Raw genomic sequence first — 115343 nt, 5'->3', positions numbered from 1 at the left:
CTCGGAACTCCTGACCAAGGTCGCGATGCGCGCACACGGCGTGAGCTTCGAAGAAGCCGAGTTCACCCCGATCTCCTTCCCGAACATGCCCGCCGCGCTGCAGCAGCAGCGGGTGGACGCGGCGATGCTCACGGAGCCGTTCGTGACGCTCGCCGCCCGCGGCAGCGGAGCCGTGCCGATCCTGGACGTCTCCACCGGCCCGGCCGAGGACCTGCCCCTCTCCGGCTACGGATCGACCGCCGAGTTCGTCGAGGAGAACCCCAAGACCGTCGACGCCTTCCAGCGGGCCATGGCCAAGGCCACCAAGGAGGCGCAGGACCGCAGCAAGATCGAACCGCTGCTGCCGAAGTTCGCCAAGATCGACCCGAAGACGGCGTCCATCGTCGGGCTGCTGAACATGCACTCCAGGGCCGACGCGACCCGGCTGGAACGCGTCCCCCGCCTGATGCGCGAATTCGGCTTCCTCGACAAGGAGGTCCAGGTAGCCAACATGATCGTGGACCAGCCGAAGAACTGATGACACGGCTCTCCAAGGGCGGGGTGGGCCTGCTCGGACTGTTCCTCCTGTGGGAACTGTTCAGCAGGTCCGGCATCGTCGCGATGAAGTACTTCCCACCACCCTCAATCGTGCTGACCAGGCTCGTCGAGCTGCTCGGTACCCAGGCGTTCCTGCTGGACCTGATCGCCAGCGTGCTCGCGTGGGCGATCGCGCTCGGCCTGTCGGTCCTCATAGCGGTCCCCGCCGGCCTGCTGCTCGGCAGCGCACCGGCGGTCCGAGGGGCCACCAGAGCGATCATCGAGTTCCTCCGCCCGATCCCTTCCGTAGCGCTGATCCCGCTGGCCATCGTGCTCGTCGGCAGCGGCCCGGAGACCAAGATCGCGCTCGCGGTCTACGCGGCGGTGTGGCCGATCCTGTTCAACACGATCTACGCGCTGGACGAGATCGACCCCGTCATGGTCGACACCGCCCGTTCCTTCGGCCTCGGCCGAGGACGGATCATGTTCACCGTGGCACTGCCCAACGCGGCGCCCTTCGTGCTCACCGGGATCCGGATGTCGGCCGCCGTGGCTCTGATCCTGGTGGTCAGCACCGAATTCCTCGCAGGCGGCGGCAGCGGCCTCGGCAGCTTCGTGCTCACCGCCAGCAGCGGTGCGGGCCGGATGGACCTGGTACTCGCGGGCACACTGGTCGCCGGGCTCGTCGGCTACCTGATCAACGAAGCGTTGGAACAACTGCACAAGCGCGGGCTCCGCTGGAGTGCGGTGGATCGGGAGGCGGTGTGAACCAGGTACGCGGCTTCCTCAATCGTTGGCTGGTGTTCATCGGCGCGGTCGTGGTCTGGGAGATCGTGACGCGGATCGCGCAGAGCCCGTTCTTCCCACCACCCAGCGAGATCGGCGCGACAGCGGTATCGCTCTGGTTCAGCGGACCGCCGTCGTCGTTGTTCCTGACCTCGACGGTGTACGAGGACGTGCTTGCCAGCATCGGACGCATCCTCGGCGGCTGGCTGATCGCGGTGGTCATCGGCGTCTCACTGGGTACGGCGATGGGCCGCTCACGCACGGCGCTCGACTACTTCGGCCCGCTCATGGCGTTCATGCGGGCGATCCCACCGCCGGTACTGGTGCCGGTGTTCCTGGTGCTGCTGGGCATCGGGACCACCATGCAGATCACGGTCATCGTGTTCGGCGTCGTGTGGCCGATCCTGCTGAACACCGTGGACGGTGTCCGGTCGGTGGACCAGGTCAAGGTCGACACCGCGCGATCCTTCCGCATCTCCCGCCCGCAATGGGTGTTCGGTGTGGTGCTGCCCGCCGCGCTGCCCAAGATCTTCGCGGGGCTTCGGGTGAGCCTGTCGCTGGCGCTGGTGCTGATGGTCATCTCCGAACTGGTCGGCTCGACCAACGGCATCGGCTACCAGCTGGTCTTCAGCCAACGACAGTTCGACTTCCCACCCATGTGGGCCGGGATCGTCCTGCTGGGCGTGCTCGGCTACACCCTCAACACGCTGCTGCTCGCGGTGGAGCGCAGGGCTTTGAGCTGGCAACCGTCCCAGAGCCCACAAGCGACCGCCGCGAAGCTAGGAGGATGACAATGGCGACCATGCTGGATGTGCGAGGCCTGGGGCACCGCTACGGCGCTGCCGGCACGGGCCACGTCGCCATCGAGGACCTCAACTTCGAGGTGCGTTCGGGAGAACTGGCCTGCATCGTGGGCCCCTCCGGCTGCGGCAAGTCCACCCTGCTGCGGTCGATCTCGGGACTCCACGCACCCACCAGCGGCCAGGTGCTGCTGCACGGTGACGTCGTCGACGGGGTGCCGGAGGATCTCGCGGTGGTCTTCCAGGATTACGGCCGCTCGCTGTTCCCGTGGTTGTCCGTGCGGAGCAACGTGGAGTTCCCGTTGCGCTCGCGTGGCGTGGACCGCGCCGAACGGCGCCGCCGGGCCGACGAGGTCCTCGAATGGGTCGGCCTGTCGGGGCAGGGCGGGAAGTACCCGTGGCAGCTCTCGGGCGGGATGCAGCAGCGGGTGTCGATCGCCCGTGCACTCGCCTGCCGCCCGTCCCTGCTCCTGATGGACGAACCCTTCGCGTCGGTCGACGCCCAGACCCGCTTCGAGCTGGAGGACCTGCTGCTCCAGGTGCGAGCACGGTTCGAGAGCACGGTACTGGTGGTCACCCACGACATCGACGAGAGCATCTACCTCGCCGACAGGGTGTTCGTGCTCTCGTCCTCGCCCGCCTCCATCGTGGCCGACATCCCGGTCCCGCTCGGCGCCGAGCGGGACCAGATCGCCACGCGCGAGTCGGAGACGTTCGTGCACCTGCGCAGCGAGGTCGCCCGGCTGTTGAAGACGCCGAGCGACTCGTCCGGCGCGATGAGCGGATCCGGTACCTGAGTCGGAAGATGCGATGACCCACACCTGACCGCGCAAATCCGCCAGGTGTGGGCCACCGCTCAGTACAGGTAGCGCTGTTCCGGGTCGACCTCCACGTGCAACAGCCGCGGCCCGTCATTCGCGGCCGCCAGGTCTTCCGCCAGCGCGTCGGAAAGCTCGTCCGGGGTGCGAACCCGTCGGGCCGGGCACCCCAGGCTGCGGGCGAGCCCCTCGAAGTCGATGCCACCGAGCTCGACACCGGGCAGCCCGTTGCCGCCCGCTGCCTCCCCGAGCACCGCCACCGCCCCGTAGCGCGCGTTGTCCAGCACCACGAAGGTGACCGGCGCGTTCTCCCGCACCGCCGACCAAACGGCCTGGATGCCGTACATGCTGCTGCCGTCGCCGAGCAGCGCGACGGTACGGCGTGTCGGATCGGCCATGGCCACCCCGACCGCTGCCCCGATGCCGTACCCGAGCGCTCCGGAGAACCCGGCGAAGAAGCCACCGTCGCGCGAGGTGATCGGGAAGTGCTCGTGCAGCTCGTTGCGGTGGCTCGGAGTCTCCTCCACGACGGCCGCCCCCGCGGGCAGCGCCGCGTTGACCCGATCGAACACGTATGCCGCGGACATCGGGGTGGCGGGTTCCGGCTTCTCCGGGCGCACGTAGCCGCGGGGCTTGTCCGGTTCGATGGAACAGCCCTGCGCACGCACGCGCTCTCCGACCTGCCGGGTCGAGTGCGCCAGCGTGCCGAGGACTCCTCGTCCGAATCGAGCCCTGGCCAGCACTTCCGGATCGTCGTGCACCAGGAACAGCTCGGGCGGTTCGATGTCGGATTCGCCCCGGTAGACGTGGTAGGTGAACGCGGGCGCACCCCACACCACGGCGAGGTCGTGCTCTGCCAGCTCGGCGGCCAGCGCCCGTCGCTCGGGCTGCAGGAATCCTGCGAAGTTCGGATGATCCTCCGGGAAGGAACAGCGCGGCGACATCGGTGCCACCCACACCGACGCCCCGGTCGTCTCCGCCAGATCGACCATCTCGTCGACGACCCCGTCGGCGTCGACGGCGGGTCCCACCACGAATGCCGGCCGCCGGGAGTTCGCGAGCGCTTCGGCGAGTTCGACGACGGCGTTCGGGTCGGGCGCGAAACCCGGAATCGGGGGGCCTGCCGTCACCGGCGAGCAAGGCTGGTCCCAGTCGTCGGCCGGAATGGAGACGAATACGGGGCCCGCCGGTGGTTGGGTGGCCAGTTGATGCGCCCGTACGAGAGCGGCAGGCACGTCCGCCGCACTCGCCGGTTCGCAACTCCACTTCACGTAGGGCTTCGGGAAGGTGGCCGCGTCGGTGGCGCCGAGGAAGGGCTCGTCGGCCATCAACGTCCGGGTCTGCTGCCCGGCAGTAACGATCAGCGGTGTGCGGTTGCGGTAAGCGGTGAAGATGGCCCCGAGCGCGTGACCGACACCTCCTGCCGAGTGCAGGTTCACCAGGGTGGCCGCGCGGCGTGATTGCGCGTAGCCGTCCGCCATCGCGACCACCACCGACTCCTGCAGCCCGAGAACGTAGTGAAAATCGTCCGGCCAATCGGTCAGAAACGACACTTCGGTCGTCCCCGGGTTTCCGAAGACAGTGGTCAGACCCAGGTCGCGCATTACCTGCCTGGAAACATCACGCACCGTGTTCGCATCGGCGCACATCGCACACCCTTCGCCGCAAGTGGAACAACCGCAGGACAACACGTTGTTGCTGCTCAACGCCTGCCCGCAAGACCATCACACGAAGGGTAGATTAGCCAGCCCAATTCGTCACTCAACGTGCAAATCAGGCATGTTCCACGGGTGCGAAGCAAACCGTGCGTGGTGGATCGACGAACGAGTAATAGCCTTCGTTCTCGGAGCAGACGGACGCATAATTGGCGACGTCGGCGACCTTCGTCACCTGGTCCGGATTATCGGAGCTCGAGCAATCCACCTTCCAAGGAACAAAGGACGGGTCGTCCTGGTAGACCGCGAGGCAGTCCCCCTGTTTCGCGTCGAGCAGCACGCAGAAGGTCTCGCCCTCCCACGTGATGGCGAACGTATCGGGGCAGCGATTCAGATCGGCCACGTCGATGACCTCGGCCACCTCGTAGTCCGACTGGAACGAACCGCACTCGGCCGTCGTGACCGGACTGTCGTCCGAGTCTCCGATGTCGATGCAGTCCCCCGGACGCACGCTTCCCGGCAAGACCGGGTCGGCCTGCGGCGCCGGGTCATCGGACTGCTGCTGAGTAGCCGGGGCGGCCTCGCCACCCGAGTCCGGAGACACCCCGAAGGACAGGAACGCGACCAGCCCGCCACCGACCACGACGACGATGCCGACCGCGACGAGTGCCGCGATCAGGCCGAGATTCTTTCCGCCCCCGGACGCGGGCGGTGGATGCTGCGCCCAACCCTCGTACGGCGACTGCTGATATTGCGCATGTTGATACGGGGCCTGCTGATACTGGGCCTGCTGGTACGGGTCCTGCTGGTATTGGGCCTGCTGGTATTGGGCCTGCTGATTCGGGTCCTGCTGGCCGGCAGCCACCTGGCGCCAGAAGTCCTGCGACGGGTCCTGCCCGGAATACCCGTCGCCAGCCCCCTGCTGGGACTCCCACGGGCCCTGCGGACCCGGCTGCTGCGGTGGAAAGCTCACTGATCCCTCTTCGTCGGACACTCGACTCGGACAAACCACGCCTTCTCGACGTTGGCTCCCAGCTAATCAGGTAGCGCGGACGCCCACGGCACAACGCCCGATTCGACCGGCGCTGGAATACTGGACGATGGCTCGCCCGTTGTCCCGGGCGCTGCCGACCACCAGCGCAAAGCCGCTCCACGCGCAGGCGACGCGTGAGACCCCGACCGCGAGGAGCCCGCCCCGTGACCGACGGCCCCCTGATCGTCCAGTCCGACAAGACCTTGCTGCTGGAGGTCGACCACGCCCAGGCCGACGCCGCACGCACCTCGATCGCACCGTTCGCCGAACTGGAACGCGCGCCCGAACACGTGCACACCTACCGGATCACCCCGCTGGCGTTGTGGAACGCGCGCGCGGCCGGGCACGACGCCGAGCAGGTGGTCGACGGCTTGGTGCGGCACTCCCGGTATCCCGTCCCGCAACCGCTGCTGGTCGACATCGCCGAGACCATGGAGCGCTTCGGGCGGCTGCAACTGGCCAACCATCCGACCCACGGACTCGTGCTGATCTCGCTCGACCGCGCGGTGCTGGAAGAGGTCCTGAAGAACAAGAAGATCTCGCCGATGCTCGGCGAGCGCATCGACGAGGACACCGTCGTGGTGCACCCGGTCGAACGCGGACGGCTCAAGCAGATGCTGCTCAAGATCGGCTGGCCCGCCGAGGACCTCGCCGGATACGTCGACGGCGAGGCACACCCGATCTCGCTGGAGCAGGACGACTGGGAGTTGCGGGACTACCAGCGACAAGCCGTGGAATCCTTCTGGGCAGGCGGATCCGGTGTGGTCGTGCTGCCGTGCGGTGCGGGCAAGACGCTCGTCGGTGCGGCCGCGATGGCCGAAGCGCGGGCGACGACCTTGATCCTGGTCACCAACACGGTGGCGGGCAGGCAGTGGAAGCGCGAGCTGATCGAGCGCACCTCGCTGACCGAAGAGGAGATCGGCGAGTACTCGGGTGAGAAGAAGGAGATCCGCCCGGTCACGATCGCCACGTATCAGGTGATCACCCGCAAGTCCAAGGGCGAGTACAAGCACCTGGAGCTGTTCGACTCCCGCGACTGGGGCCTGGTCGTCTACGACGAGGTGCACCTGCTGCCCGCGCCGGTCTTCCGCATGACCGCCGACCTGCAATCCCGCCGCAGGCTGGGGCTCACCGCCACGCTGGTGCGCGAGGACGGCCGGGAGGGCGACGTCTTCTCGCTGATCGGCCCGAAACGCTTCGACGCACCGTGGAAGGACATCCAGTCGCAAGGCTGGATCGCCCCGGCCGAATGCGTCGAGGTCCGGGTCACGCTCACCGACGAGGAACGGCTGCAGTACGCGACCGCCGAAGCCGAAGAGCGCTACAAGCTCTGCTCCACCGCCCGCACGAAAGCTCCGGTGGTCCAGGCGATCCTCGATCAACACCCCGGCGAACCCGCCCTGGTGATCGGCGCGTACCTGGAGCAGCTGCACGATCTCGGCGCGGCGTTGGACGCCCCGATCATCGAGGGGTCGACGAAGAACAAGGAACGGGAGGCGCTGTTCGAAGCGTTCCGGCGCGGTGAGATCAGCCGACTGGTGGTCTCGAAGGTCGCGAACTTCTCCATCGACCTGCCGGAGGCGTCGGTGGCGGTGCAGGTTTCGGGCACGTTCGGATCCCGCCAGGAAGAGGCACAGCGGCTCGGTCGGCTGCTCCGCCCCAAGGTCGAACGCAATCAGGCGCACTTCTACTCGGTGGTAGCGCGGGACACCCTGGACACCGAGTACGCCGCGCACCGCCAGCGGTTCCTCGCCGAGCAGGGCTACGCCTACCGGATCATGGACGCCGACGACCTGCTCGGTCCGGCGATTCCGGACGCCGGCTGAGGAGGTCCGAGACCGGCACCCGTGACTTCGGGTGCCGGGACATGCGTACGATCATCTTCCTGTCGAGCGATGTGACACCTGTTGGAGCCACTGAATGCGAGGAGCTCTCATGACCACCTCGCGAGCAGTCTCCGCGCCTTCTTTAGGCTCTGCACGGGGAGCCAGCGTTGAACCACGGGTTTCGCCGGCCGGAAGATTCGGGGGAGTCCGGCACCTCGCCTCGGTGTGACTCGAAAGTGTCCATCCTTGACCCCGAACCGGTTACCGTTACGACGGGTACACGCAGTACTGGAGATCGGATGAGCGCCGAGAAGCAAAGCATTGCGCTGGGTGGTGCGCACAGGTTCGTGGGACTGGCCGAGAACCTCGAACGCTATGCGGGTGAGCCCACGTCAGCGGAACCACCCAACGTTCGCAGTGCGAACCGAGGATACGGGTTGGTGTTCTTCCACCTCGCCCAATACCACCTCAGCACTGTGATCAGCAGCGGCCTGCGATTCCAGCCGCTGGGCGCCGAGCCCGCCCAGGAACTGGCGTGCACGGTCTACAAGGAGCAGAGCGAGGCGGCCCGACACCTGGTCGACGTGACCTCCGAGCTGCTCGTGCGCACCGGCGCCCATCTGGTTCCCGACCAGATAGTGCCCAACGAGAAGCCACTGCTGCCCAACACCGAGTTCCACGGGGTACTCGCCAGCGGGCATCCCCTGTTCCCGCCCGAGTTCACCAGATTCACCGACAACGACGGTGTCGAACAGCTGCAGGTCTTCACCCTGCTGCCCGTCACGCTCGGCGAGCTGAACTTCATACTCGACAATGGGGTCACCGCACTGCGCCAGCAGTGGGCTCGCTTCGAAGTGGACGTGTTCGACCTCGGCCGACCCAGCGTCGCATAGCGCTCACCTGCGGCTTCTCCAGCCACAGGCGCATCCGTGGCCTCCGGACGGTACGGACGGCGGTTGCCGACCCGCACGAGCACACCACGTCGACCGAGGCTGAAAGGACCACGTGCATGACCACGAGCGCGGCGTACATCGACCTGGCGGAACTCGATGCGGTCCGCGTCTACGCGCTGCCGATGCGCACGAGATTCCGGGGCGTCACCGTCCGCCAAGGTGTCCTGCTCAGTGGCCCGGCCGGTTGGGGCGACTTCTGCCCGTTCGAGGACTACTCGGACGACGAATCGGTGCCCTGGCTCGCCGCCGCGCTCGAGGCCTGCACCCGACCTTGGCCGGAGCCGACCCGCGACCGCGTCCCGGTCAACTGCATCGTGCCCGCCGTGGCTCCCAAACGTGCGCACGAGATCGTCACCAGCTCCGGCTGCGCCACCGCCAAGGTCAAGGTCGCCGAAGCCGGGCAGTCCACGAACGAGGACGTCGAGCGGGTCACGGCCGTGCGCGATGCCCTCGGCTCCAGCGGCAACATCCGGGTGGACGCCAACGCACGCTGGGACGTCGACGAGGCGGTCACCCGGATCCGTGAACTCGACCGGGTCGCGGGCGGGCTCGAATACGTCGAACAGCCCTGTGCCTCGCTCGACGAGCTCGCCGCCGTCCGCAAGCATGTCGACGTGCGCATCGCCGCCGACGAGTCGATCCGCCGCGCCGACGACCCGATGCGGGTGGCGGTGGCCGGTGCGGCCGACATCGCCGTGATCAAGGCGAGCCCGCTGGGTGGCGTGCGGCAGTCCCTCCGGGTCGCCGAAGCCGCCGGTCTCCCCTGCGTCGTGTCCTCGGCCGTGGAAACCAGCATCGGACTCTCGGCACAAGCAGCTCTCGCGGGGGCGCTGCCCGATCTGCCGTTCGCGTGCGGGCTGGGCACCGCCGCGCTACTCGACGGCGACGTGGTCGATCAGCCGCTCATGCCCGTCGATGGCGGCGTGTCGGTGCTGCGGCGCCCGCCGGAACCGGACCCGGCAAGGGTGGCGGCAGCGACGCCCACCGCCGGTACCCAGCGGCGATGGCTCGAACGCCTGCGCCGCGTGCACGCCCTACTCGCCACCTGAAGCACTCGCCCGGCGCATCCCACGCCATCAGCGGCACCGACGCGGCAGCCACATCTTTCAAGCGGTGCCAGCCGCTTTTACCCCCACGAGCGCCCGGCACCCAGCAGCCGCCCTACTACGGGTGATCCGCATCCCTCAAGCGGCGCCGGCCGCTTTCGCCACGCACCCAACCGGACCACCCGCCACGGAACCCACCACCAAGATCCACCATGGAGATTCAGCGCCGACGGCGGCGAAGCATCCGCAGCAGCAGCACGACCACCACGATCGCCCCGGCCACCGGGACGATCCGCTTGAGTACCGGAGTACCCGCCGTCCCCAGCAGGTCGATGGCTTCGTCGGAAGGCATCGTCTTGCCGGTGACCACGGCATCGGCCCGGTTCGAGGCGTGCTCCTGTGCCGCGGTGGACGTACCGGTCGCCGCCGACTCCTCCGACGGCGGGGTGACTCGCCAGGCCGGTGGGCGCCCGACGGGCCGTTCACCACGGCGCCGTCCGGACGTGCCGGGGGCCGCAGCCGGGCCACCGTTGCCGCGACCGGCGGCGGTGTCCGGTTCGCGATCACCATCGGCCGCGCGAGCGGCTGCTCCCGTACCCGCCGCCGCGGACTCGGCGGCAGTCGATTCCCGGGGAGCCGATTCCTGGCTGGCGGACTCTTGGGAAGCCGGTTCCTGGGTGGCCGACTCCTGGCTGGCCGATTCCTGGCTGGCCGACTCCTGGGTGACCGACAACCGACCGGCCAGGCATTCCGCGAACTGGTCGATGATCTTGCCCCCGACCTCGGAGATCAGGCCACGACCGAGCTGAGCCGGCTTGCCCGTCACCTTCAGGTCGGTATCCACCGTGACCGAGGTCCGCTCACCGTGTTCGGTGAGGACGGCCGTCACCGTGGCCGCCGCCGTCCCGTTCCCTCGCGAGTCCTTACCACTCGCGTCGATCACGACCTGGTGATTCTCGGAGTCGATCTCGCTGAACGAACCGTTGCCCTTGTACAACAGGGAAATCGGCCCGAGCCGCACCTTCACCGATCCGGCGAAGTCGTTTCCTTCCGCTTTGGTCAAGGTGGCACCAGGCATGCACGGTGCCACCCGTTCCGGGTCGAGCAGCGCGGACCACGCCACGTCGACCGGGGCCGGAACGGTGAACTGGTGCTGCATCCGCAAGGGAAGACCCTCCTCGTTCTCCGAGCTGACGTTCTGACGGTGCCACACCGCCCCTGGGATGGTGGCCGGATCCAGCCGGACCCGGCCACCCCGGCGGACGTCCTAGATTCCCACGGCGGTCGAGACCGCTCGCCCGGTGAGGACTTCCGCCAGATGCTCGCGATAATCGGAATCAGCACTGGCATCGCTGGTCGGGCTGGTTCCCTCCGCGGCGTGACTCGCGGCGGCGCGAATCGTCTCGGCAGTCGCAGGCTGCCCCACCAGCGCCCGCTCCACACCGGTGGCCCGGATCGGCGTCGACCCCATGTTGGTCAGACCGATGCGGGCCTCGGCGATGGCACCGTCCTGAGTCCGGAGCGCGGCGGCGACCCCGACCATCGACCACGCCTGGGCGACGCGATTGAACTTCTCGTAGTGGGCGCTCCAACCGGTCAGCTTGGGCACCCGCACTTCGACGAGCAGCTCGTCCATTTCGAGCGCTGTCGTGAAGTAGTCGACGAAGAAGTCCTCGGCAGGCACCGTGCGCCTCCCGGACGGCCCCTCGACGACCATCTCCGCGTCCAGCGCCAGTGCGGGGGCCAGCAGATCTCCCGCCGGGTCGGCGTGCGCGAGGGAACCGCCGAACGTCCCCCGGTGGCGCACCTGCGGGTCGGCCACGGTGCGGGTGGCCAGCGCGATCAGCTCGGCGTGCTGCCTGATCAGCTGCTCGCGCACCACCTGGTGGTGGGTGGTCATCGAACCGATGACGACCGTGTCGCCCTCTTCGCGCACGCCCTGGAGCTCGGCCACCTTGCCGAGATCCACGACGATCTGCGGATCGGCGAGCCGCATTCGCAGCACCGGCAGCAGGCTCTGCCCGCCCGCGAGGACCTTGGCTTCCTCGCCCGCCTCCCGGAGTGCGGTCACCGCCTCCTGCACCGTTGTCGGTGCCACGTAGTCGAACGATGCGGGGATCACCGCGTACCTCCCTGCTCGCCGGTGGCGAATCCGCCGGCGGTGTCGATCGAGCCCAAACCGCCACCTGCTTCCGATTCCGTCTGAGAACTCCGTCCGGCGCCGTGGACGGCGCGCCAGACCCGTTGAGGCGAACACGGCATTTCCACGTCGTCGACGCCGAGGTGGCGCACCGCGTCCACCACCGCGTTGACCACCGCGGGTGTGGAGGCGATGGTGCCCGCCTCGCCGACCCCCTTGACGCCCAGCGCGTTCGACGTCGCCGGTGTCTCGGTGCGGTCCGTGACGAACTCCGGCAGGTCGGTCGCCGACGGCACCAGGTAGTCCGCGAGGGTCGCCGTCGTCAACGTCCCGTCCTCGTCGTGGATCGCCTCCTCGAACAAGGCCTGCGCGATGCCCTGCGCGAGCCCGCCGTGCATCTGGCCTTCCACGATCATCGGGTTGACGACCTTGCCCACGTCGTCGACGCAGACGTACGAGCGGATGCGCACCGCACCGGTCTCGGTGTCGACCTCCGTCGCGCACAGGTGCGTGCCGTGCGGGAACGAGAAGTTCTCCGGATCGAACGTCGCGTCGGCGTCAAGGCTGGGCTCCACGCCGTCGGGCAGGTCGTGCGCGGTGAACGCGGCCAACGCGATGTCGGCCATCGCGGTTCCGCGGTCGGTGCCCCGGACCGCGAACCGGCCACCGCTGAACTCCAGATCGTCCTCGGAACACTCCATCATGTGCGCGGCGATCCGCTTGGCCTTGTCGATCACCTTGTCCGCGGCGGCGACCACGGCCATCCCGCCCACGGTCAGGGAACGCGACCCGTAGGTGTCCATGCCCTTCGGCGAACTCTGGGTGTCGCCGTGCAACACCTCCACGTCGTCGAAGGGGACGCCCAGCCGGTCGGCCACGATCTGGCTCCACGCCGTCACGTGTCCCTGGCCGTGCGGGGAGGAGCCGGTGACCACCTCGACCTTGCCGGTCGGCAACATGCGGATCGAGGCGTTCTCCCAGCCGCCCGCGCCGTAGGACAACGATCCGAGCAGCCGTGAGGGCGCGAGTCCGCACATCTCGGTGAACGTGGAGATCCCGATGCCCAGCTGCACCGTGTCCCCCCGGTTCCGCCGTTCCGCCTGCTCGGCACGCAGCGAGTCGTACCCGAAGAGCTCCAGCGCGCGGGCGGTCGCCGCCTCGTAGTTACCGGAGTCGTAGGTGAGCCCGGCGACGGTGTCGTACGGGAATTCGTCGTGGCCGATCCAGTTCTTGCGCCGCACTTCCATCGGGTCCATGCCCAGCTCGGCGGCGAGCTCGTCCATCATCCGCTCGATGGCGAACGTGGCCTCCGGTCGTCCCGCGCCCCGGTAAGCGTCGGTGGGGGTCTTGTTGGTGAACACGTTCGTGCAAGAGAAGTGGTACGCCGGGAACTTGTAGATCGAGTTGAACATGAACGCGCCGAGGATCGGCACACCCGGCGTCACCAGGCGCAGGTACGCGCCCATGTCGGCGAGCAGCTGGACCTTCAGGCCCGTGACGGTGCCGTCCGACCGCGCGGACAGGGCCAGCTTCTGCACCTGGTCCCTGCCGTGGTGGGCGGAGACCATCGTCTCGGAGCGGCTCTCCGTCCACTTCACCGGCCGGCCCAGCTTGCGGGCCAGCAGCAGGGTGATGAACTCCTCGGGCGTCACCTGCAGCTTGCCGCCGAAACCGCCGCCGACGTCGGGGGCGATGACCCGGATCTTCTGCTCGGGGACGCCGAGCGACATGGCCAGCATCAGCCGGAGGATGTGCGGCACCTGCGTGGCCGACCACATGGTGATCTGCTCGGCGGTGGGGTCCACCAGCACCGACCGGGGTTCCATGAAGGCCGGGATGAGGCGCTGCTGCCGGAAGGTGCGTTCGACCTTGACCTCAGCGTCGGACAGGGCGTCTTCGACATCGGTTCCGGTGCCCGCCTCGGCGGAGTCGAAGGTCCAGGTCGCGCTCCGGTTGGTGCCGAGGTCCTCGTGGACCAGGTCGGTTCCCTCCCCGGCCGCCGATTCGAGGTCGAGGACCACCGGCAGGTCCTCGTAGTCCACATCGATCATGTCCAGCGCGTCCCGCGCCTCCGCCGCGCTTCGAGCGGCGACCACGGCGACGGCTTCACCCGCGAAGTTGACCGTGTCGACCGCCAGCGACGGGGCGGGCGGTGCCTTCTGGTCCTCGGTGACGGGCCAGGCGCAGGGCAGGCTGCCCTGCTCGTCGGCGATGTCCCGTCCGGTGATCACGGCCTGCACGCCGGACATTCGTTCGGCCTCGGTGGTGTCCAGGGAGGTGATCCGCGCGTGCGCCACCGGGCTGCGCAGGATCGCCAGGTGCAGCATCCCCGGCAGCACCATGTTGTCGGTCCAGCGCGTCCGGCCCGCGACCAGGCGCGCGTCCTCCTTGCGCTGACGGGATCGACCGAGTTCGGGCTCTACGGTGGATGTCACTGTTGCCCTCCCGAAACTCTCGTCTCGGTCGGCTGCTCGCTCGCCGGCCGCTGCTGCGGTGTGTCGGCGGTGTGTTCGATCTCGGGGCCTGCACCGGGCCGCATGCGCTGCGCGGCGTCCTGAACAGCACTGACGATGTTCTGGTAGCCGGTGCAACGGCAGAGGTTGCCTTCCAGCCCTTCGCGGACCTGTGCGGCGTCGGGGTCGGGCGTCTCGGCCAGCAGGTCCAGGGACTGCATGATCATGCCCGGTGTGCAGAACCCGCACTGCAGAGCGTGGTTCTCGTGGAACGCCTGCTGCATCGGGTGCAGTCGGCCATCCTGGGCTAGTCCCTCGACCGTGGTGACGTCCTGACCGTCGGCCTGGACCGCGAGCACCGAGCAGGACTTGACGCTCTGACCGCTCAGATGAACGGTGCATGCGCCGCAGTTGCTGGTGTCGCAACCGATGACGGTGCCTACCTTGCCCAGGTTTTCCCGGAGGTAGTGGACGAGCAGGGTTCGAGGTTCGACATCGTCGGTGTACTGGGAGCCGTCGACGTCGACGGTGATGCGCGGCATTGGGCCTCCCTTGTGCGGACCGGACCCGCGAGCACGGACATTCGGCCGGACTTTCCCTCCGTCCAGGTGACGGGGGTCACCCCCATGAGCGTGCTACGTGCCGCCGCTGCGGGCAAGCCCACGCGCGGCGTGCCGGACGCCGGTTTTCCCGAACTCCGAAGATCACTCGTCGTGATGAATGGGGCCCTGGCTCTCGGAGAGTCGGCCCCCACCTCCGCCCCACCGCAACGAGATCAACTCGGCGGCGATCGAGACCGCCGTCTCCTCCGGTGTTCGTGCCCCCAGATCGAGCCCGATCGGGGAGGACAACTTGGCCAGCACAGCCTCTTCGACGCCCTGCTCCCGCAGCCTGCGCAACCGGTCCTCGTGCGTGCGGCGAGACCCCATCGCACCGATGTAGGCCAGTGGTTCGCGCAACGCCACCTCCAGCACCGGCACGTCGAACTTGGGGTCGTGGGTCAGCACCATCACCGCGCTGCGCTGATCCAGTCGACCGGCCGCCACCTCGGCCGCGAGATAGCGGTGCGGCCAATCGACCACCACCTCGTCGACCTCGGGGAACCTGCTGCGGGTGGCGAACACCGGACGCGCGTCGCATACCGTCACCCGGTAGCCCAGGAACGAGCCCATTCGGGCCATCGCCGCGGCGAAATCGATCGCGCCGAACACCAGCATCCTGGGGGCGGGTTCGAAGGAGTTGACGAAGACCCGGAGTCCTTCACCACGGCGCTGCCCCTCCGGCCCGTACTCCAGCACTCCGCTGCGACCGCTGGCGAGCATGCCGCGCGCGTCATCGATCACCGCATCGTCGATCCGCTGCGAGCCGGTTCCGCCCGCACGACGAGCCGGCCACACAACGAGATGCGTACCCACCAGTGCGGTATCCGGCTGCTCGGGGCGGTCCGGGTCGGGCTCCGCCCCCGCATGCTCCACCACGGTGACCACCGCGACCGGTTCCTCCGCGCGCACCGACCTGACGACCTGGTCGAGCTCCGGGAAGGTCCGCCGGTCGATCCGCTCCACGAAGACATCGAGAATCCCGCCGCAGGTCAACCCGACCGAAAACGCGTCGTCGTCGCTGACGCCGTAACGCTGCAGACCGGGGTCGTCGCCTTCCAGCGTGGCGGTCGCGCGCTCGTACACCGCGCCCTCGACGCAGCCACCGGAAACGCTGCCGACCGCGGCACCGTCCGCACTCACCAGCATCGCCGCCCCGGCGGGCCGGGGCGCGGAGTGAAAGGTCGCCACTACCGTGCCCAAGCCCACCGATTCCCCGGTCTCCCACCTCTTGGCCAGGTCGTCCAACACGTCACGCACACCGCACCTCGCATTCCACCGTCACCCGACCGCCGGGGAACGGGACAGCTTCGACACCCAGGCCCACAGCTCCTCGAACGACCGAAGACTGTGCCCGGCGACGAGACGATCCACATGCGGCAGGGCGGCCACGATCCCGGATTGGACCGCCTCGTAGCCCTCGTGCCCCGCGTGCGGATTCGCCCACACCACCGCGCGGGACAATCTCCGCAGCCGGTTCAGCTGCGAACCGAGCTGCGTGACGTCACCGCGCTCCCAGCCGTCGGAGAAGACCACCACGACCGCACCTCTGGCAACCCCGCGCTGGCCCCACCGGTCCAGGAACGCCCGCAGGGTGTCGCCGAGCCGGGTCCCTCCGGAGAAATCCGGTACCGCCCGTGACGCCGCCGCCAGCGCCCGCTCCGGATCGCGCTGCCGCAACTGCCTGCTCACCCGGGTCATCCGGGTTCCGAGCGTGAACACCTCCGTACTCGCCGGGGAACGGCGCACCACCACGTGGGCGAATCGCAGCAGCGCATCCGCGTAGGGACTCATGGATCCCGAAACGTCGATCAACAGCACGACCCGCCGCGGCCGGCGGGACCGCTGGTGACGGCGCATCCGCATCGGTTCTCCACCGGTGCGCAGCATCTCCCGCAGGGTCGACCGCGAATCCAACGGCCCGCGACGGGACCGGCCGTACCGCACCGCCGGTCGGGTCGGCGGGTCCGGCCGCAGCGTCGCGAGCATCCTGCGCAGGTGTTCGCGTTCCTGATCCCCGAGTTCGGAGACGTCCCGTCGGCGCAACACCTCGGTCCGGCTCGCGGCTACCGACAACGGGTCGGACTCCTCCGCATCACCGGACTCGTCCTCCGGCGGGGACAACGCCGCTATCCGCGCCGGGCGGGGCACCGCGATGCCCTCCACCGGTGCGGGCATCCCGGCGGGCCCGAACCAGCACTCGAACGCGGCGTCGAACCGGGGAAGATCATCGGGATCGGAGCACAGCGTCAACCGGCCCGCCCAGTACAGGGCTTCCCGATCCTCGACGCCGACCTCCTCGACCGCGGCGAGGAACGCCTGCACCCGGTCGGGGCCACACGCCATGCCGGAATACCGCAGTCCCCGTGCGAAACCCACCAGGCCTTCCAGCGCATGGTCCATATCCGAATTGTGCTCCCATCCCGCCAGAATCGGCACGGATCGATCGACCGTCGTCGCGGATCCCCTCCCCGGCCGCTCAGCTCCGGAGCCACCGCACTCCCGGCCGCGACCCGCTCACTCCGAAGTCAGCACGCCCGCCTCGCGGACCCGTTCGGTGTCCTCCCGGTACTTCAACACCGCGCCGAGCGTGCTCGCCGCGCGTTCCGGATCCCACTCGCCGCCGCCGAGTTCCGCCAACGCACGAGCCCAGTCCAACGCCTCGGCCACACCGGGCGGCTTGAGCAACTCCATCCGCCGCATCCGTTGCACGGCGTCGGTGATCTGCTCGGCCAGGCGCAACTCCAGATCGGGCATCCGCCTGCGCAGAATCGCCACCTCCCGATCGAGACCCGGGTGTTCGAGCCAGTGGTAGAGGCAGCGGCGCTTCAGCGCGTCGTGCACCTCCCGGGTCCGGTTCGAGGTGAGCACCACGATCGGCGGTTCCGCCGCCCGCACCACGCCGAACTCCGGAATGCTCACCGAGTACTCCGAGAGAACCTCCAGCAGGAACGCCTCGAATTCGTCGTCCGCCCGGTCGATCTCGTCGACCAGCAGCACGCACGGCGCATCCTGCAAGGCGCGCAACAGCGGGCGGGCCAACAGGAATCGTGGCGTGTACAGCGAGGACTCCGCCGATTCCGCGTCCAACGATCCGCCCGATGCCGCCTCCAGCGTGCGCAGGTGCAGCAACTGCCGGGGGAAGTCCCAGTCGTAGAGGGCTTGGGCCGCGTCGATGCCCTCGTGGCACTGCAGCCGGATCAGGTCGACTCCGAGCGCGGTCGCCAACGACTGGGCGAGCGCGGTCTTGCCCGTGCCCGGCTCGCCCTCGCACAGCAGGGGCCGCCGCATGCGCATGGCGAGGAACGCCGCCGTCGCGATGCCCTCGTCCGGCAGGTAACCGGTCCGATCGAGGGCATCGGCGACCATGTCCGGTGACTTCATGTCGAGCACGTCGTCGTCCGCCATTCCGCGAGCGTATTGGTCGTCGGTGATTTGCTCCAGCGCCAAAGCTCGCCGCGCGCGTTCGGAACCGCTCCGTCCCGGGTCACCCCAGGCAACCCGGCGACCGTGAGAAGATCCGAAGAAACCGAAAGGACGAGGAGATCTTGAACCGGTTCAGTGACTTCCCCGCGCACGTCGAGAAACACGTGGGCCCGGTCCGGGGGGCGGAGAGCAGTGCGGCCGGAGAGCGCGAACGCGATTACCACCTCGTCTACTGCGACCATCGGGACGGCGAGCACGTCTCGGTGCTGACCAGCGGGTTGCGCATGCGCACAGCGGGCGCCCCGCTCCCGCAGGAACTCATCTGCACGCTGCGGGCCGACCAGGAACTCCACGCGCGGCACCTGACCGGGGTGGTCGCGGAGCTGCTGACCGAATCGAACAGCCGGGTCGGCTACGGCGCACTGATCATGAACGACCGGGTGCTCCTACCGGACACCGAGATCGCGGGAGCACTGGCCGCCCCGCACCCGTACCTCGGGGACGATTTCGACGTGCTGCTCGACGCCGAGGGGCGGCCGGTGCTGCAGCTGATCACGTTGCTGCCGATCACCCGTGGTGAAGCCCAGCTGATGGCCCGCTCGGGGAGTGACGCGCTCTACGACCGCTGGGAGGAGCAGGAGAGCAACCTCCTCGACATCCACCGCACGGTCCGAGACTGACCAGGACCTGTCTCCCAGTGAGGTCAGGATCCAGTCGTTGATGACGGGATGTGACCACGAGGGCCTCCTGGTGATCGGCGTTGAGGTCGCAATCCACACCGAAGGCCAAGGGCTTTGTCCTGCTCCACCGCCGCTGGGTCGTGGAACGCTCCCTCGCCTGGCTGACCACGTTCCGCTGCCTCGTCCGGACTACGCCTCCCAGCCACCCACGAAGCCATGATCCGGACCGCCGCCAGCTGGCAACTCAGCAACCACCTCACCCGCTGACCTTCACAGACGCTCTCTCAGGGGAGATGGGGTGGACGGATCAGGGAAGTTCCGGATCCCGGCGGCCCTCGCGGCGAGCAGGCTGGGGTCATGATGGAGAACGCCACGCAGCACACCGACCCCGCCGGCCGCACCGACCGGACCCACGCCACCGACCACGTCAACGAGCACGCGGGCTTCGAAAATGGCACCGACCGGAACACGACCGTCGGTGCGGGAGCGCAAGCCAACATCCGAAAGCTCCGCCGCAGCCATTCCGGCAGGATGCTCGGCGGGGTCTGCAGTGGCGGCGCCGAGTTCCTCGGCGTCGACGCCGCTCTCCTGCGGATCCTGCTCATCGCCGCGACGCTGCTGGGCTTCGGCCTCGGAATAGTGCTCTACATCGCCTGCTGGATCGTCGTCCCGGAAGAGGATTGATCTCCCCGGCAACGACGATCCCGCGCAGAGCTCGCCCGAGCCGGATCACCGCAGTTCGGGCGCCTCCCGGATGAAGACGTCCAGCACACCTTCGGCGACCTTGACCGGTCCCTGCGGGCGGGTCTCGCCGGGAGTGGTGCGCACCCGGCTCGCCCGGTCGGCGAGCCGGTCGGCGGCGGCGAACCGCTCGTCCGCTCGAACCTGGTCGCCCGCTTCACGGGCCTCCAGGGCATCGACCGTCGCCAGCAGCGCATCGCCCCACAGATCCGTGGCCCGCAGCCACGGCCCCGCGTCCGAGGTGAAATCGGCTGCCGCGCCTTCGCGGATGCGCTCCGGTGCGTTCGCGATCGCCTGCGCGTGCTCGCGCAGCCCGGCCAGCGCGGCCGTGCGATCGCCCGCGTCCCACTGCGTCCGGAACTCGTCCAGCTTCGCGGCCAGTCCCGGAGCGGGCCCCTGCCAAGGTTCCTCGCTGGGCAGCGGCGAGTAGTACTCCAGGTCGAAGAACAGCAGCAACGCTTCGACCGTCGCGGGATCGGCCGAGAAGCTCGCCGTCCGCGCGTCGAAACGATCACCGGCGAGGTGCTCGGCGGCCGCCCGCCATGCACGCATCGGGTCGTAGGCCTCGTCGTTCCAGGCGAAGTCGGCGGCGCCGATCTCCACGACCTTGCTCGCCGCGGCCTGGTTCATCGGGTTGACCACGACACCGTCGAGCTGCTCGTGGAGACCCGGTTCCCGCTTGTCGTACGGTCCGAGCAGCAACGCGCCCACCGAACCGTCGAAGTCGTTGACCGGGTAGTTGTCCCACAGGAACAGCTTTCGACCCCAGACCTCCGCTGCCTGCCTGCCGTCGGCGACGGTGATCTGCTCGGGAATCACGCCGTCACCGGTCCACATCACCCGGATGTTCGGGTCGAGTCCGGTCCGCAGGGCCGTCTTGTAGGCGGAGTCGTCCATGTCGGAGTACTCGGTGGGCACCATCTGCAACGGCGCCACGTCGTCGTGAGTGGCGATGAACTCGTGCTGCACCCGGTTGAGCAGGTCGGCCTGCGCCTGCCCGGCCGCTCCCTCGTCGGGCGGACCGTAGACGTCCTGGTCACCCGAGCAGTTCCAGCGGGTGTAGGAAATGTCGTCCAGCGGTACCGAGAAGTCCCGGACACCCGCGTCGTACATCGAGCGCATCTTGGCGATCAGCGCGTCGACATCGGCCGGATCGCTGTAGCAGATCGACGTGCCCGGCGAGAGCGCGAACGTGAACCGCACATGGTGGCTGCCTGCCTGCGCCATGAGTTCGCGGAGCTCGGCGAGTTTCTCCGGCGGGTACGGATCCCGCCACCGCTCCCGGTGGAACGGATCGTCCTTGGGCGCGTAGATGTAGGTGTTCAGCTTGAAGGCGCCGTAGAACGCGAGCTGGTCCATCCGCTCCGCGTGGGTCCACGGACTCCCGTAGAAGCCTTCGATGCTGCCGCGCAACGGCATCAGCGGTTCGTCGACGATGCCCGCACCTGCGATGCGGCCGGGCGAGGTCAGCTGTCGCAGCGTCTGCACCGCGTAGTACGCGCCCGCCGAGTCGTTGGCCCCCAGAACGAGGTCGGAACCGTCCCGTCCAGCCAGCACGTAGCCCTCGGGCTCCAGCGGAGAAGGCGCACCGAATCCGAGGTCCTGCAGCCCCTTCACGACCCCGGGCGCGGTGCGGTGTCCGATGCGTACCCGCAGTGAGGTGTCTTCGTCCGGTGGGCCGGGTTCGCGCACCCGGACCTCTTCGGCCCCTGCCGTCCGCAGCACTCGCGCCGCGAGGTCGCGGGTGGGTTGGTCGACGAGCGGATCGACCACGACCTCGACCTTGCCGCGCACCGGGATGTCGTCACCGAGCCGAACCACCTTGCGGGGCTGCGGCGTCACCTGCGGCACGGGTTCGGCGTCTTCCTGCGTCGGCATGGTCGACGGAGCGGGACCGGGCGGCGGCGGTGGCGGTTCGTTCGCGCAACCGGCAGCCAGGGCCACGCTCAACAGCGCCGCCAGCATGCCGAGGCGTCCCCGCGCACCCTGTCCGGCGAACGACTTTCGAAGCGACATCGCGCCGCGCCTCCTCACTCGACCATTCCCGGTGCCAGGAGATCACATGCGGCAGCCGGTCTTTCGTTGACGTGCTCCGACACACCGCGATGTGCACCATGCGGGGGTCAGTGTGGACGCGGAAAGCGGGAAACGGCACGAAGGGCCGCCCCCGGGATTCCCGGGGACGGCCCTTCGCGAGCGACTCCACCAGTTGGGACCACGCGCGAACGCGCGAGCCCGTCAGGGGGAAATCACATCATGCCCATGCCGCCCATGCCGCCGGTCGGGTCGGCGGCCGCCGCGCCGGCGTCGCCACCCTTCTCCGGCTTGTCGGCGACGACGGCCTCGGTCGTCAAGAAGAGGCCGGCGATCGACGCGGCGTTCTGCAGCGCCGAGCGCGTGACCTTGGCCGGGTCGATGATGCCCGCGGACAGCAGGTCCTCGTACTCGCCGCTCGCGGCGTTGAGGCCGTGTCCGGTGGGCAGGCCGCGGACCTTCTCCGCCACGACGCCGCCTTCGAGGCCGGCGTTGATGGCGATCTGCTTCAGCGGGGCCTCGACGGCCAGCTTCACGCTGTTGGCACCGGTCGCCTCGTCGCCCTCGAGCTTGAGGCCGTCGAACGCGGAAACCGCTGCCTGCAGCAGGGACACGCCACCACCAGCGACGACGCCCTCTTCGACGGCGGCCTTGGCGTTGCGGACCGCGTCCTCGATGCGGTGCTTGCGCTCCTTGAGCTCGACCTCGGTCGCCGCACCGGCCTTGATGACGGCCACGCCGCCGGCCAGCTTGGCCAGCCGCTCCTGCAGCTTCTCGCGGTCGTAGTCGGAGTCCGAGCGCTCGATCTCGGCACGGATCTCGTTGACCCGGCCCGCGATCTGCTCGTCGTCCCCGGCGCCCTCGACGATCGTCGTCTCGTCCTTGGTGACGACGACCTTGCGGGCCTGCCCCAGCAGCGGCAGGTCGGCGGTCTCCAGCTTGAGGCCGACCTCCTCGCTGATGACCTGACCGCCGGTGAGGACGGCCATGTCCTGCAGCATCGCCTTGCGGCGGTCACCGAAGCCGGGAGCCTTGACCGCAACGGACTTGAAGGTGCCGCGGATCTTGTTGACCACCAGGGTCGACAGCGCTTCGCCCTCGACGTCCTCGCAGATGATCAGCAGCGGCTTGTTGGACTGCATGACCTTCTCCAGCAGCGGGAGAAGGTCCTTGATGTTGGAGACCTTGGAGCTGAGCAGCAGGATGTACGGGTCATCCAGGCTTGCCTCCATCCGCTCCGAGTCGGTGACGAAGTAAGGCGAGATGTAGCCCTTGTCGAAGCGCATACCCTCGGTGAGCTCGAGTTCGAGCCCGAAGGTGTTGCTCTCCTCGACGGTGATGACGCCTTCCTTGCCGACCTTGTCCATCGACTCGGCGATCAGCTCACCGATCTGACGGTCACCGGCCGAGATCGCCGCGGTGGAAGCGATCTGGTCCTTGGTCTCGATCTCCTTGGCGTTCTTGAGCAGCTGCTCGGCGATCGCCTCGGTGGCCTTCTCGATGCCCCGCTTGAGGGCGATCGGGCTGGCGCCTGCCGCGACGTTGCGCAGACCCTCGCGGACGAGTGCCTGAGCCAGCACGGTGGCGGTGGTGGTTCCGTCACCCGCGACGTCGTCGGTCTTCTTCGCAACTTCCTTGACGAGCTCGGCGCCGATCTTTTCCCAGGCGTCCTCGAGCTCGATTTCCTTGGCGATGGATACGCCGTCGTTGGTGATGGTCGGCGCGCCCCACTTTTTTTCGAGCACGACGTTGCGGCCCTTCGGCCCGAGCGTCACCTTGACGGCGTCGGCGAGGGTGTTCATGCCACGCTCAAGACCGCGGCGGGCTTCCTCGTCGAACGCGATCATTTTGGCCATTGCGGTGTGGTCCTCCACCTATCCGGACGCCGTGGGATTCGGTTCCACACCCACGGCAGGACTCGTGCTCGGCCAGGCTCGGTGCCCGCGACGGACGACCGGCCCGACGCACCGTCGTGTGGTGCGCCGAGAACGGCCTCACCGTCCCGACCTGGCACTCAACGTCGCTGAGTGCCAGTTCCGTGTTTAGCACTCCCGGGAGCCGAGTGCAAGCCAACGCGTCCCGATTCCCACCGGTGAAGGTCCATCCGGGCCGGAAAAGCGCCTGCTCGGCGATGCCACGAACGACGCGCGCCGCGAAACCGGGCGCCGAGAGCACCCGCGCGAACCCGGCCCCAACCAGCGCCAAGACCCAGCCGACATGGTGATGCCGGACGTGGTGATGCCGGACGTGGTGATGCCGGATGTGGTGTCCCGGAGTGTCCGGGGCGCCGATACCCGACGTTCGCACCCCAGCTTAGCGACCCGACGGCCGAACGGCCCGCGAACAGGCAGACCCGATGGCAGGAATCCGCGGCAGCCGGCGACGACCGAACCCCGCCGAGGCCGTGGCGGGCCCGGCGGGCTACTCCGGCCCCGCGAACGCCCCCGGCCGGCCCGTGAGGGCGACCGACGGCTCCCGGCGGGGACTACCGGCCACCGACCGTGGGGACTTCGCTGGGCAACTCGTTCTCGTTGTACGAGGACGTGCTTTCGGTGGTGGCGCCGGAAGTACCAGAAGCGCCGGTAGCGCCGGTAGCGCCGGAGGCCGCGGAGAACATCAGGATGAACATGATCACGATCGCGGTCACCGCGGCCACGACCAGCAACGGCACCACCCAGCGCGCCGCACCACCGGACTGCTGCCGGAACGACGAAGACTGCGCGGGCATCGGCGGGCGCAACCGCACCGGATCGCCACCGTGCTGCGGCAGCGGCTGCTGCGGATGTCCTTGCGGCGGTTGACCCCGCGACGGAAAGCCCTGCTGCGGTGGGCCCGGTTGCGGTGGGCCCGGTTGCGGTGGGCCCTGGTGCGGAAAACCCTGCGGAGGCGACGCTTGCGGAGGCTGCGGCGCCGGAAACCCCGACCCCGGTGACGGCTGCTGTCCGTGCGGGCCCGGCGGCACCTGACCGGGTTGCACTTGACCGGGCTGGAGTTGACCGGGCTGGGGTTGACCGAGCTGCCCATGACCCGGTTGGGACACCTGCTGCTGGAACTGCCCGGAACTCGGGTACGGCTGCGCGGGCAACGACCCGGAGGGCGGGCCGGCCGGGGTCTCCCCGCTCTGCCCGGTTGCCGGCGCGAGGGCGGTTCTTGCGGCGGCGACCAGTTCCTTGCAGTCGTCGTAGCGCTGATCGGCGCTCTTCGCCATCCCGCACCGCAGCACGTCGTCGATGGCCGGTGGCAGCACGGTCAGCGAAGTCACCGCGGGCGGCGCGCCAGACAGGTGTCCCTGGATCACCTCATGCACCGGCCCCTGGAAGGGCGGACGCCCGGTGAGGCAGGCGAACAGCATGCAGGCGAGCGCGTACAGGTCGGTGCGCCCGTCGACCGGCTCGCCACGCAGGTGCTCCGGAGCGGCGTAGGTGGGCGACCCGAGGAAGTCCCCGCTGGTGGTGCGGTGTCCGGTGGCCCCGCGGCGAGTGAGGCCGAAATCAGCGAGGTACACGTGCTCATGAACGGACTCGCGACTGGTGACCAGCACGTTCGCGGGCTTGAGGTCGAGATGCACCAGCCCTCGTTCGTGCAGCAGATCGAGCGCCTCGGCGATCTGACCAAGCAGGTCCAGTGCCCGCTGCGGCGATATCGGGCCGTCCTTGACGAGGCTCGCCAAGTCGGATCCGTCCACCAGCCGCATCGCGATGTAGAGCATCCCGTCGACTTCACCGAAGTCGTAGAGCGGGACGATGTTGGCGTGGTCGATCGCCGAGGTGTTGCGGGCTTCGTCGACGAAGCGTTCGCGGAACTCGGCGTCACCGGTGATGTGCTCACCCATGACCTTGAGAGCGACCTTGCGCCCCAGCCGGACGTCGGTGGCGCGGTACATCACGCTCATCCCGCCGCGGCCGAGCACTCCCTCGATCTTGTAATGACCGAGACGGCGCCCGGTGAGGTCTTCCGACACGCAGCGCAGCCTAACGTTTCGCCGTTTCGTTCGTACGCAGGTTCGACCACACCGTAACCGACCGTTGATCTTGCCGGGCGGATCGGCTTCCACCGGAGCCACTCCGCGGAAGCACCCCCGGTGTCGCGGCCCACTTCCTCGGCCCGATTCGGTGCTGCCGAATCGGGCCGAGAAAAGCGGGAATCAGACCTTGCGGACGCCGTCAGCCTGGCTGCGACCGTCGCGACCCGCCTTGACCTCGAATTCGACCTGGTCACCTTCGGAGAGGGTCCGGAAACCGGACATATTGATCGCGGAGTAATGCACGAAAACATCGGATCCACCCTCGGTGGCGATGAAGCCGTAGCCCTTCTCCGAATTGAACCACTTGACCGTGCCAACAGCCACGGCGTCCTCCTCATGGAAATGTGGTGCGCGGCGCCTTGAGCGCCAATGGAGCAAGCGTCACGCTACCGCAGACCACTGGAGTTCGTCCCGCCTTCGGCTTTGCGACTTTTCCGCGAAATACTGGGCCGAACGGGTGTTGCCGATCAGTACGGACAGTATTCGAACCGAGAATCGAGACGCGCGACCCGAGGAACGAAAAGTCCGAGCGACCACTCGAACTCGCGAGGCAATTCACCGGCGATCCGGTTCGCGGCGAAAAAAACAATCACCTCGATGGAGCAATCGGTTCACGATTCCCCGTTCCGGCGTCGCGAATCGACCCGCAACAGCGCCGGACCACGACAATGCAACACCGGAGAATCCGCGTCAGGAACGGGAAGCGGATCCATTCGCCTGCAACCACGAAACCAGTCCGCGCGGGGGCCTGGTCTGGACGAGCACCGTCCCCGGCCCCGCGAAGTCGAACACCAGCCCCTCGCCGGTGCGCAACGACTGGGCGGCTCCCTGGCTGAGCTGCCGCAGCCGCGATTGCACGGTGTCCGCGTACGCCACCACGTGACCGGTGTCGACGGTGACGAACTCACCGGGCTGCAGCGTCATGGTGTCCAGCGCTCCGTAACAGGACAGGACCACCGGCCCCTGCCCGGTCACGTGGGTCAGGAATCCGCCCTCACCGCCGAAGAGGCTCTTGAATCCAGCCCACTGCCCGTCCAGCCGCACCGTGCTCGCCGACGCGAGCCAGGCCCCTTTGGCCACGCACCACCCGGTTTGGTCTTCGAGTTCGAGGACGTTGAGATCACCGGGCAGGCCCGGTGCGACGTCGACCCAGCCGCCCTGTTGCGGGGCGGTGTAGGTGGCCACGTGCGTCGACTCCCCGCCGAACGCGGCCCGTGCGAGAGATTTCAGCAGTCCGCTCTGCGCCTGCGCGGCCACCGCCACCCCGTAGCTGGTGGCCAGCATCGCGCCGGCCTCGACCTGCGCGGGCTCGCCCGGAGCGAGCATCAGCCGGGCCACCCCGTAGGACGGCGTGTGGCGGGTACGCACCTGCATGAATCTTCTCCTCGCAACTCCGGTCGGCCCACCACGCCGGGACCGTCCACAGCCGACCGCGACAACGGGCGACGGGTCTCGGCAGCCCGGCCCGCACCGGGGACGAAGTCTGCCACGCACGCCCGCGCAACGAGTTCCTCACGCCCGTAGCGACAGACCACCACCTCATGAACGATGATCGTGGGGTGCCGAACGGAACTGGAACCGGCCCCACTCCGGTACCCGAACACCAAGCGAAGGTCGCCGAACTACTCTCGGCCACCTCGGTCGAATCCCGACCGCTCGACGATTGCCTCGGGCTTGCGCTCGCCGACGACCTCGGATCGCCGCTACCGCTGCCGCCGTTCGACAACTCGGCGATGGACGGATACGCGATCCGCTCGGTGGATCTCGTGGAGGCGAACGAGCGGGAGCCGGTGGTCCTCCCGGTCGCCGCCGACGTCCCCGCGGGCCGGGTGGACAGTCCACCGCTGCTGCCGGGGACGGCCCATCGGATCATGACCGGCGCCCAGATGCCGCAGGGCGCGGACGCGGTCGTTCCGGTCGAACGGACGGACGGCGGCACCACGGAGGTGTCGGTGCACGCCGGAGTGCAGCCAGGGGCGCACGTCCGACGGGCCGGGGAGGACGTCGCCGCCGACGAGACCGTGCTGACCCGTGGCACGTCGCTGGGCGCGCCGCAGCTGGGGCTCGCCGCGGCCGTCGGCGCCGCTCGGCTGCAGGTGCACCGGCCGGTCCGGGTCCTCGTGCTGTCCACCGGCTCGGAACTGGTCGAGCCGGGACAACCGCTGCAGCCCGGGCAGATCTACGAGTCGAACGGGCTGATGCTGGCTTCCGCGGTGCGCGACGCGGGCGGTGAGGCGCGGCTGCTCCGCTTCGTGGCGGACGACGTCGCGGCGTTCCACTCGGCGCTGGAACCGCATCTGGACGACACGGACCTGATCATCACCTCCGGCGGGGTCAGCGCGGGCGCGTACGAGGTGGTCAAGGACGCGCTGGCCGGCAACGGGGTCACCTTCACGAAGGTCGCGATGCAACCCGGTATGCCGCAGGGAGCGGGTCGCTACCGAAACGCCGTCCCGGTCGTGACGCTGCCGGGCAACCCGGTCAGCGCGATGGTCTCGTTCGAGGTGTTCGTCCGCCCGGCGCTCCGGGGAGCTGCCGGGCACCTGCGCCGTCAACGGACCGTCCGCGAGGCGGTCGTCGACGAGTCGCTGTCCGCACCCGCGGGCAAGCGCCAATTCCGCCGCGCCCGGTTCGACCCGATCACCGGAAAGGTGACACCACACGGCGGCACCGGTTCGCACCTCCTCGCCGCGCTGGCAGGCGCCAACTGCCTGCTGGAGATCCCGGAGGACACCACGCGAGTGGATGCCGGATCCACTGTGGAGGTATGGCTGCTGGATTGACGGTTCGAGCAAATCAACGAAGACTGCCGCACCACGGAACGGGGCACCGACGCGACGCGTGCTCCCCACACCAGGCAATCGGTAGCCCCGCTCCGTCGGTCCCGTCGTTGGACGGCAGCCGACCTTCAACCTGGAGTTCTTCACATTGCGTGGCCCCTGGCGCGCCGCCCTGGCGCTGGCGCTGCACATCGGCTTCTTCGCCGTACCCATCGCCCTGGTGCTCGGCCTGCTCGCGGTCGGCGCCTACACGATCCGCTACGACCTGGGAAGCGGACTGCGTGCCCTGCTCGCCGCCGGGTTGGTGGCGGGCGTGCTCGGAATCGGCATGCGGGCGGTGCTCGGCACGCCCGTCCCCTCTCGCGGTGTCCCACTCGGCAAATCCGAGCAGCCACAACTGTGGAAGATGGTCGAGGCGATCTCGAGTGCCGCCGGTTCGCGCGCTCCGGACGAGATCCGCATCGTTTCGGAGCCGCGGGCGGGCGTGCACGAGGACACCGCCCTCCTCGGTTTTCGAACCCGTGCCCGCTCCGTGGAGCTCGGTCTGCCGCTGCTCGCGGGGATGACCGTGAGCGAGCTGCGGGCGGTCGTCGCCCGGGAATCGGCGAGAACGGGCGGCCCGGACAAGCAGACCGCCACCGCGCGGCGGATCTCCGTCGCGGTGGAACGCGCCGCCGGACAGCTCACCGGCGGCCCGACGAAGTGGCTCTTCCTCCACTACGCGCGGCTCTACCAGGCGGTTGCCGAGCCGTTGGCCGCCGACCTGGATCGGAAGGCGGATGCCGTGTCGGTCGACCTGGCGGGCAAGCGGGCCGCGGTGACCGCGGTCCGCAAGTCGGTGGCGATCGAGCTCGGTTGGCAGGACTACCGCGACGAGTACCTGAGCATGGCCGTCGACGCCGAGCACACGCCGGACGTGCTGCTGGGGTTCCGCTCGTTCATGGATCAGCCGGAGCGCAAGCGGCGATTGGCCGACCGTGCGAAGCAGGCGATCGCCGATGAGTCCGACGACGGTCAGGTCACCACGCGCGAGCGGATCGCGGGCATGAAGCGCATGAGCGACAGCGAGCGGGAGCAGGACGAGCGTCCCGGATTCGCGCTGCTGCGCAATCCGCGCAAAGCGGTCCCCGAGCTGGAGGACCGACTGCTGGCCGACGGGCTCGGCCCGCGCATGCCGTGGCCGGAACTGGCGAAGGTGGCCGGCCAGGTGCGCGCGGAGCGCCAAGCCGGCCGGTTGGCAACCGCCGTGGAGCGGAGCGGATTGGAATCGTCCCCGGCGATCGGCTCGGTCCTGGGCGTCATACACCGGGAGCAGGGCAAGGATCTGGTCAACCCGGTGCTCGACCCGGGCTTGGAGCACGATCGGGTCGCCGATGCGGCGATCGACACGCTGACGGAACTGCTCGGCGGCGCGGTCGTCGACGCCCTCATCTGTGCGGGGCGGGCTCAGCACGTGCTGGACTGGGACGGACCACCGGCGGTCCGGCTGGCCAGCGGACAGCCGCTCGATCCGGACCGGCTCGTTCGGCCTGCGGTGGCGGATCCGCGACACGTTCCCGGACTGCATCGCGCACTGGTCGATCTGGGTGCGCCGCTGCAGCACGCCCGTCCACCGGCGCCGGAGGAAGCACCGAAGCTGTCCGGGATCGTGGGGCCGGTGCAGTGCGCCTCGGGCAAGTTCGAGCTGCTGGTCACCGACCGGGGGCTGTTGCTGGTTCCGAGCCGGTCGACCGCAGGCAAGCGGCTGCTGGCGGGGGTGTCGGCTCGGGTGCGCCGGTCGGAGCTCGAGCAGCTCGCGCGGCTGGAGACCGCCGACATCGACGAGCTCCGGGAGCGCTCGGACTCGCAGTGGCTGGACAACATCGACGTCGCCGAGGCGCGGTTGGTGCAGGGCGCGGCCTCGTGGTCGTTGATGTTCGACTTCTACCTGGACGACCAGTCGGTGTCGACGGTGGACCCGGCGAGCGTGACTCGGGACGGCGACGACCTCGCGCGGCTGGAGGTGAGCAGCATGCCGGACTGCGAGGAGCGCGGCATGCCTTACCAGGGTCTCGGCGAGCTGATGGGTGCCCGGATGCGGATCGACGATCAGCGCGTCCCCACGGAGGAATGATCTCACCCTGACCAAAATGACTACGGTCCGTTACTAAACTGAATACTGATGTCCTCCAATAGCGGCTACGGACATCGTGTGATGTCTATTACACTGGTAAGTGCGTAACAACCCGTCGATCAGATACGTCTCGAATGACGTCTGCTCGTTCGCTCCACCCTGAAGGGCGATCGGGCGGCCGATACGGGACCGTGTGCCGTCGGGGGGTGCACGGGCCCCATTCGGGGAGGCCGTCGGCACCGTCGGGGAGGTAGCCGGCGACCGTGGTGTCGGGACGGCACCGGCGCTTCGGGGGTGCCAGTGCCGTCCCGACTCCTGCTCAACGCGCACGCGCGCGGCTTTCGCCCGATTCGCCCCGCGAGGTCGCTTTGCGGTGCACCTTGCCCGCCCCGATCGGCAGCCCGGACGCCTCGGAGCCATCGCATCGCGTTTCCGCTGGCACGCACGCCGATGAAGATCCACAATGCCCCCTGCCGTCGGCGGCCGAGACGCGTCGGCGATGCTGTGCGATGACGGCCGGACAACGGCCGCCATGGCGACGGCGCTCGGCGCCGACCGCATCATGACTGCCGACCAGGGGCCTAGTACCGCGATGACAACCGAGCAGCAACCGAGCGGCAACCCGCTGACCCACTTGATCGAACTCGCGAGGGACACCGTCCCGCCGATGCACCCGGCTGGCCGACCGTTCGTGCTCGGCGCCGCCGTCGCCACCCTGCTGCTGCGCCGCCGCTGGCGCGCGGCGGGTGTTCTCGGTGCGGTCGCCACCGCATGGTGCGCCTGGTTCTTCCGCGAGCCCCGACGGACCACGCCCACGCGCAGCGGCATCGCGGTGGCGCCCGCCGACGGGACCGTTTCGCGCGTCGAACCAGCCGCGCCACCTGTCGAGCTGGGGCTGGGCGAGCGGACGATGACCCGCATCAGCGTCTTCCTCACCGTCTTCGACGTCCACGTTCAACGGATTCCACTCGACGGCGAGATCACCCAGGTCGCCTACCGGCCGGGTGCGTTCCTGTCCGCCGATCTGGACAAGGCGAGCGAGGACAACGAGCGCAACTCGATGGTCATCCGGGGTGGCGGCCACGAGGTGGCGGTGGTGCAGATCGCCGGGCTGGTGGCTCGGCGCATCGTGTGCTCGGTGAACGAGGGCGACCAGGTCGTGGCGGGCCACACCTACGGGTTGATCCGGTTCGGCTCCAGAGTCGATCTCTACGTTCCCGCCGGAAGCCGCGTCCTGGTCGAGCCGGGTCAGCGAACCATCGGCGGTGAGACAACGGTCGCCGAGCTGGCCGGTGCAGGCTCATGAGTGTTTCCCGAACCACCCCAGCCGTCCGGCTGCTGCCCAACGCCATCACCGTGCTGGCGATGTGCGCGGGCCTGTCGGCCATTCAGTTCGCGCTGAACGCACAGCTCGAGGGCGCGATCGCGTCGATCGCCGTGGCAGCCGTCCTCGACGGCCTCGACGGCCGGATCGCCCGGATGCTGGACGCGACCAGCAAGATGGGCGCCGAGCTGGACTCGCTGGCCGACGCCATGTCGTTCGGAGTCGCTCCGGCGCTGACCCTCTACGTGTGGACCCTGCAGGACAACCGGGTCGGCTGGGTGGTGTCCCTGCTGTTCGCCGTGTGCATGGTGCTGCGCCTGGCTCGGTTCAACACCCTGCTGGAGGACGCCGAGCAACCGGCGTTCGCCAAGGAGTTCTTCATCGGGGTGCCCGCCCCCGCAGCGGGCCTGCTGACGCTCCTCCCGCTGATCACGACCGCGCGGTTCGGCGACACGGGCTGGTGGGCGCAGCAGCCGGTGGTCATCGGGTGGATGGTGGCGATCGCGGCGCTGGCCGTCAGCCGGGTACCCACGCTCTCGCTGAAGACGATCAAGGTCGCGCCGAAGCTGGTCGCTCCGTTGTTGGTGCTGGTCGCACTGCTGGCCGCCGGAGTCATCGTGTTCCCGCTGGTATCGCTCGCCATCGGCATGATCATCTACGTTGCGCACGTGCCCTACGCCGTCTTCCGGTACTCGTGGTTGGCCAACCACCCGGAAGCGTGGGAAGCCGCACCGCGCGAACGGCGGGCGATCCGCCGCCGGACCCAGCGCCGCCTGGGGCTGCGCCCACCGCTGCGTCGCAGCGTCGCCGGTGGTCGGCTCCGGGTGCGGAAACTCGGCCGCAACGTCACACCGGCCGAGCCGAGGCGCAGCTGGCGCAGGCTGGGTCTGCGGCGCAACCGGTCGGGCCGTCCGTGACCACCCGGTCCACGGCGGCTCGGGCTCCGCACCGGTAGGGAGGGAACCACCGTGACCGACCGCCACCTCGTGGACGTGCACGTCCTGCTGATCCGCGATCGGCGAGTGCTGCTCAGCGAACGTCGCGGCGACGAGTTCGACGGCATGTGGCACCTGCCCGCCGGCAAGGTCGACGCCGGCGAGGACCTGGTGTCGGCAGCGGTGCGGGAAGCCGCCGAGGAGACCGGTGTTTCGATCGATCCCGGCGACCTCGCCCACGTGCACGTCGTCCACGCCATTGGTTCCGGCCTCGAACCCAGGATCGGCCACTTCTTCACCGCGACCCGCTGGCGCGGCGACCCCATCAACCGGGAACCGGCCAAGTGCCACCGACTCGAATGGTTCGACCTGGACCGCCTGCCCAGCCGCATCATCGACTACCCGGCGGCCGGCCTGCACGCCTACCGGAACGGCGACGCCGGGCTGTCGTTGCTGGGCTGGCAGGCACCCGCGCCCCCGAACTGACGCGGGCGACGCTCGCGGGCGACCGCACCGCGTGCCCGCGGAACCCGTGGTGTCCTAGGCTGCGCGGGTGCCGTCCATCGCGCTGACCGCCCGCATGTCCACTTCGGCTACCGACACCCGACGGGGTGTCGTCCGGCTGCATCCCGAAGTGTTCGACGCACTCGGCCTGCGACCGTGGGACGCCGTTCGGCTCACCGGCAGCCGCGTCACCGTCGCGCTCGCGGCCGTGGCCGAGCACAAGCAGCCAACCGGGCTCGCGTTCGTCGACGACATCGTGCTGACCAACCTCGGACTCGTGGAGGGCGCCGAGATCGGGGTCAGCCCGGTCGAAGTCACTCCGGCTCGGCGCGTGACCGTCGCGGGCTCGCGGATGGCGACCGCCACCGTGACGCCCGGAACGGTTCGGCTGGCGTTGACCGGAAAGGTCTTCCACACCGGTGACACGGTGTCGCTGCTCCCGCAGGACCTCGCCCCCACGCCCGCCTCGGACGCGGGTGAGGTGCGGCGGAAGATGTCCGGAGCGATCGGCCGCACCTGGACCAACGAGCTCCTCACGATCACGGGTACCGACCCGGACGGTGCCGTGGCGGTCCGGCCGTCCACCGTCGTCGAATGGCGGGACGAGCCCCCGGAGCTTCTCGCCTCGCCTGGCTCGTACGGTTCACCCGGCACACCCTCCGGCCCGGTCGCCCCCGCAAGTCCGACCGCTCCCGGCACCCGGCCACCCGAACCCGCTGGGCAAAACGGCACCACCGAAGCACCCACCGGTTCCCCCGCCGAAGCACCGCTTCCACTCGCCGACCTGATCGGCTCCCGCCGGAGCGCCGACCGGCTCACCGAATGGCTTCGCCTGTCGTTCGACCACCCCGAGCTGCTCGAACGCCTGGGCACGCACTCCCGGCTCGGGGTCGTGGTCAGTGGCCCGGACGGCGCGGGCAAGGCCACCGTCGTCCGGGCGGTGACCCACCACGTCGGCGCCGCCCTCGTCGAAGTCGCCGCCCCCAGCATCGCCGCCCTCGAACCCCGCACCGCCTCCCAGCGATTCCGGGAACCGCTCGACCGGGCGATCGGCATCGCCGCCGGTGGCGGCAGAGCGGTAGTGCTCCTCACCGATGTGGAAGCGCTGCTCCCGGCCACGGACGCGCCGCCGCTCGCGACCGTGGTGCTCGACGCGCTCGACGAGGCGCTCGATACCCGCGGGCTGGCCGTGATCGTCACCAGCGCACAACCGGAATCGGTCGACCCGCGGCTGCGCGAGCCCGGGCTAGCCGACCGCGAACTCACGATCGGTGCGCCCGACACCGGCGACCGGACCGGGCTGTTGCGCGTGCTGCTGCGGGACACCCCGCTGGAAACCGGCATCGACCTGGGTGAGGTCGCGGAGCGCACTCCCGGATTCGTCGCCGCGGACCTCGTCGCGCTGTGCCGGGAGTCGAGCGTGCGCGCCGCGCTGCGGCACCAGAGCGCGAACGCCGATCCGGCCTCCGGAGCTCCCCCGTTGGAGAGCGGCGGCTCGACCGCGGACACCGCAGGGGAACCCAGGATCACCCAGCAGGACCTGACCGAAGCGCTCTCCTCGGTTCGCCCGATTTCCATGTCCACTTCGGACAAACTGCGTACCGGCGGCCTGACGCTGGACGACGTGGGCGACATGACCGAGGTCAAGCAAGCCCTCACCGAGGCGGTGCTGTGGCCGTTGCAGTACCCCGACTCGTTCACCCGCCTCGGCGTCGACCCGGTACGCGGCGTGCTGCTGTACGGGCCGCCGGGTTGCGGCAAGACCTTCCTGGTACGGGCGCTCGCGGGCAGCGGACGACTCAACGTGCTCTCGGTCAAGGGCGGCGAGCTGATGGACAAGTTCGTCGGCGAGTCCGAACGCGCCGTGCGGGAGTTGTTCCTCCGCGCCTCGAACGCCGCGCCCACGCTGGTGTTCCTCGACGAGGTCGACGCGCTCGCGCCCCGACGAGGGCAGTCCTCCGACTCCGGCGTCGGCGACCGGGTGGTGGCCGCGCTGCTGACCGAACTCGACGGGGTCGAACCGATGCGGGATGTCGTGATCCTCGGCGCCACCAACCGCCCCGATCTCGTCGATCCCGCACTGCTTCGACCGGGCAGGCTGGAGCGCGTCGTCTACGTGCCGCCACCCGACGCCGAAGCCCGCTTCGAGATCCTTAGCTCGGCAGCCGCCAACACTCCCCTGGAGTCCGATGTGGACCTCCGGGCGCTGGCCGAGTCGCTGGAGGACTATTCCGCCGCCGACTGCGCCGCCCTCCTCCGAGAGGCCGCGCTCACGGCGATGCGCGAATCGCTGTCGGCGGCCGAGGTGTCGGCCAGGCACCTGGACGCCGCACGCGAAGCGATCCACCCGTCGCTGGACCCCGAGCAGCTGGCCGCCCTCGAGTCGTACGCGAGCAGCCGCCCCTGACCGCGCCGCACGGGTGAGGGCCGGCCGGGGTGGTGGGCTGCGGTTGCCCACACCACCAGCGGCGGCCGGTCCGTCACTTCGAAGCGGGAGCACCCTGGTAGTCGTTGGTGACGATCACGATCAGACCGGCGCTCGCGTCCTCGATCCCACCGAAGCGCGGCTCGACCCTCGCCCGGAAATGCTTACCGATCTCGCGCGCAGTGGCTTCCTCCCGCGTGTCCGGACGGAAGTAGACCGTCGTGGTGTAGATCCGCCCGTCCGAGTAGTTGCCGATCTCCGGCACCTCGTAACCGGCCCCGCGGAAGTCGTCGGCCGCACGATGGGCCAGTCCCTTGATCGTGCTGTTGTTGTAGACGCGCACGACCGGCTTGCTGATGCCGTCGGGCTTGTCCGGGCTGTTCTGCGGCGAGGCGTGCGGCCTGCCCGGAGCAGGTGGCTGCGGCGCGGACCCCGGCCGCTCGCCCGCCTGCCCGTCGGACGGCGGCTCCGCGGGATCCGGCGAACCCGCCGGTTCGGAAGGCTTCTCGGACTCGTTCTGCCCGGGCGACTGCTCCTGCGGCGGTTGCTGCGGTTGTTCCGTCACGACCGACGAGGACGGCGAGTTCCCCACGTCGCCGGGTGGCGGCGCGGCACTGTCCTGCCCGCCTCCCGTGAACAGCGTGGCCACGCCGAAGACGGCGGCGAGCGCACCGACGCCGATCAGCGCGTAGCCACCGAGCTTGGTCGCGGACGAACCGGTGGGTGTCTCCCCAGAAGTCATCAGTGCAACTCGATTCCCAGTCGGCGAGCGGCCCGGGCGCGCTGCCGGCTCGCCCGCACCTTGCGCAGACGTTTGATCAGCATCGGGTCGGCCCGATACGCCTCGGGTTTGTCCACAATGGCGTTGAGTACCTGGTAGTACCGGGACACCGACATGCCGAAGAGCTCCCGGACCGTGTTCTCCTTGGAACCCGAGCGCTTCCACCACTGCCGCTCGAAAGCGAGGATGCCGCGCTCCCGGTCGGTGAGGGCGCCGTCATCGGGCACCGCATCGTGTTCCGGCTGCCGCGGCTCCGTGATGCGCGGGATCGGCTGGGTGATCGGATCGACGAGGCTGACGTGTGGACGGTGACCCACCTCGTTCTCGGACGTGCCCGGCGCCGAACCCGACCGATGCTCGGGTCGGTCCGCGAGGTTCGCCATCCGCTCGCACTCGCGGGCGATCTCCTGCGCGGTCAGCATCTGGGCGGCGTCCATCTCGCTCCTCGCCTCGCGATACGGGTGTCCCGCGTTCCGCACTCATCACAGTCCTGGCATTGCCGGACACCATTACACCATGCGCCGATCAACACGGGGAGGCGATCACACCGCGCGTCGCAGCCACTCGGGCACGGCCCGTGACCGTCCGACGCGACGCGCCGGAAATCGACACCGAGCGATAAGGTCCGGCCCATGGCCGTACACCCGATCCGCATCGTCGGCGACCCCGTGCTGCACAACCCGACCCGCCCGGTTCGGGAGTTCGACGAGGAGTTGCGCAGACTCGTCGAGGACATGTTCGAGACCAACACCGCCGCCAACGGCGCCGGGCTGGCGGCCAACCAGATCGGCTTCGACCTGCGGGTGTTCGTCTACGACTGCGATGACGACGATGGGGTGCGGCACCGCGGCGTCGTGGTCAACCCCGTGCTGGAAACATCCTCCGTTCCGCAGACCATGCCCGACCCCGATGACGACTGGGAAGGCTGCCTCTCCGTTCCCGGCGAAGCGTTCCCCACCGGCAGGGCGCACTGGGCCAAGGTGACCGGGTCCGACGCGGACGGAAAGCCGGTGGAGGTGGAGGGCACCGGCTTCTTCGCCCGCTGCCTGCAGCACGAGACCGACCACCTGGACGGATTCCTCTACCTGAACCGCTTGCTCGGGCGAAACGCCCGCGCGGCGAAGAAGACCGTCAAGCGCAACGGTTGGGGCGTGCCCGGGCTTTCCTGGGACCCCACCGAATTCGGCGACCCCTTCGCGTAGTCGTTTTGGCTCGTCCCGGTTTCGCAGCGGTCCAGTAGCGGAACCCGGATCGAGCTGCGTCCTCCAGTTCCAGGTCGAAGGGCTTCGGCTACCCACACGGGCTCGCCGAACGGCGCGCGCGTGGTCTCGCGGAAGCCATCGGCCGGGTCCGAATGCAGCGCCACCTCCGGGCCGCCCTCGGCGAACCGGTCGATCAGCAGGTAGAGCGGCACTCCCGCGTGCGCAGCTTGGTCTTGCGGTCCGTGTCGGCATTGCCCTTCGACGTGATCTCCACGACCAGCAGCGCCTTCTCCGCCGGCAGCTTAGCGCGAAAGCACGCACCGCCTCAGCCATCGAGCTGGCCCGCCGCCCGTCCACTTGATCGCGGTCTTGCGTCGCGGCGCCGAACCACTAGGGTGTGCGGCGGGCCGTTCGCGGCCCACCACCAACACATCCGCGGGAGCTCGCACCGGAAGCGAGCTGAGAGGGCGGCTGGACGATCGGGTCCGGGGCCGCCGACCGCAGAACCTGACCGGATAATGCCGGCGTAGGGAGTGAACGGCCATGGCCGACGTGCGTCCAGTACTGCCCGGAGACAGCCAGAACGGCACCACCGAGAACGACGCCGAAGTCTCCGGCAACGTGACCACCGGTTCCATCAGCGGTTCCCGAAAAGTCCACCACACCACCGAATCCGGCCTGCGCGTGCCCGCCCGCCGGATCGACCTGTCCAACGGCGAGCACCTCGACGTCTACGACACCTCCGGTCCGTACACCGACGACGACGCGACCATCGATGTCCACACCGGACTCGACCGCACCCGTTCGCACTGGCACGACGGGCGGGAGAACCGCACCCAGCTCGGCTGGGCCAAAGCCGGCGTCGTGACCAGAGAGATGGAGTTCATCGCCGCGCGCGAGGACATGACCCCGGAGTTCGTCCGTGACGAGGTCGCGTCGGGACGAGCGGTGATCCCGGTCAACCGGTACCACCCGGAGAGCGAGCCGATGATCATCGGCAAGAACTTCCTGGTCAAGGTCAACGCCAACATCGGCAACTCGGCGGTCACCTCCTCGGTCGCCGAAGAGGTCGAGAAGATGGTCTGGGCGACCCGCTGGGGTGCCGACACGGTCATGGACCTGTCCACCGGCAAGCGGATCCACCAGACGCGGGAGCGGATCCTGCGCAACTCGCCGGTGCCCATCGGCACCGTCCCGATCTACCAGGCACTGGAGAAGGTCGACGGCGATCCCGCGAAGCTGACCTGGGAGATGTACCGGGACACGGTTATCGAACAGTGCGAGCAGGGCGTCGACTACATGACGGTGCATGCGGGCGTGCTGCTGCGCTACGTCCCGTTGACCGCGCAGCGCGTCACCGGGATCGTCTCCCGCGGCGGCTCGATCATGGCGGCCTGGTGCCTCGCGCACCACCAGGAGAGCTTCCTCTACACCCACTTCTCCGAGCTGTGCGAGATCCTGCGGGACTACGACGTCACCTTCTCCCTCGGTGACGGCCTGCGTCCCGGTTCGATCGCGGACGCCAACGACCGGGCCCAGTTCGCCGAACTGGAAACCCTCGGCGAACTCACGCACATCGCCCGCGAACACGACGTGCAGGTGATGATCGAGGGGCCCGGCCACGTGCCCATGCACAAGATCGCCGAGAACGTGCGGCTCGAAGAGGAGCTGTGCGGCGAGGCACCGTTCTACACGCTCGGCCCGTTGACCACTGACATCGCGCCCGCGTACGACCACATCACCTCCGGCATCGGAGCGGCGGTGATCGCCCAGGCCGGTACCGCGATGCTCTGCTACGTGACTCCCAAGGAGCACCTCGGGCTGCCGAACCGGGACGACGTCAAGACCGGCGTGATCACCTACAAGATCGCCGCCCACGCCGGTGATCTCGCGAAGGGGCATCCGCGGGCGCAGGAGTGGGACGACGCCTTGTCGAAGGCGCGGTTCGAGTTCCGCTGGACGGACCAGTTCCACCTTGCGCTGGATCCGGACACGGCCAAGGCGTACCACGACGAGACCCTGCCCGCCGAGCCAGCGAAGAGCGCGCACTTCTGCTCGATGTGCGGACCGAAGTTCTGCTCGATGAAGATCACCCAGGACGTGCGCAAGTACGCCGAAGAGCACGGGCTGACCAGCGTCGAAGCCATCGACGCCGGGATGCGGGAGAAGTCCGAGGAGTTCACCGGATCCGGGGGGCGGGTCTACCTCCCCGTGGCCGAGTGACGCGTGCCCCGGCGGCGTGAGCGGAGATCACCACCGGCACGCCGTAACATGAACCCCGATGTATGAGTCTCCCGCCGGGCAGCCGGTCCAGCCCGCCGACGACACCGCTCCGCCCCGGGTCCTGACCATCGCCGGTTCGGACTCGGGCGGTAGCGCGGGCATGCACGCGGACCTCCGCGCGTTCTTCTCCTGCGGCGTCCACGGTATGACGGCCGTGACCGCGGTGACCGTGCAGAACACGGTCGGTGTCACCGGCCTGGTGGAGATCCCGGCGGAGACCGTCGCCGCTCAGGTCGACGCCGTGGCCGGTGACATCGGCGTCGACGCGGTCAAGACGGGTGTGCTGGCCTCGGCGGCGACCATCGACGCCGTGGTCGACGTCTGCGACGTCCACGGGATCGGCCGCCGCGGTCGCACACCGTTCGTGGTGGATCCGGTCGCGGCCTCGCGCAGCGGCGAGCCGCTGCTGCACCCGGAGGCGCTGGACGCCCTGCGCAACCGGATGTTCCCCCGTGCCACGTTGGTCACGCCGAACCTGGACGAGGTCCGGTTGCTGACCGGTGTGGACGCGCGCACCCGCGCGGACCTGCTGGACGCGGCCAAGGCCGTGCACGACTTCGGTCCGGAGTGGGTGCTGATCAAGAGCGGCCACCTGCCCGACGATCCGGAATGCGTCGACCTCCTCTTCGACGGCGAGACCGCCGAGCAGCTGCCCGGCCCCCGCTACTCCACCGTGCACACCCACGGGGCAGGCGACGTGTTCGCTTCGGCGATCACCTCGGCACTGGCCAAGGGCATGCCGATGCCGGAGGCCGTCCGGTACGGCAAACGGTTCGTGACCCGCAGCGTGGAGCACGCCTACCCGCTCGGAGCCGGCATCGGCCCGGTCTCGACGTTCTGGCGGATCGACCAGCAACCGTTCTGACCGGTTCCGGCCGCCACCTCGTACTCGCGGTTGCCGCATCCCACCTGAGCGAGTGATTTCGGTCCCCGGTCGTAACTCGAATGGCGTGTCTCGTCGACATACCCAGTGAGACGCGCGTACTCCTTCTGCGCTGCTTCCTTTTCGTGTTCGAGGCAGTGGAGAGCGCGCGGGAATTCGACGCTCGGCAACAAGGACAGGGGTCATCACAGGCGTGGCTGGATCGGTGTGGCAACGACTACGAGCACAGCTGGCTACCGAATCCGGGGCACCGGACCCGCGACAACGCCAGTTCGCCACGCTCGTGATTCTCGCGGTGATCACCGCGACCGGTTTCGGCTGGCTCTTCGACCTGGGCAGCGTCGCAGTGCTGGCCGGCCTGACCACCGTGTTCGCGCTCATCGCGACCGGTGGCCAGTCACTGCGCTCGGACCTGCGACGGTTCGTCTGGTTCGCACCGGCGCTCGTCGCCGTCATGACCTGCGGACCCCTACTGATCAACATTCCGGTCCTCGCCGGACTGCTGGTGGCGATCGTGGTGTTCGGCACCGGAATGCTGCCCGCTCTCGGTGACCAGTACCGGGTGGGCGGGCAGACCTTCGCCGCCGCCACCCTCGTGGCCACGACGACCGGGATCGCCCACGAACAGCCCGCGCCCGTGCTGCTCGCGGCCACCGTGGTGGGTACGGCGTTCGCGCTGCTGCTGCGGATCCTGCTGGGACTGGGCGACAGCACCCGGGCCACCCGCGGGACGGTCGCCCGCACGCTGACCGAACCCGGGGCGGGCATCGTCGAGCAGGCGGCGACCGCCTGGCGCGCGGACGGTTCGACGACCTGGCTCGGCCAGGTGCTCGCGGGCGCGACCCGCTTCCGCGCCGCTCGGGAAACGCTGCTCGCGCAAGCGCAACGCGCGGATCGAACCGAAGCCTCGCGCCTGCGACAGATCGTCGCCGAAGCCGACCTCGTCGCCGGGGAGCTGGCGATCGCGGTGCGTTCCAAGGCGTGCACCGGCCTGCCCGCCGTGGCCCGCCGCGATCCCGCCGACGCCGTGCTCCGGCGCGGCGGCCGCCAGGACCTGCCGGACGCCGCCCGCAGCATCAACCAAGGTTTCGACCGCGTCCGCAACGCCGTCGTCCAGCGCGACGAGAGCAGCACCACTCCCCCCGCGCCCGGCGGCCGTCGCCAGCGCGCGATCGGTGCCGCGCGAGCCCACCTGTCGTTGCGCTCGTCGTTGTTCCGGCACGCGCTGCGCTGCACGCTCGCCGTCGTGCCGGGCATGGTGATCGTGCTGCTGCTGCACGATCCGTCCGCGTCCAGCCTGTTGCTCGGTCTGTACGTGGTGCTCGCCCCGGCCGCGCGGGACAGCATGACCGGTGCGCTCGAACGCACCGGTGGCGCGGTGCTCGGGGTGGTGGCGCTGGCGACGCTGATCACGCTGCTGCCCGGCGCCTACCTGCTGGTGCCGCTGGTGCTCGCCGGAATGCTGCTGAGCATCGACCGGCTGCGGGCCGACTACCAGGTCCTGCTCGGTTCGCTGATCGCGGTGACCGTCGTCGACCAGGCGATGCGGCTCGACCGACCGCTGGTCAACGTGGCGATCAGCTTCGCGTCCAACACCGCCGTCGGTGCGGCCATCGCGCTGTGCATCGGTTACGTCAGCTACCTGGTGCTGCCCAGCAGCGTGACCCCGGACGTGCGCGGAGCCGTGCGGACCACGGTCTGGTCGGTCTCCGAACTGCTGCGCAGCGTGCGTGCCGCCGGGCGCGGTGCCCACCTCGCCGATGCGATGCAGGCCGCACACGTGCTCGCGTTGCGCCGCACCCAGGATCTCCTCGGATATCCGGCCCTGCTCGACGGCACCGGCGAGCAGGACGAGGGTGAACGCGCCACCCGGGCGGCGGCCGTCGCGCTCGACTCACTGCGCCAGGATGTCGCCACCCTCGCGTTTCGGCCCGAGAACGAGCAGGCGGTGGCGGTGCCCGCGCTGCAGGCCGTGGACGACCTGTTGGGCGGTCGCACCACTGCGTCGATCCCGGACGTACCGAACGGCAGCGCGCCGGCGACCGAACTACTGGCGAGCTCGCTGGTGGAGAACGCGCTGCACGCGCGGTCCGCGATCGACCAGACCTTCGGCTACGACAGCCCGTGGAAGAGTTACACGATCTCGTTCGTGCGTCCCGAACGACTCCACATCCGCTGACGCCGCCGCCCCCGGTGGGGTCTCCCCGCCCGGGGGCGGCGGGTCAGTTCGGCAGGCGGGCCGGGCTGGAAGCGTGCGCCCAGAAGCGCTCGGGAACACGCCCCGCTTGGGAGGCCAAGCGCCCAGCTTCGACCGCCGCCCGCATCGCCGCCGCCATCCGTTCAGGGTCGTTCGCCCTGGTCACGGCCGTAGCCAGCAGCACGGCGTCACAACCCAGCTCCATCGCGAGCGCGGCGTCGGAAGCCGTTCCGATGCCCGCGTCGAGCACGATCGGTACCGAGGCCCGGGCCACGATCATCTCGATGTTGTGCGGGTTCCGGATGCCCAGTCCGGTGCCGATCGGCGAGCCGAGCGGCATCACCGCCGCGCACCCGGCTTGCTCCAGCTTCGCCGCCAGCACCGGATCGTCGTTGGTGTAGGCCAGCACGACGAAGTCGTCGTCGACGAGCTGCTCGGCGGCGTCGAGCAGCTCCACCGGATCGGGCAGCAGCGTGTCGTCGTCGGCGACCACTTCGAGCTTGACCCAGTTCGTTCCGAGCGCCTCGCGGGCCATCCGCGCGGTGAGCACCGCCTCCGCCGCCGTGCGGCAGCCCGCGGTGTTCGGCAACGCCTCGATACCCAGTTTCCGAAGCAGGTCGAGCACCCCCGGACCGCCACCGGCGTCGGCCCGCCTCATCGCGACGGTCGTCAACTCGGTACCCGAAGCCACCAGGGCTCGTTCCAACACCGACAGGTTCGACGCGCCTCCGGTTCCGGTGATCAACCGGGACCCGAACTCGCGGCCCGCGACAATCAGCGGGTCGTCCATGAGCTCAACCTCCTTGCACTGCACTGAGGACCTCGACGGTGCCACCAGGCCGCAGCGGCGTCTCCGCCCACTGCCCCTTCGGCACCAGGTTGCCGTCGATGGCGACGGCGATCCCCTGCTCCGGCATCTCCAGTTCCGCCAGTGCGGCGGCCACCGTGGTCTCCTCGGGGAACTCCCGCTGCGTCCCGTTGATCACGACGTTCATGCCCTGTCCTCTCCTCTCGCCGGCTGGGCCGCCTTCGCTTCGACCGGCGGTGATTCACCTCGTAGCAGTGCGAGCACGGAATCGGCGGTCACCGGCGCGAGCAGGAAACCGTTGCGGTGGTGCCCGGTCGCGGCGAGCACACCGGGAGCCAGCCACCCCACCAGCGGAAGGTTGTCGTCGGTGCCCGGCCGCAGTCCCGCTGCCGACTCGACCAGCGCGTATTCGGCGATTCCCGGCATCAGCCGTTCGGCGTCGGCGAGCAGGTCCCGAACCCCGCCCGCGGTGACCTCGGTGTCGAAACCGACCTCGTACTGGGTCGCCCCGACCACCAGGCCGTCATCCCTGGGCACCAGGTACGCCTGCCGCCCGCGAACCGGTCCGCGGATGGTGCGCCGAGGTGGCGGCATCGCGAGCTGCCGGGCGCGCAACCGGAGTACTTCCCCCTTGATCGGTCGGATTCGGCCGTGCAGCGCCGGGTGCAGGGCCGCGGAGTGCGCCCCGGCGGCCACGACGACCTGGTCGCACCGGATTTCCGAATCGGCCAGCGCCACCTTTCCGGTGCGGGCCGCCACCGCGCGCCGCTGGACGAACTCCACACCCGAGGCGGTCGCCGCCGCGCGCAGGGCGGCCAGCGCCACCCGGTTGTCCACCGCGAGGTCCCCCGGAACCGCGAGTCCCGCACGGATCGAAGGGTCCAGCGCGGGCTCTTCCCTGCGCAGTTCGCGCCCGGACAATTCGGTGACCGATCGCCCCAGGCCGGCCAGGTGCTCGGCGAGCCTGCGGAGGTCGGCGCGGTCGGCGCTGTCCACGCCGACCACCAGCGTGCCCTCCTCGCGCAGCCCCGCGGGAAGACCGGAGGCACGCGCCAGTCGCTCGGCGAAGGCGGGCCACCGGTGGAGCGACACCGCGCCCAGGTCGAGCAGGGCCTCCTCCCCGGGCCACGCCTCGGCGATCGGCGCCAGCATGCCGCCCGCGACCCAGGAGGCACCGGAGGCCGGCTGGTCGTCGATCAGCACGACTTCGAATCCGGCGTCGGCGGCTCGCCAGGCGACGGACAAGCCGATGACGCCGCCGCCGATGACGGCGACGCGCTCGGCACGTTGTTCGGGCATTTCACGCTCCCTGCGCCGGCATGACCCGGATCAGGTACGACGGTCGGGGCGTCCCGCCCCCTCTCAGTCCGGGCTTGCCGGACTCCCGTGCGGACCAGCAACCACACTACCGCTCCCACCCGGCGGACCACCACGATCTCTCCGAACGGGCGGAGCGCTACTCGACGGCTAGGCTGGTGACATGCCTGGATTGGACGGCTTCGGTATCCGCGCACGGCTCGACGACGCACGGCTATACCTCTGCACTGATGCGCGTACCGCGCAGGACGATCTCGCGGACTTCGCGGAAGCGGCGCTGTCCGGCGGCGTCGACATCATCCAGCTCCGCGACAAGAGCCCGGACGGGGCTCCGATGGAGGCGCGACAGGAGTTGGCCGCGCTGGAGGTCCTGGCGGAGGCGTGCGTGCGGCACGGAGCGTTGCTCGCGGTCAACGACCGGGCCGATATCGCGCTGGCGGCCGAGGCGGACGTGCTGCACCTGGGGCAGGACGACATCCCGGTGGAACTCGCCAGGCGGATCGTGGGTGACCAGGTCGCGGTCGGCCGGTCGACACACGATCTCGTCCAGGCCGATTCGGCCGCCACGGAGCTGGGGGTCGACTACTTCTGCACCGGACCGGTGTGGACGACGCCGACGAAACCGGGCCGAGAAGCCGCGGGCCTCGAACTGGTGCGGCACGCGGCCGAACACCGGGGGCACGGGCGCCCGTGGTTCGCGATCGGCGGCATCGGGGCGGGCAACCTCGACGACGTGCTGGCCGCGGGAGCGGAACGGGTCGTGGTGGTCCGGGCCATCACCGAGGCGGACGATCCACAAGCGGCCGCCGAGTCCCTCCGGGCGCGCCTGCTCTACTGATGGTCCGCACGCGGTTTCGCGCGGAACCGCATCGGTGCGGTTCCGCGCGAATTCCTCGTTCGGCCGGCTCCGTTGCCCGGTTCGATCGCCCGGTCGGATCCGAATCCGGTCAGCGGGTGAGCAGGGTGAGCCCGTAGGTGCTGAGAATCTCGTTGACCGGCTGGAAGTACGTCGTGCCACCGCTGGTGCAGTTGCCCGATCCGCCGGAGGTGACGCCCTGCGCCTGGTCGCCGGACAGCCAGGATCCACCGGAGTCACCGGGCTCGGCGCAGACGTCGGTACGGGTCAAACCGTTGACGGTGCCCTGCGGGTAGCTGACGGTCTGGTTCTTGGCCTGCACGGTGCCGCAGTGCCAGCCGGTGGTCGAACCCGACCGGCAGATCGACGCGCCCACGGGGGCTTCACTGGATCCCGCGACGGCTTCGGTGCCGCCGGAGTAGTTGTTGACCAGCGGCTGCGGTGTCTCACCCGAGGAGACCTGGACGTAGCCGTAGTCGTTGCCCGGGAACGAGGAGCCGGCGAAGGTGCCGCTCGGTTGGCTGGTGCTGTCGCCGGTGTCCCCGCAGTGCCCGGCCGTCACGAAACCGCCCTGCACGGAGAATCCGACCGAACAGCGCGCGCCACCGATGTAGAAGGCGTTGCCGCCGATCACATCGGCGAGCGTTCGCGGGGATTCGGTCGACTCGACCACGTCAACCGCAGCGGTGTTCACGTCCGATTCGCGGACGAACTCGGTAGCTTCCGCGGACGTTCCCGGAGCGGTCGTGACGATCACCGAATTGCTGCGGCTGTCCACGTACCAGCCGCTGACCGATTGGGGCAGATCGCCGGTGTTCGCATTCAGTTCCTCGGCGATCGAGGCCAATTCCCGACTGGTGTGTTCGACCATCCGGGCTTCGGCGCCGACTGCTTCGGCCCGGTTCGCGGCGGCCTGGTCGGTGACCCCGACGACGAGTTTGCCCGACCCGGCGTCGTAGTGCGATCCACCGAAGGAGCCCGCGAGGTCCTCCCGCAGCTTCTGGTCCGCTCCACTGGCGCGGGCTTCCGAGGCCAACCGTTGCCGTGCCTGGTCAGCGGTGACGCCGAGGTCCCGCTGCATGGCCTCCAGCATGGTTTCCGCTTCGGCCGTGCGGGGTGCGGGTTCGGAAGCGGTCGCCGGCGCGGTGAACGCGGCGAAAGTTCCCGCTGCCAATACCACGGCTCCGGTCATTCGCGCCGTGAATCTACGTTTCATTGCGGTCTCCCTCGTCGTGATGGATCTCCGACCCCCGTCGGTGAGCCAGTATCGAGGTGACCGTGTGTCCGTTTCATCCTCCTTTCGTTGCATTTGGCGACGAAAACTTTTCGGCACCGGACGGCATCCGGGTTACTACTTCTATTACCCGCCGAACTCCTGGTTTTCGCCAGTTATCCCATTTTCCGGATCTATCGACTCGGTAATTTCCGGTTCCGCCGTCGACGTTTCATCCGTCGTCGCGGGATCCTCCGATGCTGGTGTCGGCATTTCGGAGGGTTCCGAGGCGGGCACTTGCTCGCTCGTGGCCGATTCCGGGTGCTCGTCCGGCGCGGGTTCGGGTTGGACCGAGTGCCCGTGGTCCGGTTGCTCCGATTGCTCCGGTTCCGCCGGTTTGACCGGTTCCGTTCGCGCGGCCGGCTGCGGGGCGGGCCGGACGAGGTGGCCGACCGTGGTCCCCGACTTGCCGCCGGAGACGGGCTTTCCGGCGAGGCCCTCGAAGCCGGTCACCGCGAGCATGCCGAGGCCGAAGACCATGGAACTGGTGACGGCCAACATGCCCCAGCGGATCGTCCGGCGGGAGCCGGTCGGGGGCGGGGCCGCGTGCGGTTCGGTTTCCCGCTCGGCGACCACGATGCGCGCGGTGCGGGCGTCGTCCGGCTGATCACCGGTCGTCTCCGATCCTTCCTGCACCTGTTCACCACCGGGCCACTGCATCCCGGAGGGGCTTTGCCGGATCCAGCGGGTACGCGCCGGGTCGGCCCGCTCCCCGGTCGACTCGGCCGCACTCTGTTCGCCGGACACCGACAGGCGCCGCGTCGCGGGCGGGAACTCCGGAGCGTTCCCCTCGAACGCCCGCGTGGGGGCGGCGTCCGAAATGCCCTGCCCCGTCCGGTCGTACACCCGGATCCCCTGTGTCGGCGTTTTCAACGGAACCGCCGGCGTCTGCCTGGTGGCGCGCTTCAACGCGGCCTTCGCCGCGGCGGCGTTGGCCTTGGCCGCAGCAACGTTGGCCTTCTTCTTCGTGTTCTCCAACGAACGCTGGTACAGGGCACCCCCTACGGTGATGACCACGCTCGTCAGTCCAGCGCCCCACACCGTGCCCATGACGCCGAGCTGGGATCCCAGAAAGGCCGCCGTCGCCGAAGCGAGCGCACCGCCCGCGACCTGAGCACCGGAGATGTCCATTTTCTTGTCGGTCTCGGTCGCCCCGTCTTTCGCGACTTCCGGCTTTTTCTCCGCTGCCACGGCTCCCACCCATCACGATGCTGATTGCCCCAACCCCTCAACGTGCGGGATCGCCGCCGTTCTCCGGAAAGTCACCTCCCGGTGAGAACCCCCACGACATGTAACGCCCGGATCACGAAAATGATCAACATGCCAGGTCTTCCGCCTCTGGTGCCGACCACTCCTCGGCCCGGCGGGTACCGAACCGGCGGATTCCGGGGCAAGCTCGACGGCGTGAATCCGGTGCCCGCTCCTCCACAAGTAACCGCAGCCGACATCACGGCGGCGCAGCGCACGCTCCGCTCGGTGCGGGCCGGGCCGGTGCGGACACCGCTGATTCCGGTGACCGGCGGCGATCCCGCCCGGCCGCTGTGGTTGAAGCCCGAAGGTCTGCAACCGACCGGTGCGTTCAAGATCCGGGGCGCGATGTTCGCGACCGCCATGCTCGACGATGCCGCCCGATCACGCGGGATCGTGGCTTATTCCAGTGGAAACCACGCCCGTGCGATCGCGTACGCGGGGCGCGCGTTCGGGGTGCCCGCCACGGTCGTCGTGCCGCACAGTGCCCCCGAGGCGAAGGTCGCGGCGGCACAGGCGCTGGGTGCCGAGATCGTGCCGGTCGAGGTGCACGAGCGGGAGGCCCGCGCGTACCGGATCGCCGAGGATCGCGGCGCGCACCTCATCGCTCCCTTCGACGATCCGCACGTGATCGCCGGCCAGGGAACGGTGGGGTTGGAGCTGGCTGAGGACCTGGACGTCGACGTGGTGCTGGTGCCGGTCAGCGGCGGCGGGTTGATCTCCGGAGTCGGCGTGGCCGTCAAAGCGCTCCGGCCGGAGGCTCGGGTGATCGGGGTCGAACCGGAGCTCGCGGCCGACGCGCGCGAAAGCTGGCTCGCCGGTCACCGCCGTGGCTGGCCGACCGAGGCGCGCACCCGGACGATGGCCGACGGACTCACCGCCGAACCTTCGGAGCTGACGTTCCGGCACCTGACCGAGGTGGTCGACGACATGGTCACCGTCGACGAGGCACAGATCGCCGACGCCGTTCGCTTCCTGGCTCTGGACTGCCGCATGGTCGCGGAGCCGAGCGGTGCTGTGACCACGGCAGCCGCGTTGAACCTGCCACTACCGCCGGGCCGGACGGTGGCGGTGGTCTCGGGAGGGAACATCGACGCCACAACCCTGACCACCCTCATAAACCCCACCTGAGCACGCAGCCACGGTGCAATAACCCCGACCGGTCAGGTTGCACTTTCAAGCGGCGCCAGCCGCTTTTCACCACGCACAATTCCTGTCCCGCCGCGGTTCCGCCACGGAACCCACCACCCAGCCGCAACCAGAAACCCTCAAGAAGGCGGGTTGAGGCCGGCTACGAATTTGTACCGGTCCCCCCGATAGATCGACCGCACCCACTCCACGGGATGCCCTTCGGTGTCGAACGAGTGCCTGGAGAGCAGCAGCATGGGCAATCCGACGTCGGCGCCGAGCAGATCGGCCTCTTCCGGGCTGGCCAGCGCTGTCTCGATGGTTTCCTCCGCGTGGCCGAGTTCGACCCCGAAGTGCTCGCGCAGGATCTGGTAGAGGGAACCACCCCGTTCGAGCTTGGTGGTCAGGCCTTTGAAGCGGGACAGCGACAAGTGGGTGGTTTCGATCGCCATCGGTTCGCCGTCGGCCATCCGCAGCCGTCGCAGCCGCAGCGCCGTCTCCCCGGGCCGGGACCCCAGCAGGGCCGCCAGCTCGTGACCGGAGGGCTCCTCCACCACCTCCAGCAGGCGGGACGTGGGCTGGCGGCCCTGCGCCCGCATGTCCTCGGTGTAGCTGCTCAGCTGCAGCCGCTGGGCGACCTTGGGTTTCGCGACGAAGGTGCCCTTTCCCTGTACCCGGAGCAGGCGGCCTTCGACGGTGAGTTCGGCCAGCGCCTGGCGCACGGTGGTGCGGGAGACGTCGAACTCCGTGGCGAGCGTGCGTTCGGTGGGAATCGGCGACCCCGGCGGCATCGAGCGAAGCATGTCCAGGAGGTGCTGTTTGAGACCCCAGTACTTGGGCTCGCGCTGTGCTCGTGCCGGGGTGTCGGCACCCCCGGTCGCCGACGTTTCGAGCATCGTTCCTCCTACACCGAGTGGTCACCGCGCGAGCACGCCTGCCGAGGCCTGACACTTCAGCATGCCCGAAAGTCGGCGGACTGGACGGGTTCGGGGATCACTTTCCCGGACGGAATCACATCCGCGCCACCTTCCTGGCGCGTGCGAGGTTGAGTCACACTGGGTCAGGTTGGTCTAGACCTAATTCGAGGAGCCCGGTATGCCCCAACGCCCCACTCCCGGCACCGCTGCCCCGTCCGGCGCCCCTGACCCGTCCGGCGCCGCTGCCCCTCCCAATACTGCTGCCGCTCCCGATACTGCTGCGTCGCCCGGCGCGCGGATGGCCGCCGAGATCGACGAACAACCCGGGGTGTTCGGCGACCTGATCGCGGAACAGGCCGAAATCCACCGCGTCGCCGGTCGACTGGCCAAACGGCGTCCCAGGTTCGCGTTGCTCGCCGCGCGGGGCTCCAGCGACCACGCGGCGATGTACGCCAAGTATCTGATCGAAGTACTGCTCGGACTGCCGGTCGGCTTCGTTTCCCCATCCACCACGACGCTCTACGAGGCTCGGCCCGACCTCACCGATGTGCTGTTGCTGTCGATCAGCCAGAGCGGGGGCTCGCCCGACCTCGTCGAGGTGACCGAAGTCGGACGCAGGTGCGGGGCGACGACCGTGGCGGTCACCAACACCACCGATTCGCCGTTGAACTCTGCCGCCGAGTTCGCGGTGGACGTCCGAGCCGGCCAGGAGCAGGCGGTCGCCGCCACCAAGAGCTACAGCGCCACCCTGCTCGCGCTGTACCTGCTCATCGACGCCGTGCGCGGCGGGACAGGGAGCCGGGCGACCGACATCCCGGCCCTCGCCACCCGAACCCTCGGCGACAGCGCCGCCGGGATCGACGAGGCCGTGCGGCGCTACCGGTTCGCCGACCACGTTGTCGCCACCGGGCGTGGCTACTCCTCGGCGACCGCCGCCGAAGCCGCGCTCAAACTCGCCGAGACCAGCTACCTCGCCGCGCGGTCCTACAGCGGGGCCGATCTGCTGCACGGCCCGATCGCGGCGGTCGGCACGCACACGGCGGTGCTGGCGCTGTGCAGCCAGGGGCACGGGGGTGCGGCCATGCACGACGTGCTCGACGCGGTCGACCGGCGCGGTGCCGACGTCTGCGCGATCGGCTCGGCCGCCGCGGACGTACCCGCCGCGCACCGGATCGACGTACCGGCGTGCCCGGAAGAGCTGGCGCCGATACTGGAGATCCTGCCGGTCCAGCGGCTCGCGTTGAAGCTCGCGCTCGCGCGTGGCGGGGACCCCGACAATCCGCGTGGCCTGAACAAGGTCACCCGCACTCGCTGAATGCGCACGAGATCTCGGCGACCAGCCGGCGACCGGCCACGCCGGTCGGCGGGTTCAGAGCTCGTAGACCTCGCGCGCCGTGGTGTCGAAGATCGCCGCCCGCTCGGATTCGGTGAGTCCGGAAGTCAGCTCGTGCGCCAGTTCCAGGACTTCGCGGTAGGTCGCGGCGAGCAGGCACACCGGCCAGTCCGACCCGAACATCAGTCGCCGAGGGCCGAACGATTCGAGGACCACGTCGACGTAGGGGCGGAGTCGTTCCGGGGTCACCGCCGGCCAGCTGTCCTCGGTGACCAGTCCGGAGAGCTTGCACACGGTGTTGGGCAACGCGGCGAGTCCACGGAGGGAGCCCGCCCACGGTTCGAGCTCACCCGAGGCCACCGGGGGCTTTCCGCAGTGGTCGAGCACGAAGGTCAGCTGCGGGAACCGGGCGGCCATCCTGGTCGCGGCGTCGAGCTGGTCGGGACGAACGAGCAGCTCGTAGATCAGTCCCGCATCCTCCACCGCGGCCATCCCCGAGAGGACATCGGAACGGAGGAGCCAGTCCCGTTCCGGTTCGAGCTCGACCCGGTGGCGAATGCCCTTGAGCCAACGTCCCGACGGGTGGATCTGCAGCTTGCCGAGCTGTTCGCGAACGTCACGCGCGGTCAGGTCGACCCAGCCGATGACCCCGGCGACCCGGTTGACGGTGTCCGCGAGCACCAGCAGCTCCGGGGTCTCGTCCGGATCGGCCACGGTCTGCATCAGCACCGTGGAGTCCACTGTAGACCCGAAGAGGCAGTCTCGCAGGTCAGTAGGACCGAAATCCCTGCGCAGCACCTCCATCCCGGGGCCGTTGAGCCACGCCTGTTCGCGAACATCCAGATCCCACAGGTGGTGGTGGGTATCTACGGTCATTCGCTCCTCCACACGACGCCGAAGCGCTTCAAAACCGGGCGGTCCCGATCAGGTGACCGCCCACGACCGAACCAGCATCCTCTCGCATTCCGGGGTTGTTGCCACCACCCCTTCGTCCGCTCGTTCCATCCGGAAAATCGCGGACGAAGCACGCCGTCGAAAACCCGACAACCGGCCCCAAACCCGCGCATCCGAACAGAATGGGCACCATGCACAGCGACGCAGCGGACCTCGTCCTCGGCCTGGACACCGGCGGAACCAGCAGCCGCGCCCTGGTGGCCGATGTCACCGGACGAGTCCTCGGCACCGGACGGGCCGGGGGCGGCAACCCGAACTCCCACCCGCCGGAGAGCGCGGTCGCCCAGATCGGCACCGCCGTCCGGCACGCGCTCGGTGCGCTTCCAGCCGAGCGGGTACGGCGAGGCGTGCTGGGCATGGCGGGCATCAGCAAGATGACCGATCCCACCGTGGCCGACCTCTTCGAACGCACCTGGTCCGAACTGGGCTTGACCGTTCCGATGCGGGTGATCAGCGACTCCGAGGTCGCCTTCGCCGCCGGAACGGCCTCGCCGGACGGAAGCGTGCTCATCGCCGGGACGGGCGCGATCGCGACGAGGATCGAACGGCACCGCGCGGTGGCGACCTTCGGGGGACACGGGTGGCTGCTCGGTGACGAAGGCTCGGCGTTCTGGCTGGGGCGCGAAGCGGTCCGGGAAACCCTTCGTGTCCTCGATCACCGCGCGGTTCGAGAAGACCTGGTGAACGCGGTACTGGCCGCACTCGTGCCCGAGAGCGACACCGAAGACACCGAGCGGCTCCGGAACGAGCTGATCAGCACCGTGAACGCCGCGGCACCGATCCGGCTGGCCGAACTCGCCCCACTGGTCACCACGGCAGCCGCGGCAGGAGAAGACGCGGCGGGCTGCATCGTGCACCGGGCGGCCTCGCTGCTGGCCGACACCGCGGAACCCACCCGTACGACCTCCGACACCACACCGATCGTGCTGGCGGGCGGTCTGGTCGGCGCGGGAAACCCGCTGGGCGACGCGCTCCGCGGCGAACTCACCACCAGATTCCCCGTCGAGCCCCGAACCGCCGGACCCGGCACCGCCGGAGCTGCCTGGCTGGCCGCGACCGAACTGCTCGGCCACCGCGACCCGGAACTGCACGAGCGCTACCTCACGGGCGCGAGGTCGGCCGGCCAGTGATGCCGTCTCAGCCCCTGGGGTGACGCAAGCCCGGATGATCCGTGGGCAACGCCCGCCGCAGCACCCACCAGCTCACGGCCACGCAGGCCGCGACCAGCGGCCAGGTCAGAACGACCTGCGCGATGCTGAGGCCGACCACCGAGCCCGCCATCCACAGCGGGACGAACACCACCAGCCGGATCAGATACTGCGCCACCCACACCCAGCTCGCCCGGTTGTAGGCGCGCAGCAGGTCGGGATCGCGACGCCAGCTCCTCCCCTGCCCCAGCACAGTGCCCACGACCAGTCCGAGGAACGGCCAGCGGACGACGATGCTGCTCATCCACGCGAGCGCGCTCGCCGCGTTGGTCACCAACCTGATCAGGAAGAAGTCGGCCGCGTGCCCGGTTCGCAGGGCGATGACCGCGCCCAGCATCACGGCGAGCAGGCTCACCAGCACCGCCAACGGCCGGGCACCCTTGCGCCAGCGCCACAGGGCGATCAGCGCGCCCACCCCGACAGCCGCCGCACCGCCGACCGCGATCGATTCTCCGGCGGCGAACCAACCTGCACCGAACGCGACCGGTGGCACACTGGCGTCGACGGCGCTCGTGCGTCCGCCGAGCAGCTCCATCAACGAGTCCCGATCGCGCGCGTCATCCGGGGCGCTCTGGGTCTGCCGATCCTCCGTCACACGTGCAAGCCTGCCTGACTCGGCTTCGGCCGTGCACCACCACGGCCGAAGTGATTGGCCTGAGCGGTGTCACACATCTCGCGCGCGGTCCAGCAAACCGGCGAGCTGCTCGGCGAGTCGTGGCTTGTCCGCCGGACCGCAGGTGATCACGTCCTGCCCATCCGGCGAGCGTTCACCCATCAGCAGGTAGCGCCCCTGATCGGTATCGAACCAGGTCAGCCCGGGCAGCCGGCCGCGACGGCGGTTCCGGCCGGCGCCGGTGAGCACGAAGTGCCCGAGGCGGGACTTCGGACGAGCGGTGAACGCACTCATCTCCCGGAGCCCCTCGATGGCCTCGTCGGGCGGGGCCTGACCGCCGGTGCGTTCCGCGATCGCCCGCACGGTCCCGCCCGCGCCCGGCCGGGCGTCGGGCAGCAGGTCCGCGCACACCCCCGGTAGGTCGTCCGGTGCCATGAAGCTCATGTTCAGTCCGCGGCCATCGATCAGACCGACGACCCCGACCTCTCCGGTGGCGACCACGCGGGCGGCCAGCCGGTGCCCCGCCCGCACATCGAGGAGCCCGGCTGCCGCGATCGAGACCTCGGAGCTGCACAGCAGGTAGAGCGCGTCCTCTACCTCGGGCTCGGGCCTGCCGCCGGAGGCCAGCTCCGCCGCCTCCAACTCTTCCCACACCTGCTCGGCCATCCGGCCGCGTTCTTCCGGCGGTTGCCCCGGCTGCGGGATCTCGAACGGGTACTGCCGGACGTTGAGGTTGAGCTGTTCACCAAGCACGTCCACTGCCGGGATGGACAGTGTGATCGTCTCGACCATGACAAACTCCTAAGAACTTCCAACAGGATCGTTTCGCGCGGGGCGAGTCGAACTACTCGGCCCCGCGCGCCTCCGGCGGTCCGGCTTGAATCCTCGCGAACAGACGTCCCCGGCGTGCGAGTTCGAAAGACACGAGCGAGCGATCAGAAGTCCCGATAGCTCGGAGGGGCCTCGCCCAGCACGGGCGGGGCGACCAGCCGACCTTCTCCGTAGTCTTCGTCGTAGAGGTCGTCGGCTTCGACCAGGTACTGCGGCGGCCCGGCCTCGGCGTCGGCCGGGCGAGCGGCACCGGTGCTCAGTTCGTGGCGCTCCTCGGACCCCTTCTCCTCTTCGGTCGTGAGCAACCAGGGATTCACGTGGCGGTTGGAGTAGGACGACCTGCTGGGAGTTCTCCCACCACCCGATCCCATCGGGCCGAAACCACCGTCGGGCCGCGGCTCGAACTTGGGCCCGCGCACGGGCACGGAGCCGGTTTCGGACGCACCTCGCGGCCCCGGTGCTACTGGCCTGGGATCGGCCTGCTGCGGATCAGCCTGCGGGGAACCTGCTTGCTGGGGTCCGGCCCGCTGCGGAGCCGGTGGACCTTGCTGGGGTCCCGCCTGTTGAGCCGGGCCGGGTGGTCCCGGCGGGCCGGGTGGGGGGCCTGGTTGCTGCGCGGCCTGCTGCCCCGGTGCCGCGTGCGGCGGGCTGGGAGCTTGCTGGGGAGCCGGCGGCTGCGGGGACGGTGCCTGCGTAGCCGGTGCCTGCGGGGGCGGCGGCTGGGCCGGTGCCTGCGGGGAGTAGGGCTGGGAGGTCCCCTGGTGCTGCTGAGCTCCGGGCGGCGGCCCCTCCGGCTGTTGCGGACCAGGGCGCGCCCCGGGAGCAGGCGGTGGAGTCCCGGGCGACGGGTCGAGCGCGGACCGGTCCGTTCCGCGTGGCGGTGACGGCGGTCCTTGCGGACCGTGCCCGGCAGGTGGACGCGGCATGCCCTGTGCGGGTGACGGCGGTCCGCTGGGCGGCCCCATCGCAGGGCGTTCCATCCCCTCCGGCTGCGAAGGCGGCCCGGCCGGTCCACCGTCGGCCTGCTGCATCGGCGCCCGCGTTCCCCCGGGTGGAGAGGCGGGGCCAGGAACCGGGTCATCCGCTGGGAGACGCTCGAGCTCCTCGGTCGCCGGTGCGGGCTCGTCCTGCGGCGAAGTGGCGGGGGGTTGCGAAGCGGGCACCTCCGGGGCGGGTGCCGACTGCGCACCTTGCGGGGCGGAAGGCCTGTGGTCGACTGCCTCCGGCGCGGGAGCTCCCGGCATTTCCGGTGTCTGTTCGGACGCGGTGGGCTGCTCGCCGCGCGGCGGACGCGGTGTCATCGACAGCGGTTCAGGTGAGCGAGTGATTCCTTCCGCGGCCGGCACCGGCTCGGCCCGACCGGGCTCCGGCCTCAGACCAGCTTGCCCGGGCGTGGTCGGCGGGGGTGCGGGCATCCGAGACCCGGAGGCGCTCGCGGGCGGCTCCCCGGTCGCGACGGGAGAGCCGGGTCCCGGTGGTGGCGGCGGCGGTGGGGTTCCACCGAACCAGGCGGAGGTGGCTGTGACCTGCTGCTCGACCACTGAACCGTGTTGTGCCGGCCCCACCGTTTCGGAGGAGGCCACCCGACCGTCGTTCGGACCACCTGCTGTTTCGGGTTCGGGCGAGTCCTCGAACGTCTCCGGTTCGAGAACCTCCGGTGCTCCGGTCAGATCGCCCGCGGCGACGAGTTCCCCGCTCATGAGGTCGCCGGAGCCCATGAGCGAGCCGGAACGCCCCTCCTGGCGAGGTGCTTCCTTCGCGAAGCCGTCTCCGGTGGCAGAACCCGGGTCACCGCCGCCTGCGAGCGTTCCGGAGCCCCCCGAGCCACTCAGATCTCCCGAGCCACCCAAGTCACCGGAAAACGGGGAGAGCCCCGCGGTCGGCTGCGCGCCCGCGGGGTCCGGACGGTCGCCGGCTGCCGACGGCCTGGCAGGCTGCGGCGCGCGGTGGTGCTCGTGTTCGAAGCGATCTACGAGCTGCTCGAAGCGCTCCCAGATCGCGAAGGGGTGCTGCTCGGCCACCAGCGCCGCGAACTCCGAGCGAAGGTCGAACCGCGCCGGACGCGCCTGCGGACGCGGGGCGTGCTCGCCGGCGGCATCGGTAGGCCCATCGGAGCCTGGTACCGGACTGCCGTTCCGCCCCTGCGGCGGCTGTCCCGGCGGCTGTGGCTGCGGCTGTGGCTGCGAGCCCTGGTGTCCGGTAGCCGGTTCACCCGGGTGCAGGGTGCCACGCATCGGCTCGTCGGCCCGCCTGCGTCCACCACCGCCACCGGGACGCTGTGGCCGTCCAGGTGGATCGAAACCCGCGGGCCCCGGCGTACTCGCCGGATTCTGCGGTGTTGTCACAGTTCCCCCAGATCATCGAGGCGGTCCGGTCGACCGCCCGTGCGTGCCGCTTCCACCGCCCGGTGCGGCACGTCGGCACCGGACCGCGTTCCGTTGTGCGAGCCCGTCCTCCAGGCCGCATCCAGATCGACGCGAGCGATCATCGCGTGGTTCCCGGTTCGCACGAGCGTCTGGCGTCCAGACCTTGGACACCGGTGACCGGTCTCGTCATCGCCGGCGAGGCGATCGAACCCGCGACAGCCACGTCCCCCGACGCACACCGGCCTGTCACCTGCGATCGCGACATCGTGAGTCCCCTCATCACCTCTGCTACCGCCGATCGACATTAGCAGTTGCCCCTCACCCTCATCGGTGTTTCCGGCAAGTACACCGGGCGGGAGGAGCCGATGCCCACCAAGCTGCGAGCGGATCATGCGGTCGGCGCGCCGAGTGAGGAGAACTCGCTGCGCAGCAACCGGATCACGAACGAGGACCGACAACCACAAATACTGGACCGCCCAGTGCCGTTAATCACGTTCTCCGAAACCGACGGTGGCGTAGGTCGACATCCGAAGGACAGGGTGGGGTCTGTTCACCACACCACGCGCGCGCGAAAGAGCGCAGTGCTCCGGAATTCGCAGCGCATCTCGGGCGACGGCACTGCGGGGAAAGGACCTTCATGCAAGGCAGATGGGAGCAGCACGCCAGCCGGACCGGCGTCGAACACGGGTGGGACAGCTACGTGGCTCTCGGCGACAGCTTCACCGAGGGGCTTGAGGACCCCCGGCCCGACGGTCAGTACAGGGGATGGGCCGACCGGCTGGCGGAAGCGCTGGCCACCCGCAACGCGGACCTCCGCTACGCCAACCTCGCGGTCCGCGGCAAGTTGATCCAGCAGATCGTCGACGACCAGGTTCCGCAGGCCATCGCGTTGCGGCCCGCGCTCGTGTCGTTCAGCGCCGGGGGCAACGACATCATCCGTCCCGGCAGCGATCCGGACACCCTCGCCGACATCTTCGACCGCGCGGTGCGCGACCTGCGGGCCGTCGGCACGCACGTGCTGATCAGCACCGGGTTCGACACCAGGACCACGCCGGTCCTGCGACACGTCCGCGGCAAGGTGGCCACCTACAACGCGCACCTGCGCGCCATCGGCGACAAGCACGATTGCTCGGTCCTCGATCTCTGGTCGATGCACACCCTGCAGGACGCGCGGGCCTGGAGCACCGATCGCCTGCACCTGTGCGCCGAAGGGCATCGGCGAGTAGCCCTGCGGGCCGCCGAGGTTCTCGGGTTGACCGTCACCGAGGACTGGCGGGAGCCGTGGCCCGAAATCCCCACCCGTTCCTGGCGGGTGCAACGAGCTCAGGACATCCAGTGGGCCCGCGAATACCTCGCGCCATGGGTCGGACGACGACTCCGCGGACGTTCGAACGGTGACGGCCGCGTGGCGAAGCGGCCGGATCTCGAAACGATCTGCGGGACGCAGCGCTGACCGGAACAGGTCTCACCGAAACAGGCGAGACTGGCCGGAAAAGGGGCGAGACTGGCCGGAAAGACGAAGTGCGGGCCCTCGACAGTCGAGCGAAGGCCCGCACTCACCCCCACGTCCATTCGGGACGTGCGCTTCCCCGAATGCTCCCCCCACCGGTTCCGGCTCCCGGTTGCCCCCTGCAACGGAGGCCGGAACGGATCCACCGGGTGACAACACCCCCTAGGACGTCCCCAACGCCACCCGGATGTGGACCACCTCCCCGTGATCCGCACGATGACAACTTCGCAACCGCCGCTAGACGATCGCTAAGCGCCGACTAAACGCTGCTGCTGATCTGCGGCGATGCGGTCACAACCCGCTCGCACCACCGGCCGGACCGGTCCGGCCGCACGTGCGGTCACCGCGCGGAGAGCACGCCTAAGCCGTCTCGGAGGCCGTCCCCAGCCGTTCGCGCACCTCGTCCGTGCGAGGCGACCCGCCCGTTTCGAAGATCCCCAGTGCCGTCTCCCAGTGTTCCCGCGCCGTCGCCTGATCACCGCGGGAGTTCGCGACGTCCCCCAACCCCAGGTGGGCGGCCGCCTGCCGCATCGCGGAACCGCAGCGCTGCGCGACGTCCAGCGCCTCGTGGTGGTAGTGCTCGCCCTGTTCGACGCACCCCAGCTCGACGCTGACCTCACCACAATTGTTCAGCACCATGGCCAAGGTGTCGAGATCATCGGCCTCCCGATACATCCCCTCGGCCTCGCGCAGGTGCCGCAGGGCGGCTTCCAGCTGCCCGTTGACCTGCTCGACCTGCGCCAGGTTGTTCAGCGCACCCGCCTCCCGATACCGATCCCCCATGGTGCGGTAGACGCGCAGCGCGTCCCGGCAGTGCATCTGCGCTTCCGCGTAGCGCTCCAACCGGAACAGGATGCTTCCCATGTTCACCTGGGTCATCGCCAGCCAACTCGGATCACCGGTGGCGACCGCGCCCCGGTACGACTCGGCGTAGTGCGCGAGCGCTTCGTCCAGCATCCCGGACCTGGCGTACGCGACCCCGAGACCGGCCGACATCAGCACCTTGCCCGCCGAGTCGCCGACGGCGCGGGCCGAGTCCAGGCCATCGGTGTAGATCTGGATCCAGTCCTCCCACGGGCACCGCACGGCGAGGTAGTTGAACTGCAGTCGCACCAGGGGCCACGCGTACTCGTGCAGCCCGTCGCTGTTGGCCGCGCGGACGGCCGCCACCACGTTCGGCCATTCCGCGTCGAACCATTCGAGAGCCTCGATGCGGTTCTCGATGGATGGCCTGGCGGTGCCCGTGGATTCGGCGGAGAAGTCGAGCTCGTCGCGGGCGGGCCGGAGGAACCGCCGAGCGTGGTCCGCGACGACGAGGTAGTAGTGCAAAAGCCTGCGGAGGGCCTGCCAGTCCTCTTCGGACGGTCCGGCCGCGGTCGGCGACTCCTCGCCGGACGCGGCGAGGAGGTCCCTGGCGTAGAGCCGGAGCAGATCGTGCATGCCGAACCGGTCCGACTCCGGTTCGGTCACCAGGTGCGCCAACGCGAGTGCTCGCAGCCTGCGGCGGGCGGTTGCCTGGTCGGTGTCGCAGAGCGCGGCCACCGCGTGCACGGTGAACGTGTGGCCCGGGACCAGGCCGAGCAGGCGGAACGTCGCCGCCTGGGTGGGGTGCAGACTGCGGTATGAGATGTCGAAGGCCCGCCGGACGCTGGTGTCGGCGTCGTCGATGTCGAACGCGTGCAACCGGTTGCTCTCATCGTGCAACTCGTCGACCAGGTCGGACACTCCCCGAGCCGGGTTCGCCGCCAGTCGTGCGGCGGCGATGCGCAGGGCCAGCGGGAGCCCGCCGCAGAGTTCGGCGAGTTCCCTGGCAGCGGCCGGTTCCGATGCGGACCGACCGGGAGACCCGGCCCGGTCGAGCAGCTCCAGTGCCGTCTCGGTGGGCAACGTCTCCATGGGCAGCACGCGAGCACCGCTCCGCACGACGAGACCGTCGAGGCGACGTCTGCTGGTGACCACCACCAGCGATTCGGAACTGCCCGGCAGCAGTGGCCGAACCTGCTCCGAGTCCCTGGCGTTGTCGAGCAGGACCAGCACCCGGCGCTGCGCGAGCAGCGACCGGTAGAGCGCCGTGCGGTCGTCGAGGTCGATCGGGATGGCATCGGCGGCCACCCCGAGCGTCTTGAGCATGCTGGTCAACGCCTCGCCCGGGGACAACGGTGCCCGTTCCGAGTCGAAGCCGCGCAGCGAGGCGTAGAGCTGGCCGTCCGGGAACCACTGCGCGACACGCCGCGACCAGACCACCGCGAGCGCGCTCTTGCCGACACCGGCGGTACCGGTGAGCACGGCGAGCAGGTTCGCCGAGCCACGTTCGCGCTCGTCGAGCATTCGATCGAGGGCGCTGATCTCACGGGATCGGCCGACGAATCCGGCCGGGGCGGGAGGGAGCTCGGCAGGCACGGGGCGGGCGAAACCACCGTCCGGCACGGAGTCCTGCTCGGGTTCGGCGGGCGCGGGGGCCAGCAGCGATTCGTCGTCCCGCAGCATCCGCTCGTAGAGACCGCGCAGTTCCGGCCCGGGGTCGATGCCGAGTTCGTCGGCGAGCCGCTGCCTGGCGGCGTGAAAGCGCGCTTGCACGTCCGCGCGGTGCCCGGCTCGGTAGCCGGCCAGCATCAGCTGGGCGATCAGCCGCTCCCGCAGGGGGTTCTGGTCGACCAGTGTGGACAGTTCGACGAGCAGCTGCTGGTGGCGTCCCAGCTCCAGGTCGGCATCGACCCGCTCTTCCAGCGCCACCAGACGGAGCTCGTCGAGATTGGGCACGACCATCCGGTGCAGGAGGCCGGAGGGCACGTCGGACAGCACCGGGCCGCGCCAGAGCGCGATCGCCTCCGCCAGCACCGCGGAGCGCTCGGCGGGTTCGAGGCCGTGCGCGTGGTTGACCAGCGACCGCGCGCGGTGCGCGTCCACCCGGTCACCGTCGACGCGCAGCAGGTAGCCGGGAGAGCGGGTGACGATCTGCGGGTGTCCTTCGTCACCTCCGGCCCCGGCGCAGTCCGCGAAGAGCTTGCGCAGCCGCGAGATGTAGCCGTGCAGGATCGTCCTGGCCGTCGCGGGCGGGGACTCGCCCCAGAGCGTGTCGATCAGCCGATCCATCGACACGACCTGGTTCGGTTCGAGCAGCAGGCAGGCCAGCACGCTCCGCGTGGACGCGCTGCCGAGTGGCTGGGGCGCCCCGTCGACGAGCACTTCCAGAGGACCGAGCACGCGGAACTCCATGTGCGAGCTCGGCCCGCCGGGTGGGCTGTCCTGCGGCGGCATAGTCCCCTAAATACCTGACTCGGTCAGCTCCGGGAAGCTGCGTCGTTGACCCGACCTGCCCGGCGCCGACCGCACTGTTCGGTCCCTGCGATCCCCGCGAACCGGCGAAGCGCGAATTCCGCGCCCGCCAGGCGGACATACCGTAACCAGCTGCGCTCGCGCGGGGTTCGGGGACCACCACACGTTTCACCCCAATGGCGGCACCCGCTCCGTCCATCGGCCGTTGCCGCCGACGACCGTCGGCGTGATGTGCGGCGCGGCTGCGGCCGCGGCTGCGGCTGCGGTGAGGGACAACGCCACCGCGCCGCCGGGGCCGGGAAGTAAAGTCAACGACTGCCGATCAACCGGACCACTGTGGAAGGAGCCTGCCAGCGTGTCCGATTCGTCCACAGTGGCCGACCGAGCGGTCGCCTGCCTGCTCGGCGGCGCGCTCGGAGACTCGCTCGGATTGCCGGTCGAATTCCGGCAGCTGGCCGACATCCGAGCCGAGCACGGACCCGAGGGGATCCTCGAACCGCCACCGCAGGCCCTGCTCGGGGACGCGACGCAGATGACACTGTTCACCGGCGAGGGATACCTGCAGGCTTGGACCCGCGGGAACAGCGGCGGACCATGGAAACCGGTCGAATCGGTCGCATCGGCGTACCGCCGCTGGCTGACCACCCAGCAGGACCACGGTCCGCCGGCGGGTGCGACCGGCCTCATCGCGGAGAAGGAGCTCTACGCCAACCGCGCGCCCGGGCTGACCAGCCTGCGTGCGCTGCAGGAGACCCAGCTGGGCACACCGGACCGCCCCCGGAACAGCTCCAAGGGCTGCGGTGGCGTCGATCGCGCGAGTCCCGCCGGGTTCTCCCCCACCTCCGAGATGTCCTATGCGCTCGGATGCCAGTTCGCCGCGCTCACCCACGGCGGCCCCGGCGGCTGGGCGTCGTCCGGCGCGCTGGCGCTGCTGGTGCACCTGGTCGGAGTCCAGGGCCGACGGCTGCCCGCCGCAGTGGACCAGGCGACCGGCAGGGTGCTGCGCGAAGACAGTGAGACCGCCAACGCGCTTGCCGAAGCCGCCATGCTCGCCAGGTTCGGTGCCGACCTCGAACATGTCGAACGGCTCGGGCAGGGCTGGATCGGCCCGGAGGCGTTGGCGATCGGAGCCTACTGCGCGCTTGCCCTACCGAAACCGGAGCAGTTCACCTCCGCGGTCCGGTTGGCGGCCAACCATTCCGGTCACAGCGACTCCACGGCCGCCATCACCGGTAGCCTGCTCGGAGCTCGCCACGGAACGGCGGTGTTGCCCCGGTCCTGGCTGGGCCGACTCGAACTGGCCGACGTCATCGAACGCGTTGGGCACGACCTCGGAGCTTCATGTTCCGGGGCGAAGTTCAACGAACGCCGCTACCTCAGCGTCGGCTGACGTCCGGCGCTCCGGCTGCCCGAGCGCCGCCCGCACGCCGGGTTTCGCGCGCAGCGGCGGTGGCGGAACCGCCGTGCGGGTATCGGGCGCCGGACGTGGGCTCACCGGGCCTTGGGCACGGGGCCGGGGTCGCCGGTCCTGGTCACCGGCGTGAAATCACGCGAGGCGACGAACTCCGGCCGTGGGCGTTCCGCGGCGAACGGCTCGGTCAACGCGTTCTCCACGCTGTTGAACACGATGAAGATGTTCGAGCGGGGGAACGGCGTGATGTTGTTTCCCGAACCGTGCATGCAGTTCGAATCGAACCACAGCGCCGAACCTGCCGGACCGGTGAACTGCTCGATCCCGTGTTCGTACGCCAGCTGCGCGATGTCGTCCTCCGTGGGCACCCCGGTCCGCTGTTCCTTCAGGGAGGACTGGTAGTTGTTCCGCGGCGTCTCCCCGAGGCACGGCACGAACGTGCGATGCGCGCCCGGCATGAGCATGAGACCGCCGTTGAACGGGTAGTTGTCGGTCAACGCGATCGAGATGCTCACAGCACGCATGGCGGGCATGCCGTCCTCCGCGTGCCAGGTCTCGAAGTCGGAGTGCCAGTAGAATCCGTTGCCCTTGAAGCCGGGCATGTAATTGATCCGGCTCTGGTGCACGTAGACGTCGGATCCGAGGATCTGCCGCGCGCGGTCCAACAGCCTGGGATCCCGCACCAGTGCGGCGATCTTCGAACTGCTCCGATGCACGTCGAAGATCGACCGGACCTCGTCGGACTGCTTCTCCACGACGGTGCGCTCATCCGCACGGATCGTCGGGGAATTGGTCAGTCGTTCCAGTTCGGTCCAGTACTCCTGCACCTCCGCGGGCGAAAGCAGGCCCGCCACGGTGTGAAATCCCGTTGTGTCGTGCGTCGACAGCTCCCGCGCGGTCGCGGGGCCCCCGCCGGATCCGGACCAGACGCAGGGGTCCTTGCGTTCGATACGAGCGGACTCCGTCGTACCCCTGGTCGGGTAGCGGTCCTGAGTACTCACGTCGGCGACGGTCATGAGTTGCGCCTCCTTCTCGAATTACCGCCGGAGCGACTGGTGCCGTCGGCACCGCCGCCATTTCTCGGTTCCTCGTTGGGTGGGCAATTCCCCTCACGCGGGGAAGACCAGTCGTATTGCGCACCGCGGCGGGTAACCGGCCACTTCCCGGCTACCCGCCGCGGCGGACTGCTATGCGTCCCGCCCGGGCCGACGGGGTCGGCGGGGCGGGTTGTCGATCAACTCGCCGCGGAGTCCTCGTCCTCCACGACCAGCGGGTACACGCCGTCCTCGTCGTGCACCTCACGACCGGTCACCGGCGGGTTGAACACGCAAACCGTGCGCATGTCGGTCTTCGGCCGCACCTGGTGCTTGTCGTGGTTGTTCAGCAGGTACAGCGAGCCGGGCTTGAGCAGGTGGGTCTCTCCGGTCTCCTTGTCCGTGATCTCACCCTCGCCTTCGAAGACGAACACCGCTTCGATGTGGTTCGCGTACCAGAAGTCGTTCACGGTTCCCGCGTACAGCGTGGTCTCGTGTACCGAGAATCCCGCCTTCTCCTTGGCGAGGATGATCCGCTTGCTGCGCCAGCCCTCAGTCTTGATGTCGGCGTCGGTGTCCTCGACCTCGTCGAGAGTACGGACGATCAAGTTCTTCCTCCTCGTGTGTTCAACGTGACTCGGCCGACCTCGTGAACTACCGGGGCCGGCCGAGATTCAAGCGGTGTTCGGGTCAGGCCAGCACAGCTTGCACCGATTCGACCAGGATCTGAAGTCCCTGTTCGAGCTCATCTTCGGTGATGGTCAGCGGCGGCATGATCTTGATGACCTCGCTCTGCGGCCCGGAGGTCTCCAGGATCAGCTTGCGGTCGAACGCGGCCTTCGAGACCTTGCCCGCGAGATCGGGATCGTCGAAGCCGAGCCCGCGTGCGAGTCCACGACCCTTGGCGAGCGTGCCCGCATGCTTCTCGGTGATCTCCTGGAGCACCTGGCCGACGCGCTCGCCCTTGGCGATGGTGGCCTTCTCCAGCTTGTCGTCGGACCAGTACTCCTTGAGCGCCTCGGTTGCCGTGACGAACGAGGGGTTGTTGCCGCGGAAGGTGCCGTTGTGCTCGCCGGGCTCCCACACGTCGTGCTCCGACTTGACGAGCGTCAGCGCCATCGGCAGGCCGTAGCCACCGATCGACTTGGACATGCAGACGATGTCCGGCGTGATGCCTGCTTCCTCGAAGCTGAAGAACGGGCCGGTACGACCGCAGCCCATCTGCACGTCGTCGACGATCAGCAGGATGCCGTGCTTCTGGCAGAGCTCGTAGAGGCCGCGCAGCCACTCGGCACGGGAGGAGTTGATGCCGCCCTCACCCTGCAACGTCTCGACGATCACCGCGGCCGGCTCGTTGAGTCCGCTGCCGCTGTCCTCGAGCAACCGCTCGAAGTACAGGAAGTCGGGGTACTGCCCCTCGAAGTAGTTGTCGTAGGGCATCGGCGTGGCGTGCACCAGCGGGATGCCCGCCCCACCGCGCTTCATGGAGTTACCGGTCACCGAGAGCGAACCCAGCGTCATGCCGTGGAACGCGTTGGTGAAACTGATGATCGATTCACGGCCGGTGATCTTGCGGGCGAGCTTCAGCGCCGACTCGACCGAGTTGGTTCCGGTCGGTCCGGGGAACTGGACCTTGTAATCGAGGCCGCGAGGTTTGAGCAGTTTCTCGTTCATAGTTTCGAGAAACTCTCGTTTGGCCGCCGTGGCCTGATCCAGCCCGTGCGTCACGCCGTCCCGCTCGATGTACTCGATCAGTTTGCGCTTCAGCACCGGGTTGTTGTGACCGTAATTCAGCGCACCCGCACCGGCGAAGAAATCAAGGTACGGGGTGCCGTCCTCGCCGTAGAGCCAACTCCCCACCGCTCGATCGAAAGTCGTCGGCCAAGTGCGGCTGTAGCTTCGAACCTCGGATTCCAAGCTTGCGAAGATGTCGTTCACGATCCTCCGTTCGGCCTGGCCGCCGTCAGCACGTCTCGCGGCGGCCGGCTCCATAGGTCTGGGTTCCACGGGGCTTCGACAGGCCCGCGGGCAGGTTGCGGCGGATGCATCCCCGACGCCGGATCAGCGCCCACCCGGGGGCCGCGCGGCCTCGGCCGGCTGCTGCGCGAAGGGGCCGATGCGATAGAGGTCCTCTCCCTCGTGCGCATCCGGGAACAGGTCCGGCGTGAACAACTCGCTGGACACGAGCTCCGCAGACCGATCCCGGGCCAATCCCGAGAAGAGCTTGATCGATGCGGTGTTATCGGCGGTAATGGTCGTTTCCAGGAAACGCACGCCGCGCGCCAGCACCTGATCCAGCAGATGGTTCAGAAGCTTGCCCGCGACACCACCACCGCGCTGGGAAGCGTCGACGGCCACCTGCCAGACCATGATCGTGTCCGGCGCATCCGGTCGGATGTATCCGGTCACAAAGCCCACGACCGCGCCGTCGACGCGCGCCACCACGGAGGTGTCCGCGAAGTCCCGACACCACATAAGATACGCATAGGATGAGTTCACATCGAGCACTTGCGAATCACTCGTGATCCGAAAGAGCGCTGGACCGTCCGCGACGACTGGGTTGTCGATCTCCAATCGCCCGGTAGAACCGCTTCCGCCATTCCGCTTCTCGCCGTTATGGCTGGGTTTGTCGCCGGTCATGCTTTGCCAACTTAACAGAACATCCGAAACGCGTCAGGCTTACGCTCGTTTCCGGACTTCCTCACCAGGGATTTCGCGTTTTTTCACGTGACGAGCACGACATGAACGTTGCACATTCGGCAACGATAATGCTAACGATCTACATACCACTTTGATCGATATTTTTTCGGACACGGGGCGTGACCTGGGAAAACACCCCCGGGCCCCAGACTGCCCAGACGCGCGCCGACCGGGCCGGAATCGGCCGTGCGACGCCGCCGATCTCGCACCCCCCGATCAGCTCGATCTTGCTGTGCTCTTGACCACATCCGGTCACCCGGGGTGCACGCGCACCCCGGCGGACCCCGCTCGGTACGAGCCGGGCCCCGCTCCGAACCAGCCCGTGGGGCCGGGGAATGGCTCCCGGCCCCACGGGGGGGTACTGCTGTTGGGTCACCGCTGCTGAGATCGTGCCTCAGACGCCCGCGAGGGAGCTGATCCAGTCCCGGTACTCGGTGATGTTGGTGTAGGCGGTCCGGCTGACCCGGTCGCTGGTCGAAGCGACACCGACCTGCACGTCACCCGCGAACATCGGCCCACCGGAGTCGCCGCCCGCCGGGATGCCGTTGTTCCGGTCCGCGCAGACCGCCGTTCCGCCCCGGTAGTCCGCGCAGTCGATGGCGGTGACATCGACCTCGGCGACCTTCAGCACGTCGGACTGGCAGTCGATCTCGGGCTGGTCGGTGCAGGTGGCTCCCCAGCCATAGGTCCGCACGGTATCCCCGACCGCGACATCTCCCGCTTCGCCGAGCGGGGCGGCTTCGACGTTCATCGTGCCCTCGACGTTGACCAGCGCGAGGTCGGCGGTGTCGTGCACGTGCACGCCGCCGGGCTTCGCGTTGAAGGTCTCCCCCTCGTGCTGGTTGAGACTGCCCACATTGAAGCTGATATCCCCGCCCGACCCGGCCACGCAGTGCTCGGCGGTGAGCACCCATTCCGGAGCGATCACCGAGGCGGTGCATGCCTCCTGCCCCTGGTTGAACAGGCGGGCCGCCCACGGAGCGTTCTCCGCGACCTCGCCGTCGATGATGTACGGCTGCCAGTCCGTCGGCTGGGCGGCCTGGACAGCCGCGCCCTGAGCAGGCGGCGTCTGGGCGGGTGCTTCCTGGGTCGGCGCTGCCTGGGCCGGGGCAGCGAACGTGGCGGCCGCCAGGGCGACGCCGACGGCACCGGAGAGGGTTCGTGCGAGCGACACGCTGATCTCCTCTGGATCGGGAGTAGAGACGCTGTGGATCCGGTAGGACCCGACTCGCACAAACTTCACTCGAAAGAGTTAGAAATCAATCGAATGGTCACTATTCGCCACCATTCGCCCGGTTCGCCCATTTCCGGTTCGCAGATCGAGATGCACACCCGCTAGGCCCACCGCAGGCTGGCCAGCATTCCGATCGACGTACTCCACTGGTCCGAACGACCGCTGGCGAGAGCTCATGAGCGGCGAATCCGACTTTCCACGCACCCCACCCGGAACACCGTGCTGGGCCGCGCTCGGCACCCCCGGGCCTGCGGCGACCGCAGACTTCTACGGTCATCTGCCCGGGTGGACGATCAGCGAACCCGACACGGACGGTAGTCGAGTGTGCTTAGCTCGGGACGAGATCGTCGGCGTGATCGAACCGCGCTGGACCGGGGGCCCCGGAGGGTGGCTCACCCACATCGCCGTCCACGACGTCGACGGGATCGCCACGGTTGCCACCGACCTCGGCGCCCGCGTGCTCGTGGCACCGACGGAGCTCCCCGACCGGGGACGTCGCGTGGTGCTCACCGACCCGGACGGAGCGGGGATCGCGGCGTGGCAACCGCCGCGCGGCCATGGACCACCGGCGCGAGCGGGCACCTGCCCGGTGTGGCCCGAGCTGCGCACGCCGGACCCGCATCGCGCCGAAGACTTCTACGCGATCGTCTTCGGCTGGGAGCTCCGAGTCCGCGCGGCGGGCGGGGCGGACTGGCTGGTGGGCGACCGGGCCGTCGGCGCCGTGACCACGCTCCCGACAACCGGCTCCGCTCCATCCGATCGGCGGTCGTCGTGGCTGGCCCACTTTCCCAGCACGGACATCAGGCGCTGCGTTGCGGAGGTCCGGGCAGGCGGTGGCGCGGTGATCGAGGAACCGCAGGACACCGCCGCCGAGAACCCGGTGCTGTGCTCGGACCGGAACGGATTTCCGTTCGGCGTCCGACACGCCGATCCCGGGCCGTGCCGCGGGCGGTGCGGCACGCGGGGCTCGACCACCGCGCTCGGCAGCGATCCGCCGGACCACGATTGACCGCGGGCGCACACGGGTAGCCGGACGGCACCGAGAAGTTGCCCTCAGGGCGAGGGCCGAGGCGAAAGGCGTCACCAATGGCTCACACCGCGCACGTCCTGTCCGCTGGGAAAGATCAGGGCCCGGTCATCGTCGTTCGAGACGACCGGGGCGCAACGGTCACCGAGTTGCAACTCCCGGCGAATGAGGAAGCGACCGCGGCCGACGACGAACTCCGCGCCGCCGGGTGGGAGCGAAGCGCCGACTGGAGCACCGCTTCGGACGGGTGGCTGGCTCCCGTCGTGACCTCCGCGGATTGAGCGCACAATTGCCCGCCATCCGAACGAACAGCCGGTTCGGCAGAAAGGACAGTGTGATGTCGGAGCAGCCCCTTCCGCTGGCAGGCTACGACGAACTCCCGCTCACCACGTTGCGGCATCGTATTCGCTCACTCACCAGCGACGAACTCCGCGAAGTCCTCAACCACGAACACGCCCACGGGAATCGGCTACCGGTCGTCGAGGTGCTCCGGCACCGCCTGGAAGAGCTCGAACAGGGCGCCACCCCCTCGCCGGGGGCCGAGCACGAACCCTCCGACACGCCCCAGCACTCGCGGGCGGACTCGCCGGTGAGCCCACAAGGACCGCGCGAGCCGGGCAGGCCGACACCGCACGGGACCCGAGGACCGACCGGCAAGGGCATGGAACACGACTGAACGCCCCCGACCTCGCCCGGTGGACGCGACCCCGTGGACGCGACCGGGCGAGGTCGGATCGCCGCGAACCCACCCGAGAACCGCCGGGTAGCGTCGTCCTGCCCACTGAGATCGCGTTTACGCTGGTCAGCTACTCTGGGAGCCGCTGAGGGGAATCGAACCCCTGACCGTCCGCTTACAAGGCGGGTGCTCTACCAACTGAGCTACAGCGGCACGCGCCGGAAAGGCGCGTGCACATCGTAAGCATCCGGCATACACCGCCCGAACGGTGCCCCGACAAACACCCGTTTCCACTGTCCACCAGGTGGATTTCGGCCGTCCGGGAGCATCGTGATGGACACCACCCGTCCGGGGTGCAACGGTCTGCACGGCTGTGCCGATGGCCGAGGGGAAGATCAGCGAAAAACGCCCGCCGATCATGCGGCGGTGAAGCAGGAAGGTAGGAACGCGGTGGGAATCACGCAGCGCGCCCGGGGTGTGCTGCGGCGGCGCGAGCAGGCCGAGACCGTCGGTGCTCGCAACGTCGTCTACGGGCCGGAACTGCCCGAGGAATCAACTGTTCATCTCGTCATGGACCTCGGCTTACGCATCGGCGAGGTCCAGATGGCCAGCGGCGCGGGTGCCTCCGACGTCACCGCAACGATCATCGGGGTCGTCAGCGCCTACGGTCTGCCGCACTGCGAGGTCGACGTCATCTACACGTCGATCACCGTTTCCTGCTACCGCGGAACCGAATCGCTGCCGATCACCTCCCTTCGAGTGGTCCGGAACCGCTCGCTGGACTACACACGGCTGGCGGCGGTGGAGGACCTGGTCCGGGACATCACCGCGGGCAACATCTCCGCCAACGATGCCTACGCCGAGCTGGACCGGATCACCACCGCACCGCACCCGTTCCCCCGCTGGGTCGCGACGCTCGCCTGGGCCGGGATGGCGGCTTCGCTGTCGGTCCTGCTCGGTGGCACCCCCGGACTCGCGGTGGTGGCCGCCGCCGCGACGGCACTCGTCGACCGGGTCGGCAGATTCCTGAACCAACGCGCACTACCGTTCTTCTTCCAGCAGGCGGTCGGTGGTGCGATCGCCACGACGATCGCCGTGGGCTTCTACATGACGGGCCTGCTTCCCGACGCCGCTCTCGCGGTCGCGGCCAGCATCATCGTGCTGCTGTCGGGAATGACCGTCGTCGGTTCGATGCAGGACGCGATCACCGGTTATAACGTCACGGCCGCCGGCCGCATCCTCGAACTCGCGCTCATGTCGGCAGGACTGATCGCGGGCGTGCTGCTGGCCCTCTACGGCGGGCTGAGCCTGTTCGGCAACGTCGCCGTCGGTGGCGGCGTGCACGAGAGCATGATGCAGGACATCGGCAGCGCACAGATCGGTTCTCCCGCGCTGCACCTGCCGGTGCAGACGCTGGCGGGCGCGTCGACGTCCGCATGCTTCGCACTCGCCAGCTACGCGCCACCACGCCCGCTGATCGCCGCGGGCATCGGTGGAGCGATCGCGGCCACCGTGTCGTCGATGCTGCTGACGCTCGGCGACGTCAACTCGGTGCTCGCCAGCGCCGTGTCCACCACCGTGGTCGGTCTCATCGGCGGCATCGTCGCCCGGCGGCTCCGGATTCCCGTTCTGGTCATCGCCGTGTCCGGCGTCGCTCCGCTGCTGCCCGGTCTGGCCACGTACCAGGGCCTGTACGAACTGGCCGTCGTCGGAACCCCCGGCGGCATCCCCACCCTCATGGTGGCGGTCGCGACCGGGCTCGCCCTCGGTGCCGGGATCGTGCTCGGCGAGTACCTCGCCCAACCCGTTCGCACGAGCCTGGGGCACTTGGAACGGCGCCTGGCCGGACCCCGGATGTCGGGGCCACTACGCCCCACGCGACGCAGGCTCGACTGACCGGCCTAGGCGGCTCGGTGTGGAAGCACACGAAGCACGCACGCCGAGCCGCGATTGGCTAACCTCGCGACGGGGTACAGGGCGAGACGGGGTTCGGTCGTGGACTCCGCGCATCGGCCCGGCTATCGAGGAGGCACACCGGTGAGTAGGGGCAGCAAGCCCGACCGAGCGGATTTCGTCGTCGTGGCCAACCGGCTGCCGGTGGATCTGGAACGTCTCGACGACGGCACCCAGCGCTGGAAGCACAGCCCGGGCGGGCTCGTCACCGCCCTGGAACCGTTCTTGCGGGCCCGCCAGGGCGCGTGGGTGGGCTGGCCCGGGGTTGCCGACATCGATGTCGAACCGTTCATGGACGACGACCTGCACCTGCACCCCGTACGGCTCTCGTCCGAGGAGTTCCGGGAGTACTACGAAGGTTTCTCGAACGCGACGCTGTGGCCGCTCTACCACGACGTGGTCGTCTCGCCGGTGTTCGACCGCTCCTGGTGGGAGGCGTACCAGCGGGTCAACCAACGGTTCGCCGAAGCCGCCGCGGAGGTCAGCGCCGAGGGCGCGACGGTGTGGGTGCAGGATTACCAACTGCAGCTCGTGCCCGCGATGCTGCGGGAACTGCGCCCGGACCTGCGCATCGGCTTCTTCCTGCACATCCCCTTCCCGCCGGTCGAACTGTTCATGCAGTTGCCGTGGCGCACCGAGATCGTCCGCGGCCTGCTCGGCGCCGACCTGGTCGGCTTCCACCGGCCGGGCGGCGCGCAGAACTTCCTGTGGCTCGCCAGGCGGCTCGCCGGCTTCGAACCCAGCCGCGGGCAGGTCGGCGTGCGTTCCCGCCCCGGCGTGGTGCAGGTCGGTGATCGCACCGTGCGGGTGGGCGCGTTCCCGATCTCGATCGCTTCGTCCGAACTGGACCAGCTCGCGCGCACCAAGGAGGTCCAGCAGCGGGCCAAGGAGATCCGCGCGGAGCTGGGCAACCCGCGCAAGATCATGCTCGGAGTGGACCGGCTCGACTACACCAAGGGCATCGACGTGCGGCTGCACGCGCTGCACGAACTGATGGCTGAGGACCAACTCCAGGCCGAGGACGTCGCCATGGTCCAGATCGCCACCCCCAGCCGGGAACGCGTGGAGCACTACAAGCAGATGCGCGAAGGCATCGAGCGCGACGTGGGCCGGATCAACGGTGAGTTCGGACGCGTCGGCCATCCGGCCGTGCACTACCTGCACACGTCCGTGGACCGAAAAGATCTGGTCGCGTTCTACTGCGCGGCCGACGTCATGGTCGTGACACCGGTCCGCGACGGCATGAACCTCGTCTGCAAGGAGTACGTGGCCTGCAGGAACGATCTCGGCGGCGCACTGGTGCTCAGCGAGTTCGCCGGCGCCGCCGCGGAACTCACGAGCGCGTTCCTCGTGAATCCGCATAACCTGAACGGTGTCAAAGAAGCATTGCTCTCGGCCCTCGACATCGAACAAGCCGAGGGGCGCCGTAGGATGCGTGCATTGCGTAGGCAAGTGCTCACGCACGATGTCGACCGCTGGGCGCGGTCGTTCCTCGAAGCGTTGGGCACCTCCCTCGCGGACTAGTGCGAGCAACCGCGCATCCCCGATACGGGAATAATGCGCGCGCGGACACACTGATCGAACATGGGGACGTCCACCGGTGCCGCCGTTCGCGGTCACCAACACGAACCCACGATCATGATCGATACCGAACCCGACCCGACCCCGCCCAGAGGAGTATGGCTTTGACCGCCGAAGCCCTCCCCGCCGAGCTCCGCCGTGTACTGGTGCAGCTCGCGCGCACGCCTCGACTGCTGGTCGCCTGCGATTACGACGGCACTCTCGCGCCGATCGTGGCTGACCCGACCCAGGCCAAACCACTGCCCGAGTCGGTGCACGCCCTGCGTTCGCTGGCCGCGTTGCCGGGCACCACCACCGCCGTGATCTCCGGCCGGGCGCTACGCGATCTCGCCACGCTGTCACGGCTTCCCGCCGAGGTGCATCTGGTCGGCAGCCACGGCTCGGAGTTCGACGTCGGATTCGTCCACCAACTCGAACCCGAAGCCACGCAGCTGCGCACCAGCCTGCAGCGTTCGCTTCAGGAGGTTACCCAGGGCAAGCTCGGAGTCACGCTCGAGAACAAGCCCGCCAGCGTCGCCGTACACGTCCGGCGCGCCGAGACCGACGTGGCCGAGCAGGTGCTCGACGCGATCCGCTCCGGCCCGGCCACCTGGGAAGGCGTCGAAGTCACCGAAGGCAAGGCCGTGATCGAGCTGTCGGTGGTACAGACCGACAAGGGCAACGCGTTGGAGGCGCTGCGCCACCAGGTGAGCGCGACCGCCGCGGTGTTCCTCGGCGACGACGTGACCGACGAGAAGGCGTTCGCCCGGCTGCACGGTCCCGACCTGGGAATCAAGGTCGGAGACGAGGAAAGCCTGGCCCACTACCGGGTGCCGGAGACCACGGACGTGGCCACCGCGCTCGCGTTCATGATGGAGGAGCGCCGCACCTGGCTCTACGGTGAGCAGGCTCCACCGATCGAGCGGCTGACGATGCTGTCCAACGAGCGCACCGTCGCGTTGCTCACGCCCGACGCGCGGCTGACGTGGATGTGCCATCCGGGTCCGGACTCGGCGGCGGTGTTCGCCGATCTGCTCGGCGGCACCGGTGCGGGGCACTTCTCCCTGCGGCCCGCCGGCACGGTCAACGGCGCCCCGCGCAGCCCGCTACCGTTGGGTCAGCGCTACGTGCCCGGCACCATGACCGTCGAGACCCGCTGGGCGGGACTGCTGGTGACCGACTACCTCGAACACGGGGTCGACTCGCATCGCACCGACCTGATCCGCACGATCAGCGGCAACCACCCGGCGCTCGTGGAGTTCGCTCCCCGGCCCGAGTTCGGGCAGGTCCCCGTGCGGCTGGTTCCGGAAGCCGGTGGGTTGCGCGTCATGGGCACGTCCGAGCCGATGGTCCTGCACTCACCCGGCGTGCAGTGGGAGATCACCTCCGACGGCATGCACGAGTCGGCGCAGGCGATGATCGAGGTCTCCGAGGGCGCTCCGGTCGTGCTGGAGCTGCGCTGCGGAACCGAGGACCTGGCACCGGCGCCGAACACCGAGCCCCAGCGCCGGGCGCTGGCCGACAAGTACTGGTCGGAATGGGTGTCCACGCTGACGATGCCGTCGCTGGAAACCGATTTGGTGGCCCGTTCGGCGCTGACCTTGCGCGGACTGTGCAATTCGGACACGGGCGGCATCATGGCCGCTGCCACCACCTCGCTACCCGAGGAGATCGGCGGTGTCCGGAACTGGGACTACCGCTACTGCTGGCTGCGCGACGGGGCGATGAGCGCGCAGGCCCTGGTCACGCTCGGGTCGACCGACGAGGCCGAGGGATTCCTGGACTGGTTGCACCGGGTTCTGGACACTCTGCCGGGACCGGAGCGGTTGCACCCGCTCTACACGCTGCGGGGCACCAGCCTCGGCCCGGAGGCTGTCATCGACAGCCTGCCCGGTTATGCCGGTTCCCGACCGGTCCGCGTCGGCAACCTCGCCGACCAGCAGGTGCAGCTCGACGTATTCGGCCCGGTGGTGGAGTTGATCGCACACCTGGCCGACTCCACGGGCTACGTTCGCGATGCGGACTGGGACCTGATCAAGGCGATGGCCACGGCCGTCTCGCACCGCTGGTTCGAGCCCGACCACGGCATCTGGGAAGAGCGCGAACAACCGCGCCACCACGTGTACTCCAAGGTGATGTGCTGGGTGACGCTGGATCGAGCGCTGCGGCTGGCCGAGACCTTCGGCCGGGAGGCCGACCCCACATGGGAACCGTTGCGGGACCAGATCTCCCAGGACGTGATCAAGAACGGCTGGCACGACGACGTGCGCGCGTTCACCACCGCCTACGAGGGGTCGGACCTCGACGCCGCTTCGTTGCACGTGGGCCTGTCCGGGCTGATCGATCCGAGCGACGAGCGGTTTACCGCCACGGTCAACGCGATCGAGTCGGAGCTGCGCAGCGGTTCGACGGTCTACCGCTACCGGCGCGATGACGGACTGCCCGGTGACGAGGGCGGTTTCCACCTGTGCGCCGCTTGGCTGATCGAGGCGTACCTGCTGATCGGCAGGCGTACCCAGGCCGAGGAGTTGTTCCAGCAGATCGTCGACACCGCGGGGCCGACGGGACTGCTCGCCGAGGAGTACGACCCGATCGCCGAGCGCTCGCTGGGCAACCACCCGCAGGCGTACTCGCACCTCGGTCTGATCCGCTGCGCCCAGCTGCTCTCGGCCTGACCGAGGCGCCGTTCGACGGGACGCGCACGAGTCCACATCAGGGCCGCCGGTTTTCGAACCGGCGGCCCTGACGCGTTTCGGCGTGGCACGCCCGGAGATGTGCGCCCGGAGGTATGCGCCTGGGGGTATGCGTGTGGGGGTATGCGTGTGGGGGTATGCGTGTGGGGGTATGCGCGTGCGGATGGGCTCGGCGGGCGCCGCACGGCCTCGACGCCGAGACGTTGCGACGCGTTGTGACCGACTTGTCACGTTCGGTCGGCACTCGCAACCCGTTCGGGATTCGAAACACACTGAGTCGAGGGAAGTGCATCACGATTTGACCCGATTGCCGGATGGCGTTCGGGTCAACCGCATAGCCTCTGCCCGAACCTGATTGTCACGCGAGAGGCTGGGGCATGAACTGGATCGTCGGCGCGACGCTCGTCGTCCTGGTGGTGGTCATCCTCGCGGTCCTGGGCGCGGCCATCGCGATGTGGCTCCGCACCAGGAAGCAGAAGCAACCCGCCGGTGACGCGGGCGGCCCCACCGACCCGTTCCACACCGGCGACGTGGACTCGCTCCGCGGTGATCCGCGCGAGCTGACCGCCGGGGACATCGTCGAGGTACGGGGTCTGTCCTACACGGTGCGCGGCACCGTCCGACTCTCCGAAGGCGGCTGGACCTGGTCCGAGCACCTACTCGACGACGCCAAGGGCGAACAGGCCTGGTTGAGCGTCGAGGAGGATCCCGACCTGATCCTGTCACTGTGGACACCGGTCGAGGCCGACGAGCTGTCCCCGGGGCCGAAGGAGGTCGAGTACGACGGCCGCACCTACCGCTCGGACGAATCCGGGTCGGCGGATTACCGCAGCGAAGCCACCACCGGACTGTCCGAACAGGGCACCGTCCGCTACCACGACTACGAGGGCGCGGACGGGGCCATGCTCGGCTTCGAAGCCTACGGCGACGCCGGCTGGGAGGTCAGCACCGGTGAAACGCTCAGCCGCTACGACGTGCGCATCTATCCGGCATCGGCCTGACGAGGACAGCGGAAAGACTCGATGAAACCCAAGTTCATGTTCCTCATCGCCGGCATCGCGGGCGTGCTGGCGCTGATCATCGCCATCGTCGCGATCTCGTCGTTCGACTCCGGCCCGCGTGGCTACGTGGCCGACCGGTACGAGCGCGCCGCCCATCTGGACCTGCGTGGCGACAGCGACAACCGGGCCTACACGAGCCCGCGGCCACCGCAGGTCGTGGAGCGGGAGATCACCGCGAAGTTCCGGCCCCGGTCGCAGTTCACCGAGGCCGCCAGCATCTATTTGCGGTACGAGGACGACGCCGTGGTGATCAAGCCGCGGTCGGCGGGCTCGGTGATCCACGTGCTCGATGACGACGAGGCATACCGCCGGTACGGCACCATCATCGGGGGCCGCTGGGGCCCGATCGGTGGTTACGGCGAGACCTTCCGGGGCCGCGGCCCCGGCTTCGGAAAGTAACGACGTTCCAGACCCGGTGCCCGGACCGTCCCGGGCACCGAACACCACACGAGAAGGGCACGAACTTTGCTCCAGGAACTGCTCACCGGCCTGCTCTCGGCGGTTGCCTTCGGTGCGATCGGCCTGCTGATGATGGCTCTCGGCTACCTGCTCGTGGACGCGGCCACACCAGGCAGCCTCCGAGACCTGATCTGGACGCGGCGCAACCCGAACGCGGCACTGCTGCTGGTCTCCGGCCTCATCGGTGTCGGAGCCATCCTCACCACCGCGATCGCCGCCAGCGCCAACGACCTGGTGGCCGGTCTGATCGGCACCGTGGCCTACGGTCTGCTCGGCCTGTTGCTGATGAGCTTGGCCTTCCTGCTCATCGACGCGGTCACCCCGGGCAAGCTCGGCGACGAACTGTCCTCGACCGACATTCACCCCGGGACCTGGGTCTCGGCGGCTTCGCACGTGGTGATCGCGGTGCTGATGGCCGCAGCCATCTGGTGATCCGGACGGCACCCGCACCGCACCCACCGGGAACACCGAGTTCTTGAGGACCATCCAGCATGTCGACCAGCACTGACACCGCCGAGACGCCGGACGTGGAAGCGGGGGATCCCGGTGAACCGCACGGGAGACTGGCGCGCGTCACGGTGCTGCTGGCCGTGTTCGTGTGCGCGGCGTGTGGCCTCGTCTACGAACTCGCGTTGGTCGCGCTCGGCAGCTACCTGGTCGGCGACACCGTGGGGCAAGCGTCGATCGTGCTGTCGCTGATGGTGTTCGCGATGGGGGTGGGCGCGCTGGCCGCCAAGCCCCTGCAGCGCTGGGCGGCAGCGGCGTTCGCGGCCGTCGAGATCCTCCTCGCGCTGCTGGGCGGGCTCAGCGTGCTCGTGCTCTACGCCGCGTTCGCCTGGCTGAGCCTGTACCTGCCCGCCTTGATCGTGACCGCGCTGGTGCTGGGTGTACTGATCGGCGCGGAGATCCCGTTGCTGATGGTTCTCCTGCAACGGATCCGCAGGCAGGACGCGGGTTCGGCGGTCGCCGACATGTTCGCCGCGGACTACGTGGGTGGGCTGGTCGGCGGACTGGCGTTCCCGTTTCTGCTGCTGCCGTTGTTCGGACAGATTCAGGGTGCGCTGCTGGTCGGGCTGATCAACGCCGCGGCGGGCTTGGGTCTGATCCTCACGGTGTTCCGCCGCGAACTGTCCAGCCGGGCCAGATACGCGCTGCTGTCGGCGACGGTCCTGGTGGGCGCCCTGCTCGGCGGCGCCTTCGTGTTCGCCGACGACTTCGAGGTCGGCGCCAGGCAGGCGCTCTACGCCGATCCCGTGGTGCACGCTCAGCGAACGCCGTACCAGGACATCGTGCTGACCGAGTCCACCGCGTTGACCGGCAACAGCGACCTCCGGATGTTCCTCAACGGCGATCTGCAGTTCAGCTCGGTGGACGAGTACCGCTATCACGAGGCGTTGGTCCACCCGGCGATGGCCGGTTCGCACTCACGAGTGCTGATCCTCGGTGGCGGGGACGGCCTCGGCCTGCGCGAGGTGCTGCGCTACCCGGACGTCGAGGAGGTCACGCTGGTCGAGATGGACCCGGCGGTACTCGACCTGGCCCGTACCGACCCGCGGATCTCGAAGCTCAACAACCATGCGTTCGACGATCCCAGGGTTCGGACGGTATCCGCGGACGCGTTCACCTGGTTGCGCGAGAACCGGGACCGCTACGACGTGGTTCTGGTGGACATGCCGGACGCGGATTCGACCTCGACTGCCAAGCTCTACTCGGAGGAGTTCTACGGACTCGTGCGGCAGAGCACCGCCGAGGACGGACGCATCGCCGTCCAGGCGGGGTCCCCGTACTTCGCGCCGAACGCGTACTGGTGCATCGAGTCGACGATTCGGTCGGCGGGCATCCGGACGACTCCGTACCACGTGTCGGTACCGAGTTTCGGCGACTGGGGTTTCCACCTGGGCACGGTGCGCGAGCCGCCGCGGCTGCGGGTGCCCGAGGACGCCCCGCCGCTCCGGTCGGTCGATGCGGCCACCTTGCGGGCGGCCGCATCGTTCCCACCTGATCGGGCTCGGATTCCCGGCTTGGAGCCCTCGACGCTGATGCATCCGACGATTCTCGATCATGCCAACGGCGAGTGGCTCAACTACTGAGCTGCTGAGCCCGGGGCCTCACGGTCCGAACCAGCGTTCCTCCACCGAACGCGGCGGCCCTGAAGTCGACCCGGTCATGAGCTGGGTTTCGAGGAAGACCTCGCGGGGGCGGCCCGGTTCCGCGGTGTTCAGCAACAACCGTCCCGCGGCCCGCCCCTTCTCCAACACCGGCTGACGAACCGTGGTCAGTCCCGCCCGCTCGGCATCGACTATGCCGTCGAAACCGGTGATCGTGATGTTCTCCGGGACGTGCAGCCCGCGGCTGCGCGCCTCGTTGAGCGCACCGAGCGCGAGAATGTCCGACGTGCACACGATCGCGGTAATGTCGGGGTCGATCTCCATCAGTTGCGCGGCGGCCGATGCGCCGGAGGCAGAGGTGTGATCGAAGCGCTCCACGACGGGCACGTTCGTCCAGTCGACTCCTGCTTCGCTGAACGCCTCGGCCAGCGCGGTCAGTCGGGCCTTCTGCACGTGGAAGCTCGCGTTGGCCTGCCGCTGCAACGACGCGGGCCCGTCGTTGCGGGCGCGGGCCAACCGCATGCAGGACACGCCGATCCGGCGGTGCCCCAACTTGATCAGGTGGTCGGCGATCAGCTTGACCGCGCCTTCGTCGTCCGGGCCGACCCAGTCGAGGGTTTCGATCCGCGGCTGGTCGCAGATCACCACCGGAACCGGCCGTTCGAGCACGGCGGCCAGGTGCGGGTCGTCGTCGGGAACGGAGTAGACCACGAAGCCGTCGACGCCGGCCCGGTGTACCGAGGCGACGTCTTCGCGTTCGGGACTGGCCGGGATCAGCTGCAGCCCCTGCCCCGCGTCTTCGCAGGCCAGCGCGAGCCCTTCGAGGAATCCGACCGCACCCGGATCGCGGAAGGCGTAGGAGAGGTTTTCGGTGAGCAGTAGCCCGACCGCCCCGGCTTTCCGGGTGCGGAGCGACCGCGCAACCGGGTCGGGGCCCGGGTATCCGAGCCTGCGTGCGGTGTCGAGGACCCGCTTGCGCAGCTCGGGCGAGAGCTGGTCGGGTCGGTTGTAAGCGTTCGACACCGTGGTCCTGGAGACCCCCAGCTCCGCTGCGAGCGAGGCTAGCGTCGCAGGCCGTCGGGCATTCGTTGACCGCGCCATGAAGGAACCGTAACGGTTCAGAAGGCGGGGGTGAAGAAGGGATGATACAGATCCCATTTCGCAACTGCCGACCGGTTACGTCCGGTTATTACCTGAACACCCTTCGAGTTCGCCTCCGATGAGGGGCTGACTCTGAACCGTTTTAGCGCTAGGTTGTGCGAACTTTGATTTCGGGTGAAAGGTAAATCACATGTCCGAGGTCGCTTACGTCAACGCAACCCGCGTCTACCAGGGCAATCCGCCCGTTCGAGCGGTCGACGAACTCGGCCTCGACGTCGCCGACGGCGAGTTCCTGGTGCTGGTGGGCCCCTCCGGATCGGGAAAGTCCACCGCCCTCCGCATGCTCGCCGGCCTGGAGGACGTCGACGAGGGCGCGATCACCATCGGCGGGGACGACGTCACCAATGCCCCGCCCAAGTCCAGGGACATCGCGATGGTGTTCCAGTCTTACGCGCTCTACCCGCACATGACGGTCGCCGAGAACATGGGGTTCGCGCTCAAGCTCCGCAAGATCCCCAAGCCGGTGATCCAGGAGAAGGTCACCGACGCGGCGAAGATGCTCGACCTGGAGAAGTACCTCGACCGCAAACCGAAGGCGCTCTCCGGCGGCCAGCGCCAGCGGGTGGCGATGGGCCGCGCGATCGTGCGCGAGCCCAGCGTGTTCCTGATGGACGAACCGCTGTCCAACCTCGACGCCAAACTTCGGGTGGAGACCCGGGCCAACATCGCCGCCCTGCAGAAGCGCCTCGGCACCACCACGATCTACGTGACCCACGACCAGATCGAGGCCATGACCATGGGCCACCGGGTCGCGGTGCTCAAGGACGGGCTACTGCAACAGGTGGCCACGCCGCGTGAACTCTACGAATCGCCCGCGAACGCGTTCGTCGCCGGGTTCATCGGCTCGCCCGCGATGAATCTCAAGACGGTGCCGCTCTCGCCGGAAGGCGCCGTCCTCGACGGCAACACGATCCCACTGCCGCGCGCCGCGCTGTCGGCTGCCGACGGCCTGGGTGAGATCACGTTCGGTGTGCGACCGGAAGCACTCCGCCTGGTGCCGACCGACGAGTCCGGCCTGACCATGACCGTCGAGCTGGTGGAGGAACTGGGCGCCGACGCGCTGGTGCACGGTTCGATCGACGTGGACGGCCGGACCGAGCGCTTCGTCGTGCGTACCGATGGGCGCACGCCGCCCGCGCTCGGGGAACGGGTTTCCGTGGAGTTTCGCGACACCGAGGAAGTGCACCTGTTCCACCCCACGAGCGGAGAGCGGCTGACGGCCTGATCCGTCGCATCCGCACGCCCCCGCCGAACGGCGGGGGCGTCTTCTTGCTCACATCGTGAGGACCCTCGTTCGGTGGATATGGGAGTACTCAGCGCGTAAAGTGCAGATGACAACGGTTCCCGTTACCGTTTCGTCGACAGTCTTTCGTGACTGCGCGCCGCCCAGAGGAGCAGCAAGAACATGACCCTCCGTAGCCTCCGGACTCGCCGAGCCACCACCACCATGGCCGGTATCGCCGCCACCGCGCTGACCCTGAGCGCCTGCGGCACGGACCAAGCAGGCCAGAACAGCAACGGCGAGAAGATCAACGTGGTCGCCTCCACCAGCGTGTGGGGCAGCGTCGCCCAAGCCGTGGGCGGCGAGTCCGTCGAGGTCGAATCGATCATCGAGGACGCCGAGTCGGACCCGCACTCCTACGAGAGCACCCCCCGGGACGCGGCGACCGTCAGCGACGCCGACCTGGTCGTGTTCAACGGCGGCGGCTACGACAGCTTCGTCGAGCAGATCATGTCCGGAAGCGGCCAGGACACACCATCCGTCGAGGCCGTCCAGGTCGGCGGGCACGAAAGCGGTGGCGGGCACGAAGGCGAAGCCGGACACGGGAGCCACGAAGGCGAAACCGGTCACCAAGGCGAAGCCGGACACGGGAGCCACGAAGGCGAAACCGGTCACCAAGGCGAAGCCGGACACGGGAGCCACGAAGGCGAAACCGGTCACCAAGGCCATGACCACTCGGTGAACGAGCACGTCTGGTACGACCTGCATGTCGTGCACGAAACCGCCGAGCGGGTCGCCGATCGCCTCGCCGAGCTCCGTCCCGCCGAGGCCCAGCGGTTCCACGACTCCGCTGCGCGCTTCAGCGAGCAGGTCGGCACCCTGGAGGGACGGGTCGAGCAGATCGCTGCCGAGCACCGGGACGCACCGGTGATCGTCACCGAGCCGATCGCCCACTACCTCATCGAGCAGGCGGGCCTGCGCGATGTCACGCCGCAGGGATTCGTCCGCTCCGTGGAATCCGGGAACGACCCCGCGGCCGCCGACGTCGCCCGGATCCAGGACGCGGTGAAGTCGGGCGAGGCGTCGGTGGTGGTCTACAACCCGCAAACCGAATCCCCGGTCACCGAGCAGGTCCGCGAGACCGCGAAGCAGAACGGGATCCCGGTGGTCGAGATGACCGAGACGGTGCCGCCGGAGACCGACTACACGCGGTGGATGGATGCGCAGATCACCGCACTGGAGAACGCGTTGAACAGGAAGCCCTGAACAAGTGAGACCCGCCCTCGACACCTCCCCCACCACCGAGCACGGCAGCCCGGCCGTGCGACTCCGGGACGCCCGCCTCTCCTACGGGGCGCGCACCCTGTGGGACGGCCTCGACCTCGACATCCGTCCGGGTGAATTTCTCGCCGTGCTCGGGCCGAACGGTTCGGGCAAGACGAGCCTGCTGCGCGTGCTGCTGGGCCTGCAACAGCTGACCAACGGCACGGTGGACATCGCCGGTGGTCCCGCGCAGGCGGGCAACGGCAAGATCGGCTACGTCCCGCAGCAGCGTTCGCTCGAGGCGACCCTGACCGTGCGGGGCCGCGACCTGGTCGGGCTCGGCCTGGACGGGCACCGCTGGGGTATGGGCATCCGGGCGCGTCGGACCCGCACGCAGCGCGTACGGGACGCGCTGCGTGCGGTGGACGCCACCGCGTACGCCGACATGCCGCTGGGGCTGCTCTCCGGCGGCGAGCAGCAACGGCTCCGCGTGGCCCAAGCGCTCGTGAGCAACCCGGACGTGCTGCTGTGCGATGAGCCGCTGCTGTCCCTGGACATCTCCTACCAGCGCAAGGTCAGCCAGCTGATCGCCGGCCAGGCACGCGACTCCGATGCGGCGGTCCTGTTCGTGACCCACGAGATCAATCCAGTGCTGCCGCTCGTCGACCGGGTGCTCTACCTCGTCAACGGGCAGTTCCGCATCGGCACCCCCGAGGAGGTCATGAACTCGGCGACGCTGTCGGAGCTGTACGGCACCGACATCGAGGTCGCACGGGTCGGCGGCCGTCTCGTCGTCGCCGGCACCGACGAGGTCGATCAGCACCACCATGTGGACGAAGCGGAGCAGCAAGCGTGAACACCCTGGCCGACGCGTTCAGCAAAATGTTCGACTTCGAAACCACGATCGACCTGCTCAGCTACCCGTTCGTGCAGCAGGCGCTGATCGCGGCGGCCGCGCTCGGACTCGTGTCCGGGGTGCTGGCGCCGCTGATCGTCATGCGCAAGATGTCCTTCGCCGTGCACGGAACCGCCGAGCTGGCCTTCACCGGCGCGGCCGCCGCACTGCTGTTCGGGTTGAGCGTCGGGGTCGGCGCGCTGGGAGGCGCGGTGGTCGCCGCGCTGCTGCTGGGACTGCTCGGCCAACGCGGCGGAGAGCGGGACTCGGTGATCGGCGCGATCCTGTCGTTCGGACTGGGGCTCGGGGTGCTGCTGCTGTGGATGAACCCGGAGCGCACCGCGAACAAGTTCAGCCTGCTCGTCGGGCAGATCGTCGGTGTCGACTCGGCAGACGTCGCGTTGCTGACCGGCGCGGCCGCGGTCGTGCTGGTCGTTCTCGCGTTCGTCTACCGACCGCTGCTGTTCGCCAGCATCGATCCGGACGTGGCGGCGGCGCGGGGAGTTCCGACCCGGTTCCTGACCCCGTTGTTCGCCGTGCTCGTCGGCATCGCCACCGCCCTGGGCGTACACACGGTCGGCGCGTTGCTGGTGCTGGCGTTGATGGTCACGCCCGGCGCGGCTGCCGCGCGGATCACGGCCAGCCCGGTGAAGGCCACGCTGCTGGCGGTGGTGTTCGCGGAAGCCGCCGTACTCGGCGGGATCCTGCTCTCGCTGGCACCGGGCGCTCCGGTGAGCGCCTTCGTCACGACGATCTCCTTCGTGATCTACCTGTTGTGCCGCTGGGTCGGCTCCGTCCGCCTCCGCAGCCGCACCGCGTAGGCAGGTGAGTCGGCTTCGACGAGTCGACGCGTCCTCATTCGACCGGGTGGGCTGCCAGGACCTCTCCCACCCGGTCGATCACGGCCGGGTCGAGGAGGTCGTAGCGCCCGCCGGCCACGAACCGTTCGGACAGTTCGAAGACCACCGACTCACCTTCGGCGAGCAGCTCGCCCATGCGTTCCGGCTGCTCGGAAACCGTGTCGGGGTGCACAACGGCGATGTCGCTGAACGCGGCCGCCAGGTACGGGCTGGCGAACTGGCTGAACGAATCCCCCACCATCCGGACCGGCTCATCGACCGTGCCCTCCTTCGGCGAGGACTCGAAGCGCAGCGGTTCGGCGAAGTCGCTCGGCCGGAACCGGGTGTTGTCGGCACCGCCGTCCGGTGCCAGTGAATACGCCTGGATCTGGACGGTCCGGTCCTGCCCGAGCAGGTCGGGGATGTCGGCGCTGTGTTCGTAGCGGCGGCTCGGCCGCAGCTCCCAGGTGCCGGTCGTGCCGGATTCCAGCTGTTCGGCCAGCTGGTACACCATCGCCACCCCACCCTCGTGCGTCCAATGCGTGTCGATCTCGTGGTAGATCGGCCTGCCGTTGCGTTCGGCCAACTCCCGTAACCGAGCCCGCAGGTCAAGCGCGCCGGTATCCGGCAAGCTCTGCCAGAACCGCTCGCGGTGCCGGGTCGAACACTCCTCCCCCGCGTATTCCGCGGGCAGGTGCTCCGGGTACACGCTGGACTTGTCGGGGGCGATGACCAGCTCGAATTCCCGCCCGGACGCTTCCACCACCGACCGCCAACGGCGCAGCGACGCCATCACCCCGGACAGTTCCATCCGGGGGACGCACTGGTAGGAGACGTCGTGCCCCAGGTACAACCAGCCGTTCTCGCCCTCGATGACGTCCGGGAACATGCTCTCGCGCAACGGCGTGTCGTTCGCGTCGTCATCGCCGCCGACCGGTGCGGACGGTTCGCCGCCGCCCTGCCGCTGCGCCGGTTCGCCGAAAACGCCACGGCTGAACGCGTCGACCGACCGCACCGCCTCCGTGCGGAACGGGAGACTGTCGGTCGCCCACGGGTGCAAGCCGGTGAAGAATCCCCACCCATCGGTGACGCCGGGAAACTCGGTCCTCGGACGGTTCTCCAGCGGTTCGGCCCGCGCCCCGAACATCCACGTCACCAGCGGCGCCGAGAAGAACAACAGCGCGCACACCAGCGCCGTCAGCTGGCGTCGGCCGTGGCGGGGCCGATGCAGCGGATGTTCCCTCGGCAACCATGCCTCGTGCACCGCGGGCAACCCCGTCGAATCAGTCCTGGACACGGTTTCACGTTAGCCGCAGCGAGTCGGCTCCCGTGCCGGAACCTCGCAAATCGCCGGAGTAGCCGGACACCCTGCTTTTCGAAAGGCAGGTGCCCCCGCTGTCGCGGAGGGCACCTGCTCGAAAACGGCCCGATTCTCAGCTGGCGCGTTCTTCCTTCCAGTCCGAGCACGACCCGTCGATGACGTACCGTTCGTCGGCATTCGAGCTGTACTCGCCGATGCACACTCGGTACCGGATCGTCCCGTTCTCGGGCATGTTCATGTTGTGGTCGATCCTGGTGTTGTTGCCCGAGTAGTTCCATGCCCGGTTGAACTGGCCGACGTCCGAGCGGGTGTATTCGGCCACCGCCGAGTGCCCGTCGGCCTTGTTGTCCCAGACGTAGAGGTGATCGCCGTTCTTGACGAACGAGGCCGATCCCGCACAGTCCGGGGTGGAGCACCGATCGCCGATGTGGTCGGCGAACGCCGCGGGGGCCATGGCCACCAGCAGAGCTCCGGCGGACGCCGCGGCGACGGCAAACCTACGAACGCGCATGAACACTCCTTGTTTCGAGCAGTTTTCTGTTGTGCCCCAGTCGGATTCAGCCAGGCCCCGTTGCACGGTGACCGAAATGGCACGTTCGTCACGCTAGTGCCGCGATCATGCCGGGCGAACCGACTGAACGGCCACACCGCATACTCCGTTCGCCGCACCACGGAGCGGCCGGATGAGCACTCCCCGGCCGGGATCCGGCCCGAGTCGGCACGCGAGTACGGTGACGGTCCACCGGCGGGCCGAGCCAGCCGTGTCCCCGGGCAGCGTGGGGACTCTCGCCGCGCCTCGGCGCGGTCGTTGGTCAGCTGCGGGTCGCCTCGATGAGCCAGGCCGCCGAGTCGTAGTACACGCCCCGCTCGGTTCGGTGATCGGCCATGCTGGCCCGGAGTTCGTCGAGCGCACGCGCCCGGGCGTCGGCGTCGAGCTCGTCGAGCATCCCGGCGAACTGGCCGGAGACGAACCGGCAGGCGTCGTCGACGTCACGGCCGAAATACATGGGCTCACTGAGGGCTTCCAGCCGCACGCCATCGAACCCGGCCGAGGTCAGCAGCGTTCGCACCCGATCGGGATCGCTCAGCGAGAACGGCCCCGGCCCGTCCTGCGGCGGCGCGGGCAATTCGCGGCCCGCCGCGAGCGCGGCGCGGAATGCCCTGATGTGCTCGTTGCGCTCGAAAGGTTGCCAGGTCAGGAGTGCGAGCCGCCCACCAGCTCGCACGGCCCGCGCGATATTCGTGAACGCGGCAGGCGGATCGCCGAAGAACATCGCGCCGTTGCGGCTGATGGCGATGTCGAAGTGCGCTTCTTGGAACGGATGGATCTGGGCGTCGGCTTGTTGGAACGTGGCGTTCGGGATGCGCTCGTTCGCCGCTGCGCGACGGGCGAGTTCGATCATGCTCGTGGACAGGTCCATCCCGAGCACCGATCCGTCGACGGCGTACCGGGCGGCGTCCCGACTCGTCTTTCCGCTGCCGCACCCGATGTCGAGCACCTTGGCGGTCGGAGTGATCGATGCCGCTTCGAGAAGGCTGCCGTGGTAGCCGGCGATCCCTTCGTCGAAGCGCTCCGCGCGCTTCGCCCAGAAGTCGCCGCCATCACCGTCCCAGGCGCGCAATTGCTCGACGTTGGACGGATCGACGCGCACCGCGACACTCCCTGGACGTTCTCCGGTTCCCGGCTTCCGGGCGCGAGCCTATCGCTTCGTTGATCTCGGCGTGCCGACGTTCTCCCACCGGGTCGCGGAGTTTCCACCAGGACGCGGCGTTCTCCCACCGGCGCACGGCGGTCGCGCACGAGATCCGCGAGTGGAGGTTGACCTCTACTTAACTTGAAGTTCTAGGTTGCGTACACGAGATCGGTCGACGTTGGGAGTGTGGTCGTGGTGCGCGCAATCCAGGTGCGGGAGTTCGGTGGACCCGAGGTGTTGGTGCCCGAGGAGGTGCCCAACCCGGTCGCGGGTCCGGGAGAGGTGGTGCTGGAACTGGCAGCCGCCGACATCATCTATCTGCACACGCTGCTGCGTTCCGGTTGGGGCGGGGACACCTTCCCGCTGCGGCTTCCGTACGTGCCCGGCGGTGGCGGTGCGGGACGCGTGTCCTCCGTCGGTGCGGACGTGGATCCCGCCTGGGTCGGGCGGCGCGTCCTGTCCAGGGCGTCCAGCGGTTACGCCGAGCAGGTCGTCGCCGACGCGGCGGACCTGGTGGAAGTGCCCGACAGCGTGGACGATCCGGCGGCCGCTGCCGTGCTGCACGACGGCGTCACCGCCCTCCAATTCGCCCGCACGGCGCGGATCGAGGAAGGTGAATGGGTGCTGGTCGCAGCCGCCGCGGGCGGAGCCGGTTCGCTGCTGGTGCAGTTGGCGCGCGATGCGGGCGCCCGAGTCGTCGCGGCGGCCCGCGGTGAGCGAAAGCTCTGGCTTGCCCGGGAGCTGGGCACCGAGATCACGGTCGACTACTCCGAAGCGGACTGGAGCCAACGGGTGCGCGAGCTGACCGGCGGCGGGGTCGACCTCGTTTTCGACGGTGCGGGCGGCGAACTCGGCAAGGCGGCATTCGAGACCGCGTCCCGGGGTGGCCGGTTCATCACCTACGGCGCAGCCAACGGCACCTTCGCCGACATCGACCCGCAGGTGGCCGAGCAACGACAGGTCAGCGTCACCAACGCGCTCGAAGCGGAACCACCGGGCCGAGCCACCGTCCGAGACCGGCTCGCGGAGGCGCTCGAACTCACGGCGCGGGGACGGATCCGGCCCATCATCAGCGCGAGCTATCCGTTGGACCGGGCCCGCGACGCGCACACGGCACTCGCGGAACGCAACACCATCGGCAAGTCCCTGCTGATCCCCTGAACCGACCGCCGTCGACCTAGGACGAAGAATGGAAAATGCACGCAGCGACTCGGAGTTTTCACAAAAAATCGCGGCCGATGAATCATTCGACCGACTGCGAGACGAACTGATCGAGGATTCAGCCAAAGACGAAAAAGAACTTGATAACGCCCCGGACCGGACATGGAAGAACTACATCTACGCCGTCTCGCGAATCGACGAATTGACAGCAAAGGTCATCATTAGAATAGCGCCGATTCCGCGAACCGTGCAAGACTTTCTTTCGAGCCCTGATCAGCGGATAGCCGTGCTGTACCCACTGATTCTGCCGGACGGGTCTCCGCGTCACCTGGAGGTTCCGACCATGGAGTTCTTCGAGTTGTTCCACGCCGGTGGGGTGAATTCCGATTCGGTCCTCGTGATCGACGAGGAAGGAAACCTGCTGGTGGACGGCAGTGAAGAATTCTGAGGACGAGGTCGCGACCTTCTGCCTGCTGATCGCTCAGAACTGAGACCGAACGCTGCCGCTGGAAGCGGACGGTCGGACTCAGCTTGGGCTCTGACTCTGGCGCCGCAGACCTCATCGCCGGAAGCAGCGGCCTCCCACTGGCCCGGCCGTGATCACGACCACCTGCGGCGATGAACAACACAGTGGTGCAACTAATCGGCCGCGTCGTCCTCGCGCGGCTCGGGGTGGCGACGCAGATGTATGGCCGAGGCGAGCAACCCACCCCACAACAGCACGATCGCGATGATCATCATGATGATGGCAGCTGGCGACATTACTGCGTCACTCCTGTTCCGGCGTCCTCATCCGTGGCAGCTTCGGCACCGCGCCGCCACGGCGTCAGCGCGAACACGATGCCGAGGACGATCGTGCCGATCGCCACCCCCCAGCCCGAACTGATCAGGAACGATGTCGGGTAGTCCTCGTAATTGCTGGCCAGTTCGGCGCGCAGGCTGTCCCACATCATCCAGCCCAGCACGATCGGCGTGACCACGCCGAGCAGCACCTGCCACCACACCCCGAGACGGACGATGGAGGTTTCGTTGGCGTGCGCTTGCAGCATGGGCAGCTTCCGCAGCAGCCACGCGACCGTGATCAGTGCGACCAGAGCGGCAAGCGCGACACCGTAGGCGTTGATGAAGTGATCCATCGTATCCAGCAGGTACAGCCCTTCCGCGGTCGGGAACAGCAGCAGCGAGACCAGCGCGGTCACTCCACCCACGGTGAGGACGGCGGGCAACCTACGCATCCCGGTCTTGTCCTGCACGGCGGAGATGACGACCTGAACGATGCTGATCAGCGACGACAGTCCGGCGAGTACGAGCGAAAGGAAGAACAGCACGCCGAAGAGGCTGCCGCCGGGCATGCTGGAGATGATCGTCGGGAAGGCGACGAAAGCCAGGCCGATCCCGTCGGTGGCGACCTCGCCGACCGGAACTCCCGTAGCGGCGGCCATGAACCCGACCGTCGCGAACACGCCGATACCCGACAGCAACTCGAAGGAGCTGTTGGCGAAGCCGGCGACCAAACCGGTTCCGGTCAGATCGGCCCGCCTCGGCAGGTACGAGGAGTAGGTGATCATGATCCCGAAGCCGATCGACAGCGAGAAGAAGATCTGGCCGTACGCCGCGACCCAGACGCTGCCGTCGGTGATGGCCGACCAGTCCGGTGTGAACAGCGCGTTCAGGCCGACCGCGGCACCGGGCAGGAACAGTGCTCGCACCACCATGATCAGGAACAGCACGACGAGCAGCGGGATGAATACCTTGTTCGCCCGCTCGATGCCCTTGCGGACTCCGAACGCGAGCACGCCGAGAGTGATGACCCATACGGCGATCAGCGGCCACACCACGTTGTCGACATACCCCGACACCATGCCCGGTTCCGCTGCTCGGCCCAGGAAGTCGTTGAACAGGAACGAATCGGGCTCCTGTCCCCACTGGGTGCCGAAGGAGAACCCGACGTAGCGCACCGCCCACGCGATGATGACCGCGTAGTAGGTCGCGATGACGAAGCTGATCAGTACCTGCCACCAACCGAGCGCTTCGGCAGGGCGGGCAAGCTTGCGAAAGGCCAGCGGCGGTGAGCTGCGGAACCGGTGCCCGATGCTGTACATCATGATCAGCATCGGGATACCCGCGGTCAGCAGCGCGACGAGGTACGGGATGAGGAAGGCGCCGCCACCGTTGTCGTAGGCCACATACGGGAACCGCCAGATGTTACCGAGACCGATCGCCGAGCCGACCGCAGCGAGGAGAAAACCCAAGCGGCTACCCCACTGCTCGCGCCCCTGATCCGTCATGCGCGCTGCTCCTTGCCAGACCAATTCGTTGTTTGAACCCTCGCAGCATATCCATCGCGTCCACTCGACCGGCACCACCATCGCCAACCGGGCGCGGTGTCTATCCAATAAGGAGTATTTGGGGGAAGGCCGTCACCCCGCAGGACGCATCTGAGTCAGCGCGTGCCGAGTCCCGGCCCCCCGGATGGTCCAGCGGCCACCCCTAGAACTGGTAGTACAGGAAGGGGCTGAAGGAGCCGGTGGCGACGAGGAGGCCGGAATAGGCCAGGCCCGCGGTCATGGTTCCGATCCGGAGCGCGTTGGCGTAGCGGCCGCGGGCCGACTCCAGGAACGCGCCGGTGCCCGCGTTGGCGGGCAACACCACGACCGCCATCGCGAGCAGCAACAGGAACAGGCGCTGGTTGGACAGCGAAGCCGCCACGATGTCGGTCAGCCCGGACAGGTCCGGCACGAGCATGTGGCCGAACATCGTGAACGCCGCACCCATGTCGGCCGCGCGGAAGAACACCCAGCCGATGACGACCAGCAGCAGCGTCAACACCCGGCGCCCGAGCACGGCCAGCGGTTCCGACGGTGCCCCGGCGAGGCCGAACGCGCGCTCGACCACCAGCAGCGCGCCGTGGAACAACCCCCACACCAGGTAGTGCCATTCGGCACCGTGCCAGAAACCGGTGAGCGCGAAGATGATCGCCAGGTTGAGGTACGTGCGGGCGAGTCCGTTCCGGTTGCCGCCGAGCGGGATGTAGACGTAGTCGCGGAACCAACGGGACAGCGACATGTGCCAGCGCCGCCAGAACTCCGTGACCGTCACCGAGGAATACGGGCGTGCGAAGTTCTCCGGCAGGCGGAACCCCAACATGCGCCCCAGCCCGATCGCCATGTCCGAGTATCCGGAGAAGTCGAAGTACAGCTGCGCCGTGAACGCGATCGCACCGAGCCAGGCGATCGCGAAGCTCATGTCGTCGGCGGGAGTCCCGAAGCACGCGGCGACCAGCGGAGCCAGGCTGTCGGCGACCACGACCTTCTTCGTCAGCCCCCACGCGAACCGGGGAAATCCGGACGCGATGTCGTCGAGCCGATGGGTCCGCCGTTGCGGCAACTGATCGGCGATCTCCCGGTACCGGACGATCGGTCCCGCCACCAGCTGGGGAAACATCGAGATGTAGGTGACGAACGAGACCGGGTCGCGCAGGGCCGGGCGTTCTCCCCGATAGATGTCCACCACATAGGAGATGTGGTGGAACGTGTAGAACGAGATCCCGATCGGCACTGCCATCTGCAGCACCGGGCTGCTCCCGCCGAACCAACCCGCCAGGACCGCGATCTGCTCGGTGGCGAACCCGGCGTACTTCCACACCGCCAGGATCGACACGTTGAACCCGACCACGCCGATCAGCAGATACCTGCGCCGATCGTTGGCGGCTCGCCACTCGTCCGGTTCCAGATGTCGGCCGGCGAAGAAGTTCACCACGATGCAGCACAACAGCAGTGCGGTGGTTCCGCCCGCGCCGCTGGCGTAGAAGAGCAAGCTCGCCACCGCGACCACGGTGTTGCGCGCGGCGCGCGGCGCGATCAGCACGACCACCAGTAGTGCGGGCAGGAAGTACCAGAGGAAGAGCGGACTTGCGAAGGACATGTGTGCGGGGCCTCAGGCTGTGCGGGAGGCCCGTGCCTCCCCTGTTCTCCAGCGGAACTCTAGCCGAGCGAACGCCGCTACATCCCCCGAACGGTTGATATTCGCACGCTTGCCATTTCCCCGGACGGAGGGTCGCCAGGCGATCTACCCTGGGGTCCATGAACGCCTCGCCCCCGCCCGGCTGGTATCCCGACCAAGCGGATCAGCGGTACGTTCGCTGGTGGGACGGCATGCAATGGAGCCAGCACGTGCAGCCGGCAGCTCAGCAACGGCCGCCGCCACCGCAGCCCGGTCACCCCCAGCAGGCGGGCCATTCCCAGCAACAGGCGGGCCATTCCCAGCAACAGGCGGGACCTGCACAGCAGCAGCCCGGCCATCCACAGCCCGGCCAACAGCACCCGGCTCAGCAATATCCGGCGCAGCAGCACCCGGCGCAGGCGGGACCAGCTCAGGCGGAACCGGCGGGTAGTGGCGGCGTTTCGGACATCGAGCTGGCGATGGGCGGAACCGGCGACGCCGCGCAGATCCAGCAGCAGGTGCAGCAACGTGCCGGTGTCGGCGGTCCGGTCGCCGGCGGCGGGGGCACGCTGTTCACCGAACCCGTCCTGGTGATCAACCAGCAGGCCAAGCTCATCGAGATGTCCAACGAGTACGCCGTCTACGACCAGAGCGGCAACCAGCTCGGTTCGGTCCTGCAGACCAACCAGAGCGGGGCGCAGAAGGCGCTGCGCCTGTTCTCCAAGATGGACTCGATGATGACCGTGCAGCTGGAGATCCGCGACATCGCGGGGAACCCGCTGCTGAAGCTGACCCGCCCCGCGACGATGTGGAAATCCACCGTGCACGTGCAGCGGCCGGACGGTTCCCCCATCGGCGACATCCGCATGGAGAAGATCTGGGGCAAGGTCCGGTTCGCGTACGAGGTGGGTGGTCAGCGCATCGGCGGCATGAACGCCCTGAACCTGCGCGCACGGGAACTCAGCCTCGTCGACCACCAGGAAACCGAGCTCGGGCGGATCACCAAGACCTGGCAGGGGCTGGCGAAGGCGTTCACCACCGCCGACAACTACGTCCTGCAGCTCCACCGGCCACTGCCCGACCCGCTGGCGAGCATGGTCGTCGCCTCGGCACTGACCGTCGACACGGTGCTGCAACAGCAGCAGTAGGCAGCAACGGGAGCAGTAGCCGGTCGCCGGGCGTAGCGGCCGGTCGCGGGAACGGACCGGAAAACCCGTTGCGACGCCCGGTGCCGTCCGCGGGGCACCGGCGTCACACCGGTCGACGGGCTCAGTTGCCCGCCGGAACCTCCATCTCGCCGAGCAGCGACCAGTCGTCCTGGTCGACGGTCGTGTTGACGACCCGAGGTGTCTCGACGAGGTGCGGCGGCAGCGTCTGCTGCGCCTTCTTGAAGTGATCCGACTGCACGTGCGCCGCGCCGGCATCCCCGTCCCGGAAGGCCTCGACCAGCACGTACTCGTTCGGGTCCTCGATGCTGCGCGACCAGTCGAACCAGAGGCAACCGGCTTCGGCGCGTGTGGCCTCGGTGAACTCGGCGGCGATCTCCGGCCAGCGGTCGGCGTCTTCCGGACGCACCTGGAACTTGGCGGTAATGAAGATCATGACAACCTCTCGTACTCGACTATCGATCGTGCGACGCTGATACCGCTGCCGGCGCATGATCATGCACTGCGGTCGATCATGCACTGCGGTCGATCATGCACTGCGGCTGCTGATGGTGCCGCGCGGTATCGAATCCGCGCGGGGACGAATCCACGCCGGGACGAATCCACGCCGGGACGAATCCGCGCGGAACCGACCCGGCCGGAGCGAGGTCAGCGCAACCGGCGCCGACGAGCGACCTCGGAAAGAACCACTCCGGCCGCCACCGACGCGTTGAGCGATTCGACCATCCCGTTCATCGGAATCGACACCGTCTGATCGCAGGTTTCCCGCACCAACCGCGACAACCCGCGGCCTTCCGAACCGACCACGACCACCAACGGCTCGGTGGCCAGTTCCAGGTCGTCCGAAGTGATGTCCGCATCCGCATCCAGACCCACCACCATGAGTCCCTCGGACTTGAGCTCCTTCAGCGTCCTGGTGAGGTTGGCCGCCCGGGCCACCGGGATCTGCGCCGCGGTACCCGCGCTGCTGCGCCACGCGACCGCCGTCAGCCCGGCGCTGCGCCGCTGCGGCAGGATCACACCGTGCGCGCCGAAAGCCGCCGCGGAACGGATCACCGCACCGAGGTTGCGCGGATCGGTCACCCCGTCCAGCGCGACCAGCAGCGGCGCCCGTCCCGAATCACGGGCGGCGTTCAACGCGTCGCCGGGGTGCGCGTAGTCGTAGGGTGGCACCTTCAGCGCCATGCCCTGGTGCAGCGCCCCGCCGGTCATCCGGTCCAGCTCGTTGCGCTGCACCTCGACCACCGAGATCCCGCGGTCGGCCGCGCCCTGCACGGCCTCCTTCACCCGATCGTCGGTGTCGATGCCGTACGCGACGTAGAGCCCGGTCGCGGGAACACCGGCGCGGACGCACTCCGCGACCGGATTCCGGCCCGCGATCATCTCCGGCGCCTCGACCGACTTCTCGCGGCGGTTCTGCTGGGCCTTCTGCGCGTCGGCGCGACGCTTGGCCGGGTGAGTGACCCGGTTCTCCGCCTTCGGCGTCGGCCCCTTGCCCTCGAGGCCCTTCCGCCGTTGACCACCGGAGCCGACGACCATGCCCTTCTTCGTCCCGGGCTTGCGCTTCGCTCCGCGGCGCTTGTCGTTGCCTGCCACGTGTTACCCGTCTTTCAATGTCCACATCGGGCCGTCGGGTGTGTCCTCGACGGCAATACCGCTGGCCTGCAGCCGGTCGCGCACCAGGTCGGCGGTGGCGAAATCGCGCTCCGCCCTGGCTTGCTTCCGCTGTTCCAGCATGTTCCCGACCAGCTCGTCCAGCGCGCGGTACGCGGCGTCGTCGGCCCCCGAATCGTCGGCCCACTGCTCGGAGAGCGGGTCGAGACCGAACACGTCGGTCATGGCCCGCACGGAGGCGGCCGCGTTCCGGGCCACCTCGTCCTCACCCCGATCCAGCGCGGCGTTGCCCTCGCGAACGAGGTTGTGCACCGCGGCCATCGCCTGCGGGGTCGACAGGTCGTCGTCCATCGCCGAGGTGAACTCCGCGGGCAACGGGCCATGTCCGACGCTGCCCGCACGCTGCGAAACCCGCCGCACGAACGATTCGATGCGCCGGTAGGTGGCCACCGCTTCGGCCAGCGCGGGCTCGGAGAACTCGAGCGTCGAGCGGTAGTGCGGAGTGACCAGGTAGTAGCGGACCTCGGCCGCCCGAGCGCGCTGCAGCACGGCCGGAATGTTCAGGGTGTTCCCGAGCGATTTGGACATCTTCTCGCCGCTCATGGTGACCCACGCGTTGTGCATCCAGTACCGCGCGAACCCGTCGCCCGCCGCGGTCGACTGGGCGAGCTCGTTCTCGTGGTGGGGGAAGACCAGGTCGAGCCCCCCACCGTGGATGTCGAACTCGCTGCCGAGGTAGTAGGTCGCCATCGCAGAGCACTCCAGGTGCCAGCCGGGCCGTCCGGCTCCCCAGGGCGTCGCCCAGCTCGGCTCGTCGGGCTTGGCGCTCTTCCACAGCGTGAAGTCCCGGGCGTCGCGCTTGCCCTCGATCGAGCTCTCGCCCTGCTGCACCTCTTCGGGCCGCTGACCGGAGAGTGCGCCGTACTGGTCGATGGAGCCCACCGAGAAATAGACGTCTCCACCGACGACCGGGTAGGCGTGGCCGCGGTCGATGAGCCGCGTGATCAACTCGATCATCTGCGGGATGTGCCCGGTCGCGCGCGGCAGCGCCGACGGCGGCAGACAGCCGAGCTGGTCGTAGGCCCGCTCGAAGGCTCGCTCGTGGGTGGCCGCCCATTCCCACCACGGCCTGCCCGCTTCGGCGGCCTTGGTGAGGATCTTGTCGTCGATGTCGGTGACGTTTCGGACGAGGCGGACGTCGTAGCCGGTGTGCTGGAGCCACCGTCGCAACACGTCGAAGTTCAGCCCACTGCGCACGTGGCCGATGTGCGGGACGCCCTGCACCGTGGCACCACAGACGTAGATCGACGCCACTCCGTCGCAGCGCGGGTGGAATTCGCGCATCGTGCGGGTCGCGGTGTCATGTAGCTGCAGGCTCACACCGCGATGGTACGGGGATACCCCGACCGTGAATCACAACAGGGGCGGTTGGTCAAGGCTCGCGGCGACGCCGTGGTCGGCGAGAACGGTCAGCAAGGAGTCCGGGCGCTCGGTCGTGGGGTCCGGACGGACCATCGCGAACTCGCAACCGACGCCCGCCGCGCCGCCGTCCGCCTCCGGGCTGTCACCCACCATGAGTGCTTCCTCGGGCTCCACACCCAGCCTGTGGCAGGTGTTGAGGAACAGCGCAGGCTCAGGCTTGATCATGCCCTCGACGTAGGAGAGCACGTACTCGTCGACCAGGTCCCCGACGCCGATCCGGTCGAAGGCGGGCCGGATGTCGAACGCGATGTTGCTGACCACCGCGACCCGGACGTCCGCCGCGCGCAACCGGCGCAGCGCTTCGACGGTGTCGGGGTAGGGCGTCCAGCAGGACGGATCGACGAGCCGTTCGTACAGCCCGAGGGCCTGCTCGGGGACCGTGATGCCGGACTGGCGCAGCACTTCCAGGTAAACCTTGCGGTGCAGCCGCTGGTCGAGATCGCGGTTGACCCACGCGTGCTGGTACTCGGCGTCCAAGTCGACGACCTGGCCGACCGGCGCCGTCATCCGGCGCATCAGCTCGGCCTGCGCGGACACGTCCAGCGGACGGCCGTTCTCGTCGGTGATGCCTGTCAGCCACGACTCGTCCTGTTCGAGGCGGAACAGGGTGCCGGAGAAGTCGAAGAGCACTGCGCGCACGGTCACCGGCACACTGTATTAAAGGCCGTCACCACGACGGCACTCGCGTCCGCGCACACCTCCCGACACCCCCGATCTCGACTCCGCCGCGGAGCGAGGACCCGTGGTAGGGCATCAGCACCGGCTCGTCTCCCGGCGCAACGGCGCCACGATCGCGAAGACGCACAGCAGAGTGCTCACCCAGAGCACCAGGACCGCGAGGGCGAGGCCGATGCCCCCACCCGGAGACCACACCCACCACGCTCCCGGCCACGCGATCACCGGTTGCGCGAGCAGCAGGCCGCGTACCCACCGTTTCTGATCGATCACCATGTGTGCATGATGACCTGTGGTGCGGGGTTGCGCCTAGGGAGCCCGCCCCGAGCTTTCCCGGACTTCTTCCCCTGGTCGCAATGGGTTAACCGGGCACTCCGGGGACCCCGTCGGTGATCGTCCCAGTCCAGCTTCCGCCAGGTCGAGCCCGCAGGTCGAGCCCGCCGGGTCGAGCCCACCAGGTCGAGGCCGCCGGGTCAGGCCGCCGGGAAGACGAGCGCGGTCGCGATGGCGGCGATTCCTTCACCACGGCCGGTGAGCCCCAGCCCGTCGGTGGTCGTTCCCGATACCGATACCGGCGACCCGATCGCTTGCGACAGCACCCGCTGCGCCTCTTCGCGGCGCTTGCCGATGCGGGGTGCATTGCCGATCACCTGGACCGATGCGTTGCCGACCCGGAATCCGGCCGCGATGACCCGCTGCCGCACCTCCACGAGTAGCTCGGTGCCGAGCGCGCCGGACCAGCGGTCGTCGTCGGTGCCGAACACCGTGCCGAGATCTCCGAGGCCCGCGGCGGAGAGCACCGCATCGCACACCGCGTGCGCGGCGACGTCACCGTCCGAATGGCCCGCACAGCCGTCGGATTCCGGCCACAGCAGCCCCGCGACCCGGCACTCGCGGCCGCGTTCGATCGGATGAACATCGACGCCCTGCCCGATCCTCGGCACCCCGAACTCGGTCACGCGTGCTCTCCCGTCGGTTCCTCATCGGACACGAGCTCATCGGGCACGCGCTCGGCCAGCACGGCCTCGGCCACGGCGAGGTCGAACGCTGTCGTGACCTTCAACGAATCGGTGTGGCCTGCAACCGTGGAGACCGGCTCACCCAGCCGTTCCACCAGCCCGGCGTCGTCCGTGGTGGCGTCCTCGGCCGCCGCGTACGCCGCGCGGAGGACGTCTACGGCGAACCCCTGCGGGGTCTGCACCGCCCTGAGCCGGGAACGGTCCACCGTCGCCGACACCGCACCCGTGCCGTCGACTTCTTTGATCGTGTCCGCGACGGGCAGCACCGGCACCACCGCCGGGGCTCCCCGCTCGACCGCCCGGACCACATCACGGACGACCGAAACGGGCGTGAATGCGCGCGCCGCGTCGTGCACGAGCACGATGCGGGCTTCGGGGATGACACGTTCGGCTTCGGAGAGGGCTCGCCGCACGGAGTCGGTGCGGTCAGCACCGCCCGGCACGACGAGCACCCGGGGCGCGAGCGAGGCGAGCTCGACCTCGACCACGTTCACCTGGTCGACCGGAGCCGCCACCACGACGCGCTCCACGCGGCCGGAATCGAGCAGACCCCGGACCGCGCGCAGCAACAACGACTCACCCTGGACTCGAACCAGGGCTTTGGGCATCCCCGCCCCCAGGCGAACACCACTCCCGGCTGCGGGTACGAGTGCGACGACCTTCACACCGTGCGAATTCGCGGTGGTCACACCGCTGTGGTGAGTACTTCGTCCAGCAAAGTCTCGGCCTTGCCTTCGTCAGTGCCTTCCGCGAGCGCCAATTCGCTGACCAGTATTTGACGAGCTTTCGCCATCATCCGCTTCTCGCCCGCCGACAGGCCACGATCTTTTTCGCGTCGCCAGAGGTCGCGCACCACTTCGGCCACCTTGTTCACATCGCCGGAGGCGAGCTTCTCCAGGTTGGCCTTGTACCGTCGGGACCAGTTGGTTGGTTCCTCGGTGTGGGGAGCACGCAGCACGTCGAAGACATGATCGAGACCCTCCTGGCCGACTACGTCCCGAACGCCGACGATCTCGGCGTTGTCCGCGGGAACACGCACGGTCAAGTCACCCTGCGCGACCTTGAGGACGAGGTACTGCTTCTCCTCGCCCTTGATCACACGAGTCTCGATTGCTTCGATGAGCGCGGCACCGTGATGCGGGTAGACGACGGTCTCTCCGACCTTGAAAACCATGTGTCCTCTGCCCCTTTCGCTCAGCCTAGTTTAGCACGTACGAGATGGCGACCTCGACCACCTAGCTGTCCGTATTCGCAGGTCAGAAGCTAGGATGGGGTTGACAAACAACCGTTTCCCGTGCATGGAGCGACTGGGCGAACTCCCTCGGTGATCACGAACCGGGGCCTCGAGGTCCTGGTCCGCGCCACCGCACACGCGGCTCCCGGCACGCCGGCCCGAGCCCGGTCCGGGACCTGGGGGTGGCCCGCGCGGGCGGGACCATTAAGCTCCACACGGTTGTCCGGCAATCAGGAAGGACACTGCAACCGTGAGCCGCCCCCAGCACCACAAGGCCGTTCGCCTGCGGTTGGCTTCTGCCGCACTCGGAATCGGCGCCGCCATCGCACTGACCGGCTGCAGCGCAGGCCAGGTCACCGAGACCGATACCCAAGTCGCAGCCGTCGACGGCGCGAGCGGTGAGACCAACGGGATCGCCGTCCGGGACGCCCAGCTGACCTTCCCGTCGCACGGCAGGACCTACCCCAAGGGCGCATCCGCACCGATGCAGCTCGTCCTGGTCAACGCGAACCTCGAAGCCGATCGACTCGTCGGGGTCAACAGCCCCTACGCCCAGTCGGTGGAGCTCGGCGGCAAGACCGACCTGCCGGGCGAGAGCGCGCTGCACGCCCAGCCCGATGTGCCCGGCACTGCCGGGCAGGCCCCCCAGCCGGCCACAGCGGAAAGCGGCCAGCGCGAAATCAAACTCACGGTGCAGGGCTTGACCCGGGAGATCGGCCCCGGCGTCACGATTCCGGTGACCTTCAAGTTCCAGCACGCAGGCGAGGTGACGGTGCAGGTGCCGATCGGCGCCGACCCGCACCCCCGCCCGGAGGGCGAGCACGGCGGTCACTGACCTGCCATCCGCCCGCGATCGGGCGGCTCAGGAAGCCGGGGTGTGCGCCCCGGTGATCGAGGCTTCGCAGAGCGGGCGCCGGTAACCGGACCTCCGGTTACCGGCGCCCGCTCTGCGCTTTCCGGCACGTGCGGATCCCGCGCCACGCTTTCCCCGTCCACCCTCACCCACCACGCGCCGCGTGTCTTCGTCGGTGCCCACGTGTCTTCGCCGGTGCCTGCGGGCTTCGTCGGTGCCTGCGGATAGCCTCGCGCCGTGCCACCGAAGAACGCGCGTACCGCCCGCCCCGGATTCCGCTGCGCCGACTGCGGCCACGAGGTCGCGAAGTGGGTCGGTTGCTGCCCCGGCTGCCAGGCATGGGGAACCGTCGAGGAGGCCACACCCGCCCGCTCGGCGCGCTCCGGCGTCTCCGCGGGCGCACCCAGCACCCCCGCGCGGCCGATCGCCGAGGTGGACCTCGATTCGGCACGCGCTGTCTCCACCGGGATCGCCGAGCTGGACCGGGTGCTCGGCGGTGGCGTGGTGCCGGGTGCGGTGGTGCTGCTCGCGGGCGAACCGGGCGTCGGCAAGTCGACGCTGCTGCTCGAAGTGGCCTTCCGATGGGCGAAGGAGGAAGCCAGCGGACCGTCGCTGTACGTCACCGGCGAGGAGTCGGCGGGCCAGGTCCGCCTCCGGGCCGAACGCACCGATTCGGTGCATTCCGAGCTCTTCCTCGGCGCCGAGAGCGACCTCTCGGCCGTGCTGGGACAGGTCGATTCGGTCAAGCCCGGTCTGTTGATCGTCGACTCGGTCCAGACCGTGCAATCGTCCGAGGCCGATGGCATCCCCGGTGGTGTCACCCAGGTCCGGGCGGTGACGACCGCACTGGTCGCGTTGGCCAAGGAGCGCGGGTTGCCGGTGCTGCTCGTGGGTCACGTGACCAAGGACGGAGCGGTGGCGGGGCCGCGCTCGTTGGAGCACCTGGTGGACGTGGTGCTCAACTTCGAGGGCGATCGGCACTCCTCGCTGCGCATGTTGCGCGGGATCAAGAACCGATTCGGCCCGGCCGACGAAGTCGGCTGCTTCGAGCAGCGGGACGACGGGATCGCCGAGGTCGCCGACCCCTCCGGCCTCTTCCTCAACCGGCAGGAGGCAGCGGTCCCGGGAACCGCCGTGACCGTGATGGTCGAGGGCAAACGACCGCTGCTGGCCGAGGTCCAGGCGCTGGTGACGCCGACGCAGATGACCATGCCGCGCCGCGCGGTCAGCGGTCTCGACTCGGCACGGGTTTCGATGATGCTGGCGGTGCTGGACAAGCGCGGCGGCGTCAAGACCGGCGACCAGGAGGTCTTCGCCGCCACGGTGGGCGGGATGAAGGTCACCGAGCCCGCTGCGGACCTGGCGGTCGCGCTGGCGGTGGCCTCTTCGCGGATGGACGTGCCGTTGCCGCCGAACATGATCGCGATCGGTGAAGTGGGGCTCGCCGGGGAGATCCGTCGGGTCAGCGGGGTGGAACGGCGGCTGGCCGAGGCGGCCCGGCTCGGGTTCGACAGGGCACTCGTGCCGCCCGACTCCGGCTCGTTCCCGAAAGGTCTCGAGGTCAGCGAGGTGCGGGACGTCAAGTCGGCACTGCGCAAGCTCCGCGCGAAGGGCTGATGAGTCGAACGTTCGAACTTCCGTCCACAACGGGAGAATCAGGCGCCACCGGTGAGCCGGAACGGAACGGGCGCGCTGGTGAGGTCACCGAGCTTGGCCACGAGCTGGTACTCGCCCGCGTTCACCGCACGGCGTTCGGTGGGGCAGCCGGGAAGTGAGGTGTGCCCGGACCAGAGGACTTCGGTGTACCTGACTTCGCCAGGTTGCAGGATCGCCGATTGGTTCGTCGTCTCGCCGTAGCAGTCGTTGCTGGACCACAGCCGCCGGCCGTCGGCCGCGGAGACGACCAGCTCGCGCAGCATTCCATCGGTGTCCTGCACGCATTCCACTTCGCCGCCATTGGCCACGGCGATCCGCAGTGGAATCCGCTCGCCGATGGGCACCTCCTGGCGAACCGGTTCGGCCGTCACGCGGACGGCTCCCTCCGCGCAGGGTTTCGGTTCCGGCGGTGGCGCGGATACCGCCACCGGTGGCCGCGGCTGCTCGGCGGGCGCCGGTTCGGGGGCACCGGCGAACAGCAGGAACGCCAACCACACGATGAACAGCACGGCCAACACACCCGTGGCGAGAGCCACCGCACGGCGGCGCCAGTACACTGCCGTCGGCAATGGACCGCTCGGATCAAGCACGGACCGACATTAGCGCGACGGAGCGGCCGAACCGAGGAATCAACCCTCGCTCGATCAGGGGTTAACGGTGGAGGACGAGTGACAGCCAGCGACGACATCGTGGAGCGTAATTCCAGGCACACCCGTGGTCCCGAGGATCGCAACCTGCCTGCCGAGCCTTCTCTTCGGCTGGCCATCGTGACCTGCATGGACAGTCGGATCGACCTGTTCGAGACGCTCGGCTTGCACACCGGCGAGGCCCACATCATCCGGAACGCGGGCGGCGCGGTCACCGACGACGTGATCCGCTCGCTGTCCGTCAGCCAACGCAAGCTCGGCACCCGCGAGATCATGCTGATGCACCACACCCGCTGCGGCATGGCGACGTTCACCGAGGGCGACTTCAAGGACGACCTCGAGCGCGAGACCGGGCAGCGCCCGCACTGGTCGGTGGAGACGTTCGCGGACACGGCCCAGGATGTGCGGCAGTCGATGGAACGGCTCCGGCGCAGCCCCTTCCTGACCGCGACCACGAGCATCCGGGGTTTCGTCAAGGACATCGACACCGGCGCGCTCACCGAGGTCACGACGACGGCGTGAGGTCTGCCCGCGAACGGGCCCCGCGGCCCGGCACCGGTGGCGCCACCGGTGCCGGGTTCCGCGACGGTGCCTGGCAGTATCGGGAACGCCATGAAGACTTCCGCGTTGGATCCCACTGAGCTGATCGACTGGTTCGACACCTCCGCACGAGCGCTGCCCTGGCGCGCACCGGGCACCACTGGGTGGGGTGTGCTGGTCAGCGAGACCATGCTGCAACAGACCCCGGTGGGCCGGGTACAGCCGATCTGGGAGGAGTGGATGGCTCGGTGGCCGCTCCCCTCCGACCTCGCGGCCGCCAGCCAGGCCGATGTGCTGCGCGCATGGGGCAAGCTCGGTTACCCGCGTCGCGCTCTGCGGTTGCACCAGGCGGCGACCGCCATCGCCGAGCAGCACGACGACGTCGTTCCGGCCGATGTGGACACCCTGCTCGAGCTGCCGGGGATCGGCACCTACACCGCCCGCGCGGTTGCCGCGTTCGCCTACGGCAAGCGCGCCCCCGTTGTCGACACCAACGTGCGCCGGGTGGTCGCCCGTGCGGTGCACGCCGCGGGTGATGCGGGCCCGCCGTCGCCGAAGCGGGATCTGGCGGACGTGGACGCGCTGCTGCCCGCCGATGACGCTACGGCGGCGAAGCTGTCGGCTGCGTTGATGGAGCTCGGCCAGGTGGTGTGCACCGTGCGCACCCCGGCTTGCGATTCCTGTCCGATCGCGCACGACTGCGCGTGGCAGCACGCGGGTCGCCCCGCCTACGCGGGACCGGCGAAGAAGGTGCAGAAGTTCGCGGGTACCGATCGGCAGGTGCGCGGGCGGCTGCTGGACGTGTTGCGCGGCGCGCCCGGTGCGGTGACCCGGTCCCAGCTCGACGCGGCGTGGAACGAGGCGGGACAGCGGGACCGCTGTCTGGATTCGCTGCTGGTGGACGGGTTGATCGAGCAGACCGACGATGGCTTGTTCGCCTTGCCCGGTGAGAACTGATGGCGCACGCGCTGGATCTCTTCTTCGACGACTCCGCCGAAGCGGAGATCCGCGCGCTGTGGCGGCTGCTCGACGATGCCGGTGTGCCGAGTCCGGCCGCTCGTGGGGAACGTCCGCACGTCACGCTGGCTCAGGCGGGAACGGTGCCTCCGGGGGTTCGCGGGGCGCTGCGGTCCGAGCTTCGGCTGCTGTCGGTCCCGGAGCTGTGGTTCTACACCCTGGGCACGTTCCCCGCCGAGAGCCCGTCCTTGTTGTTGGGTGCGGTGGTGGACACCGAGCTGCTGGCGGTGCACTCGGCTGTGCACGACGTGTTGGCCGGCAAGGTGAGCCAGCCGTCGGCCTACCATTTCCCCGGTGCTTGGATCCCGCATTGCACCCTGGCCCGGGGGCTGACCGGTGAGCAGCTCTCGACCGGCTTCGCCGCTCTGGGGCCGACCGGTTCGATCCGGGCGTCGATCACCGAGGTGGGGATCACCGACACTCGAACCGGATCGGTGGAGTCACTGCTCGGTTGAACGGAACCCCACCGCCGGTTCAGCGCTCCGAGACCCCACCGCCGGTTCAGCGCACCTCTGATCCGGGGTAGTACATCCGCACGATCTCCTGGGCGGTGCGTCCTTCGCGCGCGCAGGCGCGGGAGCCCCACTGGCTGAGCAGGTCGGGGCGATCCTCCCGACCTGCGCCGCATGCTTCGTCGGTGTTGCCGGTCAGGGTGGCGCGGTAACCGGTCGAGAAGATTTCCCCGTCCTTGCGGGCCGCGAGATTCCAGGTGCTCGTGATGGCGATGTTCGAGGTCAGGGCGTTGTTGCCCGGAATGTAGCGTTGGTAGGCGATGCTGTCGTCGACGTCGTAGCACTCGCCCTCGTACTCGCCGCCCCGCCAGTTCTGCGTCCAGTACCAGGCGTAGTTCTTGACCGCGATGGCTCCGGCCCGGAGGGACTCACCGGGCCAGGTGGCGGGCCATTCACTGGGGAGCACGTCCTGGACGTACTCCCGGAACGGCACGGTGCGAACACCGATTTCGGTCCCGTCCACGCCCCATCCGTCGGAGTCGTGTTCGGCGTGTATGAGTACTCGGATCTCGGACGGTGGTGTCAGGTCCGAGTCGTGTCCGGTGCATTCGCCCGCTGCGATGCGCGGCGCACCGGCCGGGTGGCGGTCACCTGCTGTCGGGGGCACCGCTGCCGCCGGTTCGCCCTGCTCGGGCGGTGTTCCGGCCGCTGACGCGGTTGTGCCGGGAAACCCACCGGCAACCAGCACGAGCAGCATCGTGATCGTTTTCCACCGCGAAGATCGCTCCATTGTGTGGCTCTCCTGCCGTGCGTTGTGGTGAACGACGGTTCGATGTTCACGCCACTGCGCCACGCACGCGCGCGCACCCACGCGTTCGGGGGAATCATCCATTGTGGATACGCGATGGGGCCGGTCCTGCACGAGTTGCCCCGCTGCGCACAAGCAGCCACTTTGGACCGGACGCACCCCTGGTGAGGAGTCCGATGGAAATAGACGGGGCAGACGTTCTCGCCCGTGGAATCACCGCGCTCGGCCCGGAAGGCGTCGTGTTCGAGTACGTCGACGTGCGCGTGGAGCCCGGCGAGCTCGGGGTGGTGGTGGGGTCCGGCCAAACCGGGCGGACTTCGTTGCTGTTCGCCCTCGGTGGTCGGCTGCGGACGATTTCGGGCCATCTGGAAGTTTCTGGATTCGTACTTCCACCAGAAGCTCGGGCGGTGCGCCGACTCATCGCACCCGCAAGACTGCGTCCCGGGTTCGAGCTCGAACCGAAGCAGCGGGTCCGCGAGGCGATCGCCGAACGCCGGATGCTGAGCCGCGTGTCCAACCAGGACATCCACGATGCCTTCGCGCTGGTCGGCATCGACCCCGACCCCGACTGCCCGGTAACCCTGCTGCATCCCGCCGACCAGCTGCTGCTGGCGGTATCCCTGGCCGTCGCCGCGCGACCGGCCGGAATCCTGGTCGACGACGTGGACCTCGGACTCCCCCTCCCGGCCCGCAGCCGCGCATGGTCCGCGTTGCGCGCGATCACCGAAACCGGGATGACCGTGCTGGCCAGTTCGGTGGACCCACCATTCGGCGGTGGCGCCGTACTCATTCGGCTGCCTTACGGCCAACCGGACTTCGACGAGGCCAACGATGACTTTCCGCTGTTCGACCGCACCAAACCGATCACCGAGGACCAACGTTGAAGGCGATCCGACTGGCGTGGCAAGAGCTCCGACGGTTCCGCGGACCGGTCCGCCGCCTCGTGCCCGTCGTGCTCATCCTCGTCCCCACGCTCTACGGCGCCCTCTACCTGTGGGCCAATTGGGACCCCTACGGACGGATGAATCGGATCCCGGTCGCCGTGGTCAACTCCGACCGGCCGGTCAGCTCCAACGGCGAACGGGTCAACGCCGGTGAACAGCTCGTGCAGCAACTCAAGGCCACCGACACGTTCGACTGGCACTTCGTCGACGAACGCGAAGCGCATCGTGGCCTGGTCGAAGGCAACTACTACTTCACGGTGTCCGTCCCATCCGATTTCAGTGCCAAACTCGCCGCCGCGACGCAGAACATGCCGGAACGCGCGGCGATCGAGGTGACCAAGAACGACGCCAACGGCTACATCGCCGGAATCATGGCCGACACCGCGAAGTACCGGCTGCAGAACCAGGTCAACGCCGCCGCGCACACGGCATACGCCAGAGCCCTCTACGGCGAGCTCGGCAGGGCCAGGGACACACTGCTGGTCGCCTCGGAAACCTCGCACCAACTGGTCGAGGGCACCGAGCTGAGCAAGCAGGCGACCGCCGCGCTCACCGGCGGACTCAACGGCATCCGGGACGGCTCGGGACGCATCACGCGCGGAGTTCAGGACGTCTCCGACGCGACAGCACGGCTCGACGACCAGCTCTCCTCCGTCACCGGGTTCGCCGCGCGGGAACTGCCCGGCGCGGTCGACTCGCTCGTCGATGAGAGCAACGGGGCGGTGAACAGCCTCGGCACGATCGCCACCACCACCGAGTTCACCCGCGTCCAAGCGAACCGGAGCGCGACCGCGCTCACCGAACTCGGCGAACAGCACCCGGATCTGCTCCAGGCCCCGGCCTACCGTCGGGCTCTCGACGACGCCCGTGGCCTGGCGTCGGCCACCGCCACCTCCGACCGCGAGGCACAGCGAGCGCTGCGCACCGCCCAGGACGCCAACGATCGCGCGCTCGCGCTGCGTAGCGAGGTCGGATCGCTGCAGGACCGCGTGCGAACCATCGACGCGCCGCTGAACAACCTGCGCTCCGGCACCGCCGAACTGGCGGCGGGCACCCGCGAGGTCACCGGCGGCCTGAGTTCGCTCGCGGCGGGCAGCGGGGTGCTGGAGACCAGCGCCGGACAGCTCAACGACGGCGCCCGAAGGCTGAACGACCTGGTCGACGACTCCCTCAATCGGATACCGCCCACCAATCCCACCGAGGTCGCCCGCGCTTCCGATGTGCTCGGGTCGCCCTCCGAGATCAGAACGAGCAACCTCAACCCGGCCGAGGTCTACGGCAGAGGTCTGGCGCCGTTCTTCTTCGCCATCGCGTTGTGGGTCTTCGGGCTGCTGGCCTACCTGCTGCTCAAACCGATCAACGAACGCGCGCTGGGCAGCAGGGTCAACGCCGGCTCGATCATGATGGCGGGGTTCCTGCCCGCGGCCGCGCTCGGGGTGATCGGCGGCCTGGTTCTGCTCGGAGTAGCCGACCTCGCTCTCGGGCTCGACCCCGAACACCTGTTGTGGACGGTCGGATTGATCGCGCTGGGCGTATCCGCTTTCGTGGCCATCGACCAGTTCCTGCGGGCCTCCCTCGGGGCGATCGGCGCCCTGCTGTCGATGGTGCTGCTGGTCGTGCAGCTCACCGCCAGCGGCGGGATCTTCCCGATGGAGACCACTCCGGTGGCGTTCCAGGCGGTGCACCCGTTCCTGCCGATGACCTACCTAGTGGACGGGCTGCGGGTGACGATCTCCGGGGGCGAGGCCCAGCACCTCCTGCACGACGCGGTGGTGCTGGGCGGCGTCCTGCTGGCGTTCCTGATCATGACGACGATCGTGGCGCAGGCACATCGAACCTGGTCGATGCGGCGACTACGGCCACAGGTCGCGCTGTAGCGGCACCGGCCGGGGCACCCGTACTCTGGTCGCATGGCAGTCGTGAAGATCAACGCGATCGAGGTTCCCGAAGGTCAGGGGCCCGAACTCGAAAAGCGGTTCGCAGGCAGGCACGGCAGTGTGGAGGACTCCCCCGGTTTCCTCGGCTTCGAGCTGCTTCGCCCGACCAACGGTGAGACCAGGTACTTCGTCTACACCAAATGGGAGAGCGAAGAGGCGTTCCAGGCGTGGGCGCAGGGCCCGGCGAAGGAAGCCCACTCCCGCGAGAACAGCAACCCGGTGGCGACCGGCTCGAGCTTGTTGGAGTTCGAGCTCGTGCAGGAGTCGCACCCCTCCAAGTGACGATGAACGCTCTCGACCAAGCAGCCGGGCTGATCTCCGGCGCGGACGCGCTCCTGGTCTGCGCGGGCGCCGGCATGGGAATCGACTCCGGGCTGCCGGACTTCCGGGGCGAATCCGGTTTCTGGCGCGCCTACCCGCCCTACGAACGCCTCGGCCTGAACTTCGCCGACGTCGCGGATCCCGTGCACTTCGCGGAGGATCCCGAGCTGGCCTGGGGCTTCTACGGCCACCGGCTGGACCTGTACCGCCGCACCCGGCCACACCCCGGCTTCGAACTGTTGCGCACCTGGGGCGAACGCACTCCGGGTGGCGTTCGGGTCTTCACGTCCAATGTCGACGGTCAATTCCAGGCCGCCGGTTTCGACGCGGACCACGTCGCCGAGTGCCACGGTTCGATCCACCGCATGCAGTGCACCGAGCCGTGCACCGACGACGTGTGGTCGGCCGAGGACGTCGCCGTGGAGGTCGACACCACCACGATGCGGGCCACCTCGCCGTTGCCGACCTGCAAGGTCTGCGGTCAACTGGCGCGACCGAACATCTGCATGTTCGGGGACTCCAGCTGGGTCGCCATCGACACCCAGCCCACGCTGGACGCGGTGAACACGTGGCGGCGCGAGCACCGCGACGCGCAGCTGGTGGTCGTCGAGATCGGGGCGGGATCCGCCCTGCCGACGGTCCGCCGCTACGCCGAGTTGGCGAGCGCCAGCACGGGTGCGTTGATCCGCATCAACCCTCGCGAACCGGAGGTGCGGCACGAACGCGGAGTGTCGTTGCCCATGGGCGGACTCGATGCCCTTCACGGAATCGACGCGCGGCTGCCGTGACCCGGCCGGGTCACGGCACCACGGTCACGGCACCACTAGGTGGGCGAGCACCGCGCGGTGATCGGTTCCCGCGACGTCGAACGTCCGGTAGTCGCGCGCCACGATCTCACCGCTGATCAGGACGTGGTCGATGGTCACCGGTGGTGACCGCCACCATCGCCGCATCGGCCAGGTCGGGGCGAGACCTCCGCCGGTGACCTCCGCCGCGTCGAGGTAGCCCTGCCCGAGCATCCGGCGCATCGGGGTGTGGTCCAACGTCGCGTTGAAGTCACCCGCGATGACCCTGGGCGTGTCACCGTCCCGCGCAGGAGCGGGGAGATCGCCGATCTCGCGTCGCCACTCGTCGGTGGTGTCCGCCCCGACCGGGATGATCGGATGCGCGGCGACGACCTCGACGTCACCGCCGCCCGGCACACCGACGTGCGCCGAGGGTTGGTGCATCGTGCTCGGGGGCACCAGTGACAGCTCCCTGAGCGGGTGGCGCGCGGCCAGACCGCTGCCTGCTGCCCCTGGGACCGCCTCGAACACCCGGTGCGGCAGTTGCCGGTTCAGACCGGCACGATCCAGCGCGACCGCCATCTCGGGGGTCAGTTCCTGCAAGCTGAGCACATCGACCCGGTTCGCGCGCACGAGGTCGACGATCCGCTCCGCGTTCGCATCGCCGTAGTGCGTATTGATCGACAGCACCCGCAGCGGCGTCCCCTGCGCTGGTGCAGGGACGTCCGGGTCCGGAACGGCTCTCGGCACCACCGAGGTGCCCAGCGCGACCGTGATCACCACGACGGCCGCGGTGGTGAGCCAGCGGCGCAGCAGCAGCGCACCTGTGGCGATCATCACACCAGTCGCCATGGCGTACTGGGTGAGCGCGACCAGCGCCGCACCGAAGCGATACGTGTCGAGGTCGAGGATCGGATGGCAGGCCCACCCCAGGAACCCCAGCGCGAGCAGCACGAGCAGCACGGTGACCGGCGTTCCGCCGGGCGGCCTGCGGGACGGGTGGGGGTCGTCGAATTCTTCGGCCTCACCTGCTCGTGTCAGCCCCACTCCGCCTCACTTCACGTTCGTCGGTTCGGGGAGCGCGAATCGCAGTCCCCTTGCGTGTGTACCTTCGGTGGAGGCAGTCCTGCCACTTCCGCTGGGACGGGAGCAACGCTGCCACAGCGTGCGTCCCGGCCCCGCGGACAACACCCCGGAGGACCACTCCAGCGGGTGCATCACGAGTATGCCGACAACAGACATACGCAGGCCCCGGCCCGCCTTGGAGCAGCATGAACCTCGCGGAAGCAACCACCTCGGCCGAACCCACCGGATTCACCGGCTGGGTGGTGGGCGTGATGGAGGCTCTCGGTGGCCCCGGCGCCGGTCTGATCATCGCGCTGGAGAACGTGTTCCCACCGTTGCCCAGCGAACTCATCCTGCCGCTGGCCGGGTTCACCGCCAGCCAGGGCGGTATGGGGCTGATCAGCGCCATCTTCTGGACCACCCTCGGTTCGCTGGTCGGCGCTCTCGCCCTCTACGGCGTCGGTGCCGGCCTCGGACGCGACCGCACGTACGCGCTGGCCGCCCGGATCCCGCTGGTGAAGCTGTCCGACATCGACCGGACCGAAGCCTGGTTCGTCAAGCACGGCACCAAGGCGGTGTTCTTCGGACGGATGTTGCCGTTGTTCCGCAGCTTCATCTCGATTCCCGCCGGGGTCGAACGCATGCCGATCGGCGCGTTCGCCCTGCTCACCACGGTCGGCAGCCTCTTCTGGAACACCGGATTCGTAGTCGCCGGTTATCTGCTCGGACAGAACTGGCACCTGGTCGAGCAATACGCGGGCGTGTTCTCCAAAGCCGTCCTGGCCACGGTGGTCGTCGCGCTCGGCTACTTCGTCCTCGTCCGGGTGCGGGCGAACCGGCGGGCCGCGCACGCCGAAGCGCCCACCGAACTGATCGGGCAGGTCGACTCCGACGACGCGCCCACCGAGCTGATCGGGCGGATCAGCTCGGACGACGCACCCACCGAACGGTTCGAACGACTGCGCTGACGCTCACCCGAGCGCGATGCCCAGAACCCACACGCCCAATCCGTACACGCTCACCGGGATCAGCACGAGCGCCGTCAGGTTGAGGGTCCAGCCCGCCTTGACCATCTGCGGGATGGTGACGTAGCCCGAACCGAAAACGATCGCGTTGGGCGGCGTAGCCACCGGAAGCATGAACGCGCAGGTCGCGGCGACGGCTGCCGGTACGACGAGCAGCAGCACGTCGATGTTCAGCCCGAGCGCCACCCCGGCCAGGATCGGCAGGAACGTCGCGGCTGTGGCGGTGTTGCTGGTCAGTTCGGTCAGCAGGATCACGGCGATGACCGCGACGACCACCAGCACCACGACCGGCACCCAGCTCAGTGCCCCGACCTGGTTACCGATGAACTGATCCAGTCCGCTCGACTGGATCGCCGAAGCCAGCGAGAGCCCACCGCCGAAGAGCAGCAGCACGCCCCACGGCAGATTCTTCATCGCAGCCCAGTCCAGGGCGAACACGCCCTCGCGGGGATGGATCGGGATCGCGAACAGCACGAGCGCGGCCAGGATGCCGATGCCCGCGTCCGACAGGTTCAGGGCGGGCAGGAGGTCGCTGAGCGGTTTGCGCACGATCCACAGCAGCGCGGTGCAGACGAAGACGATCAGCACGGTCCGCTCCCCGCGCCCCATCGGGCCGAGCTTCGCGAGTTCGCCGCGGAACAGCTCCCGGCCACCGGGGATGTCGGTGAGCGTGGTCCGGAAGATCACGCGGGTCAGCAGGAACCACGCCACCAGCATCAGCACGATGGCCAACGGCAGTCCGAACAGCATCCACTGGCCGAAGCCGATCTCGATGCCGTACGTCTCGGACAGGAATCCGGCCATGAACAGGTTGGGCGGGGTGCCGATCAGCGTCGCGAGCGAACCGATGCTTGCCGAGTAGGCGATCGCCAGCATCAGGCAGGTGGAGAACGTCCTGGCCCCGGACTCGTCCGCGGAGCCCTCGCCACGCAGGTGCTCGAAGACCAGGGTCAGCACCGACATGCCGATGGGCAGCATCAGCACGGTGGTGGCGGTGTTGCTGACCCACATCGACAGGAAGCCGGTCGCCACCATGAAACCACCGACCACGCGGATCGGTCTGGTACCCACCGCCAGCACGGTGCGAAGTGCGATCCGCCGATGCAGCCCCCAGCGCTGCATACCCAGGGCGAGCATGAACCCGCCCATGAAGAGGAAGACGATGTCATTCGCGTAGGGCGCGGTGGCTTCTTCGACATCGCTGACGCCGAGCAGCGGGAACAGCACGATCGGCAGGAGCGCGGTCGCGGCCAACGGCAGTGCCTCGCAGACCCACCAGACCGCCATCAGCACACCGACGGCGGCGGCCCCGCGTCCTTCCGGACTGAGCCCTTCGGTGGGCAGCACGAAATAGGTGATGATCGCCAGGATCGGACCCAGGAATCGGCCGATCCACGCGCGCAGCGAGATCCTGGTCGGCTCCTCGCGTTCACCGATCTCGGGAGTACCGACGCGTCTCGTGTTGTCGTCGTTCGTGGCGCCGTCTTCGTTCGTGTCAGCCATCGCTGCCGCACCCCGGTTATCGTCGTTGATATCCGACTGAGCACACTTCCCGAATTCGGGATAGCGAGCAAACCGGGACGCTAGTCGATCAGTGGAGTGACGCCAAGAGACGCGGCGGCCGCAGCCCGGCTTCGGCCTACCGGACGGTTCGGTGGGCGCCCCCGCGCAGAAGAAAACCCCCGCACCAACGCCGGGTGCGGGGGCATTCTCGAACTCTGTCAGCCGGTCACTCCTGCTCGGAGTTGCCGCCTTCCTGGTTCTGGTTCTCGTCGCGGGAGGAGCCCGCGAGGTCGACGGGCGGGGAGTCCGGCACCAACGACGGCTTGGTTTCGCCTCGGAAGACGAACTGGGCCTGGTCGTCGGGGCCTTCGCCGTCCCAGCCCTCGACATCGACGATGATGATCTGACCCGGCTCGACCTCGCCGAACAGGATCTTCTCGGAGAGCTTGTCCTCGACCTCCCGCTGGATCGTGCGCCGCAGCGGACGGGCACCCAGCACGGGATCGAAACCACGCTTGGCCAACAACTTCTTGGCGTTGTCGGTCAGCTCCAGGGACATGTCCTTGCCCTTGAGCGCGGTCTCCACCCGGC

At 68.9% G+C, this 115343-nt stretch carries 104 protein-coding genes, 1 tRNA gene, 3 pseudogenes and 1 riboswitch (1 of these 109 running past the window's edge); of the genes and pseudogenes, 53 read left to right on the top strand and 55 right to left on the bottom strand.

Features of this window, described 5'->3' with window-relative positions:
* The 4 genes in view from ACYVAN_RS06605 to ACYVAN_RS06590 are tightly spaced (at most 2 nt apart) and all read left to right on the top strand, a layout consistent with a single transcriptional unit that may run on beyond the window.
* Positions 1-517: the 3' portion of an ABC transporter substrate-binding protein gene (locus ACYVAN_RS06605; protein ID WP_460956743.1), read on the top strand. It extends 500 nt beyond the left edge of the window; only the last 517 of its 1017 coding nucleotides appear in the window; its start codon lies off the left edge, out of view; it ends in the stop codon at positions 515-517.
* The gene (locus ACYVAN_RS06600) at positions 517-1284 is read left to right on the top strand and encodes an ABC transporter permease (RefSeq protein ID WP_460956741.1); all 768 of its coding nucleotides are present in this window, start codon (positions 517-519) and stop codon (positions 1282-1284) included. The genes ACYVAN_RS06605 and ACYVAN_RS06600 overlap by 1 nt, the downstream gene beginning before the upstream one ends.
* The gene (locus ACYVAN_RS06595) at positions 1281-2093 is read left to right on the top strand and encodes an ABC transporter permease (RefSeq protein ID WP_460956739.1); all 813 of its coding nucleotides are present in this window, start codon (positions 1281-1283) and stop codon (positions 2091-2093) included. The genes ACYVAN_RS06600 and ACYVAN_RS06595 overlap by 4 nt, the downstream gene beginning before the upstream one ends.
* A gap of 2 nt (positions 2094-2095) precedes the next feature.
* Positions 2096-2899 (top strand): ABC transporter ATP-binding protein, encoded by an 804-nt coding sequence (locus ACYVAN_RS06590; protein ID WP_460956737.1) that lies wholly within the window; start codon positions 2096-2098, stop codon positions 2897-2899.
* A 59-nt stretch (positions 2900-2958) separates the two neighbouring features.
* Here the strand turns inward: ACYVAN_RS06590 and mdlC are convergent, their stop codons facing one another.
* Positions 2959-4569: a benzoylformate decarboxylase gene (mdlC, locus tag ACYVAN_RS06585; RefSeq protein ID WP_460956735.1), complete on the bottom strand. Its 1611-nt coding sequence runs from the start codon at positions 4567-4569 to the stop codon at positions 2959-2961.
* A gap of 124 nt (positions 4570-4693) precedes the next feature.
* Positions 4694-5548, bottom strand: a complete 855-nt coding sequence (locus ACYVAN_RS06580; protein WP_460956733.1) for a hypothetical protein — start codon at positions 5546-5548, stop codon at positions 4694-4696.
* A 224-nt stretch (positions 5549-5772) separates the two neighbouring features.
* On the opposite strand from ACYVAN_RS06580, the gene ACYVAN_RS06575 reads away from it, so the two are divergent.
* The 3 genes from ACYVAN_RS06575 (at position 5773) to ACYVAN_RS06565 (ending at position 9436) form a co-directional block, all read left to right on the top strand.
* Positions 5773-7434, top strand: coding sequence for a DNA repair helicase XPB (locus tag ACYVAN_RS06575; RefSeq protein ID WP_460956731.1), 1662 nt, complete (start codon positions 5773-5775; stop codon positions 7432-7434).
* 299 nt (positions 7435-7733) lie between these two features.
* Positions 7734-8327, top strand: a complete 594-nt coding sequence (locus tag ACYVAN_RS06570) for a suppressor of fused domain protein (RefSeq protein WP_460956729.1) — start codon at positions 7734-7736, stop codon at positions 8325-8327.
* Between the two features lie 116 nt (positions 8328-8443).
* Positions 8444-9436, top strand: coding sequence for an o-succinylbenzoate synthase (locus ACYVAN_RS06565; protein ID WP_460956727.1), 993 nt, complete (start codon positions 8444-8446; stop codon positions 9434-9436).
* A 217-nt stretch (positions 9437-9653) separates the two neighbouring features.
* Here ACYVAN_RS06565 and ACYVAN_RS06560 read toward each other — a convergent pair whose 3' ends face one another.
* From ACYVAN_RS06560 to ACYVAN_RS06530, 7 genes are all read right to left on the bottom strand, one after another.
* On the bottom strand, positions 9654-10592 hold the full coding sequence (locus tag ACYVAN_RS06560) for an SRPBCC family protein (protein ID WP_460957788.1): 939 nt from the start codon (positions 10590-10592) through the stop codon (positions 9654-9656).
* A 108-nt stretch (positions 10593-10700) separates the two neighbouring features.
* On the bottom strand, positions 10701-11555 hold the full coding sequence (locus ACYVAN_RS06555; protein ID WP_460956725.1) for an FAD binding domain-containing protein: 855 nt from the start codon (positions 11553-11555) through the stop codon (positions 10701-10703).
* A complete protein-coding gene (locus ACYVAN_RS06550; protein WP_460956723.1) occupies positions 11552-14008 on the bottom strand; it encodes a xanthine dehydrogenase family protein molybdopterin-binding subunit in 2457 nt (818 codons plus the stop codon). The genes ACYVAN_RS06555 and ACYVAN_RS06550 overlap by 4 nt, the downstream gene beginning before the upstream one ends.
* Entirely contained in the window at positions 14005-14568 is a 564-nt protein-coding gene (locus ACYVAN_RS06545; RefSeq protein ID WP_460956721.1) for a (2Fe-2S)-binding protein, read from the bottom strand. Before ACYVAN_RS06545 ends, ACYVAN_RS06550 begins: the two co-directional genes overlap by 4 nt.
* 162 nt (positions 14569-14730) lie before the next feature.
* The gene (locus ACYVAN_RS06540) at positions 14731-15885 is read right to left on the bottom strand and encodes an XdhC family protein (protein WP_460956719.1); all 1155 of its coding nucleotides are present in this window, start codon (positions 15883-15885) and stop codon (positions 14731-14733) included.
* Between the two features lie 21 nt (positions 15886-15906).
* Complete coding sequence (locus ACYVAN_RS06535) at positions 15907-17028, bottom strand: vWA domain-containing protein (protein WP_460956717.1); 1122 nt, start codon at positions 17026-17028, stop codon at positions 15907-15909.
* Between the two features lie 114 nt (positions 17029-17142).
* Positions 17143-18033 carry an AAA family ATPase gene (locus tag ACYVAN_RS06530; protein ID WP_460956715.1) on the bottom strand — a complete coding sequence of 297 codons (891 nt, stop codon included), beginning with the start codon at positions 18031-18033 and terminating at the stop codon, positions 17143-17145.
* A 140-nt stretch (positions 18034-18173) separates the two neighbouring features.
* Between ACYVAN_RS06530 and ACYVAN_RS06525 the strand changes: the two genes are divergently transcribed.
* The 3 genes and pseudogenes from ACYVAN_RS06525 (at position 18174) to ACYVAN_RS06515 (ending at position 19415) form a co-directional block, all read left to right on the top strand.
* A complete protein-coding gene (locus ACYVAN_RS06525) occupies positions 18174-18731 on the top strand; it encodes a suppressor of fused domain protein (RefSeq protein ID WP_460956713.1) in 558 nt (185 codons plus the stop codon).
* Positions 18732-18829: 98 nt separating this feature from the next.
* A pseudogene (locus tag ACYVAN_RS06520) lies at positions 18830-18919 on the top strand (IS5/IS1182 family transposase); the annotation flags it as partial.
* A gap of 169 nt (positions 18920-19088) precedes the next feature.
* Positions 19089-19415 carry a PspC domain-containing protein gene (locus ACYVAN_RS06515; RefSeq protein WP_460956711.1) on the top strand — a complete coding sequence of 109 codons (327 nt, stop codon included), beginning with the start codon at positions 19089-19091 and terminating at the stop codon, positions 19413-19415.
* Between the two features lie 45 nt (positions 19416-19460).
* On the opposite strand, the gene ACYVAN_RS06510 is transcribed toward ACYVAN_RS06515, so the two are convergent.
* The 5 genes from ACYVAN_RS06510 to ACYVAN_RS06490 form a co-directional block, all read right to left on the bottom strand.
* Positions 19461-21488 carry a beta-N-acetylhexosaminidase family protein gene (locus ACYVAN_RS06510; protein WP_460956709.1) on the bottom strand — a complete coding sequence of 676 codons (2028 nt, stop codon included), beginning with the start codon at positions 21486-21488 and terminating at the stop codon, positions 19461-19463.
* Between the two features lie 233 nt (positions 21489-21721).
* Positions 21722-23362, bottom strand: coding sequence for a chaperonin GroEL (groL, locus tag ACYVAN_RS06505; RefSeq protein WP_460956707.1), 1641 nt, complete (start codon positions 23360-23362; stop codon positions 21722-21724).
* Positions 23363-23991: 629 nt separating this feature from the next.
* Entirely contained in the window at positions 23992-25467 is a 1476-nt protein-coding gene (locus tag ACYVAN_RS06500; RefSeq protein WP_460956705.1) for a serine/threonine protein kinase, read from the bottom strand.
* A gap of 183 nt (positions 25468-25650) precedes the next feature.
* Positions 25651-25854, bottom strand: a complete 204-nt coding sequence (locus tag ACYVAN_RS06495; RefSeq protein WP_460956704.1) for a cold-shock protein — start codon at positions 25852-25854, stop codon at positions 25651-25653.
* A gap of 366 nt (positions 25855-26220) precedes the next feature.
* A complete protein-coding gene (locus ACYVAN_RS06490; protein WP_460956703.1) occupies positions 26221-26904 on the bottom strand; it encodes a TIGR00266 family protein in 684 nt (227 codons plus the stop codon).
* Between the two features lie 185 nt (positions 26905-27089).
* Here ACYVAN_RS06490 and moeA point away from each other — a divergent pair, with 185 nt between their 5' ends.
* The 6 genes from moeA (at position 27090) to ACYVAN_RS06460 (ending at position 35593) form a co-directional block, all read left to right on the top strand.
* Positions 27090-28313, top strand: coding sequence for a molybdopterin molybdotransferase MoeA (gene moeA / locus ACYVAN_RS06485; RefSeq protein ID WP_460956701.1), 1224 nt, complete (start codon positions 27090-27092; stop codon positions 28311-28313).
* 145 nt (positions 28314-28458) lie between these two features.
* Positions 28459-30423, top strand: a complete 1965-nt coding sequence (locus ACYVAN_RS06480) for a M48 family metallopeptidase (RefSeq protein WP_460956699.1) — start codon at positions 28459-28461, stop codon at positions 30421-30423.
* A 463-nt stretch (positions 30424-30886) separates the two neighbouring features.
* Positions 30887-31729 (top strand): phosphatidylserine decarboxylase, encoded by an 843-nt coding sequence (locus tag ACYVAN_RS06475; RefSeq protein ID WP_460956697.1) that lies wholly within the window; start codon positions 30887-30889, stop codon positions 31727-31729.
* The gene (pssA, locus tag ACYVAN_RS06470; protein WP_460956695.1) at positions 31726-32664 is read left to right on the top strand and encodes a CDP-diacylglycerol--serine O-phosphatidyltransferase; all 939 of its coding nucleotides are present in this window, start codon (positions 31726-31728) and stop codon (positions 32662-32664) included. The genes ACYVAN_RS06475 and pssA overlap by 4 nt, the downstream gene beginning before the upstream one ends.
* A 51-nt stretch (positions 32665-32715) precedes the next feature.
* The gene (locus tag ACYVAN_RS06465) at positions 32716-33168 is read left to right on the top strand and encodes an NUDIX hydrolase (protein ID WP_460956693.1); all 453 of its coding nucleotides are present in this window, start codon (positions 32716-32718) and stop codon (positions 33166-33168) included.
* 67 nt (positions 33169-33235) lie between these two features.
* Positions 33236-35593 (top strand): AAA family ATPase, encoded by a 2358-nt coding sequence (locus tag ACYVAN_RS06460; RefSeq protein WP_460956691.1) that lies wholly within the window; start codon positions 33236-33238, stop codon positions 35591-35593.
* Positions 35594-35666: 73 nt separating this feature from the next.
* On the opposite strand, the gene ACYVAN_RS06455 is transcribed toward ACYVAN_RS06460, so the two are convergent.
* The gene (locus ACYVAN_RS06455) at positions 35667-36353 is read right to left on the bottom strand and encodes a LytR C-terminal domain-containing protein (RefSeq protein WP_460956689.1); all 687 of its coding nucleotides are present in this window, start codon (positions 36351-36353) and stop codon (positions 35667-35669) included.
* Positions 36353-36829, bottom strand: a complete 477-nt coding sequence (locus ACYVAN_RS06450) for a DUF3263 domain-containing protein (RefSeq protein WP_460956687.1) — start codon at positions 36827-36829, stop codon at positions 36353-36355. The genes ACYVAN_RS06455 and ACYVAN_RS06450 overlap by 1 nt, the downstream gene beginning before the upstream one ends.
* Before the next feature lie 195 nt (positions 36830-37024).
* On the opposite strand from ACYVAN_RS06450, the gene ACYVAN_RS06445 reads away from it, so the two are divergent.
* The 4 genes from ACYVAN_RS06445 to ACYVAN_RS06430 all read left to right on the top strand — a co-directional run bounded on the left by ACYVAN_RS06445 (position 37025) and on the right by ACYVAN_RS06430 (position 42939).
* On the top strand, positions 37025-37594 hold the full coding sequence (locus ACYVAN_RS06445; RefSeq protein WP_460956685.1) for a peptide deformylase: 570 nt from the start codon (positions 37025-37027) through the stop codon (positions 37592-37594).
* A 543-nt stretch (positions 37595-38137) separates the two neighbouring features.
* Positions 38138-39817, top strand: coding sequence for a phosphomethylpyrimidine synthase ThiC (gene thiC / locus ACYVAN_RS06440; RefSeq protein ID WP_460956683.1), 1680 nt, complete (start codon positions 38138-38140; stop codon positions 39815-39817).
* Between the two features lie 58 nt (positions 39818-39875).
* Positions 39876-40742 carry a bifunctional hydroxymethylpyrimidine kinase/phosphomethylpyrimidine kinase gene (gene thiD, locus ACYVAN_RS06435; RefSeq protein WP_460956681.1) on the top strand — a complete coding sequence of 289 codons (867 nt, stop codon included), beginning with the start codon at positions 39876-39878 and terminating at the stop codon, positions 40740-40742.
* 211 nt (positions 40743-40953) lie between these two features.
* A complete protein-coding gene (locus ACYVAN_RS06430; protein ID WP_460956679.1) occupies positions 40954-42939 on the top strand; it encodes an FUSC family protein in 1986 nt (661 codons plus the stop codon).
* A gap of 43 nt (positions 42940-42982) precedes the next feature.
* Here the strand turns inward: ACYVAN_RS06430 and thiG are convergent, their stop codons facing one another.
* The 3 genes from thiG to thiO all read right to left on the bottom strand — a co-directional run bounded on the left by thiG (position 42983) and on the right by thiO (position 45064).
* Positions 42983-43747 (bottom strand): thiazole synthase, encoded by a 765-nt coding sequence (gene thiG, locus ACYVAN_RS06425; RefSeq protein ID WP_460956677.1) that lies wholly within the window; start codon positions 43745-43747, stop codon positions 42983-42985.
* 4 nt (positions 43748-43751) lie between these two features.
* Positions 43752-43952 carry a sulfur carrier protein ThiS gene (thiS, locus tag ACYVAN_RS06420; RefSeq protein WP_460956675.1) on the bottom strand — a complete coding sequence of 67 codons (201 nt, stop codon included), beginning with the start codon at positions 43950-43952 and terminating at the stop codon, positions 43752-43754.
* Positions 43949-45064, bottom strand: a complete 1116-nt coding sequence (gene thiO / locus ACYVAN_RS06415; protein WP_460956673.1) for a glycine oxidase ThiO — start codon at positions 45062-45064, stop codon at positions 43949-43951. The genes thiS and thiO overlap by 4 nt, the downstream gene beginning before the upstream one ends.
* A riboswitch (TPP riboswitch) is annotated at positions 45055-45163 on the bottom strand. (Overlaps the previous gene by 10 nt.)
* Positions 45164-45245: 82 nt before the next feature.
* Here thiO and thiE point away from each other — a divergent pair.
* Positions 45246-45920 (top strand): thiamine phosphate synthase, encoded by a 675-nt coding sequence (gene thiE, locus ACYVAN_RS06410; RefSeq protein WP_460956671.1) that lies wholly within the window; start codon positions 45246-45248, stop codon positions 45918-45920.
* A 109-nt stretch (positions 45921-46029) separates the two neighbouring features.
* Here thiE and ACYVAN_RS06405 read toward each other — a convergent pair whose 3' ends face one another.
* Both ACYVAN_RS06405 and ACYVAN_RS06400 read right to left on the bottom strand, forming a co-directional pair.
* Positions 46030-47130, bottom strand: coding sequence for a S1 family peptidase (locus tag ACYVAN_RS06405; protein ID WP_460956669.1), 1101 nt, complete (start codon positions 47128-47130; stop codon positions 46030-46032).
* A 168-nt stretch (positions 47131-47298) separates the two neighbouring features.
* Entirely contained in the window at positions 47299-48402 is a 1104-nt protein-coding gene (locus ACYVAN_RS06400) for a hypothetical protein (protein ID WP_460956667.1), read from the bottom strand.
* Between the two features lie 129 nt (positions 48403-48531).
* Here ACYVAN_RS06400 and ACYVAN_RS06395 point away from each other — a divergent pair, with 129 nt between their 5' ends.
* Positions 48532-49590 carry a threonine ammonia-lyase gene (locus ACYVAN_RS06395; RefSeq protein ID WP_460956665.1) on the top strand — a complete coding sequence of 353 codons (1059 nt, stop codon included), beginning with the start codon at positions 48532-48534 and terminating at the stop codon, positions 49588-49590.
* A gap of 137 nt (positions 49591-49727) precedes the next feature.
* Here ACYVAN_RS06395 and ACYVAN_RS06390 read toward each other — a convergent pair whose 3' ends face one another.
* Positions 49728-50483 carry a GntR family transcriptional regulator gene (locus ACYVAN_RS06390; RefSeq protein WP_460956663.1) on the bottom strand — a complete coding sequence of 252 codons (756 nt, stop codon included), beginning with the start codon at positions 50481-50483 and terminating at the stop codon, positions 49728-49730.
* A gap of 199 nt (positions 50484-50682) precedes the next feature.
* Here ACYVAN_RS06390 and ACYVAN_RS06385 point away from each other — a divergent pair, with 199 nt between their 5' ends.
* Complete coding sequence (locus tag ACYVAN_RS06385; protein ID WP_460956661.1) at positions 50683-51819, top strand: SIS domain-containing protein; 1137 nt, start codon at positions 50683-50685, stop codon at positions 51817-51819.
* A gap of 54 nt (positions 51820-51873) precedes the next feature.
* On the opposite strand, the gene ACYVAN_RS06380 is transcribed toward ACYVAN_RS06385, so the two are convergent.
* Complete coding sequence (locus ACYVAN_RS06380) at positions 51874-52713, bottom strand: amidohydrolase family protein (protein WP_460956659.1); 840 nt, start codon at positions 52711-52713, stop codon at positions 51874-51876.
* Positions 52714-52922: 209 nt separating this feature from the next.
* Between ACYVAN_RS06380 and ACYVAN_RS06375 the strand changes: the two genes are divergently transcribed.
* Positions 52923-53921, top strand: a complete 999-nt coding sequence (locus ACYVAN_RS06375) for an N-acetylglucosamine kinase (RefSeq protein ID WP_460956657.1) — start codon at positions 52923-52925, stop codon at positions 53919-53921.
* Between the two features lie 7 nt (positions 53922-53928).
* Here ACYVAN_RS06375 and ACYVAN_RS06370 read toward each other — a convergent pair whose 3' ends face one another.
* From ACYVAN_RS06370 to ACYVAN_RS06355, 4 genes are all read right to left on the bottom strand, one after another.
* Complete coding sequence (locus ACYVAN_RS06370; protein WP_460956656.1) at positions 53929-54594, bottom strand: DUF3159 domain-containing protein; 666 nt, start codon at positions 54592-54594, stop codon at positions 53929-53931.
* A gap of 69 nt (positions 54595-54663) precedes the next feature.
* Positions 54664-55404 (bottom strand): ESX secretion-associated protein EspG, encoded by a 741-nt coding sequence (locus ACYVAN_RS06365; RefSeq protein WP_460956654.1) that lies wholly within the window; start codon positions 55402-55404, stop codon positions 54664-54666.
* 143 nt (positions 55405-55547) lie between these two features.
* Positions 55548-57677 (bottom strand): hypothetical protein, encoded by a 2130-nt coding sequence (locus ACYVAN_RS06360; RefSeq protein ID WP_460956652.1) that lies wholly within the window; start codon positions 57675-57677, stop codon positions 55548-55550.
* A 107-nt stretch (positions 57678-57784) separates the two neighbouring features.
* The gene (locus tag ACYVAN_RS06355; protein ID WP_460956650.1) at positions 57785-57931 is read right to left on the bottom strand and encodes a hypothetical protein; all 147 of its coding nucleotides are present in this window, start codon (positions 57929-57931) and stop codon (positions 57785-57787) included.
* Positions 57932-58446: 515 nt separating this feature from the next.
* Between ACYVAN_RS06355 and ACYVAN_RS06350 the strand changes: the two genes are divergently transcribed.
* Positions 58447-59262, top strand: coding sequence for an SGNH/GDSL hydrolase family protein (locus tag ACYVAN_RS06350; RefSeq protein WP_460956648.1), 816 nt, complete (start codon positions 58447-58449; stop codon positions 59260-59262).
* A 417-nt stretch (positions 59263-59679) separates the two neighbouring features.
* Here ACYVAN_RS06350 and ACYVAN_RS06345 read toward each other — a convergent pair whose 3' ends face one another.
* Both ACYVAN_RS06345 and ACYVAN_RS06340 read right to left on the bottom strand, forming a co-directional pair.
* Positions 59680-62523 carry an AfsR/SARP family transcriptional regulator gene (locus ACYVAN_RS06345; RefSeq protein ID WP_460956646.1) on the bottom strand — a complete coding sequence of 948 codons (2844 nt, stop codon included), beginning with the start codon at positions 62521-62523 and terminating at the stop codon, positions 59680-59682.
* 240 nt (positions 62524-62763) lie between these two features.
* Entirely contained in the window at positions 62764-62967 is a 204-nt protein-coding gene (locus ACYVAN_RS06340) for a hypothetical protein (protein ID WP_460956644.1), read from the bottom strand.
* Between ACYVAN_RS06340 and ACYVAN_RS06335 the strand changes: the two genes are divergently transcribed.
* Positions 62951-63985 (top strand): ADP-ribosylglycohydrolase family protein, encoded by a 1035-nt coding sequence (locus ACYVAN_RS06335; RefSeq protein WP_460956642.1) that lies wholly within the window; start codon positions 62951-62953, stop codon positions 63983-63985. The two genes, ACYVAN_RS06340 and ACYVAN_RS06335, sit on opposite strands and share 17 nt — an antisense overlap.
* A gap of 101 nt (positions 63986-64086) precedes the next feature.
* On the opposite strand, the gene thpD is transcribed toward ACYVAN_RS06335, so the two are convergent.
* The 5 genes from thpD to ACYVAN_RS06310 form a co-directional block, all read right to left on the bottom strand.
* Entirely contained in the window at positions 64087-65022 is a 936-nt protein-coding gene (thpD, locus tag ACYVAN_RS06330) for an ectoine hydroxylase (protein WP_460956640.1), read from the bottom strand.
* Positions 65023-65240: 218 nt separating this feature from the next.
* A complete protein-coding gene (locus ACYVAN_RS06325; RefSeq protein WP_460956638.1) occupies positions 65241-65648 on the bottom strand; it encodes an ectoine synthase in 408 nt (135 codons plus the stop codon).
* An 82-nt stretch (positions 65649-65730) separates the two neighbouring features.
* Positions 65731-66978, bottom strand: a complete 1248-nt coding sequence (gene ectB / locus ACYVAN_RS06320; RefSeq protein WP_460956637.1) for a diaminobutyrate--2-oxoglutarate transaminase — start codon at positions 66976-66978, stop codon at positions 65731-65733.
* A gap of 123 nt (positions 66979-67101) precedes the next feature.
* The gene (gene ectA / locus ACYVAN_RS06315; RefSeq protein ID WP_460956635.1) at positions 67102-67680 is read right to left on the bottom strand and encodes a diaminobutyrate acetyltransferase; all 579 of its coding nucleotides are present in this window, start codon (positions 67678-67680) and stop codon (positions 67102-67104) included.
* Between the two features lie 454 nt (positions 67681-68134).
* Positions 68135-68914 (bottom strand): S1 family peptidase, encoded by a 780-nt coding sequence (locus tag ACYVAN_RS06310; protein ID WP_460956634.1) that lies wholly within the window; start codon positions 68912-68914, stop codon positions 68135-68137.
* A 235-nt stretch (positions 68915-69149) separates the two neighbouring features.
* Between ACYVAN_RS06310 and ACYVAN_RS06305 the strand changes: the two genes are divergently transcribed.
* From ACYVAN_RS06305 to ACYVAN_RS06295, 3 genes are all read left to right on the top strand, one after another.
* A complete protein-coding gene (locus ACYVAN_RS06305) occupies positions 69150-69983 on the top strand; it encodes a VOC family protein (RefSeq protein WP_460956632.1) in 834 nt (277 codons plus the stop codon).
* Positions 69984-70060: 77 nt separating this feature from the next.
* Entirely contained in the window at positions 70061-70282 is a 222-nt protein-coding gene (locus tag ACYVAN_RS06300) for a hypothetical protein (protein ID WP_460956630.1), read from the top strand.
* Between the two features lie 56 nt (positions 70283-70338).
* Positions 70339-70677, top strand: coding sequence for a hypothetical protein (locus ACYVAN_RS06295; RefSeq protein ID WP_460956628.1), 339 nt, complete (start codon positions 70339-70341; stop codon positions 70675-70677).
* A 140-nt stretch (positions 70678-70817) separates the two neighbouring features.
* Here the strand turns inward: ACYVAN_RS06295 and ACYVAN_RS06290 are convergent.
* A tRNA-Thr gene (locus tag ACYVAN_RS06290) sits at positions 70818-70890 on the bottom strand.
* 213 nt (positions 70891-71103) lie between these two features.
* Between ACYVAN_RS06290 and ACYVAN_RS06285 the strand changes: the two genes are divergently transcribed.
* The 7 genes from ACYVAN_RS06285 (at position 71104) to ACYVAN_RS06255 (ending at position 80493) form a co-directional block, all read left to right on the top strand.
* Complete coding sequence (locus ACYVAN_RS06285; protein WP_460956626.1) at positions 71104-72573, top strand: threonine/serine exporter family protein; 1470 nt, start codon at positions 71104-71106, stop codon at positions 72571-72573.
* Positions 72574-72714: 141 nt separating this feature from the next.
* Positions 72715-74154 (top strand): alpha,alpha-trehalose-phosphate synthase (UDP-forming), encoded by a 1440-nt coding sequence (locus ACYVAN_RS06280; protein WP_460956624.1) that lies wholly within the window; start codon positions 72715-72717, stop codon positions 74152-74154.
* Positions 74155-74315: 161 nt separating this feature from the next.
* A complete protein-coding gene (otsB, locus tag ACYVAN_RS06275) occupies positions 74316-76865 on the top strand; it encodes a trehalose-phosphatase (RefSeq protein WP_460956622.1) in 2550 nt (849 codons plus the stop codon).
* A gap of 395 nt (positions 76866-77260) precedes the next feature.
* Positions 77261-77884 carry a DUF4178 domain-containing protein gene (locus ACYVAN_RS06270; protein WP_460956620.1) on the top strand — a complete coding sequence of 208 codons (624 nt, stop codon included), beginning with the start codon at positions 77261-77263 and terminating at the stop codon, positions 77882-77884.
* A gap of 21 nt (positions 77885-77905) precedes the next feature.
* Complete coding sequence (locus ACYVAN_RS06265; protein ID WP_460956619.1) at positions 77906-78343, top strand: DUF4247 domain-containing protein; 438 nt, start codon at positions 77906-77908, stop codon at positions 78341-78343.
* Positions 78344-78409: 66 nt separating this feature from the next.
* Positions 78410-78835 (top strand): DUF350 domain-containing protein, encoded by a 426-nt coding sequence (locus tag ACYVAN_RS06260; protein WP_460956617.1) that lies wholly within the window; start codon positions 78410-78412, stop codon positions 78833-78835.
* 59 nt (positions 78836-78894) lie between these two features.
* A complete protein-coding gene (locus ACYVAN_RS06255; protein ID WP_460956615.1) occupies positions 78895-80493 on the top strand; it encodes a polyamine aminopropyltransferase in 1599 nt (532 codons plus the stop codon).
* 18 nt (positions 80494-80511) lie between these two features.
* Here ACYVAN_RS06255 and ACYVAN_RS06250 read toward each other — a convergent pair whose 3' ends face one another.
* Positions 80512-81534: a LacI family DNA-binding transcriptional regulator gene (locus ACYVAN_RS06250; RefSeq protein WP_460956612.1), complete on the bottom strand. Its 1023-nt coding sequence runs from the start codon at positions 81532-81534 to the stop codon at positions 80512-80514.
* A gap of 268 nt (positions 81535-81802) precedes the next feature.
* Here ACYVAN_RS06250 and ACYVAN_RS06245 point away from each other — a divergent pair, with 268 nt between their 5' ends.
* The 4 genes and pseudogenes from ACYVAN_RS06245 to ACYVAN_RS06230 all read left to right on the top strand — a co-directional run bounded on the left by ACYVAN_RS06245 (position 81803) and on the right by ACYVAN_RS06230 (position 85873).
* Positions 81803-82897, top strand: a complete 1095-nt coding sequence (locus ACYVAN_RS06245; protein ID WP_460956610.1) for an ABC transporter ATP-binding protein — start codon at positions 81803-81805, stop codon at positions 82895-82897.
* A gap of 180 nt (positions 82898-83077) precedes the next feature.
* On the top strand, positions 83078-84160 hold the full coding sequence (locus ACYVAN_RS06240) for a metal ABC transporter solute-binding protein, Zn/Mn family (RefSeq protein ID WP_460956608.1): 1083 nt from the start codon (positions 83078-83080) through the stop codon (positions 84158-84160).
* Positions 84161-84275: 115 nt separating this feature from the next.
* A pseudogene (locus ACYVAN_RS06235) lies at positions 84276-85013 on the top strand (metal ABC transporter ATP-binding protein); the annotation flags it as partial.
* Positions 85010-85873 (top strand): metal ABC transporter permease, encoded by an 864-nt coding sequence (locus tag ACYVAN_RS06230; protein ID WP_460956606.1) that lies wholly within the window; start codon positions 85010-85012, stop codon positions 85871-85873. The pseudogene ACYVAN_RS06235 and the gene ACYVAN_RS06230, both read left to right, overlap by 4 nt.
* A 34-nt stretch (positions 85874-85907) precedes the next feature.
* Here ACYVAN_RS06230 and ACYVAN_RS06225 read toward each other — a convergent pair whose 3' ends face one another.
* The 3 genes from ACYVAN_RS06225 to ACYVAN_RS06215 form a co-directional block, all read right to left on the bottom strand.
* Entirely contained in the window at positions 85908-87188 is a 1281-nt protein-coding gene (locus ACYVAN_RS06225) for an alginate O-acetyltransferase AlgX-related protein (RefSeq protein WP_460956604.1), read from the bottom strand.
* Positions 87189-87324: 136 nt separating this feature from the next.
* Positions 87325-87723, bottom strand: a complete 399-nt coding sequence (locus ACYVAN_RS06220) for a hypothetical protein (protein WP_460956603.1) — start codon at positions 87721-87723, stop codon at positions 87325-87327.
* A 301-nt stretch (positions 87724-88024) separates the two neighbouring features.
* Positions 88025-88864 (bottom strand): class I SAM-dependent methyltransferase, encoded by an 840-nt coding sequence (locus ACYVAN_RS06215; RefSeq protein WP_460956601.1) that lies wholly within the window; start codon positions 88862-88864, stop codon positions 88025-88027.
* A gap of 234 nt (positions 88865-89098) precedes the next feature.
* Here ACYVAN_RS06215 and ACYVAN_RS06210 point away from each other — a divergent pair, with 234 nt between their 5' ends.
* Together ACYVAN_RS06210 and ACYVAN_RS06205 are read left to right on the top strand one after the other, a co-directional pair.
* Positions 89099-90067 (top strand): zinc-binding dehydrogenase, encoded by a 969-nt coding sequence (locus ACYVAN_RS06210; protein WP_460956600.1) that lies wholly within the window; start codon positions 89099-89101, stop codon positions 90065-90067.
* 28 nt (positions 90068-90095) lie between these two features.
* On the top strand, positions 90096-90515 hold the full coding sequence (locus ACYVAN_RS06205) for a hypothetical protein (RefSeq protein ID WP_460956598.1): 420 nt from the start codon (positions 90096-90098) through the stop codon (positions 90513-90515).
* A 191-nt stretch (positions 90516-90706) separates the two neighbouring features.
* Here the strand turns inward: ACYVAN_RS06205 and ACYVAN_RS06200 are convergent, their stop codons facing one another.
* The 3 genes from ACYVAN_RS06200 to ACYVAN_RS06190 all read right to left on the bottom strand — a co-directional run bounded on the left by ACYVAN_RS06200 (position 90707) and on the right by ACYVAN_RS06190 (position 93991).
* Positions 90707-90829 carry a methionine/alanine import family NSS transporter small subunit gene (locus ACYVAN_RS06200; protein ID WP_460956597.1) on the bottom strand — a complete coding sequence of 41 codons (123 nt, stop codon included), beginning with the start codon at positions 90827-90829 and terminating at the stop codon, positions 90707-90709.
* On the bottom strand, positions 90829-92355 hold the full coding sequence (locus ACYVAN_RS06195; RefSeq protein WP_460956595.1) for a sodium-dependent transporter: 1527 nt from the start codon (positions 92353-92355) through the stop codon (positions 90829-90831). Before ACYVAN_RS06195 ends, ACYVAN_RS06200 begins: the two co-directional genes overlap by 1 nt.
* A gap of 202 nt (positions 92356-92557) precedes the next feature.
* The gene (locus tag ACYVAN_RS06190) at positions 92558-93991 is read right to left on the bottom strand and encodes an MBOAT family O-acyltransferase (RefSeq protein WP_460956593.1); all 1434 of its coding nucleotides are present in this window, start codon (positions 93989-93991) and stop codon (positions 92558-92560) included.
* 158 nt (positions 93992-94149) lie between these two features.
* On the opposite strand from ACYVAN_RS06190, the gene ACYVAN_RS06185 reads away from it, so the two are divergent.
* Positions 94150-95157 (top strand): phospholipid scramblase-related protein, encoded by a 1008-nt coding sequence (locus tag ACYVAN_RS06185; RefSeq protein ID WP_460956592.1) that lies wholly within the window; start codon positions 94150-94152, stop codon positions 95155-95157.
* Between the two features lie 121 nt (positions 95158-95278).
* Here the strand turns inward: ACYVAN_RS06185 and ACYVAN_RS06180 are convergent, their stop codons facing one another.
* The 8 genes from ACYVAN_RS06180 to ACYVAN_RS06145 form a co-directional block, all read right to left on the bottom strand.
* The gene (locus ACYVAN_RS06180; RefSeq protein WP_460956591.1) at positions 95279-95611 is read right to left on the bottom strand and encodes a putative quinol monooxygenase; all 333 of its coding nucleotides are present in this window, start codon (positions 95609-95611) and stop codon (positions 95279-95281) included.
* Positions 95612-95823: 212 nt separating this feature from the next.
* The gene (gene rlmB / locus ACYVAN_RS06175; protein ID WP_460956590.1) at positions 95824-96771 is read right to left on the bottom strand and encodes a 23S rRNA (guanosine(2251)-2'-O)-methyltransferase RlmB; all 948 of its coding nucleotides are present in this window, start codon (positions 96769-96771) and stop codon (positions 95824-95826) included.
* A gap of 3 nt (positions 96772-96774) precedes the next feature.
* Positions 96775-98169 carry a cysteine--tRNA ligase gene (gene cysS, locus ACYVAN_RS06170; protein ID WP_460956588.1) on the bottom strand — a complete coding sequence of 465 codons (1395 nt, stop codon included), beginning with the start codon at positions 98167-98169 and terminating at the stop codon, positions 96775-96777.
* Positions 98170-98202: 33 nt separating this feature from the next.
* Complete coding sequence (locus tag ACYVAN_RS06165; RefSeq protein ID WP_460956586.1) at positions 98203-98916, bottom strand: HAD family hydrolase; 714 nt, start codon at positions 98914-98916, stop codon at positions 98203-98205.
* A gap of 108 nt (positions 98917-99024) precedes the next feature.
* On the bottom strand, positions 99025-99222 hold the full coding sequence (locus ACYVAN_RS06160) for a hypothetical protein (protein WP_460956584.1): 198 nt from the start codon (positions 99220-99222) through the stop codon (positions 99025-99027).
* A gap of 197 nt (positions 99223-99419) precedes the next feature.
* Positions 99420-99905 carry a 2-C-methyl-D-erythritol 2,4-cyclodiphosphate synthase gene (gene ispF, locus ACYVAN_RS06155; protein WP_460956582.1) on the bottom strand — a complete coding sequence of 162 codons (486 nt, stop codon included), beginning with the start codon at positions 99903-99905 and terminating at the stop codon, positions 99420-99422.
* Positions 99902-100654, bottom strand: a complete 753-nt coding sequence (gene ispD / locus ACYVAN_RS06150; protein WP_460956580.1) for a 2-C-methyl-D-erythritol 4-phosphate cytidylyltransferase — start codon at positions 100652-100654, stop codon at positions 99902-99904. Before ispD ends, ispF begins: the two co-directional genes overlap by 4 nt.
* Entirely contained in the window at positions 100651-101139 is a 489-nt protein-coding gene (locus tag ACYVAN_RS06145) for a CarD family transcriptional regulator (protein ID WP_460956578.1), read from the bottom strand. The genes ispD and ACYVAN_RS06145 overlap by 4 nt, the downstream gene beginning before the upstream one ends.
* Before the next feature lie 310 nt (positions 101140-101449).
* Between ACYVAN_RS06145 and ACYVAN_RS06140 the strand changes: the two genes are divergently transcribed.
* Together ACYVAN_RS06140 and radA are read left to right on the top strand one after the other, a co-directional pair.
* Positions 101450-102034, top strand: coding sequence for a copper chaperone PCu(A)C (locus ACYVAN_RS06140; protein ID WP_460956576.1), 585 nt, complete (start codon positions 101450-101452; stop codon positions 102032-102034).
* Positions 102035-102289: 255 nt separating this feature from the next.
* Positions 102290-103669 carry a DNA repair protein RadA gene (radA, locus tag ACYVAN_RS06135; protein WP_460956574.1) on the top strand — a complete coding sequence of 460 codons (1380 nt, stop codon included), beginning with the start codon at positions 102290-102292 and terminating at the stop codon, positions 103667-103669.
* A 38-nt stretch (positions 103670-103707) separates the two neighbouring features.
* On the opposite strand, the gene ACYVAN_RS06130 is transcribed toward radA, so the two are convergent.
* A complete protein-coding gene (locus tag ACYVAN_RS06130) occupies positions 103708-104298 on the bottom strand; it encodes a hypothetical protein (RefSeq protein ID WP_460956572.1) in 591 nt (196 codons plus the stop codon).
* Between the two features lie 78 nt (positions 104299-104376).
* Here ACYVAN_RS06130 and ACYVAN_RS06125 point away from each other — a divergent pair, with 78 nt between their 5' ends.
* The 3 genes from ACYVAN_RS06125 to ACYVAN_RS06115 all read left to right on the top strand — a co-directional run bounded on the left by ACYVAN_RS06125 (position 104377) and on the right by ACYVAN_RS06115 (position 106367).
* Positions 104377-104877 (top strand): beta-class carbonic anhydrase, encoded by a 501-nt coding sequence (locus ACYVAN_RS06125; RefSeq protein WP_460956570.1) that lies wholly within the window; start codon positions 104377-104379, stop codon positions 104875-104877.
* Between the two features lie 90 nt (positions 104878-104967).
* Positions 104968-105852: an HhH-GPD family protein gene (locus tag ACYVAN_RS06120; RefSeq protein WP_460956568.1), complete on the top strand. Its 885-nt coding sequence runs from the start codon at positions 104968-104970 to the stop codon at positions 105850-105852.
* Positions 105852-106367, top strand: a complete 516-nt coding sequence (locus ACYVAN_RS06115) for a 2'-5' RNA ligase family protein (protein WP_460956566.1) — start codon at positions 105852-105854, stop codon at positions 106365-106367. Before ACYVAN_RS06120 ends, ACYVAN_RS06115 begins: the two co-directional genes overlap by 1 nt.
* A gap of 46 nt (positions 106368-106413) precedes the next feature.
* Here the strand turns inward: ACYVAN_RS06115 and ACYVAN_RS06110 are convergent, their stop codons facing one another.
* On the bottom strand, positions 106414-107154 hold the full coding sequence (locus ACYVAN_RS06110) for a SpoIID/LytB domain-containing protein (protein ID WP_460956564.1): 741 nt from the start codon (positions 107152-107154) through the stop codon (positions 106414-106416).
* A 194-nt stretch (positions 107155-107348) separates the two neighbouring features.
* Between ACYVAN_RS06110 and ACYVAN_RS06105 the strand changes: the two genes are divergently transcribed.
* The 4 genes from ACYVAN_RS06105 to ACYVAN_RS06090 are packed head-to-tail and all read left to right on the top strand — an operon-like array spanning position 107349 to position 111162.
* A complete protein-coding gene (locus ACYVAN_RS06105; RefSeq protein WP_460956562.1) occupies positions 107349-108056 on the top strand; it encodes a P-loop NTPase family protein in 708 nt (235 codons plus the stop codon).
* Positions 108053-109993, top strand: coding sequence for a YhgE/Pip family protein (locus ACYVAN_RS06100; protein ID WP_460956560.1), 1941 nt, complete (start codon positions 108053-108055; stop codon positions 109991-109993). Before ACYVAN_RS06105 ends, ACYVAN_RS06100 begins: the two co-directional genes overlap by 4 nt.
* A gap of 33 nt (positions 109994-110026) precedes the next feature.
* Positions 110027-110335 (top strand): antibiotic biosynthesis monooxygenase family protein, encoded by a 309-nt coding sequence (locus ACYVAN_RS06095; protein WP_460956557.1) that lies wholly within the window; start codon positions 110027-110029, stop codon positions 110333-110335.
* A 2-nt stretch (positions 110336-110337) separates the two neighbouring features.
* Positions 110338-111162, top strand: coding sequence for an SIR2 family NAD-dependent protein deacylase (locus ACYVAN_RS06090; protein WP_460957786.1), 825 nt, complete (start codon positions 110338-110340; stop codon positions 111160-111162).
* A gap of 24 nt (positions 111163-111186) precedes the next feature.
* On the opposite strand, the gene ACYVAN_RS06085 is transcribed toward ACYVAN_RS06090, so the two are convergent.
* Positions 111187-112206 carry an endonuclease/exonuclease/phosphatase family protein gene (locus ACYVAN_RS06085; protein ID WP_460956555.1) on the bottom strand — a complete coding sequence of 340 codons (1020 nt, stop codon included), beginning with the start codon at positions 112204-112206 and terminating at the stop codon, positions 111187-111189.
* Between the two features lie 224 nt (positions 112207-112430).
* On the opposite strand from ACYVAN_RS06085, the gene ACYVAN_RS06080 reads away from it, so the two are divergent.
* Entirely contained in the window at positions 112431-113192 is a 762-nt protein-coding gene (locus ACYVAN_RS06080; protein ID WP_460956553.1) for a DedA family protein, read from the top strand.
* Between the two features lie 3 nt (positions 113193-113195).
* Here the strand turns inward: ACYVAN_RS06080 and ACYVAN_RS06075 are convergent, their stop codons facing one another.
* Together ACYVAN_RS06075 and ACYVAN_RS06070 are read right to left on the bottom strand one after the other, a co-directional pair.
* Positions 113196-114752 (bottom strand): SLC13 family permease, encoded by a 1557-nt coding sequence (locus ACYVAN_RS06075; RefSeq protein WP_460956551.1) that lies wholly within the window; start codon positions 114750-114752, stop codon positions 113196-113198.
* 226 nt (positions 114753-114978) lie between these two features.
* Positions 114979-115343 (bottom strand): annotated as a pseudogene (locus ACYVAN_RS06070) (hypothetical protein); the annotation flags it as partial.

This window comes from Parasphingorhabdus pacifica (assembly GCF_054779195.1).
This window is presented reverse-complemented; position numbering and strand designations above follow the sequence as displayed.

Bases quoted from the DNA above. Each gene is read 5' to 3' on its own strand.
- thiC (WP_460956683.1), top strand. From the start codon at position 38,138: ATGGCCGACGTGCGTCCAGTACTGCCCGGAGACAGCCAGAACGGCACC.
- ACYVAN_RS06305 (WP_460956632.1), top strand. From the start codon at position 69,150: ATGAGCGGCGAATCCGACTTTCCACGCACCCCACCCGGAACACCGTGC.
- ACYVAN_RS06365 (WP_460956654.1), bottom strand. From the start codon at position 55,404: ATGGTCGAGACGATCACACTGTCCATCCCGGCAGTGGACGTGCTTGGT.
- ACYVAN_RS06195 (WP_460956595.1), bottom strand. From the start codon at position 92,355: ATGACGGATCAGGGGCGCGAGCAGTGGGGTAGCCGCTTGGGTTTTCTC.
- ACYVAN_RS06380 (WP_460956659.1), bottom strand. From the start codon at position 52,713: ATGACCGTAGATACCCACCACCACCTGTGGGATCTGGATGTTCGCGAA.
- ACYVAN_RS06510 (WP_460956709.1), bottom strand. From the start codon at position 21,488: ATGTCGCTTCGAAAGTCGTTCGCCGGACAGGGTGCGCGGGGACGCCTC.
- ACYVAN_RS06535 (WP_460956717.1), bottom strand. From the start codon at position 17,028: ATGGACCATGCGCTGGAAGGCCTGGTGGGTTTCGCACGGGGACTGCGG.
- mdlC (WP_460956735.1), bottom strand. From the start codon at position 4,569: ATGTGCGCCGATGCGAACACGGTGCGTGATGTTTCCAGGCAGGTAATG.
- ACYVAN_RS06405 (WP_460956669.1), bottom strand. From the start codon at position 47,130: ATGACCGGAGCCGTGGTATTGGCAGCGGGAACTTTCGCCGCGTTCACC.
- ACYVAN_RS06240 (WP_460956608.1), top strand. From the start codon at position 83,078: ATGACCCTCCGTAGCCTCCGGACTCGCCGAGCCACCACCACCATGGCC.
- ACYVAN_RS06105 (WP_460956562.1), top strand. From the start codon at position 107,349: ATGGAAATAGACGGGGCAGACGTTCTCGCCCGTGGAATCACCGCGCTC.
- ACYVAN_RS06200 (WP_460956597.1), bottom strand. From the start codon at position 90,829: ATGTCGCCAGCTGCCATCATCATGATGATCATCGCGATCGTGCTGTTG.
- ACYVAN_RS06145 (WP_460956578.1), bottom strand. From the start codon at position 101,139: ATGGTTTTCAAGGTCGGAGAGACCGTCGTCTACCCGCATCACGGTGCC.
- ACYVAN_RS06455 (WP_460956689.1), bottom strand. From the start codon at position 36,353: ATGACTTCTGGGGAGACACCCACCGGTTCGTCCGCGACCAAGCTCGGT.
- ACYVAN_RS06450 (WP_460956687.1), bottom strand. From the start codon at position 36,829: ATGGACGCCGCCCAGATGCTGACCGCGCAGGAGATCGCCCGCGAGTGC.
- ACYVAN_RS06265 (WP_460956619.1), top strand. From the start codon at position 77,906: ATGAAACCCAAGTTCATGTTCCTCATCGCCGGCATCGCGGGCGTGCTG.
- groL (WP_460956707.1), bottom strand. From the start codon at position 23,362: ATGGCCAAAATGATCGCGTTCGACGAGGAAGCCCGCCGCGGTCTTGAG.
- ACYVAN_RS06120 (WP_460956568.1), top strand. From the start codon at position 104,968: ATGAAGACTTCCGCGTTGGATCCCACTGAGCTGATCGACTGGTTCGAC.
- ACYVAN_RS06570 (WP_460956729.1), top strand. From the start codon at position 7,734: ATGAGCGCCGAGAAGCAAAGCATTGCGCTGGGTGGTGCGCACAGGTTC.
- ACYVAN_RS06600 (WP_460956741.1), top strand. From the start codon at position 517: ATGACACGGCTCTCCAAGGGCGGGGTGGGCCTGCTCGGACTGTTCCTC.
- ACYVAN_RS06270 (WP_460956620.1), top strand. From the start codon at position 77,261: ATGAACTGGATCGTCGGCGCGACGCTCGTCGTCCTGGTGGTGGTCATC.
- ACYVAN_RS06375 (WP_460956657.1), top strand. From the start codon at position 52,923: ATGCACAGCGACGCAGCGGACCTCGTCCTCGGCCTGGACACCGGCGGA.
- thiO (WP_460956673.1), bottom strand. From the start codon at position 45,064: ATGCCCGAACAACGTGCCGAGCGCGTCGCCGTCATCGGCGGCGGCGTC.
- ACYVAN_RS06475 (WP_460956697.1), top strand. From the start codon at position 30,887: ATGCCCCCTGCCGTCGGCGGCCGAGACGCGTCGGCGATGCTGTGCGAT.
- ACYVAN_RS06185 (WP_460956592.1), top strand. From the start codon at position 94,150: ATGAACGCCTCGCCCCCGCCCGGCTGGTATCCCGACCAAGCGGATCAG.
- ACYVAN_RS06255 (WP_460956615.1), top strand. From the start codon at position 78,895: ATGTCGACCAGCACTGACACCGCCGAGACGCCGGACGTGGAAGCGGGG.
- ACYVAN_RS06110 (WP_460956564.1), bottom strand. From the start codon at position 107,154: ATGGAGCGATCTTCGCGGTGGAAAACGATCACGATGCTGCTCGTGCTG.
- ACYVAN_RS06180 (WP_460956591.1), bottom strand. From the start codon at position 95,611: ATGATCTTCATTACCGCCAAGTTCCAGGTGCGTCCGGAAGACGCCGAC.
- ACYVAN_RS06205 (WP_460956598.1), top strand. From the start codon at position 90,096: ATGGAAAATGCACGCAGCGACTCGGAGTTTTCACAAAAAATCGCGGCC.
- thiD (WP_460956681.1), top strand. From the start codon at position 39,876: ATGTATGAGTCTCCCGCCGGGCAGCCGGTCCAGCCCGCCGACGACACC.
- ACYVAN_RS06590 (WP_460956737.1), top strand. From the start codon at position 2,096: ATGGCGACCATGCTGGATGTGCGAGGCCTGGGGCACCGCTACGGCGCT.
- thpD (WP_460956640.1), bottom strand. From the start codon at position 65,022: ATGACCGTCGCCGACGTGAGTACTCAGGACCGCTACCCGACCAGGGGT.
- ACYVAN_RS06390 (WP_460956663.1), bottom strand. From the start codon at position 50,483: ATGCTCGAAACGTCGGCGACCGGGGGTGCCGACACCCCGGCACGAGCA.
- ACYVAN_RS06545 (WP_460956721.1), bottom strand. From the start codon at position 14,568: ATGCCGCGCATCACCGTCGACGTCGACGGCTCCCAGTACACCGACGAT.
- ACYVAN_RS06395 (WP_460956665.1), top strand. From the start codon at position 48,532: ATGCCAGGTCTTCCGCCTCTGGTGCCGACCACTCCTCGGCCCGGCGGG.
- thiE (WP_460956671.1), top strand. From the start codon at position 45,246: ATGCCTGGATTGGACGGCTTCGGTATCCGCGCACGGCTCGACGACGCA.
- ACYVAN_RS06160 (WP_460956584.1), bottom strand. From the start codon at position 99,222: ATGGTGATCGATCAGAAACGGTGGGTACGCGGCCTGCTGCTCGCGCAA.
- ACYVAN_RS06515 (WP_460956711.1), top strand. From the start codon at position 19,089: ATGATGGAGAACGCCACGCAGCACACCGACCCCGCCGGCCGCACCGAC.
- ACYVAN_RS06490 (WP_460956703.1), bottom strand. From the start codon at position 26,904: ATGCAGGTGCGTACCCGCCACACGCCGTCCTACGGGGTGGCCCGGCTG.
- ACYVAN_RS06360 (WP_460956652.1), bottom strand. From the start codon at position 57,677: ATGCGTGGCACCCTGCACCCGGGTGAACCGGCTACCGGACACCAGGGC.
- ACYVAN_RS06565 (WP_460956727.1), top strand. From the start codon at position 8,444: ATGACCACGAGCGCGGCGTACATCGACCTGGCGGAACTCGATGCGGTC.
- thiG (WP_460956677.1), bottom strand. From the start codon at position 43,747: ATGGACGACCCGCTGATTGTCGCGGGCCGCGAGTTCGGGTCCCGGTTG.
- ACYVAN_RS06300 (WP_460956630.1), top strand. From the start codon at position 70,061: ATGGCTCACACCGCGCACGTCCTGTCCGCTGGGAAAGATCAGGGCCCG.
- ACYVAN_RS06355 (WP_460956650.1), bottom strand. From the start codon at position 57,931: ATGATCGCTCGCGTCGATCTGGATGCGGCCTGGAGGACGGGCTCGCAC.
- ACYVAN_RS06295 (WP_460956628.1), top strand. From the start codon at position 70,339: ATGTCGGAGCAGCCCCTTCCGCTGGCAGGCTACGACGAACTCCCGCTC.
- ACYVAN_RS06095 (WP_460956557.1), top strand. From the start codon at position 110,027: ATGGCAGTCGTGAAGATCAACGCGATCGAGGTTCCCGAAGGTCAGGGG.
- ACYVAN_RS06075 (WP_460956551.1), bottom strand. From the start codon at position 114,752: ATGGCTGACACGAACGAAGACGGCGCCACGAACGACGACAACACGAGA.
- thiS (WP_460956675.1), bottom strand. From the start codon at position 43,952: ATGAACGTCGTGATCAACGGGACGCAGCGGGAGTTCCCCGAGGAGACC.
- ACYVAN_RS06385 (WP_460956661.1), top strand. From the start codon at position 50,683: ATGCCCCAACGCCCCACTCCCGGCACCGCTGCCCCGTCCGGCGCCCCT.
- ACYVAN_RS06220 (WP_460956603.1), bottom strand. From the start codon at position 87,723: ATGCGCGTTCGTAGGTTTGCCGTCGCCGCGGCGTCCGCCGGAGCTCTG.
- ACYVAN_RS06190 (WP_460956593.1), bottom strand. From the start codon at position 93,991: ATGTCCTTCGCAAGTCCGCTCTTCCTCTGGTACTTCCTGCCCGCACTA.
- ectA (WP_460956635.1), bottom strand. From the start codon at position 67,680: ATGACCGGCGACAAACCCAGCCATAACGGCGAGAAGCGGAATGGCGGA.
- ACYVAN_RS06350 (WP_460956648.1), top strand. From the start codon at position 58,447: ATGCAAGGCAGATGGGAGCAGCACGCCAGCCGGACCGGCGTCGAACAC.
- ACYVAN_RS06245 (WP_460956610.1), top strand. From the start codon at position 81,803: ATGTCCGAGGTCGCTTACGTCAACGCAACCCGCGTCTACCAGGGCAAT.
- ACYVAN_RS06445 (WP_460956685.1), top strand. From the start codon at position 37,025: ATGGCCGTACACCCGATCCGCATCGTCGGCGACCCCGTGCTGCACAAC.
- pssA (WP_460956695.1), top strand. From the start codon at position 31,726: ATGAGTGTTTCCCGAACCACCCCAGCCGTCCGGCTGCTGCCCAACGCC.
- ACYVAN_RS06080 (WP_460956553.1), top strand. From the start codon at position 112,431: ATGAACCTCGCGGAAGCAACCACCTCGGCCGAACCCACCGGATTCACC.
- ACYVAN_RS06560 (WP_460957788.1), bottom strand. From the start codon at position 10,592: ATGCAGCACCAGTTCACCGTTCCGGCCCCGGTCGACGTGGCGTGGTCC.
- ACYVAN_RS06115 (WP_460956566.1), top strand. From the start codon at position 105,852: ATGGCGCACGCGCTGGATCTCTTCTTCGACGACTCCGCCGAAGCGGAG.
- ACYVAN_RS06090 (WP_460957786.1), top strand. From the start codon at position 110,338: ATGAACGCTCTCGACCAAGCAGCCGGGCTGATCTCCGGCGCGGACGCG.
- ACYVAN_RS06530 (WP_460956715.1), bottom strand. From the start codon at position 18,033: ATGGCGGACGACGACGTGCTCGACATGAAGTCACCGGACATGGTCGCC.